90 protein-coding genes and 1 tRNA gene (1 of these 91 only partly in view) are annotated in these 115,343 nt (G+C 67.6%); 54 read left to right on the top strand and 37 right to left on the bottom strand.

Annotated features, from left to right (window positions below):
• The 3 genes in view from AC1DGI_RS07700 to AC1DGI_RS07690 are tightly spaced (at most 14 nt apart) and all read right to left on the bottom strand, a layout consistent with a single transcriptional unit that may run on beyond the window.
• Window positions 1–701, bottom strand: the beginning of a protein-coding gene (locus AC1DGI_RS07700) for a transglutaminase TgpA family protein (RefSeq protein WP_441400861.1). The gene continues 1,795 nt to the left of window position 1, outside the view; 701 of the gene's 2,496 nt are visible here — the first part of the coding sequence; its start codon is at window positions 699–701; the stop codon falls past the left edge of the window.
• Window positions 698–2,083 carry a DUF58 domain-containing protein gene (locus tag AC1DGI_RS07695; RefSeq protein ID WP_476898347.1) on the bottom strand — a complete coding sequence of 462 codons (1,386 nt, stop codon included), beginning with the start codon at window positions 2,081–2,083 and terminating at the stop codon, window positions 698–700. Before AC1DGI_RS07695 ends, AC1DGI_RS07700 begins: the two co-directional genes overlap by 4 nt.
• A 14-nt stretch (window positions 2,084–2,097) precedes the next feature.
• Window positions 2,098–3,216: an AAA family ATPase gene (locus tag AC1DGI_RS07690; protein WP_441400864.1), complete on the bottom strand. Its 1,119-nt coding sequence runs from the start codon at window positions 3,214–3,216 to the stop codon at window positions 2,098–2,100.
• Window positions 3,217–3,379: 163 nt separating this feature from the next.
• Between AC1DGI_RS07690 and AC1DGI_RS07685 the strand changes: the two genes are divergently transcribed.
• From AC1DGI_RS07685 to AC1DGI_RS07665, 5 genes are all read left to right on the top strand, one after another.
• Entirely contained in the window at window positions 3,380–4,297 is a 918-nt protein-coding gene (locus AC1DGI_RS07685) for a TatD family hydrolase (RefSeq protein WP_476898346.1), read from the top strand.
• A 279-nt stretch (window positions 4,298–4,576) separates the two neighbouring features.
• Complete coding sequence (locus AC1DGI_RS07680) at window positions 4,577–5,758, top strand: ubiquitin-like domain-containing protein (protein ID WP_441402481.1); 1,182 nt, start codon at window positions 4,577–4,579, stop codon at window positions 5,756–5,758.
• 192 nt (window positions 5,759–5,950) lie between these two features.
• Window positions 5,951–6,790 (top strand): 16S rRNA (adenine(1518)-N(6)/adenine(1519)-N(6))-dimethyltransferase RsmA, encoded by an 840-nt coding sequence (rsmA, locus tag AC1DGI_RS07675; RefSeq protein WP_441402484.1) that lies wholly within the window; start codon window positions 5,951–5,953, stop codon window positions 6,788–6,790.
• A 124-nt stretch (window positions 6,791–6,914) separates the two neighbouring features.
• Window positions 6,915–7,877, top strand: a complete 963-nt coding sequence (locus tag AC1DGI_RS07670; protein WP_441402482.1) for a 4-(cytidine 5'-diphospho)-2-C-methyl-D-erythritol kinase — start codon at window positions 6,915–6,917, stop codon at window positions 7,875–7,877.
• 82 nt (window positions 7,878–7,959) lie between these two features.
• Complete coding sequence (locus AC1DGI_RS07665) at window positions 7,960–9,789, top strand: ABC-F family ATP-binding cassette domain-containing protein (RefSeq protein WP_476898345.1); 1,830 nt, start codon at window positions 7,960–7,962, stop codon at window positions 9,787–9,789.
• A 661-nt stretch (window positions 9,790–10,450) separates the two neighbouring features.
• Here AC1DGI_RS07665 and AC1DGI_RS07660 read toward each other — a convergent pair.
• Window positions 10,451–11,050, bottom strand: coding sequence for a TetR/AcrR family transcriptional regulator (locus AC1DGI_RS07660; protein WP_441401920.1), 600 nt, complete (start codon window positions 11,048–11,050; stop codon window positions 10,451–10,453).
• A gap of 200 nt (window positions 11,051–11,250) precedes the next feature.
• Between AC1DGI_RS07660 and AC1DGI_RS07655 the strand changes: the two genes are divergently transcribed.
• The 14 genes from AC1DGI_RS07655 (at window position 11,251) to AC1DGI_RS07590 (ending at window position 33,598) form a co-directional block, all read left to right on the top strand.
• A tRNA-Gln gene (locus tag AC1DGI_RS07655) sits at window positions 11,251–11,322 on the top strand.
• Between the two features lie 268 nt (window positions 11,323–11,590).
• Window positions 11,591–13,075: a bifunctional UDP-N-acetylglucosamine diphosphorylase/glucosamine-1-phosphate N-acetyltransferase GlmU gene (gene glmU / locus AC1DGI_RS07650; protein WP_476898344.1), complete on the top strand. Its 1,485-nt coding sequence runs from the start codon at window positions 11,591–11,593 to the stop codon at window positions 13,073–13,075.
• A gap of 5 nt (window positions 13,076–13,080) precedes the next feature.
• Window positions 13,081–14,061, top strand: a complete 981-nt coding sequence (locus AC1DGI_RS07645) for a ribose-phosphate diphosphokinase (protein ID WP_441401918.1) — start codon at window positions 13,081–13,083, stop codon at window positions 14,059–14,061.
• Between the two features lie 283 nt (window positions 14,062–14,344).
• Entirely contained in the window at window positions 14,345–14,947 is a 603-nt protein-coding gene (locus AC1DGI_RS07640) for a 50S ribosomal protein L25/general stress protein Ctc (protein WP_441401919.1), read from the top strand.
• A gap of 107 nt (window positions 14,948–15,054) precedes the next feature.
• On the top strand, window positions 15,055–15,642 hold the full coding sequence (pth, locus tag AC1DGI_RS07635; RefSeq protein WP_441402092.1) for an aminoacyl-tRNA hydrolase: 588 nt from the start codon (window positions 15,055–15,057) through the stop codon (window positions 15,640–15,642).
• Between the two features lie 159 nt (window positions 15,643–15,801).
• Entirely contained in the window at window positions 15,802–18,543 is a 2,742-nt protein-coding gene (locus AC1DGI_RS07630; protein WP_476898343.1) for a helix-turn-helix transcriptional regulator, read from the top strand.
• Window positions 18,530–21,244 carry a helix-turn-helix transcriptional regulator gene (locus AC1DGI_RS07625; protein ID WP_476898342.1) on the top strand — a complete coding sequence of 905 codons (2,715 nt, stop codon included), beginning with the start codon at window positions 18,530–18,532 and terminating at the stop codon, window positions 21,242–21,244. Before AC1DGI_RS07630 ends, AC1DGI_RS07625 begins: the two co-directional genes overlap by 14 nt.
• 225 nt (window positions 21,245–21,469) lie before the next feature.
• Entirely contained in the window at window positions 21,470–24,202 is a 2,733-nt protein-coding gene (locus AC1DGI_RS07620) for a helix-turn-helix transcriptional regulator (RefSeq protein WP_476898341.1), read from the top strand.
• 60 nt (window positions 24,203–24,262) lie between these two features.
• Window positions 24,263–26,929 (top strand): LuxR C-terminal-related transcriptional regulator, encoded by a 2,667-nt coding sequence (locus AC1DGI_RS07615; protein ID WP_441401389.1) that lies wholly within the window; start codon window positions 24,263–24,265, stop codon window positions 26,927–26,929.
• Window positions 26,930–27,611: 682 nt separating this feature from the next.
• Window positions 27,612–28,925, top strand: a complete 1,314-nt coding sequence (locus AC1DGI_RS07610; protein WP_441401387.1) for a SufS family cysteine desulfurase — start codon at window positions 27,612–27,614, stop codon at window positions 28,923–28,925.
• A gap of 12 nt (window positions 28,926–28,937) precedes the next feature.
• Window positions 28,938–29,420 (top strand): Fe-S cluster assembly sulfur transfer protein SufU, encoded by a 483-nt coding sequence (gene sufU / locus AC1DGI_RS07605; RefSeq protein ID WP_476898340.1) that lies wholly within the window; start codon window positions 28,938–28,940, stop codon window positions 29,418–29,420.
• A 653-nt stretch (window positions 29,421–30,073) separates the two neighbouring features.
• Window positions 30,074–31,495, top strand: a complete 1,422-nt coding sequence (locus AC1DGI_RS07600; RefSeq protein WP_476898339.1) for a nucleotide sugar dehydrogenase — start codon at window positions 30,074–30,076, stop codon at window positions 31,493–31,495.
• 39 nt (window positions 31,496–31,534) lie between these two features.
• Window positions 31,535–32,542: a dTDP-glucose 4,6-dehydratase gene (locus AC1DGI_RS07595; RefSeq protein ID WP_441401522.1), complete on the top strand. Its 1,008-nt coding sequence runs from the start codon at window positions 31,535–31,537 to the stop codon at window positions 32,540–32,542.
• 435 nt (window positions 32,543–32,977) lie between these two features.
• Window positions 32,978–33,598, top strand: coding sequence for a hypothetical protein (locus AC1DGI_RS07590; protein WP_441401520.1), 621 nt, complete (start codon window positions 32,978–32,980; stop codon window positions 33,596–33,598).
• A gap of 22 nt (window positions 33,599–33,620) precedes the next feature.
• On the opposite strand, the gene AC1DGI_RS07585 is transcribed toward AC1DGI_RS07590, so the two are convergent.
• A complete protein-coding gene (locus AC1DGI_RS07585; RefSeq protein WP_441401519.1) occupies window positions 33,621–34,631 on the bottom strand; it encodes a chitinase in 1,011 nt (336 codons plus the stop codon).
• 668 nt (window positions 34,632–35,299) lie between these two features.
• Here AC1DGI_RS07585 and AC1DGI_RS07580 point away from each other — a divergent pair.
• The 3 genes from AC1DGI_RS07580 to AC1DGI_RS07570 all read left to right on the top strand — a co-directional run bounded on the left by AC1DGI_RS07580 (window position 35,300) and on the right by AC1DGI_RS07570 (window position 40,131).
• Complete coding sequence (locus AC1DGI_RS07580) at window positions 35,300–36,739, top strand: polysaccharide deacetylase family protein (RefSeq protein WP_476898338.1); 1,440 nt, start codon at window positions 35,300–35,302, stop codon at window positions 36,737–36,739.
• A 75-nt stretch (window positions 36,740–36,814) separates the two neighbouring features.
• Complete coding sequence (locus tag AC1DGI_RS07575) at window positions 36,815–38,701, top strand: polysaccharide deacetylase family protein (protein WP_476898337.1); 1,887 nt, start codon at window positions 36,815–36,817, stop codon at window positions 38,699–38,701.
• Window positions 38,698–40,131, top strand: coding sequence for a glycosyltransferase family 2 protein (locus tag AC1DGI_RS07570; protein WP_476898336.1), 1,434 nt, complete (start codon window positions 38,698–38,700; stop codon window positions 40,129–40,131). The genes AC1DGI_RS07575 and AC1DGI_RS07570 overlap by 4 nt, the downstream gene beginning before the upstream one ends.
• Window positions 40,132–40,136: 5 nt before the next feature.
• Here the strand turns inward: AC1DGI_RS07570 and AC1DGI_RS07565 are convergent, their stop codons facing one another.
• From AC1DGI_RS07565 to AC1DGI_RS07535, 7 genes are all read right to left on the bottom strand, one after another.
• Window positions 40,137–41,213, bottom strand: a complete 1,077-nt coding sequence (locus AC1DGI_RS07565; RefSeq protein ID WP_476898335.1) for a hypothetical protein — start codon at window positions 41,211–41,213, stop codon at window positions 40,137–40,139.
• A gap of 419 nt (window positions 41,214–41,632) precedes the next feature.
• Complete coding sequence (locus AC1DGI_RS07560) at window positions 41,633–41,764, bottom strand: hypothetical protein (RefSeq protein ID WP_441402877.1); 132 nt, start codon at window positions 41,762–41,764, stop codon at window positions 41,633–41,635.
• Window positions 41,765–41,913: 149 nt separating this feature from the next.
• Window positions 41,914–43,227, bottom strand: coding sequence for a UDP-glucose dehydrogenase family protein (locus AC1DGI_RS07555; RefSeq protein ID WP_476898334.1), 1,314 nt, complete (start codon window positions 43,225–43,227; stop codon window positions 41,914–41,916).
• Between the two features lie 27 nt (window positions 43,228–43,254).
• Window positions 43,255–43,698, bottom strand: a complete 444-nt coding sequence (locus tag AC1DGI_RS07550; RefSeq protein ID WP_476898333.1) for a VanZ family protein — start codon at window positions 43,696–43,698, stop codon at window positions 43,255–43,257.
• Window positions 43,699–43,859: 161 nt separating this feature from the next.
• On the bottom strand, window positions 43,860–44,081 hold the full coding sequence (locus AC1DGI_RS07545) for an SCO4848 family membrane protein (protein WP_441403431.1): 222 nt from the start codon (window positions 44,079–44,081) through the stop codon (window positions 43,860–43,862).
• Between the two features lie 3 nt (window positions 44,082–44,084).
• Window positions 44,085–44,582: a DUF2505 domain-containing protein gene (locus AC1DGI_RS07540; RefSeq protein WP_441403430.1), complete on the bottom strand. Its 498-nt coding sequence runs from the start codon at window positions 44,580–44,582 to the stop codon at window positions 44,085–44,087.
• A 48-nt stretch (window positions 44,583–44,630) separates the two neighbouring features.
• Window positions 44,631–46,166 (bottom strand): SDR family oxidoreductase, encoded by a 1,536-nt coding sequence (locus tag AC1DGI_RS07535; RefSeq protein ID WP_476898332.1) that lies wholly within the window; start codon window positions 46,164–46,166, stop codon window positions 44,631–44,633.
• A 230-nt stretch (window positions 46,167–46,396) separates the two neighbouring features.
• Between AC1DGI_RS07535 and mfd the strand changes: the two genes are divergently transcribed.
• Both mfd and AC1DGI_RS07525 read left to right on the top strand, forming a co-directional pair.
• A complete protein-coding gene (gene mfd / locus AC1DGI_RS07530) occupies window positions 46,397–50,065 on the top strand; it encodes a transcription-repair coupling factor (RefSeq protein ID WP_476898331.1) in 3,669 nt (1,222 codons plus the stop codon).
• 3 nt (window positions 50,066–50,068) lie between these two features.
• Window positions 50,069–50,899, top strand: coding sequence for a metal-dependent hydrolase (locus AC1DGI_RS07525; protein WP_476898330.1), 831 nt, complete (start codon window positions 50,069–50,071; stop codon window positions 50,897–50,899).
• A 278-nt stretch (window positions 50,900–51,177) separates the two neighbouring features.
• Here the strand turns inward: AC1DGI_RS07525 and AC1DGI_RS07520 are convergent, their stop codons facing one another.
• The 6 genes from AC1DGI_RS07520 to nirB form a co-directional block, all read right to left on the bottom strand.
• Window positions 51,178–51,402, bottom strand: coding sequence for a hypothetical protein (locus AC1DGI_RS07520; protein ID WP_441402811.1), 225 nt, complete (start codon window positions 51,400–51,402; stop codon window positions 51,178–51,180).
• 65 nt (window positions 51,403–51,467) lie between these two features.
• A complete protein-coding gene (gene deoC / locus AC1DGI_RS07515; RefSeq protein WP_441402810.1) occupies window positions 51,468–52,205 on the bottom strand; it encodes a deoxyribose-phosphate aldolase in 738 nt (245 codons plus the stop codon).
• A gap of 115 nt (window positions 52,206–52,320) precedes the next feature.
• Window positions 52,321–53,196, bottom strand: coding sequence for an FAD-dependent oxidoreductase (locus AC1DGI_RS07510; RefSeq protein WP_476898329.1), 876 nt, complete (start codon window positions 53,194–53,196; stop codon window positions 52,321–52,323).
• Between the two features lie 150 nt (window positions 53,197–53,346).
• Entirely contained in the window at window positions 53,347–54,450 is a 1,104-nt protein-coding gene (locus AC1DGI_RS07505; RefSeq protein WP_441402022.1) for a uroporphyrinogen-III synthase, read from the bottom strand.
• 86 nt (window positions 54,451–54,536) lie between these two features.
• Complete coding sequence (cobA, locus tag AC1DGI_RS07500) at window positions 54,537–55,571, bottom strand: uroporphyrinogen-III C-methyltransferase (protein ID WP_476898328.1); 1,035 nt, start codon at window positions 55,569–55,571, stop codon at window positions 54,537–54,539.
• A 2-nt stretch (window positions 55,572–55,573) separates the two neighbouring features.
• Window positions 55,574–58,288: a nitrite reductase large subunit NirB gene (gene nirB, locus AC1DGI_RS07495; protein ID WP_476898327.1), complete on the bottom strand. Its 2,715-nt coding sequence runs from the start codon at window positions 58,286–58,288 to the stop codon at window positions 55,574–55,576.
• 282 nt (window positions 58,289–58,570) lie between these two features.
• Here nirB and nirD point away from each other — a divergent pair, with 282 nt between their 5' ends.
• Window positions 58,571–58,954, top strand: coding sequence for a nitrite reductase small subunit NirD (gene nirD, locus AC1DGI_RS07490; RefSeq protein ID WP_476898326.1), 384 nt, complete (start codon window positions 58,571–58,573; stop codon window positions 58,952–58,954).
• Here nirD and AC1DGI_RS07485 read toward each other — a convergent pair.
• Complete coding sequence (locus tag AC1DGI_RS07485) at window positions 58,951–60,702, bottom strand: phospho-sugar mutase (protein ID WP_476898325.1); 1,752 nt, start codon at window positions 60,700–60,702, stop codon at window positions 58,951–58,953. The genes nirD and AC1DGI_RS07485 overlap by 4 nt on opposite strands.
• A gap of 242 nt (window positions 60,703–60,944) precedes the next feature.
• Between AC1DGI_RS07485 and AC1DGI_RS07480 the strand changes: the two genes are divergently transcribed.
• The gene (locus AC1DGI_RS07480; protein WP_441401610.1) at window positions 60,945–61,424 is read left to right on the top strand and encodes an RrF2 family transcriptional regulator; all 480 of its coding nucleotides are present in this window, start codon (window positions 60,945–60,947) and stop codon (window positions 61,422–61,424) included.
• Window positions 61,425–61,504: 80 nt separating this feature from the next.
• On the opposite strand, the gene AC1DGI_RS07475 is transcribed toward AC1DGI_RS07480, so the two are convergent.
• Window positions 61,505–62,323, bottom strand: a complete 819-nt coding sequence (locus tag AC1DGI_RS07475) for a purine-nucleoside phosphorylase (RefSeq protein ID WP_441401612.1) — start codon at window positions 62,321–62,323, stop codon at window positions 61,505–61,507.
• Between the two features lie 82 nt (window positions 62,324–62,405).
• On the opposite strand from AC1DGI_RS07475, the gene AC1DGI_RS07470 reads away from it, so the two are divergent.
• On the top strand, window positions 62,406–63,821 hold the full coding sequence (locus tag AC1DGI_RS07470) for an NAD(P)H-quinone dehydrogenase (protein WP_476898324.1): 1,416 nt from the start codon (window positions 62,406–62,408) through the stop codon (window positions 63,819–63,821).
• Window positions 63,822–63,917: 96 nt separating this feature from the next.
• Here the strand turns inward: AC1DGI_RS07470 and AC1DGI_RS07465 are convergent, their stop codons facing one another.
• On the bottom strand, window positions 63,918–65,375 hold the full coding sequence (locus AC1DGI_RS07465) for an aldehyde dehydrogenase family protein (protein ID WP_441401616.1): 1,458 nt from the start codon (window positions 65,373–65,375) through the stop codon (window positions 63,918–63,920).
• Between the two features lie 192 nt (window positions 65,376–65,567).
• Here AC1DGI_RS07465 and AC1DGI_RS07460 point away from each other — a divergent pair, with 192 nt between their 5' ends.
• The 4 genes from AC1DGI_RS07460 (at window position 65,568) to AC1DGI_RS07445 (ending at window position 68,579) form a co-directional block, all read left to right on the top strand.
• On the top strand, window positions 65,568–66,107 hold the full coding sequence (locus tag AC1DGI_RS07460; RefSeq protein ID WP_441401618.1) for a flavodoxin domain-containing protein: 540 nt from the start codon (window positions 65,568–65,570) through the stop codon (window positions 66,105–66,107).
• A gap of 176 nt (window positions 66,108–66,283) precedes the next feature.
• The gene (locus tag AC1DGI_RS07455) at window positions 66,284–67,105 is read left to right on the top strand and encodes an amino acid ABC transporter substrate-binding protein (protein ID WP_476898323.1); all 822 of its coding nucleotides are present in this window, start codon (window positions 66,284–66,286) and stop codon (window positions 67,103–67,105) included.
• A 36-nt stretch (window positions 67,106–67,141) separates the two neighbouring features.
• The gene (locus AC1DGI_RS07450) at window positions 67,142–67,807 is read left to right on the top strand and encodes an amino acid ABC transporter permease (RefSeq protein WP_441402057.1); all 666 of its coding nucleotides are present in this window, start codon (window positions 67,142–67,144) and stop codon (window positions 67,805–67,807) included.
• The gene (locus tag AC1DGI_RS07445; RefSeq protein ID WP_476898322.1) at window positions 67,794–68,579 is read left to right on the top strand and encodes an amino acid ABC transporter ATP-binding protein; all 786 of its coding nucleotides are present in this window, start codon (window positions 67,794–67,796) and stop codon (window positions 68,577–68,579) included. Before AC1DGI_RS07450 ends, AC1DGI_RS07445 begins: the two co-directional genes overlap by 14 nt.
• Window positions 68,580–68,606: 27 nt before the next feature.
• Here AC1DGI_RS07445 and AC1DGI_RS07440 read toward each other — a convergent pair whose 3' ends face one another.
• The 3 genes from AC1DGI_RS07440 to AC1DGI_RS07430 are packed head-to-tail and all read right to left on the bottom strand — an operon-like array spanning window position 68,607 to window position 73,876.
• Window positions 68,607–70,160, bottom strand: a complete 1,554-nt coding sequence (locus AC1DGI_RS07440; protein WP_476898321.1) for an FAD-dependent oxidoreductase — start codon at window positions 70,158–70,160, stop codon at window positions 68,607–68,609.
• Window positions 70,157–72,397, bottom strand: coding sequence for a molybdopterin oxidoreductase family protein (locus AC1DGI_RS07435; RefSeq protein ID WP_476898320.1), 2,241 nt, complete (start codon window positions 72,395–72,397; stop codon window positions 70,157–70,159). Before AC1DGI_RS07435 ends, AC1DGI_RS07440 begins: the two co-directional genes overlap by 4 nt.
• On the bottom strand, window positions 72,398–73,876 hold the full coding sequence (locus AC1DGI_RS07430; RefSeq protein WP_476898319.1) for an MFS transporter: 1,479 nt from the start codon (window positions 73,874–73,876) through the stop codon (window positions 72,398–72,400).
• Window positions 73,877–74,161: 285 nt separating this feature from the next.
• Between AC1DGI_RS07430 and AC1DGI_RS07425 the strand changes: the two genes are divergently transcribed.
• On the top strand, window positions 74,162–75,568 hold the full coding sequence (locus AC1DGI_RS07425) for an MFS transporter (RefSeq protein WP_476898318.1): 1,407 nt from the start codon (window positions 74,162–74,164) through the stop codon (window positions 75,566–75,568).
• A gap of 343 nt (window positions 75,569–75,911) precedes the next feature.
• Here AC1DGI_RS07425 and AC1DGI_RS07420 read toward each other — a convergent pair whose 3' ends face one another.
• The 3 genes from AC1DGI_RS07420 to AC1DGI_RS07410 all read right to left on the bottom strand — a co-directional run bounded on the left by AC1DGI_RS07420 (window position 75,912) and on the right by AC1DGI_RS07410 (window position 79,326).
• Window positions 75,912–76,643 (bottom strand): glutamine amidotransferase, encoded by a 732-nt coding sequence (locus AC1DGI_RS07420; RefSeq protein ID WP_476898317.1) that lies wholly within the window; start codon window positions 76,641–76,643, stop codon window positions 75,912–75,914.
• 33 nt (window positions 76,644–76,676) lie between these two features.
• Window positions 76,677–78,503 (bottom strand): acetyl/propionyl/methylcrotonyl-CoA carboxylase subunit alpha, encoded by a 1,827-nt coding sequence (locus AC1DGI_RS07415; RefSeq protein ID WP_476898421.1) that lies wholly within the window; start codon window positions 78,501–78,503, stop codon window positions 76,677–76,679.
• Window positions 78,504–78,636: 133 nt separating this feature from the next.
• Window positions 78,637–79,326: a Maf family protein gene (locus tag AC1DGI_RS07410; protein WP_476898316.1), complete on the bottom strand. Its 690-nt coding sequence runs from the start codon at window positions 79,324–79,326 to the stop codon at window positions 78,637–78,639.
• A gap of 116 nt (window positions 79,327–79,442) precedes the next feature.
• On the opposite strand from AC1DGI_RS07410, the gene AC1DGI_RS07405 reads away from it, so the two are divergent.
• From AC1DGI_RS07405 to AC1DGI_RS07390, 4 genes are all read left to right on the top strand, one after another.
• Entirely contained in the window at window positions 79,443–79,610 is a 168-nt protein-coding gene (locus AC1DGI_RS07405) for a hypothetical protein (protein ID WP_441403047.1), read from the top strand.
• Window positions 79,607–80,347, top strand: coding sequence for a cytochrome b N-terminal domain-containing protein (locus AC1DGI_RS07400; protein ID WP_476898315.1), 741 nt, complete (start codon window positions 79,607–79,609; stop codon window positions 80,345–80,347). The genes AC1DGI_RS07405 and AC1DGI_RS07400 overlap by 4 nt, the downstream gene beginning before the upstream one ends.
• Complete coding sequence (locus tag AC1DGI_RS07395; protein ID WP_476898314.1) at window positions 80,344–81,303, top strand: hypothetical protein; 960 nt, start codon at window positions 80,344–80,346, stop codon at window positions 81,301–81,303. Before AC1DGI_RS07400 ends, AC1DGI_RS07395 begins: the two co-directional genes overlap by 4 nt.
• 227 nt (window positions 81,304–81,530) lie before the next feature.
• Entirely contained in the window at window positions 81,531–82,946 is a 1,416-nt protein-coding gene (locus tag AC1DGI_RS07390) for an IS110 family RNA-guided transposase (RefSeq protein ID WP_476898313.1), read from the top strand.
• Window positions 82,947–84,156: 1,210 nt separating this feature from the next.
• On the opposite strand, the gene AC1DGI_RS07385 is transcribed toward AC1DGI_RS07390, so the two are convergent.
• Genes AC1DGI_RS07385 through AC1DGI_RS07375 form a run of 3 tightly spaced genes read right to left on the bottom strand, consistent with a single transcriptional unit; the run spans window position 84,157 to window position 87,846 of the window.
• The gene (locus tag AC1DGI_RS07385; protein WP_476898312.1) at window positions 84,157–86,703 is read right to left on the bottom strand and encodes an MMPL family transporter; all 2,547 of its coding nucleotides are present in this window, start codon (window positions 86,701–86,703) and stop codon (window positions 84,157–84,159) included.
• Between the two features lies 1 nt (window position 86,704).
• Window positions 86,705–87,418 (bottom strand): TetR/AcrR family transcriptional regulator, encoded by a 714-nt coding sequence (locus tag AC1DGI_RS07380; protein WP_476898311.1) that lies wholly within the window; start codon window positions 87,416–87,418, stop codon window positions 86,705–86,707.
• A 38-nt stretch (window positions 87,419–87,456) separates the two neighbouring features.
• Window positions 87,457–87,846 (bottom strand): YbjQ family protein, encoded by a 390-nt coding sequence (locus AC1DGI_RS07375; RefSeq protein WP_476898310.1) that lies wholly within the window; start codon window positions 87,844–87,846, stop codon window positions 87,457–87,459.
• 183 nt (window positions 87,847–88,029) lie between these two features.
• Here AC1DGI_RS07375 and AC1DGI_RS07370 point away from each other — a divergent pair, with 183 nt between their 5' ends.
• Window positions 88,030–88,587: a hypothetical protein gene (locus AC1DGI_RS07370; RefSeq protein WP_476898309.1), complete on the top strand. Its 558-nt coding sequence runs from the start codon at window positions 88,030–88,032 to the stop codon at window positions 88,585–88,587.
• Between the two features lie 110 nt (window positions 88,588–88,697).
• On the opposite strand, the gene AC1DGI_RS07365 is transcribed toward AC1DGI_RS07370, so the two are convergent.
• The 4 genes from AC1DGI_RS07365 to AC1DGI_RS07350 all read right to left on the bottom strand — a co-directional run bounded on the left by AC1DGI_RS07365 (window position 88,698) and on the right by AC1DGI_RS07350 (window position 94,041).
• On the bottom strand, window positions 88,698–90,146 hold the full coding sequence (locus tag AC1DGI_RS07365; protein WP_476898308.1) for a dicarboxylate/amino acid:cation symporter: 1,449 nt from the start codon (window positions 90,144–90,146) through the stop codon (window positions 88,698–88,700).
• Between the two features lie 312 nt (window positions 90,147–90,458).
• A complete protein-coding gene (locus AC1DGI_RS07360; RefSeq protein WP_476898307.1) occupies window positions 90,459–92,165 on the bottom strand; it encodes a DUF885 domain-containing protein in 1,707 nt (568 codons plus the stop codon).
• Window positions 92,166–92,218: 53 nt separating this feature from the next.
• On the bottom strand, window positions 92,219–92,461 hold the full coding sequence (locus AC1DGI_RS07355) for an acyl-CoA carboxylase subunit epsilon (RefSeq protein ID WP_441400625.1): 243 nt from the start codon (window positions 92,459–92,461) through the stop codon (window positions 92,219–92,221).
• Window positions 92,458–94,041, bottom strand: coding sequence for an acyl-CoA carboxylase subunit beta (locus AC1DGI_RS07350; RefSeq protein ID WP_476898306.1), 1,584 nt, complete (start codon window positions 94,039–94,041; stop codon window positions 92,458–92,460). Before AC1DGI_RS07350 ends, AC1DGI_RS07355 begins: the two co-directional genes overlap by 4 nt.
• 239 nt (window positions 94,042–94,280) lie before the next feature.
• Here AC1DGI_RS07350 and AC1DGI_RS07345 point away from each other — a divergent pair, with 239 nt between their 5' ends.
• From AC1DGI_RS07345 to gatB, 12 genes are all read left to right on the top strand, one after another.
• Window positions 94,281–95,186: an SDR family oxidoreductase gene (locus tag AC1DGI_RS07345; RefSeq protein WP_476898305.1), complete on the top strand. Its 906-nt coding sequence runs from the start codon at window positions 94,281–94,283 to the stop codon at window positions 95,184–95,186.
• A gap of 189 nt (window positions 95,187–95,375) precedes the next feature.
• On the top strand, window positions 95,376–96,296 hold the full coding sequence (locus tag AC1DGI_RS07340) for a biotin--[acetyl-CoA-carboxylase] ligase (protein ID WP_441399786.1): 921 nt from the start codon (window positions 95,376–95,378) through the stop codon (window positions 96,294–96,296).
• The gene (locus AC1DGI_RS07335) at window positions 96,289–96,885 is read left to right on the top strand and encodes a PH domain-containing protein (RefSeq protein WP_441399787.1); all 597 of its coding nucleotides are present in this window, start codon (window positions 96,289–96,291) and stop codon (window positions 96,883–96,885) included. The genes AC1DGI_RS07340 and AC1DGI_RS07335 overlap by 8 nt, the downstream gene beginning before the upstream one ends.
• Complete coding sequence (locus AC1DGI_RS07330; RefSeq protein ID WP_476898304.1) at window positions 96,875–98,110, top strand: adenylate/guanylate cyclase domain-containing protein; 1,236 nt, start codon at window positions 96,875–96,877, stop codon at window positions 98,108–98,110. The genes AC1DGI_RS07335 and AC1DGI_RS07330 overlap by 11 nt, the downstream gene beginning before the upstream one ends.
• Window positions 98,111–98,429: 319 nt before the next feature.
• Window positions 98,430–99,152 carry a PP2C family protein-serine/threonine phosphatase gene (locus AC1DGI_RS07325; protein ID WP_476898420.1) on the top strand — a complete coding sequence of 241 codons (723 nt, stop codon included), beginning with the start codon at window positions 98,430–98,432 and terminating at the stop codon, window positions 99,150–99,152.
• Between the two features lie 36 nt (window positions 99,153–99,188).
• Entirely contained in the window at window positions 99,189–101,519 is a 2,331-nt protein-coding gene (gene ligA / locus AC1DGI_RS07320; RefSeq protein WP_476898303.1) for an NAD-dependent DNA ligase LigA, read from the top strand.
• Window positions 101,516–102,346 (top strand): inositol monophosphatase family protein, encoded by an 831-nt coding sequence (locus AC1DGI_RS07315; RefSeq protein ID WP_476898302.1) that lies wholly within the window; start codon window positions 101,516–101,518, stop codon window positions 102,344–102,346. Before ligA ends, AC1DGI_RS07315 begins: the two co-directional genes overlap by 4 nt.
• A gap of 106 nt (window positions 102,347–102,452) precedes the next feature.
• On the top strand, window positions 102,453–102,956 hold the full coding sequence (locus AC1DGI_RS07310) for a GNAT family N-acetyltransferase (RefSeq protein ID WP_476898301.1): 504 nt from the start codon (window positions 102,453–102,455) through the stop codon (window positions 102,954–102,956).
• A 171-nt stretch (window positions 102,957–103,127) separates the two neighbouring features.
• Window positions 103,128–103,649: a hypothetical protein gene (locus tag AC1DGI_RS07305; RefSeq protein ID WP_476898300.1), complete on the top strand. Its 522-nt coding sequence runs from the start codon at window positions 103,128–103,130 to the stop codon at window positions 103,647–103,649.
• A 110-nt stretch (window positions 103,650–103,759) separates the two neighbouring features.
• Entirely contained in the window at window positions 103,760–104,056 is a 297-nt protein-coding gene (gene gatC / locus AC1DGI_RS07300; protein ID WP_354234177.1) for an Asp-tRNA(Asn)/Glu-tRNA(Gln) amidotransferase subunit GatC, read from the top strand.
• 3 nt (window positions 104,057–104,059) lie between these two features.
• Window positions 104,060–105,637: an Asp-tRNA(Asn)/Glu-tRNA(Gln) amidotransferase subunit GatA gene (gene gatA, locus AC1DGI_RS07295; protein ID WP_476898299.1), complete on the top strand. Its 1,578-nt coding sequence runs from the start codon at window positions 104,060–104,062 to the stop codon at window positions 105,635–105,637.
• A complete protein-coding gene (gatB, locus tag AC1DGI_RS07290; protein ID WP_476898298.1) occupies window positions 105,637–107,181 on the top strand; it encodes an Asp-tRNA(Asn)/Glu-tRNA(Gln) amidotransferase subunit GatB in 1,545 nt (514 codons plus the stop codon). Before gatA ends, gatB begins: the two co-directional genes overlap by 1 nt.
• On the opposite strand, the gene AC1DGI_RS07285 is transcribed toward gatB, so the two are convergent.
• Window positions 107,113–108,018 carry a LysR family transcriptional regulator gene (locus AC1DGI_RS07285; RefSeq protein WP_441403159.1) on the bottom strand — a complete coding sequence of 302 codons (906 nt, stop codon included), beginning with the start codon at window positions 108,016–108,018 and terminating at the stop codon, window positions 107,113–107,115. The genes gatB and AC1DGI_RS07285 overlap by 69 nt on opposite strands.
• Window positions 108,019–108,164: 146 nt before the next feature.
• Between AC1DGI_RS07285 and tdh the strand changes: the two genes are divergently transcribed.
• From tdh to hutI, 4 genes are all read left to right on the top strand, one after another.
• The gene (gene tdh, locus AC1DGI_RS07280) at window positions 108,165–109,211 is read left to right on the top strand and encodes an L-threonine 3-dehydrogenase (protein ID WP_476898297.1); all 1,047 of its coding nucleotides are present in this window, start codon (window positions 108,165–108,167) and stop codon (window positions 109,209–109,211) included.
• Between the two features lie 58 nt (window positions 109,212–109,269).
• Window positions 109,270–110,484 carry a glycine C-acetyltransferase gene (locus AC1DGI_RS07275; protein ID WP_476898296.1) on the top strand — a complete coding sequence of 405 codons (1,215 nt, stop codon included), beginning with the start codon at window positions 109,270–109,272 and terminating at the stop codon, window positions 110,482–110,484.
• 98 nt (window positions 110,485–110,582) lie between these two features.
• Window positions 110,583–111,698 (top strand): NAD(P)/FAD-dependent oxidoreductase, encoded by a 1,116-nt coding sequence (locus tag AC1DGI_RS07270; protein WP_476898295.1) that lies wholly within the window; start codon window positions 110,583–110,585, stop codon window positions 111,696–111,698.
• Window positions 111,699–111,709: 11 nt separating this feature from the next.
• Window positions 111,710–112,921 carry an imidazolonepropionase gene (hutI, locus tag AC1DGI_RS07265; protein WP_441402604.1) on the top strand — a complete coding sequence of 404 codons (1,212 nt, stop codon included), beginning with the start codon at window positions 111,710–111,712 and terminating at the stop codon, window positions 112,919–112,921.
• On the opposite strand, the gene AC1DGI_RS07260 is transcribed toward hutI, so the two are convergent.
• Window positions 112,918–113,574 (bottom strand): histidine phosphatase family protein, encoded by a 657-nt coding sequence (locus AC1DGI_RS07260; RefSeq protein WP_441402603.1) that lies wholly within the window; start codon window positions 113,572–113,574, stop codon window positions 112,918–112,920. The two genes, hutI and AC1DGI_RS07260, sit on opposite strands and share 4 nt — an antisense overlap.
• A gap of 80 nt (window positions 113,575–113,654) precedes the next feature.
• On the opposite strand from AC1DGI_RS07260, the gene AC1DGI_RS07255 reads away from it, so the two are divergent.
• Window positions 113,655–114,464, top strand: a complete 810-nt coding sequence (locus tag AC1DGI_RS07255; RefSeq protein ID WP_476898294.1) for a CPBP family intramembrane glutamic endopeptidase — start codon at window positions 113,655–113,657, stop codon at window positions 114,462–114,464.
• Window positions 114,465–114,574: 110 nt separating this feature from the next.
• Here the strand turns inward: AC1DGI_RS07255 and AC1DGI_RS07250 are convergent, their stop codons facing one another.
• Window positions 114,575–115,213, bottom strand: coding sequence for a VOC family protein (locus AC1DGI_RS07250; RefSeq protein WP_476898293.1), 639 nt, complete (start codon window positions 115,211–115,213; stop codon window positions 114,575–114,577).
• Window positions 115,214–115,343: the final 130 nt, after the last annotated feature.

The raw sequence follows: 115,343 nt of genomic DNA, 5'->3' as shown, positions 1-115,343 counted from the left end.
GGCGCGGTATCCGTCCGGGTCCCCGAGCCCGGGTGGAACCAGTGGCTGCAGGCCAGGATCATCAAAAAGCCAAGCGCGGCACCGGTGAAGCCCAACCAGCCGACGCTCTGCGGCTTGATCATGGCCGGTACCACCAGGATGGCCAGGATCCCGAGCCCGCTGGTCGCCGGCATGTCGAGCGGAACGCACAGGGCGTCGACCAGGATCACCAGCAGGCCCAGCACCGCGCAGATCAGCAGCACGATGCCGGCGTTCGGCGCCACCGGGGTGGTCTCGGCCAGCACGGTTTCGCTGGCCCGCCGCAGGTACCGCTGGATCTGGTCCAAGGTGTCGCCGGAGGGGATGAAACCGGCGATGCTGTGCTGCCGGAAGAAGGTGAATGTCAGGACCAGCGCCAGCGCCGCGAAGCCCCCGGCACCGACCAGAACGCCGCGCAGCCGCAGCGCCCGGAGTGCCGCCATGGTCATCGCGACGGCGATAACCGTGGTGAGCACCGCCGGGTACCACGCCCAGCCGCGCAGCACGCCGTTGAGTCCCAGCGCCGCCCCCGCCACACCCACCGTGACGGCCAGCCCCATGGCCCACGGTTCGACGCCGGCCAGGTTCGGCCGGCCGGCTCCTCCGCGCGGGTCTCCTGGAGGCCTTCCGGCGTCGGGTCCCGACGCCCCATGGGCTGTGCTGCGCTGCGGGGCCAACGTCATCGCCGGCCTCCAGCACCGCGCCGGACGTCGGCGGCGGCCGAGAGCGCCGGGGTCCCGCCCTGGTCGAAGGCTGACCAAGCGGCCGGCAGTGGCGTTGCGGCGGAGACGGCAACGGCGTGCCAACCGCCGCGGCGCAGGATTTCCAGGACCGGCCCGGCGTCAGCCGTGCGGTCGGTGACCACGAGGGCGAAAGCATTCGCGCCGAAGCCAGCCGCCGGGGCGAGAGACTGCGCCTCGGCCGGGGACAGCCGGCCCAGGATCGCGAGGATGGGTCCGCGCAGCCGGTGCGCGGACAGCTTGTCCATCAGCCGGTCGTCGAAGGGCTGCGGCCCGGCATCGGCCGACGGGCGGCGGAGTCCGGTCAGCTGGATCGCGGCGAGGCTCTCCGCGATGGACTGCAGGCCGCCTGCCCCGACATATTCGTCGGCCTCCGGCTCGGGCGCCGAGGGCGAATTCAGGAAGGCCGGCTCGCCCTCAGTATCCAGGCAGCGCAGGGCATAGTTCCGTTCGCCCAGGTGGGCGCTGATGGACATGGCGGCGGTGACGGCCCATTCAAACGTGTCGCTGCTGACCAGTTCGTACCCGTCGGCCGCGTCGGCGCCGGAGACGTAGCCGGCGCCGGAGGAGTACGCGAGGAACCGCTGGTCCAGGATGATCGTGGCTTCCGGCGTCGTGACGGATTCTTCCTGTCGCACCATGAGGGAACCGTGGCGGGCCGTCGCAGCCCAGTGCACGCGCCGCATCGGGTCGCCGTTCCGGTACTCGCGGGTCATAACGTCGTCGTCGCTGGGGTTGGCGCGGATCCGGGTGGCGGTGACGCCGTCGTGGCCGCGGGCGCCCGCCAGCCCGGTCACGGGAAGTTCGACGGCCGCTGGGGTCACGGTGAGGACGTCACCGCCGTCGATCGCGTGGCGGTGGACGGCGAGGCCGAAGGGATCGCTGAATTCGGCCATGACCGGTCCGATCAGGAACTGGCCGCGTTTTGCGCTCCGGAGCTGGTACTCGTAGCGGCTGGACCCGGCGACGGCGGTCCGCGCCGGGAAGCGGAAGACCGGGGACTGCCCGAAGCGGGAGGGGAGTTGCTCGTCCATGAGGGCATGCCCGGAGCCCGAGCCGGTGCGAGCCACCGCGAGCCGGACGGTCGTCGTGGCTAAAGTCTCGACCGGCGACGGGTTGAACTCGCGGTAGACCCGGAACCGGGGCTTGAGCAGCCTCGTCCCGGCCAGCGACAACAGTGGCAGAACCAGCAACAAGAGGGCCAGGGCCAGCAGGTCGCGGCGGCCGAGCACCTGGGCGGCCAGCAGGGACAGGACACCTGCCCCCAGCAGGCCCCAGCCGCGTGAGCTGAATATGTGCTTCGGGAACCGATCCAGCAACGCCACGGCTGCCTCAGCTCTTAACGGCCGGCGGGGCGGCCGGACTGCTGGGCGGCGGCCCTGCCGCGGCCGTTGTCCCTGGCGCCCCGGAACAGCGCTGGGGACGACTCCTGGCCAACCGGCACCTTCGCCAGGATGGCCCGGATGACGCTCTGCGGGGTCTCGCCGGTGCTGGCCGCCTTACGGTCCAGGATGATCCGGTGCGCCAGGACCGCTTCGGCGACGCTCACGACGTCGTCCGGCAGCACGAAGTCCCGGCCCTCCAGGGCGGCGGTGGCCTTGGCAGCCCGCAGCAACTGCAGCATGGAACGGGGGCTGGCGCCCAGCCGGAGCATGGCGCTCTCCCGCGTGGCGCGGCCCAGGGACACCGTATATTCCTTGATCGATTGGGACACATACACCTGCTGGACGGCGGCGATCATGGACGCGACCTCGTCCGCGGTGACGACCGCCGTGACCCGCGTCAGCGGGGACGTGGCCTGGTGTGTCTCGAGCATCTCCAGTTCGGCCTCGTGGTCGGGATAGCCCATCGAGATGCGGGCCATGAAGCGGTCGCGCTGCGCCTCCGGCAGCGGGTAGGTGCCCTCCATCTCGATCGGGTTCTGGGTCGCCACCACCATGAAAGGTTCGTCCAGTTTGTAGGATTTTCCGTCCACCGTGACCTGGTGTTCCTCCATGCATTCGAGCAGCGCCGATTGTGTCTTGGCGGAAGCGCGGTTGATCTCGTCGCCGATCACGATGTTGGCGAACACCGCGCCGGGCCGGAACTCAAACGTCCGGGACGCCTGGTTGTAGATCGAGACGCCGGTGACGTCGGAGGGCAGCAGATCCGGAGTGAACTGGATTCGGCTGACCGTGCAGTCGATGGTCCGGGCCAGGGTCTTCGCCAGCAGGGTCTTGCCCACCCCCGGGACGTCCTCAAGGAGCAAATGCCCCTGGGCGAGCAGGACCGTCAGGGCCAGCTTGGCGGCGTCGGCCTTGCCGTCGATCACGGTGTTAATGGCGCGCAGGATGCGTTCGCTGGCGGCGTGGAAGGCCTCGGCCTCCATGGGCGCGGGACCGGCCGCGGCGGACGCACGGGCATAGCCCTGCGGCTCTGGCAGCGCTTCGTCTACAGAGGTGCTTCGGTGGTAGTCCATCGGCAGCCTTTCAGCCCTGGTGCGGCCCGGGCGGAGCGGCAACCTATGCCCGGACCCGCATCTGGTTCACGCCTGTCTTTGCTATCAGCGTACTAACACAACTGACGAAGCATATAGAGAGTTCCGGGTAATTCTGCGCCCGGGCCGCCGCTAGGCTAAAAGGATGTGCAATCCGCTGACTCCCGCTCCTTTCCGCGCAATCGGCAGCGGGGAGGCCGGGAGCGCTTCGTCCGGCCGAAAGCCGTATCCGCCGGCGCCGGAGCCACTGCCCGTCCCGGTCATGGACAACCACACCCACCTGGACTTTCCGGATGCTGATTTTTCCAAGGGGGCCCCGGCGGTCAGCATCCAGGACGCCCTGGACGCCGCCGAGGCCGTGGGGGTCCAGGGCGCGATCCAGGTGGGATGCGATCTTGAGTCGTCGCGTTTCACCGTGCGGGCTGTCGAGCAGGATGCCCGGTTGCTGGGCGCGGTCGCACTGCACCCCAACGACGCCCCCGCTTATGCAGCCCGGGGGGAGCTGGAGGACGCGCTGGCGGAGATCGAAGCACTCGCAGCCCACCCGCGGATCCGAGCCATCGGCGAGACCGGCCTGGACTTCTTCCGCACCGAGGGGGAGGGGCTGGCCCACCAGCGGTACTCCTTCCGCCGCCACATAGACATCGCCAAGCGGCTCGGCCTGACGCTGCAGATCCATGACCGCGACGCGCACGACGACGTGGTGCAGGTCCTCCGCGAGGAGGGCGCCCCGGAGCGGGTGGTCTTCCACTGCTTCTCCGGCGGCGAGGAACTCGCCCGGACGTGCAATGAGGAGGGCTGGTTCATGTCCTTCGCCGGGACCGTGACCTTCAAGAACGCGGTCAACTTGCGTGCGGCCCTGGCCATTGCCGAGCCCGGACGGCTCCTCGTCGAGACGGACGCCCCGTTCCTTACCCCGCACCCGCACCGGGGCAGGCCGAACGCCAGCTACATGGTTCCGTACACGGTCCGTGCCATGGCGGAATTGACAGGCCGGGAGCTCTCCGAGCTGTGCGCCCGGTTGGCCGAAAACACGGTGCAGGCCTACGGAACCTGGGACTAAAAACGTCCTCCGCCGCCACTCTGAAAACATACCGGGTATGCACAAAATCTTGGTTGGTTTATAACGCTACGGTTACAGTGGTCAACTATTAGCCGGGGTCGGGGAAGGCCTACGGATAATTTCACTCCCTTCGGGCGCACCGCGGTAAAGAAACCACGTGTGCGCTCTCGCTTGGAAGTGTGGCGGTGCCCGCGTTTTCCGCAAACATCCGGACCTGTTCCGGAACTGCCCCTGGGGTGTTTGCGCCGGGGAAACGTGAGCGCTTTTCCCCGTGCCCGGATGGTCCAACAGATATGGGCAATCGTGGTCAAGTTCTTCACATCGGACGGCAAGGTCAGCGTCGTCAAAGTCGGCGCCCAACTCGTGGTGCTTGTGGCACTCGTACTCGGGCTCGTCGCCTTCGTTGGCAACAACAAGACGGTCACCCTCAACGTCGACGGGAAAGTGAGCTCCGTCCAGACGTTCGGCGGGACCGTCGGCCAGGTGGTCCGGGCCGCCAAGGTGGAACTGCAGTCTGCGGACAAGGTCTCACCCTCGGCCGACTCCCATGTGCAGGACGGTTCCGTCATCAACGTGAACCTTGCCAAAGCTGTCAAGGTCAGCGTGGACGGCGCGGAGCGTACCATCAACACCACGGCGCCCACCGTCGAACGGCTGGTCAGCGAGCTCGGCGTCGCCAGCGCTTCGGAAGTTTCCGCCCCGAAGGACGCGCAGCTCGCGGTTTCCGGCTCCTTCGTCAGCATCTCGACGCCGAAGGCCGTGACCATCGTCGCGGACGGCAACGCCACCCAGACCACCACGACGACGGCCACCGTGGGGCAGCTGCTCGCGGACGCCGGCATCAAGCTTGGCGCCAGCGACCGCATCTCCCAGCCCGACAACGCCCACGTCGTCAACGACATGGTCGTCAAGGTCTCACGGGTCGACACCACCAAGACCGCGGACGCCACTGAGGATGTCCCGTTCGAAACCCTCACCACTGAAGACGCGACCATGCTCAAGGGTGAGAAGACGGTCACCCAGGCCGGCACTGCCGGCAGCATGAGCAAGAGCTTCAAGCTGGTCCTCGTTGACGGCCGTGAGGCCTCCCGGACCCTGGTCTCGCAGAGCGTCACCGTCCAGCCCGTGACCCAGAAGGTCTCCGTCGGCACCAAGGAGAAGCCCAAGGCCGAGGCGGCGGCTGCCGCCAACACCGGCGCCGCTGCCCCGGCGATGATGAACGAAGCGATGTGGGACAAGATCGCCCAGTGCGAGTCCGGCGGCAACTGGGCCATCAACTCCGGGAACGGCTACTACGGCGGCCTGCAGTTCGATGTCTCCTCCTGGCTGGCCAACGGTGGCGGCGCGTACGCGCCCAACGCAGCTGCGGCCAGCAAGGCTCAGCAGATCGCGGTAGCCAACGCGTACTACGCCAAAGCAGGCCTGCGCCCTTGGGGCTGCGGCTGGGCGGCGTCCAGCTAACTGCAGGCACGCCCCGCGGCGCCTGACCTGCGCCTCGTGGCCCGTTCGAAGGCCGGCCCCTGAACCCTCGGGTTCTCGGGGCCGGCCTTCGTCGTTGTTGCTGCGGGATAGGATACCTAGGTGACTGAACCGACCCCCTCCGCCGCCGTCGAGCCTTCCGGAAAGACGCCCTCGGACGCCCCGGCGCAGCTCCTGGGCGCCTCCGACATCCGCCGGCTGGCCGAGGAGATCGGTATGCGCCCCACCAAGACCCTGGGCCAGAATTTCGTCATCGACGGCAACACCATCCGGCGCATCGTCGGCGTCGCGGATATTGGCGCGGAGGAGACGGTCCTCGAGGTCGGCCCGGGGCTGGGGTCACTGACCCTGGGCCTGCTGGACGCCGCCAGGGCCGTGGTCGCCGTCGAAATTGATCCGGTCCTGGCCGCCAAGCTCCCCGACACCGTCGGCCGGTGGCGCCCCGACGCCGTGGAGAACTTCCACCTTGTCCTCGCCGACGCGATGAAGGTCACCGAGCTGCCGGTGCAGCCCACCGCGCTGGTGGCCAATCTTCCCTACAACGTGGCTGTCCCCGTCGTGCTGCACCTGCTCCAGCACTTCCCGAGCCTGCGGCACGGCCTGGTCATGGTGCAGGACGAGGTCGCGGACCGGCTCGCGGCGCCCCCGGGCTCCAAAACCTACGGCGTGCCGTCGGTCAAGGCAGCCTGGTACAGCGGCATGCGCAAGGCCGGCGTCATCGGCATGAACGTGTTCTGGCCGGCGCCCAAGATCCATTCCGGGCTGGTTGCCTTCACCCGCCGGGAACCGCCCGCCACCACCGCCACCCGGGAACAAGTCTTCGCCGTGATCGACGCGGCCTTCGCCCAGCGGCGCAAGACCCTCCGGGCCGCACTGGCGGGCTGGGCCGGCAGCGCCGCCGAAGCGGAACGCTGCCTCCGGGCCGCCGGCGTCGACCCCACCGCCCGGGGCGAGGTGCTTGACATCGCCGCCTTCGCCCGGATCGCCGAAGCACAAGCCCAGCCCGTCTCCTGACCTCAGGGGCCGCCGCAGTGGTCCGCCGGGAACGCCGGTGGCTGCCGCGTGGACTCGCCGGACGGTCTTCCGGACTTGACGCTGCTGCTTGGAGCCGCGGCCTGCCATGCCATAGCGTGGAGCCATGAACGCAGTGAGAGGGCGCTTTTCCGCGAGGACCGTCCGGGTCAAGGCACCCGGCAAAGTCAACGTCTCACTGGATGTCGGGCCGCTGCGCGCCGACGGGTACCACCCGGTGGCCAGCGTCTACCTGGCGGTGTCGCTCTACGAAGAGGTCGCGGCCACCAGCACGGACACCGGCGAAATTACGGTCGGCCTCAGCCCTGCCAGCACCCTCGACCTCGACGACGTCGACATCCCGCTCGACGAACGCAACCTCGCGTACAAGGCCGCGGCCATCATGAGGGACGTCTCGGAGCATTCCACCGGCGTCCACCTGGAAATTACCAAGCGCGTCCCGGTCGCCGGGGGCATGGGCGGCGGCTCGGCCGACGCCGCGGCCACCCTGCTGGCCTGCGACGCGCTGTGGAACAGCGGGCTCTCACGCGACGAACTCGCCCACCTGGCGGCCGAACTCGGCGCTGACGTGCCGTTCTCCCTGCTGGGAGGCACCGCCGTCGGACTCGGTGTGGGCGACGACCTGTCTCCGGCGCTGGTCAAGGCCCAGACTGACTGGGTGCTGGTCACGGCGGACTTCGGCCTGAGCACCCCGGAGGTCTTCCGCACCCTCGACCGGCTGCGCGCCGCAGAGGGGGCGCAGATCGAGGCGCCCACCGAGGTGGACCCGCGGGTCCTCGCTGCACTCCGCGGCGGCGACGCCGACGCGCTCAGCAGGGTCCTCGTCAACGACCTGCAGCGGGCCTCCATTGAGCTGGCGCCCGGACTCCGCGATGTGCTGGGGCTGGGCGAATCCTGCGGCGCGATTGCCGGGATCGTCTCCGGATCGGGGCCGACCGTGGCGCTGCTGGCCCACAGCCCGGCCGCCGCCGAGGGCCTTGCCGCGGACCTGCGGCACCACGGCCTCGACGCCATGGCGGTGCACGGCCCCGTGCACGGCGCCCGCATCATCTCCGATACGCTCCTTTAGGGGCGCGGACCGGATCCACCCCGGACATACCCGGCCCGAAGCGCCTTTGGCTCCACCATTTCACCTAGGAAAGCAGTTCCCCGTGGCACACCTTCTCGGCGGCGAAAACCTCACCGTTTCGTACGCGACGCGCACCGTCCTGGACGGCATCACCCTCGGCCTTGAAGAGGGCGACCGGATCGGCATGGTGGGCCGCAACGGCGACGGCAAATCCACGCTGATGCGCCTGCTGGCCATGCGCTCCACCCCGGACTCGGGCCGGGTGACGAAGCGCAGCGACGTCAACATCGGCTACCTGGACCAGAGCGACGTCCTGGACGGCGACCTCACCGTCGGCGCCGCCATCGTCGGGGACCAGGCCGACTACGAATGGGCCCGCAATCCGAAGATCCGTGAAGTCATGGGCGGACTGGTGTCCGACGTCGACTGGCACGCCAACGTGCATGCGCTCTCCGGCGGCCAAAAGCGACGCGTCGCGCTGGCCAAGCTGCTGATCGAAGACCACGACGTGATCATGCTCGACGAGCCGACCAACCACCTCGACGTCGAGGGCGTCGCGTGGCTGTCCCGGCACCTGAAGACCCGCTGGCGGCCCAACCAGGGCGCCTTTCTGGTGGTCACCCACGACCGCTGGTTCCTCGACGAAGTGTGCAACAAGACCTGGGAAATCCATGACGGCATCATGGACCCGTTCGACGGCGGCTACGCGGCCTACGTCCTGGCCCGCGCCGAGCGTGACCGTGCGGCGTCGGTGACCGAAGGCAAGCGCCAGCAACTCGTGAAGAAGGAATTGGCCTGGCTGCGCCGCGGCGCCCCGGCCCGGACGGCCAAGCCGAAGTTCCGGATCGAGGCTGCCAACGCGCTGATCGCCGACGTCCCGGAGCCGCGCGACTCGACGGCGTTGAGCAAGATGGCGACGGCGCGTCTCGGCAAGGACGTGCTGGACCTGGAAAACGTTTCGCTCGATTTCCGGGGCGGCGAGCCCGGCCAGAAGCTGTTCGACAACATCACGCTCCGGCTCGCCCCGGGCGAGCGGCTCGGTCTCGTCGGGGTCAACGGTGCCGGGAAGACCACGCTGTTGAAGCTGCTCAACGGCGAGATTGAGCCCAGCGCCGGCAAGGTCAAGCGCGGCAAAACCGTGGTCACCGCGGTGCTCACCCAGGAGGTCAAGGAGCTCGACGACGTCTCGGACCTGCGCGTGATCGAAGTGATCGAGCGCGAAAAGCGTTCCTTCAACGTCGGCGGCAAGGAATTCACGGCGGGCCAGCTCGTGGAGCAGCTTGGGTTTACGAACGAGAAGCAGTGGACCCCGGTCAAGGATCTGTCCGGTGGCGAGCGCCGCAGGCTTCAGCTGCTGCGCCTGCTCGTGGGGGAGCCCAACGTGCTGATGCTCGACGAACCGACCAACGACCTTGACACGGACACCCTTGCCGCGGTCGAAGACGTGCTCGACGGCTGGCCGGGCACGCTCGTCGTCGTCAGCCACGACCGCTACCTGCTCGAACGCGTCACCGACCACCAGATGGCCTTGCTGGGCGACGGCAAGATCCGTGCCCTCCCGCGCGGCGTGGACCAGTACCTGGAACTGCGCGAAGCGGCACTGGCCGGTTCAACCATCACCGGCGGCGGAAACCCGGTCACCGGGCCGAGCGGAAGCTCTGCACCCGCCGCCTCCGGCTCCTCGGAAGCCGAAAAGCGCGATGCCCGGAAGGCCAAGAATCGGATCGACCGCCAGTTGGGCAAACTCCAGCAGCAGGAGGACAAGATCCACGCCCAGATGACTGCCGGGGCCGGCGACGCTTCCAAGTTCGATGAGCTTGCCGGCCTTAACGCGAAGCTCCAGCAGCTCGCCGCAGAACGTGAAGCCCTCGAGCTCGAGTGGCTTGAGGCCTTGGAGGTTCTCGGCGAGTAGACCAACTCCCGGCTGCCCCGGGTGATGGACATACCCGCTGCTTGACTCCACGAATGGGCATGTTCTCTGGCGGCGACATTCATACGCGGGCATGCCCTTCGTCCACGTCCAGGATTGGGCATGTTGGCAGGATGTCCATTGGTCACAGCCAGGGGAGGGCATGTCCGAGGAGGCTGTGGGGCGCGGACTTAGCCGACGGGGGCAGGTTGTGCCTGACGCTGTCGGCTCGGGCTAGGGAGCGTGCCGTCCGTGCGGCCCCAGAAATGGGCATGCCCTTCGTGGTCCGCACTCTCCCCCGGGCATGCCCTTCGTTCACGTCCAGGAATGGGCATGTTGGCAGGATGTCCATTGGTCACAGCCAGGGGAGGGCATGTCCGAGGAGGCTGTGGGGCGCGGACTTAGCCGACGGGGGCAGGTTGTGCCTGACGCTGCCGGCTCAGGCTAGGGAGCGTGCCGTCCGTGCCGCCCCAGGAATGGGCATGCCCTTTGTGGTCCGCACTCTCCCGCGGGCATGCCCGATCTTCCCACCCAGGAATGGGCATGTTGGCCTCATGTCCATCGGCCGCCACCAGGAATGGACATGTCCCAGACAGTCCGGCGGCGAGCAGGCGGAGGATGGCCGTTTCGCGGCGCCGACTGACCGCCGGGATTAGGCGACGGACTAGTCCTCGACGCGGAGTTCGGGTTCCTTGCGCAGACCCGTGAGGCCGTTCCAGGCGAGGTTCACCAGGTGCGCGGCGACTTCGCGTTTGTCCGGGGTCCGGCTGTCCTGCCACCATTGGCCGGTCATCGCGACCATGCCCACCAGCATCTGGGCGTACATGGCGCCGTCCGCGGAGCTGAAGCCGCGGCGGGCAAATTCGTCGGCCAGAATGTACTCGACCCGCACCGTCACCTGCGACAGCAGCGAGGAGAATGCTCCCTCGGGCTGTGATGGCGGCGCATCGCGCATCAGGATGCGGAAGCCTTCGGTCCGGTCCTCGATGTAGCCCAGCAGGGCCAGCGCCGCCCGCTCGACCAGGACGCGGGGCTTGGCCTCCGCGGAGAGAGCATCGTTGATGGAACCGAGCAGGATCCGGAATTCGTGCTCCACGACCTGTGTGTAAAGGCCCTCTTTGGACCCGAAGTGCTCGTAGATCACCGGCTTGGAAACGCCCGCGGCGGCCGCGATCTCGTCTATGGTGGTGCCGTCCAGGCCGCGGAGCGCGAAGAGGGCGCGACCGACGCCGATCAGCTGGACACGGCGCTGGGGACCGGTCATGCGGGACCTGGGAATGTGGCCGGGGGACCGTACCGGCCTGCCGGTGCCGGGGTCCGCCCCTCCGGACACGCCTGCGCTCTTGCTCACATGACCATCATGCCTTACGGCTGCGCCCGCCCCGCTCCGGCATCAAGTCGCACGATTAACATCCTTCGTGGCAGAATTGTCTCTTGTGTCTCCGGCTCGACGCCTGGGCACGGTCCGCTCTGGTGTAATGGCAGCACCCCGGCCTTTGGAGCCGTGGAGTATAGGTTCGAGTCCTATGGGCGGAACTGCCTCGGGTAGTCGGCGACCGGACTAACCGGCCCGCCGGCTGTTGATCCGGCCGGACGAGGGCGCCCGGCGGCCGAGGAACCGGCCAGCCGGGCGGCGGCCGGCGCTAGTCCAGTAGGATATAGACAATGCCGAGGCCGGAACGTGGTCCGGCACGGCCGCGCGCAGCCGGCATCGAGGTAGACCACCTGGCTGTCGTCCACGGGTCGGCCGAGATCGACCGAGCAGCGGCACTGAGTCAGGCCACTGAGCAAGGAGAGCCCGTACGTGAGCCCCGAGAACACCGGCCCCGCCGCCGTCATTGTCCTAGCAGCAGGTGCCGGTACCCGGATGAAGTCCCGTACCCCCAAGATCCTCCACGAAATCGGCGGCCGCTCCCTGGTCGGACACGCACTGAACGCCGCCCGCGCCCTCCGGCCGCACGAGTTGGCCCTCGTGGTCCGGCACGAACGCGACCAGGTCGCCGCGCACATCGCCGCACTGGATCCGCAGGCGCTGATTGTCGACCAGGACGACGTGCCCGGCACCGGCCGCGCCGTCGAAGCCGCCCTGGACGCCCTGGATGCCCGCCACCCCGAGGGACCGCTGAACGGAACCGTCGTCGTCACCTACGGCGATGTTCCGCTGCTCACCGGCGAACTGCTTTCCGAACTGGTCGCCGCCCACGAAGCGGACGGCAACGCCGTCACCGTCCTCACCGCCGTGCTCAACGATGCGACCGGGTACGGCCGCATCCTCCGAGCCGGGGACGGCACCGTCACCGGTATCCGGGAACACAAGGACGCCAGCGACGCGGAACGCGACATTCGGGAAATCAACTCCGGGATCTACGCCTTCGACGCCGCCGTGCTGAGGGACTCCCTGGCCCACGTCACCACCGACAATGCACAGGGCGAAAAATACCTCACTGACGTCCTGGCCCTGGCCCGCGCCGCCGGCGGCCGGGTCGCCGCCGTCGTGACCGAGGACCGCTGGCAGGTCGAAGGCGCCAACGACCGCGTCCAGCTGTCGGCCCTCGGCGCTGAGCACAACCGCCGCACCGTCGAGGCCTGGATGCGTGCCGGCGTCACCGTTATCGATCCCGCAACCACCTGGATCGACGCGACCGTGACCCTCGACGAGGACGTCCGGCTGCTGCCCAACACGCAACTGCACGGGGCCACCACCGTGGCGCGCGACGCCGTCGTCGGACCCGACACCACCCTGACCGATGTCCAGGTGGGGGAGGGCGCCACCGTGATCCGCACCCACGGATCCGGGTCGCGCATCGGTGCCCGGTCCAGTGTGGGACCGTTCACGTACCTGCGACCGGGGACCGTTCTGGGCGAAACCGGCAAGATCGGCGCCTTCTACGAGACCAAGAACGTCACGATCGGCCGCGGCTCGAAGCTCTCCCATCTCGGCTATGCCGGCGACGCGGAGATCGGCGAGGACACCAACATCGGCTGCGGCAACATCACGGCCAACTACGACGGCGTGAAGAAGCACCGCACCAAGATCGGCTCCGGCGTCCGCACCGGCTCCAACACGGTTTTCGTGGCTCCGGTCAACGTCGGCGATGGTGCCTACAGCGGGGCCGGTGCAGTGATCCGCAGCGACGTCCCGGCCGGCGCCCTGGTCGTCTCCCTGGCCAAGCAGCGGAACTCCGAAGGCTGGGTCGCGGCGAACCGTCCGGGCTCCATCTCCGCCACGCTGGCCGAGGCCGCAGCCCCCACATCCTCCACTCCACCGGCAACAACAGAAGAGGGCTAGCAAACATGAGCGAAATTACGGCACACGGCGAGAAGAAGCTGGTGCTTGCCGCCGGGCGCGCACACCCGGAACTGGCGCGCGAGATCGCCAAGGAGCTGGGCACCGAACTGCTGCCGCTGGACGCGTACGACTTCGCCAACGGCGAGATCTACGTCCGGGCCGGCGAAAGCGTCCGCGGCACCGACGCCTTCGTCATCCAGGCCCACCCGGCCCCGCTGAACAACTGGCTGATGGAGCAGCTGATCATGATCGATTCGCTCAAGCGGGCCTCCGCCAAGCGCATCACCGTGGTCTCGCCGTTCTACCCCTACGCCCGCCAGGACAAGAAGGGCCGCGGCCGCGAGCCGATCTCGGCGCGCCTGGTCGCGGACCTCTACAAGACCGCCGGTGCCGACCGCATCATGAGCGTGGACCTGCACACCTCGCAGATCCAGGGCTTCTTCGACGGCCCCGTGGACCACCTGATGGCGATCCCGCTCCTCGCCGACTACATCCGTACCCGGGTGGGATCGGACAACATCACCGTCGTCTCCCCGGACACCGGCCGCGTCCGCGTCGCCGAACAATGGGCCGAGCGCCTGGGCGGCGCACCGCTGGCATTCGTGCACAAGAGCCGTGACCTGACGGTGCCCAACCAGGCGGTCTCCAAGACCGTCGTGGGCCAGGTCCAGGGCCGCACCTGCGTCCTGATTGACGACATGATCGATACCGGCGGAACCATTTCCGGGGCCGTCCAGGTGCTCATGAACGCCGGTGCCAAGGATGTCATCATCGCGGCGACCCACGCAGTGTTCTCTGACCCGGCGCCGCAGCGCCTCGCCGAGTCCGGCGCCCGCGAAGTCGTGGTCACCAACACGCTGCCGATCGCCGCGAACAAGCACTTCGCGCAGCTGACGGTGCTGTCCATCGCGCCCCTGATTGCCCGCGCTATCCGTGAAGTGTTCGACGACGGCTCCGTTACGAGCCTGTTTGACGGCAACGCCTAGCCAACGGCCCGCGAGGGCGCCCAGCAGGACGCCCAGCCTGCGGTGCAGGCCCCCGTTTTCGCGAAACGGGGGCCGGCACTGCTAAACTCGTTCCGATACCTTGGCGAGGGAGAGCACCGGTAGTCCGCAGGCAGTCACAAGCTGTCCGGAACGCCGACTGCTGGTCTCCGTTATCGACTGGGTCTGAATCTCCCTTCTGATGGGCGGCCTTGCCGCCCGGCGTTGAAGGTCGCAAACAGACCTCCGCCCTTGCTGAATACCGCTAGTCCACCAGGAGATACCCATGTCTGAGCAGAAGCTCGCAGCAGAAGTCCGCACCGAATTCGGCAAGGGCTTCGCCCGTCGCGCCCGCATGGCCGGCCTGATTCCCGCCGTCATCTACGGCCACGGCGCCGAGCCCATCCACATCACCGTGCCGGCCAAGTCCACCACGCTTGCCGTCCGCCGTGCCAACGCCCTGCTGACCCTCGACATCAACGGCGAGCAGCACCTGGCCCTGGTCAAGGACATCCAGCGCGATCCGATCAAGCAGATCATCGAGCACATCGACCTGCTGACCGTCCGCACCGGCGAGAAGGTCACCGTGGACGTTCCCGTGCACCTGACCGGCGAGCTTGCTCCGGGCAACGTGTACAACCAGGAAATGACCACCGTCTCCCTCGAGGCTGAGGCAACCAACCTGCCGACCGCCGTCGAGGTCAGCATCGAGGGCCGCACCGCCGGTGAGCACATCCACGCTTCCGACCTGGTTCTGCCGAAGGGCTCCGTCCTGCTGGCCGACGCAGAGTCCCTCGTCGTTCACATCTCCGAGGCCACCGAAGTCTCCGAGGAAGAGGCATCCGCCGACACCACCGAAGGCTCTTCGACTGCGGTCGAAGCCGAGTAGTTCCGGTATTTCGGCGGCCGGGTCCCACTGGGGCCCGGCCGCCGTCGTCTGCACAGCCTGCCCATCCAGCCGCTCGAGCCGTACGGCCCCACACGAAGGACTGATCCATGACTGACACGTGGCTGATCGTAGGCCTCGGCAATCCGGGCTCCGAGTACGCCCACAACCGGCATAATGTGGGCCAGATGGTGCTCGATGAACTCGCAGCCCGACTGGGCGGCGGTTTCAAGTCGCACAAATCACGGGCCCAGGTCCTCGAAGGCAGGCTTGGCATCGGCGGCCCCCGGATGGTGTTGGCCAAACCCCTCAGCTACATGAATGTTTCCGGCGGTCCGGTCTCGGCGTTGGCGAAGTTTTATGACGTTGACCCGGCCCGGGTCATTGCCGTCCACGACGAGATCGACATTCCTTTCATGAGCATCAAACTCAAGATCGGCGGCGGCGAAGGCGGCCACAACGGGCTCCGTGACATTTCCAAGGCACTGGCAACAAAGGACTACCTCCGTGTGCGCGTCGGGGTCGGGCGGCCGCCGGGCCGGATGGACACCGCCGACTTCGTGCTGCGCGACTTTGCCGGCCCGGAGAAGAAGGAACTGCCGTTCCTGATTGACTCCGCAGCCGACGCCGTGGAAGCGCTCGTCCGGGACGGGCTCCAGGCCGCCCAGCAAAAGTTCCACCCCGTTAAAGCCCTGTAGCCGCTCGAGGACTCGATGTCCTTTCCCCTCGATTTCCTTTCCAAGCATCCCGCGTTGCCGTTATGATCTGTCTACTCTCTTGTCGGGGGATAGAGTTACGCTACGTCTAGGCGGTCGGTGTGTGCTTGCCGGCCGCTATGGCGGTGCAAAGGAAACTAGATGTCGAGGGATTCGCTGGGCTGGGGGGATGTTCCAATTACATCGGCACCGGCCGGATACGCCGCGGGGACGGTCAACAGGCACGCGTGGGCTGGACTGGCACGCGGGGCCTACGCTGACCGGGTCCGTGAGGCCCTCGCTGCGCCCAGCGGCATGGGCGTTGTCATCACCGGGGACCGGGGGGTGGGAAAGTCGCTCGTCGGACGCAGCGCCCTCGCCAGCCTCGGTCCGGACGTCTATACAGTCCAGCTCCGCAGTTCAGGGTCGGGCACTTCGACCCCTTATGGATGCCTCGCGTTTACGCTCGCCCGGCTCCCGCAGAGCTCGCTTGGCTCGCCCACGGCGATCCTGCACGGGATCACTTCGCTGATCCGCAACGACGCCGCGGGACGGCAGTGCGTCATCCTGTTGGACAACGCCGGTTCCCTTGACGAACAGAGCACCGGGGTCCTGCTCAACTTGCTGCAGACCGGCACCGGCCGGCTCGTAGCCACCGCGCAGCGCACCACCGACCTTCCCCCCGACTTCTATTGGCTCATCACGTCCGGTCAACTGGCCGAAGTGCGGCTCGCAGCCATGACCGAGCTCGAGACCCGCGAAGTGCTCCAGGCCGCGCTCGGGCACCGGGTTTCGACCGCCCTGGCAACCCAGTTGCACGATCTGGTTGGCGGCAGCCCCACTCTGCTTCAAGCAGTGGTTTCGGAACAGATCGAGCGCGGCAACCTGGTCCTGGCCGGCGCGGTGTGGACCCTGCTCGACGAGGTGGTCCTCGACGGCAAGACGGCGCTGGAAGACATTGTCAGGGCACGCTACGCGCGGGAAACGCCGCAGGCCCGCGAAGCCATCGAAGTCTTGTCCTGCGCCCGGAGCATGTCCCTGTCCCGGCTCGCGAAAATGTACGGGCCGGGACTCATCGCGGACATGGAAGAAGCGGGACAGATCCTGGTCGACCGCACGGACCGGCATTTCGTGACCCTCGGAGACCGCTATCTGGGCGACATCGTCCGGAACTGGCTCAGCGTGGAGCGCCGGTTGGAGCTGCGCGACAAGGTCCCGGGCCATCGTGAAGACGAGCTGGCAGAGCTCAGTATGGAGGATTTGCTCGCCTACGCCGCGTGGACGCACGACTGCCACGCCGAGCTGGCCCCGGCCCATGCGCTGGCGGCCGCCCGGGCAGCCGTCAGCCTTTTCGACCCGAAGTTCGCGCTCAAGTGCGCCGGCGGCATCAGCCCCGGCGATAGCGAATGGCCGGCCGGACAGCAGCAGAAGGCCGCCGCGTACCTGCAGCTGGGGCTGCCCCTCCAGGCCATGTCCTCGCTCGACGATATCTCCGAGGCACAGATTGACCGGCTCGCGCCGGAGCCCTTCGCCGAACTGGTTGCGGCCAAGGCCGACTGCATGGCCTGGCTGGAGGACCGCAGCGGAAAAGTCCCCGAGCTCCTTCGACGGTCCAGGCTGCGGCTGGAAGAGTTCCAGCAGGCCGACCTGCCTTCCGACGCGGGGTCGCTGGCTCGCGCCGGTCTCTGCCTTGATCTTTGCGAGTTCAGTTACCTTTCCTTCATCGGCGAGTACGTACCGATGATGGATCGGCTCCGTGCCGCTGCCGCCAGCGCCGATGCCGATGCCATCGACCCGGTCCACCGGCTCCGGACCTCGATTATCCTGATGGAAGCCCTGTGCATGACGGGCAAGGAAGTCGAGGCCAGGCAGCTGATGCGCGAGCTGGCCGGAAAACTGGGCGAGTGGTCCAACGTGCCGCGGATTCGCGAAAATTTCGCCTGGCGCTCCTTCAACGTCCTCCTGCTGTGCGGCAAATGGCGCCAGAGTATCGACATGCTAAAGGACGCGAGCGGCCGGGCCGGGCACGGGTTGCACTCGGGCAGCGCCGCCACCGACCTTGCGGTGGGACTCGCGTACGTCTATGCCGGACGCGGCTATCTGGCTCTTGACCCGCTCCTCGCCGCAATCGCCCAGCTCGAGGTCCGGACCAGCCTGCACGCCTTGCGGCAGGCCTATGCGGCCACGGCTTTTGCCTACGCGCAGATGGGGAACTCGGTGCAGGCCACCGTCTACCTGGACCGCGCCCGGTCCGCGGACGGTCCGGCGCGCTTCGTGGTCAGCAGCTCTGCCGAGTTCTGCATGGACATGGCTTCCCGGTGGCTGGGGGATCCCCAGGCCAAGGAACGGCTGGTCCACGCCGCTGAGCGGCACTTCCGGGAGGGCCGCTACACCCTGGCCGGCATCTGCATGCTGGGTGCGACCGTCAACGGCACCGCCAAGGACTTCCAGTTCATGGAAGAGATCGCCGCGCGGCGGCAAGGCCCCCTCGCGGAATTGTCCCGGGTCGTAGCCGTCGGTAGCCGGAAGAAGGACGCCGTGACCATGCTCGAAGCCGCCGACCTCGCCGCTGAACTGGAGCTCGACGCCGTGCAGGCCAGATGCGCCGCGCTCGCCTTCACCTTTGCCAGGGCCGCAGGCCTGGCGGGGATCGCCGCGGCCGCGCACAACATGCTCGAATCCTTGTCAGCGTCGATGCCTGCGCTGCCCATCGTTCCGCAGAACAAGGGGCCGCTGCTGACGGAGCGGGAGCGGCAAATCGCTGCGCTGGCGGGCAGCGGAGTCTCCAATAAGGACATCGCCTTGGAGATTGGGATTTCGGTCCGGACGGTTGAAGGTCACCTGTACCAGGTGTTCACCAAGTTCGGAGTATCGTCGCGGAGTGATTTGCTTGGACTCATCTAAGGTCCGTGCGGCGGCTCCTGCCGATGAGGAGCGCCGCGCCATGACGGGACGCTCCGATGACTTGGGCGCCGCGGTGGCAGCGCTCCAGGGCGGCACACACGTCGCTGTCCTGTTGCTGGGCGAGCACGGAATCGGCAAGTCGACGCTAATGGAGGCCATCGCCTCGCAGCTGCGCGGACAGGTGACGGCCGTCCGCCTTCACGGCAGCCCGGCGCTGAGCCAAGTGCCCTACGGCGTGTTGGCGCCGTTCATTGTGGACCTGCCCGCACAGGATGCCACGTCCCAGCTGGTCGTGCTCCGGACCTTCTGGGGATACCTTGAAGGGCAACGCCGGCTGACGGAAAAGCCGCTCCTGCTGATAGTCGACGACGCTCACGACCTGGATGAGGCCACGGCGGCAGTCCTGGTGGAACTCGCCGCCGCCGGCTGGGCTAAGCTGCTCGTTGGTGCGGCTGCCCGCCCGGGCCTGCCGGAGCCTCTCCTGCAGCTGTGGTTCGAGGGCATCGCGGAACGGCATGATCTGCGCCCGCTCACCCGGGAACAAGCAACCGAGATCCTGGAGGTCCGGCTGGGCCCCCAGGTCTTGCCCGCGGTCGCCGAGACGCTCTGGGCTGCCTCCGCGGGCAACCCGCTGTTGCTGAGCTGTCTCGTCGATGACGCGGCGAGCGACGGTACGCTGCTTCAGCGCAACGGGGTATGGTTGCTCACCCGCCAGCTTAACAGCCACGGCGAACGCCTGACCGACGTCGTGCGCCGCCAGCTGCTGCGGCGCTCCGCGGAGGAAATAAAGGCACTGAACCTCGTGGCGCTGGCTGAACCGGTGGCCAGAGACCTGGTGGAAGCCTTGGTAAGCGTCCCCGTGGTTGCGCAGCTCATCGAGGAGGAGCTAATCCGCGTCTCGGACGCACCCCAGGCTGAACTGCGGCTCTGGCACTCGGTCTACGGCGACACTCTCCGAACCCTGATTTCGCCCGCGCGAAGCCTCCAGCTCCGGCAGAGCCTGGTGCTGTTGATGGACCGGGAACCAGTTTCGGCGGAGGGGCTCCTTCGGCAAGTGAGCTGGTCGTTGGAATGCGGGGTCGAAGTCGGGGACCGGCAGTTGCTCCGTGCCGCTGTGCTCGCCAGCCGACTCTTCGAAGACGAACTGGCCCGCAAAGCCGCCTCCCAGGTCAAAGACCCTGAACTGCAGATCGCGGCGCGCTCGGTGATAGCACGGACGTACTACAACACCTCCAACTATGCGGCCGCTCGGGACATTCTCGAGGCGGACTTCGCGCAAGGGCGCACGCTGACCAGCATGCTGGCGGGGTCTCTGCTGTGGGCCGCCGTCCTGTCCGCTCAGGGACTATCCCCGGCCGATATCGTGCGGCGCGCCGAAGCTCTGCTGCACGCAGGGCAGCGGCTCGCCAAGGACAACCCGGGCGAGGCCGAAGGCATTCTTGCCGCGGCAAGGGAGCGGGTCCGGACGATCCGCACCATGGTCCTGGCCCTCGCCGGCGACACGGATGCCCTAGGCGCGTCCGACGGCGACGCCGCCAGCCCATTCGGGGACGGGCCGCCGCCGGGAAACGTCGAACGAGCTTTCGGGCTGGCGCTGGAAGCCGAGCAGTTGCTGCTCCAAGGAAGATCGGACAGCGCCTACGCTGCTGCCACTGCTGCATTGGGGGCGGCCGGAGACGGGCCTGACGAACTGTACTTCCTTTCCGACTTCCTCGTGGTCCGCGCCGTCACCGCGGCGATTCACGGAGGCGACTGGAAAGCGGCGGAAGGGCTGCTGGAAGGCTTTGTGGCGGGATCCCGACCAAGCTTGATCTCCTTCGGCGGGGGAGTCCACGCGGCCACCGGCATCGTCCTGCTTTACCAGGGGAAGTCTGCCCAAGCCAAGAAAACCCTAAGGGCTGCGCTCGAAGCCCTTCGCGTCGCAGATCCACAGCAACTGTTTTCCCTGACCGCAGCGATGGCCTTCGCAGCGGCCTCCGAGGCGGCGATGACGGACAAGGCTGCGGAGTTCCTGGCCGACTATGAATCCGCGCGGCCGCCGGTCTCCCGATACCTGCGCGCCCTTGCCGCGATGGCCGTGGTCTACGGCAAGGCCCGGCTGGGCAGCTACGACGGCGCCGCGGAGGAGCTGCAACGGCTCGGGCGGCCCGACGGCGGCCGCCACGACGCGGGTTTGGAGTTTGATGCGCTGGCCTTCCGGCTGGCGCTCGGGGACATGGGCGCGGCACCCCGGCTGCGCGAACTGCAGCCTCAACTCGAAGGGCGCAGGGCGGGGGCCATTTGCGGTCTTGCTGCTGCGATCGGGACGGAGCAGCCGGGGGAGCTGATGGAAGCGGCCAAGACCTGTGAGGAAACCGAACTCTGGGGTTTCGCGGCCCAGGCGTATGACGCTGCCGCCCGGACCTATCGCGAGTCCGGTGACCTGCTGCGGGAGCGTACGGCACTGTCCCAGCGGCAGCGTTGCCGTGACCGCGCCACAAGCGGGCCCGGGCAGGGCCCGTCCGCGCAGGAAGATACCCTTGGCCTCCTAACCCGCCGGGAACGCGACATTGTCGGAATGGCCGTTCGGGGCCTGAGCGACCGGCAAATCGCGTCAGAACTGCAGGTGTCCGTCCGGACAGTTGAGGGCCATCTCTACCGGAGCTACGCGAAGTTGAACGTCAAGGGTCGCGAGGACCTCCGCCGGATTGCCCCGGAGTAGATGTCCCCTGGGCCAGTAGGGTGCACTACCGCCCCGGCACTCGCAGACGGGCCGGCGACTACTTGGTTGGCTGACCTCGGCCCCCGGCTGCATTCGAGTACAGCCACGTAGGCGCTCGACAGGTACGTGCCAAGCAATCGAGTACTACCTACGGATGTCTTCGCAACGGCTAGTCCATACTGTGGATTTATCACTGGTTAAACATTGATTGCGAAGGTCTCTCCCATGTTTCAGCAAGAAGCCGGCGTGCCTGCGGGCAGCGGCAAAACAGACACGATTGCACTCGCGCAACAGCCATCGAAGGGGCGGCAGGAAAAACAATTCACCCGGCAGCAGGTCGTCTCTGACGTCATTGGCACAATGACGTCCGGCTCCGGCTGCGGCGTCGTGCTCGTCGGCGAACACGGCGCCGGCAAGTCGTTCATCGCCCAGCGCGCCCTCGAGCAACTAGGCGAGGACTACCTGGTCGTCCAGGTCCGAGGCAGTTCCATTTCGTCGAAACTTCCGTACGGCGCCCTGAGCGTCCTCCTCAATGACCTTGATTCCTCGCATCTGGAGCACCCGCTGATGGTGCTCCGCGGACTCACGCAACTGCTCCACACGAAGGCCCAGGGACGCCCCATCATCATCTTCGTGGACAACGCCCACGACCTGGACGACCTGTCCTGCATGATGGTCGCCCAGCTCAGTGCCGGGGGTCATGTGACCCTGCTGGCCGCCTGCGTGGATCTGCCCCACGTCGGCGGGGACATCATGGGTCTGTGGAAGGATGATCTGCTCCGCCGAGTAGACCTGGAGCCGTTCGACTTCGCCGAGACGGCCGCCACGCTCAACCAGGAATACGGCGGACAGTTCTCGCACACCGCGGCCCGGGCGCTCTGGAGTGCAAGCGGCGGAAACGCGCTGTTCCTCCATTCCCTGGCACGCGAACAGATCAAACTCGGCACGATCGTGCGGCAGGGGGAGGCCTGGGTCCTCAACGGGCGTCCCATCGCTCTGACCGGCGAAGTTCGCGACGTCATCAAGGCACGGCTGAACAGGCTCAGCCCAGGTCAGCGCGACGTGTTCGAGCTCCTGGCGCTCGCTGGCGCCGTGCCGCTCCAGACGCTCATGGCAATCTTCAACCCACAAGACATGGACAACCTCCAGGAGCGGGGCCTCATCCAGGTCAGCCACAACCACCCCCCGATGGTCAGTGTGGCCAACCCGGTGACCGCTACGATCGTCGCGGGGGTTGTCCCCCCGGGACGCAGTGCGGAACTCCGGCGTCGTCTCACCGCCGTATTGGCCGACACCGAGCAGTCCGAACCCGCCGGGTCTGCCGACGTGGCCTGGGCCCTGGACTGCGGGGAACAAGTCAGCACCGCAACAGCGCTCACCGCCGCCCGACTGGCCAACAACGCGTCCGACCCGACCTCGGCGCTGAGATTTGTCCACGAAATCGACGCCTTCGGGGCGGCCGCCGGCGTGGCCATCGAATCAGTGCAGGCTCACATCGCGGTCAACAACGACGAGTCCGCCAGGCGGGTGCTGAACAAGCTGGAAGCCACTAGCGGCGAAGACCTGCCACTGGGCGAGTGGGTGGCCCTGCAACTACTGCAGGTGGAGCTGGACCAGCGCGGTCCCGGCACCTCAGCAGCGGCGCGAGCCCGGCTGGACCTGGTACGCGACCGTCTCGCGGAGGCGACCACGGAAGACACAGCCGCGCTCGAAGCAGCGCGCGGTGAGCTGCTTCTCGCCGAGTGCAAACTGGCCGCCTTCGAGGGCCGCTACAGTGACGTCCTGGCACTGGCCGATCATGTCCCCGGGCTGGCGTCCGAGACCGGGATCCACACCGCGAGCCTGCTCTGCGAAGCCATGGCCGTCAGCGGCGATGTCCTGGCAGCAGTGGCACTGGGCAAGCAGGTCATCGCAGCAGCGGAGTCCGTTCCTTTGGCCGACCGCACGATCCGAGAGATCCGCGGCCGGTTCCTGCTCCTGATGCTGCTGTCAGCTAAGTTCCGGGAGGCGGCGTCCTTCCTTTCGGCAACATCCGCCACCGATGAGCCGCAGGCGCGCCTTGGCGGGATGTATGAAATCGGCCAGGGCGTCATCGATCTCCACAACGGGCACTTGAACGGCGCTATCCCGTGGCTTGAGGCCGGGATGTGGCAGCTCCGGGTGCAGGACCCGGATGCATTGTCCGGTCTGGCCACGGCGGCCTGTGCCTACGCGACCGCGCTGGCCGGCGACGAGGAAACAGCCACCCAGTTGCTCTCTGACGTGACGCAGCCGCGACGCCAGGGCTCCTGGCTGGTGCGTCGATTGGCGCGTTACTTTGAGCTCTGCTCGCTTGCCGAACTTGGTCAGCGGGCTTCTGCGATCCGAACCTTGGTCGCCGAAGCGGACAGTGACGCCGACGACGGCGCCCTTTCTACCGGACTGCTCTTCCTCTCTGCGGCGGCCAGGCTGGGGGATCGGCAGCTGTGCCAGAAGCTGTCCGGCATCGCCGGACAGGTAACCGGACAGTTCGCCCTGCTGTGCCTGCGCCTGGCCGATGGAGTGAAGGAATTCGGCAGCGAGCAGCTGCTGGCTGTTGCCAAGGACGCTGACGCCGCCGGCAATGCCGTTTTCGCCCGCGACGTTGCCCGGCGGGCGGTCTATTGCGCCAACGAGGCCGGGAACCGAATAGCGTTGCGCATTTCGCAGCGTGCGGAACAGTCCCTCGATGACAGGTTCGGGAGCCCCAAGAACGGACTGCATTCGTTGACCACCTCGACGCTCACGGCCAGGGAATGCGAAGTGGCTGTCCGGGCGGCAGCAGGGGCATCCAACCGCAAGATCGCCGAACAGATGCACGTCTCCGTCCGCACGGTGGAGGGGCACCTGTACCAGGTGTACGCAAAACTCCATGTCGCGAGCCGATCGGAGCTCAAAGATGTCATCTCGAGTCCGGCGGCCAGCGCCCGCATCGGTTGACCTGCCCAGGGCCGGTGCGGGTGCCCCGGTTGCGGTCGACGACGTCGAGAGTGGCCCCGAGTGGAAGGCCTGACTGATACCGTAGCCCTCATCGGCCGGTCCGGCGTCGTCAGGGACGTGGTCCACTGCCTTCGCGACGCCGGTCGGGCCGGGGCCCTGATTGTCGGCGGTTCAGGGTCCGGGAAGACGGCAGTCGTCAAGGCGGTCCTAGCCGATCTGCAGCCGCACGGGATGGTGGTCAGGCTCGCCGCCACCCCGGCTCTCGCGGCCGTCCCGTTCGGTGCGCTGGCACCGTATCTGGCAGGGCTTCCGGCACACGAACTCGACTCCTATGCGGCTGTGCTCGGGGCCGTGACCGCCAAGTTGAGATCCGAACCGGCCCTCACGCTGTTCGTGATTGACGACGCTCAGAGTCTCGACCGCGGGACCATCCAGTTGGTTGCGGAGGCGGTCGCCACCGGCGCGGCTCGGCTGCTCACCACTTGCCGGCCCGGGCCGCTGATCCCCGAAGAGTTCCTGGCATTGTGGGACGACGGCATCATCGCAAAGTTCGACCTGGGACCCCTGAGCCGGGCCGAGGTGCACCAGCTCTGCGAACAAGCGCTGCAGGCTGATGTGTCACCGTGGGTCAGCGAGCTGTTTGCCAAGCTGACTGAGGGCAACCCGTTCATGCTGCTGTCCCTGATCGACCACGCACGGACGACCGGATCAATCGGGCAGCGCCGCGGAACATGGTTTCTGCTGGCGCCGCCGGATCTTGGTGGGATCCCGGCCGCGGACCTGGTGGACCACCAGGTACGCTCCATGTCCCCGGAGGAGAAGACCGCTGCCGACATCGTGGCCCTGGCCGGCCCGCTGTCGCTGGGCCAAGTTCTCCGGTTCAGCAGTCCACGGGCTGTCGACGCCCTTGAGAGTGCAGGGATCATCACGGTCTCACGCGGCCTCGACCGCATCGTCAGGCCAGCCAGCCCGCTCATCGGCGAAATCATCCGGGGCCGCGTCCCTGCTGCCAGAAGCGCCAGCCTCCGAGCCGATCTCATGGCACTTCCGTGGACAGGCACGGCGCTCCCGGAGGCATTTCTGAACCAATTGCGATGGTCACTTGATTCCGGCGCTGCCCTCGCGTCCCCGGACCTGATCCGGGGTGCTGCGGCGGCCAACATCGCCTTTGATACCGCGACGGCGCTCCGTGCCGCGGGAGCCGTTCGCGAGGATGTCTTCCTGTCCGAAGCGCGAATCCAGCTGGCCTACACAAGCTATGTCCTCGGCCTGAACGAGGTTTCGGCAGGCCACCTTGAGTCCGCTCAGCCGCTCCGTTACGGGCGTGTATCCTATCTCGCTGCCCTCCTCTACGCCCGGCTTGGAAAACCGCCGGCGGCCGCCGAACTGCCGCTTGAGGCCGGCGCAGCAGGGGCCGGACCGGGCGGTACGGCACAGCGCCCTTGGGCAGCGCCGAGCGTTGGCCTCGCCACCGGTCTCCTGCTGCACGGCTGGGACGGAGGGGTCGCGGAGCTCGAGGTGCGGCTCCAAGAGCTTGTCGCCGCCACCGAGGGAAACCCAGAGATCCGGATTCCGGCGGCTTCCCGCCTTGCCGGGCTGGTTTCTGCCCGAGGCCGTGTCCTGGCGGGGCTGGGCATCGATCGGGAGGCCTGGCGCGGGGTCCAGAGCGCCGACCTCGGACTTCCCCTGGTCTACGAAGACGTGCTGGCACGACACTGTCTGAACCTGATCCGGGCAGGGGAGTGGGAAGAGCTCGCTTCGGTGCTCGATGACTACACCGCCGGCCTGCCTTCTCGGCTGCTGTACAGCGGGGGACTGCTGCATGTGATGCGTGGCTACTCCCGGCTACGGCAGGGGCGGATCCCGGAAAGTCTGGCCGAGTTGCTGCTCGGGGTAGAGGAACTCCTCGTGGTCGATCCTTGGGAACTGCTTGCCTTTGCCCACTCCGTCACAGCCTATGCCGCGGCCGCCCTCGGACGCACCGACGAGGCGAAGGAACAGGCAACCGCCTTCCGAGGCGCTGTCTACCGGGAGCCGGAGACCCTCAGGCTCCTTGCTGAGGGCTATTGCACGGCCGCTGAAATTGCCTGTGGCAATGGCAACGGAAGCGACAACAGGAGTGGCAGAGACGAGGACATGAGCGAGCTCAACCGGCTCGCGACAGAGGCGCAACGGCAGGGACTCACAGCTGTAGAAACCGACATTCGCCGGCTCGCCCTGCGCGGCGGGGACGCAGCGGCCGCGAGGGCCCTGGCTGCCAGCAGCGATGCCGTTGAGGGTCCGGAGGCTCGACTGTTGCGGGCCTACGCTCTCGCCGTCGCCGCCTCTGACTCCGCCGAACTGATGGCGCTCAGCGACCAAGCGATGAGCGCCGGATATCTCCTGCTTTCGCTCGAGGCCGGGCAGCAGGCCGCGCATTTGTTGGAAGGCGATTCGGACAAGTGGAAGCTCACCGCCGTCCAACGAAAAGTTCACCACCGGATGGTCGCGGCCGGCATGTCCGGCAACATGAACATCGTCCGCGGTGAACACTACGCCGACCTCACATCCCGGGAGTCCGAAATTCTGAAGCTGGTCGCGGGCGGCGCTTCGAACGCGGAGATTGCCGCCCGGCTGACCGTTTCCCAACGGACTGTGGAGGGGCATCTCTACCGGATTTTCGGGAAACTCGGTGTGAGCCGCCGTGCCGAGCTCGTGGACGTCCAACGCGATCTGCCGCCCGCCTGATGTCCATGCCGGCTGGCTGCCCCCTGTGGGGCCGGCGCCAATCACCGGGTTCTGGGCGTTCACGCGTGCCCATTGGGTAACTACTGCGTGACAAGACGGCCGTGCGGGAGTATGCCTAAGTAGTGGGATAACGAAGACCGCAGGAGAAGTCGGGTAATCCCTACTCGTGTGCAGCTTGGGAGGCCGCGATTGACTTAAGCCAGTTCCGAAAACGTCTCACCCTTCATATCCGAACTCCTTCATTGGAATCGTACGGTGCCCTTGCCGGCAGCCGTACCCCGAAGACGGAGCCGGCGGCGTCAGAGCCTTCTGAGACCGAGGCTCTCCCCCCAGCCGCCGCCGGCTCCCTTAAACGGTCTGCACCACTGAAAGACGTGGAACCGGAAGAGGTGCGGTGCACGAAAACCGCATCGATCATCGCGAACTATTAACGCCCCGCCTTCGGACGCTCGGTCCGCAGACGGGGCGTTTTCTTACTCCATGCCACCAACGGAGGCGTCCCTGCAGCCGATATAGGACCTCCGGCTGGGGGCGGCCGCGCTCGCTTTTGCCAGCTCCGCTGGCGCTGCTCAGCAGCCTCGCGGGAACGTGGAATAATTAGGTCTAATCTGCGTGACGTAATAGCGCCTGCCTATCCTCTGGGTAAGCCGCTTGCGCCGCAGCGAAAGCCGATCCAGGAGTCTTGTCTATGGTTGCCACGCCAGCCCATCTCCTCCGCTCTGCCACGGCGCTGGGCAACGAGGAGGTCATGCGGATCCGCAATGATTTCCCGATCCTGAACCGGTCCGTCAACGGGCACCCGCTCATCTATCTGGATTCAGGCGCCACGTCGCAAAACCCGCTCAGCGTCCTGGAAGCGGAACAAGAGTTCTACGAGCAGCGGAACTCTGCCGTGCACCGAGGCGCGCACTACCTGGCGGTCGAGGCCACCGAAGCGTTTGAAGACGCGCGAGAGACGGTGGCCGCCTTCATTGGTGCGGATCAGGACGAGCTGGTCTGGACCTCCAACGCCACCGAGGGCCTGAACCTGATTAGCTACTCCTTCCTGAACGCTTCCCTGCCCGGCGCCCCGGCCGAATCCGCCCGCTTCGCGCTCGCCGCCGGCGACGAAATCGTGGTCACGGAGATGGAGCACCACGCCAACTTGATTCCTTGGCAGCAGTTGGCCGAACGGACCGGCGCAACGCTGAAGTTCATTCCGGTGGACGACGCCGGAGCCCTGGATCTCGACGCCGCTGCCCGGCTGATCGGCGGCCGCACCCGCGTGCTGGCCTTCACCCACGCCTCCAACGTCCTAGGCAGCATTAACCCGGTGTCTGCGCTGGTATCGCTCGCCCGGGCGGCCGGTGCCCTTGTGGTGCTGGACGCCTGCCAGTCCGCCCCGCACCTGGCCTTGGACGTCAAGGACCTGGACGTGGACTTCGCCGTCTTCTCGGGGCACAAAATGCTCGGCCCCACAGGGATCGGCGGCCTGTACGGTCGCTCGGAGCTGCTGAACGCCATGCCGCCCTTCCTGACCGGCGGATCGATGATCACCACCGTCACCATGGAACGCGCTGCCTTCCTGCCCAGCCCGCAGCGCTTCGAGGCCGGCACCCAGAAAATCTCGCAGGCAGTGGCGCTGGCCGCGGCCGCCAACTATCTGAGCGAAACGGGCCTGTCGCGGATCCACGCGTGGGAAAGCGAATTGGGCCGGCGGCTCGTGGAAGGGCTGGAGGCCATCCCGGGCGTCCGCGTGCTTGGCCCCGCGGCCGGCCGGGAACGGATCGGCTTGGCCGCGTTCGACGTCGCAGGGGTGCACGCCCACGACGTCGGGCAGTTCCTCGACAGCCGTGGCATCGCCGTCCGCGTGGGCCACCACTGCGCTCAGCCGTTGCACCGCCGGCTCGGGCTCACAGCAAGCACCCGTGCCAGCACCTACCTGTACAACACCACCGACGACGTCGACGCGTTCCTCGACGCCGTGGCTGGTGTCCGCGGCTACTTCCAAGCTTGAGGACGGCACTGCATGAGTCTTGACCAGCTGTACCAACAGATCATCCTGGAACATTCCAAGGCGCGGCACGGCAGCGGCCTGTCCGCTGCCGCGGTGCCGGCGGGGGCCAGCAGCGGCCAGTCGCACCAGCTTAACCCCGTCTGCGGCGACGAGATCACCCTGCGGGTCTCGGTGGCCGGCGGAAAGGTCAGCGAACTGCGCTGGGACGGCGATGGCTGTTCCATCTCGATGGCGTCCGCCTCCGTGCTGACGGACCTGGCCGAAGGCCTGGAACCGGAGGAACTGCAGCGTGTGATCGACAGCTTCCGGGAGGTGCTGCGCTCCCGCGGGAAGGTCCCGGCCGATCCGGAAATCCTCGGCGATGCAGCCGCCTTCGAAGGCGTGTCCAGATACGCCGCCCGGGTAAAGTGCGCCATGCTCTCCTGGGTCGCAGCCGAGGACGCCCTCGGCCAGGCCTCGGCCGGTAGCCCTGGCGATATGCCCGCAGCGCGCTGACCCAGAGGGTGCCAACTCCGTAGTGTGCTGAACCGGCCGGACGTCACGCCGGCTTTCCGCTGGAACCCGCGTGGCGTTGTGACACATCCCGTTGACGTCTGCCGGCGGCTAACGCTGCACCTGTGTTCCTGAGCTTTAACGGACCGTCATCTCGCGGCGATTCCCTGCCCGTCTGCGGTCTCAACACGCCCACCTCCCATGGCCGCGGACCCTGAAACACAAGCTCGGCTACGCTGTCTGCCCCTTTCGTCCACCCCGTTGCCGAGTAGCCAAGCGAGTGGTGGGGCGGTGTCGAAACGGGTATTCGACTGCCGCTTCTGTGGCGCCCCGCGATAAAGACGGGTAGGCCCCACTCGTGCCTGAAGTAGCGCCTGGTTCCTACTCTGAATCATGTTGGGGCATAGAAAAAACGGGGACGAACTGGAATCCCGGACAATGCAAAATGCACCTGACTCTCGGCATCGGGGGCCGCAAATCCATGTCCCCCGTTCCTCCGACGTCAGACGCCTTCCATTCGATCGGGAAAAGCCATCCAGATCTGAACCGGTGACGAGTTGGGAAGTAGCCGTGGAACCCAGACCACTCCGTCGTCGGCCTTTTCTCCGGCACAGAAAGTCAATGGGACAGCACGAAAACCGGAAGGTCGAAGAATCATGACGCCGAACACCAAAACGAAGAATCGCCGAACCAAGGCGCCGGAAGTCGCTCCGCTGACCGACGCGGACTCTCAATGGCCGGAGGAGCTCCCGCGGGCCGCGGCCCCCGTGCAGGCCATCACCACAGTGCCATTCAACGAACCGGCGGATGGTGCGCAGCCCTTCAGCTTCGACGTGGCCATCGTCGGCCTCGGCTATGTTGGACTCCCCACAGCGCTGGCTATCAATGCTTCCGGCCGGCGTGTTCTCGGGCTCGACGTCTCCGAGGCGCGGTTGGCCGTCATCCGCTCCCAAGAGGCGGACCTGCTCGACTCTGACAAAGTCCGGTTGGACTCCGCACTTAGTGACCCAGCCTTCATGATCAGCACGGATCTGTCGTTGCTGGCGCGTGCCGCCGCGGTCGTTGTCTGCGTTCCCACTCCCGTGGATCCATACCTCGTTCCTGACCTCGGAATTCTCCGGGCAGCATGCGCCTCCGTGGTCGAATTTGCCGTCCCCGGCCAACTCTTGATGCTGACCTCGACGACCTACGTCGGGTCCACCCGGGACCTCCTTGCCGCGCCGTTGGCAGCCAAGGGCTTGATCCCGGGACGGGACATATTCGTGGCGTTCTCGCCCGAACGCATCAACCCGGGGGTAGACGCCTTTTCGCACGAAGATGTCCCCAGGGTTGTCGGCGGGGTGACCCAGGCCTGCGGCGACGCCGCTGCGGCGCTGCTGAGCGTGAGCACCAAGCTGGTCCACAAAGTCCCGTCGGCGGACGTGGCGGAAATGACCAAACTCGTGGAAAACACCTTTCGGGCCGTGAACATCGCGCTGGCCAACGAGTTCGCTGATATCTGCCAGGGACTTGGCATGGAGGTCATGGACGTCATCGATGCCGCCTCAACAAAGCCCTACGGATTCATGCCCTTCACTCCCGGACCCGGCGTCGGGGGCCACTGCATCCCGTGCGACCCGCACTACCTCCTCTGGCAACTGCGGAAGGCACGCGTCACCGCGCCTGTTATTGAACAAGCGATGGCAGGCATCGCGGGCAGGCCGCACCAGGTGGTAGAAAAGGCGCGCAAGATCCTCTCCGAACGCAACCACGGCCTCACTGGCGCGAGGATCCTCATACTTGGCGTGGCCTACAAGCCGGATGTCGAAGACCTGCGGGAATCGCCCGCGCTGGAAATCATCGCCGAGCTGATCGCAGACGGCGCCGAGGTGGCCTACCACGACCAGTGGTGCCCGACCGCGCCCGACGGGCATGGGGGCCGGCTTCAATCGCTCGCGGAACCGACACTTTGGGAAGCCGATCTGGTGATCATGCACACGAAGCATTCGGCCATGGATACTGGTTGGCTCGCCAGTGTCCCGGCCGTGCTGGACACGACCTACCGGCTTCCCAACGATGCCAACGTGACGCGGTTGTGATCCGATTGCCGCGAAGGTCAGATTAGGAAAGTAGGAGCAATGAAGACCACAATCACTGGGGGAGCCGGCTTCATCGGAAGTCACCTTGTCGAACACCTGTTGGCCGCGGGGGACGAGGTAACCGTGCTCGATAATCTCTCCACCGGTCGCCTGGAGAATCTGCGCAGCGTCATCGGACACCGTAAATTTCATTTCGTCGAGGGAGACATCCTCGATAAGTCAGCGGTGGACAAGGTGGTCTCCGGGTCCGACCGCGTCTTCCACCTCGCAGCGGCCGTTGGGGTGAACCTGATCGTCGAACATCCCTTGGAGAGCCTCCGGACGAACATTCATGGGACCGAGGTTGTCCTGGACTCTGTTCTCGAAGCCGGCGCGTCGCTCCTGCTGGCCTCAACCAGCGAGATCTATGGAAAGAACGCCTCGGACAGCCTGAGTGAGGAAGCCGACCGTATTCTCGGCTCCGCGCTGAAATCGCGGTGGACCTACGCCGCGGCGAAGGGCATCGACGAGGCTTTCGCACACGCCTACTGGCGGGAGTTTGGACTGCGGGTCGCAATCGTCAGGCTCTTCAACACGGTGGGGCCGCGGCAGACGGGCCGCTATGGCATGGTGGTGCCGCGCCTCGTGAAGCAGGCCCTCACCGGTCAGCCCCTAACGGTCTATGGCGACGGGAAGCAGACCCGCTGCTTCTCCTACGTGGGGGACATTGTGCCCGCGATCACCAGGATCTCGGCCGAATCCTCGGCCTACGGCAACGCCTACAACCTCGGGGGAAGTTACGAGATCTCGATCCTCACACTTGCCGAACGGATCGTGGAGCTTCTAGGCAGCAAGAGTGACATCAGTCTCGTCCCCTACGAGCAGGCATACGCCGAAGGGTACGAGGACATGCGCCGACGGGTCCCGGACAACAGCAAGGCCCGGCAGTTGGTCGGATTCGACCCGAAAACGACGCTCGACGAGATCATCAAGAACGTCGCCGCAGAACAACGCCCGCCCAAGACGGGGGACCCCGTCCAGTGGAAAGTGACCATGGCCATCAACTAGCTGTTTCTGTGCAGGCGCCGCAAACAGGCGTCGCGCCCTAGTTGGGGGTCTCGATGGCGTCGCTATGCCGTCACAAACGCCAGCCTCCGGTTCGGCCGTGCAATGTTTGCCCTAATCTGCCCCCAACCAGGACTGTCCCAAGCTATTCTGATCCGGCACAGCAAAGTTAAGCGGGTTAAGGGCGGACGGCCGTGCATCGGAGCTGCTTTCCGGACGTGCGGCCGTCTTACGTTTCAAAAGCTATCCATTGGTGATCGAAAGTCTGGGCGGGACACAATGAAGCAAAGAGTGCAGCGACACATGGTTTCAATCCCCAAACAAGTTGTCGTGATGGGCCTTGTCGGCCTCTTGGTGGCGTCCTGCTCGGGCCCCCAGCCGGCTCCGAGTCCCACGAGCCCAACGGCGCAGCAGGGATACCCGTGGCACACGGGAATCGTGGCGACCACCTTTTGGGTGGGTGAAATTTTCGACCCCAACGCCGAAGATGGCAGCCAGGTGACGTCCACGTACGACAGCCTGTGGATGCAAAGCTACGGGGGGTGCGACGGCGTGCTGAAGAACGGTTGTGAGACGGAAGCCAGGACCAGCGCCAACGACTACTTCCCCAGCGCCATGACACCCCGGGAAAATCCATTCTATTTGGACCTGCCCTATGACGACATCAACAATGCGTCCGCTTTCCGGGAACGAGCGGCCGTCATCCCGTGGGCGAAAGACCTATCTTTGGCAAGCGAGACCAGCAACCCGCGGGTCAGTTACATGAAAAACCGCTGGGTCAAGATCCGCATGAACGGCAAGGAATGCTTCGGCCAGATCGAGGATGCCGGACCGGGCCAGTACGAGGACAAGGAGTACGTCTTCGGGCAGAACGACGCCCGACCAAAGAACAAGAACTTCAACGGGGCAGGGATGGACGTTTCCCCAGCGCTCAACGGTTGCCTGGGCTTCAAGGAACTCAACGGGGAGGATGACAAGGTGGACTGGCAATTCGTGGACCGCAAGGATGTGCCAGCCGGCCCGTGGCTGAAAGTGGAGACCCAGACCCCGGTCCAGTAGGCAGCCGGCGAGGGGCGCTCTATCACATCCGCCCCTTCAAGCCGCCCCCCAGGATCTTGGCGAATTGCCCGGCTTCCTGACTGACTCCGCTGCAGACATGGCTGGCTGTCTCCGGGCCCGCCCCATCAGGGCATTGGAGGTCCCGGTTCAGCGACCACATCGATAGGCGCTGGACCCCCTTCCCAAGCGCAAAGTCCCGAAGTTTCTGAGTGGAAGCAAGGTCGAACACCTCACCGGCGAGATCGTTCTGGCCGATCATCGGCGTGAGGCCCAGCTTTCCCCATAGTTCATCACCGCTGAGGTTAATTCCCGCCCGCTGATACACGATACTCAGCTGGTCATGGACGGCTGTGGCTGCGGCCGTCGAGGCCTCGAGCATGCTCTGTGACGCTGGACGGCTTTCGCCGTAGTTCATTGTCATGACGTTTACGCCGGTGAGGTCAACCCCGGCGGCGAGCATCTGGTCGACGGCGCTAATGCCTGCATCGGTGAGGCCCCGGGGCGACGCTGGGAGCGTCAGCCAGACATCGAGCTTTTTGCCGGTTGATCCGCGCTCCAGCTGCAACTCCCGCGTGACTCTTGCCCTGCGCTCGCCGGCGGCCGCGTCCAGCAGGTTGTCGCCCTCGATGTCGAAGTCCAGGGCGACCGGGTCATAGCGCCCCACGACCTGCCGGTAAGCCGACTTGAGGGCCGACTCGTCCCGGCAGGAATTCGCGAGTTCGAGGTTCAACGCACCCCCGAACGAAATCGATACTTGGCCTCCACGTGATTTCAGTGACTTTATCCGGTCGTCGAGCTTCAGTATCTGAGCAGCAGTATCCAGGCTGTAGAGAGTTCCCCAGCTGGGAGCACAGGAGTCTTCCGGCGAGGCGACGATGAACGCCATAATGACGTCTTTGGGGTCGGCCGTTTCGAAGGCGTAGGCCGGAGTAACGGTCACGTCGGCGTAACCCGCGAACCAGGCGGGCTTCGTGACGTCCCGGTCTGCGCCGTACCTAGACACCAAAACAACCGCCGCTGCCAGCACCAGCACCAATGAGGCGCCGATGAAACGGCGCCGGTGGGGCGGCTTCCAGTTCCACCACAGCCGACGTCGGACCCGACGCCCCCCATGCGGAGGTGTCAGCGGGCCCGCGGCCCGGTCTGGGTCGCTGTGCGCTGTCATTCGACCCTTCTGTCCTGTGCCACCCTGCCATGACATCACCATTTCATCACGCCCAACTCCCAACGGGGCCCCGCTGCGCCTAAATTCTCGAGGGGCGCATCCACCTAGGTCGTGTGCACGTGGCTGGGGTGCCGGGCGAGTACTCAAACTCCCATTACCTATACGAGGTACAGAGTATTCGGAGCATGCCAAGACCAAAGACGGGTAGGGGCCACTCGTGCCCTGAAGATATGCGCTCTTTACGCTGTGGATGTCGGTTGCAGGGGATTGGGGGATGAAACTGGTCTCAATATGGTACGGGTACTCAGGACCGGGCCCGCGCCAGGCGTCGAGTTCCGGCGGGCACGCTGTTGGACGGCAACCCCCGGCGGCGCAGGCGGCAGAGGCGCTCAAGTGAGTGGCGGCCAGGGTGTCCAAGAGCCCAGTTCCCGCGGCAGGTCACCGCTCCCAGGACCGGTATACGCTCGCTCGCCGTTGAACGGACGATACCCGAATAGCAGCGCGGACCGGTCAGCACGATGAGAGGGGCATCTGACATGACGAACAATTCGGGAAGCAAGAACGCGCCAAAGGGGGCTGGCCTGCCGCGCGCCGGCGCTCCCGGACGGAAGTTCGACGTCAAGGCCGTCTGGGTCGTCTCGTCGCTACTCGCGCTTGTTGGCCTGACCGTTCCCGCACTCCTCGCGCCCAAAGGCCAAACTTCATCGCCGGCCCCCAGCGAGGCCTCAGCGGGTCCTGCGGTCGACACCCGGCCGGCATTGACGACCGTGAGCTTCACCTTCGACAGTGGCCGGTCGAGCCAAATGGTGGCCGCGGCGACGCTCAAGAAGGCGGGCATGCGCGGCACCTTTTTCGTCAACTCCGGTTTCCTGCAGGAACCTGGGTATTTGGGTGTCGACGATCTCCACACGTTGGTGGCCGACGGAAACGAAGTCGGGGGCCACACCGTGACGCTCGCAGATCTGAGCGTCGTCACTGGCGATGAGGCTGCCAGGCAAGTCTGTTCCGACCGCAGTAATCTGGCAGACTTGGGCTTTAAGGTCTCCTCCTTTGCCTACCCCTTCGGCGCCGTCACACCGGCCGCGGAAAGCCAAGTGGCCAGTTGTGGATATAACAGCGCGCGGAGCAGCGGTGATATTCGGAGCCCGTTCGGCTGCGCAAACTGCGACGTTGCGGAAACGGTTCGGCCCACCGACCCGTTCCGGACCCGTTCAGTAGTTGAAATCGGCAACACCTGGAACCTCGCAAACCTGCAACAACTGGTGACAGCCGCGGAGGAGCGTGGCGGCTGGCTGCAGTTGGTCTTTTACGACATTGACGAAAGCGGAGCGCCGCGCTCCATCACCCCGCAGCTCTTTAAGGAGTTCACGGACTGGCTGGCGCCGCGGAACGAGGCCCGGTCAACGGCTGTCCGGACGGTGCATGAGGTCATCGGAGGCGCCGTGAAGCCGGCCGTCCCGGGCCCTTCAGCCCCTCCCGCGCCGCCGGGCGTCAACGCGCTGAAGAATCCCGGACTGGAGGCGCCCGGGAAATACGGACTGCCGCAATGTTGGCAAACTGCCTCCTACGGCGAAAACGACTACGTTCTGAGCAGCCTTAGCCCGGGCCACAGCGGCACCATAGCCCGTCGCCTGGACGTCAGCGGCTACAAGTCCGGCGATGCCAAGCTGCTGCCCACCCTCGACCTCGGCGAATGCTCACCCAGCGTCGTGGCTGGACACGCCTACGCAATCAGTGCGTGGTACACCTCCACAGGACCCACGCAGTTCGAACTTTACTATCGCAATAAGGCCGGCATCTGGACTTACTGGACGGCCAGCCCTTGGTTTACCCCCACCCCGGGTTACCAAGAGGCCCGGTGGACAACCCCCGCCGTGCCCGCGGACGCCGTCGGGCTCAGCTTTGGCCTGAACCTGTTCAGCAATGGCGAGCTTGCTACCGACGATTACGAAATGTTGGATGCCGGCACGCCCTGAATCACGCCCGCCCTGAATCACGCCCGCCCGTGTGCACGCCAGCGCGTTCCCGGCCGCAATGTATGGAAGCGAGTAATGCTCATGAACGAGACCGGACGAAGGATGTCATCCGAACGAACTGGTGGACGCTGGCGGCCGACCGGCTTCTGGTCAAAAGGCGTCACGGCGGTGGGGGTCTTCATCTTGACCGTGGCCGGGCTGGCGGCCGGTGTCCCGGCCGCCGTGGCCGCGGCACCCACCGTGGTGACGTTGACGTTCGACGACGGGAACGCTGACCAGCTGAACGCGGCGCAGATCCTCAACAACAACGGTTTGAAGGGGACTTTCTTCATCCCCTCCGGTGCTGTCGGCACGCCCAACTACATGACCCTCGCGAACCTCCAGGGCCTGGCCGCCGCCGGCCACGAAATCGCCGGGCACACTGTCACGCACCCGGATTTGACGACGCTGACGTCCGATGAGGCAACACGTCAGATCTGCAATGACCGTGTCAACCTCACGAATTGGGGATTTCGGATCACTAATTTCGCCTATCCCTTCGCCGCGGAAAATGCGACTACCGAGGCCATCGTAAAGAAGTGCGGATACAACAGCGCCCGCGGGTTAGGCGATATCCGAACACGGTTCAGTTGTCCCGGTTGCCCCCTCGCGGAGACAATCCCGCCCGGAAATCTTTACAACACGGCCGCGCCTGATGAAGAGGATTCCTCGTGGACCTTGGCTGACCTTCAAAAGTCGGTAACCCAGGCCGAACCTGGTGGAGGATGGGTGCAGTTGACCTTTCACCATGTGGCGGCCAGCAGCACGGATCCCCTGAACATCACCCCCACTTTGCTGGCCCAGTTCGCCACGTGGCTGAAGGCACGACCAGCCACGACGTCGGTGAAAACGGTGGACCAAGTTATCGGTGGCACCGTGAAGCCTCTCGTCTCCGGGCCCGCGGTGCCGCCACAGGCGACGAGCGGGAACCTAGTGAAGAATCCCAGCCTCGAAACGCTCGTCAGCGGGGCACCGCAGTGCTGGCAGTCAGGTGGTTATGGAACGAACACCGCAGCCTTCAGCGTGGTCAGTCCCGGCCACACGGGAAGCGTTGCTGAACGTCTAGTGGTGACCGGCTACGCGAACGGTGACGCCAAGTTCCTTCCCGCACTGGATCTGGGCGGGTGCTCACCCTCGGCGACGGCAGGGCACACCTATAACCTCGGCGCCTGGTACAAGTCGACGGCAAGCACGCAGTTCGCCCTTTACTATCGGTCCGGTGTGGGCTCGTGGGTCTATTGGACCTCAAGTCCATGGTTCGCCCCCGCGACCACGTTTCAAAAGGCAAGCTGGACGACGCCGGCGTTGCCCAGCGGTGCGAGCGGGATCAGCTTCGGCCTGAATTTGTTCAGCAATGGAACGCTGATTACCGACGATTACGAAATGATTGACACAGCCAACGCTCCGGCGCCCACGCCGCCGCCGGCCGGTACGAACCTCGTGCAGAATGCGAGCCTAGAGACCGCCGGCGGGAGCACTCCCCAGTGCTGGCAGGCTGCGGGCTATGGCACCAACACCGCCGCGTTGAGCACTGTGACGGCAGCTCACACCGGCGCAGCCGCGGTGCGCCTGACGGTTACCGGCTACAGCAGCGGAGATGCGAAGCTGCTTCAGACCTTGGACAGCGGTTCCTGCGCCCCGCCGGCTATTGCCGGACATACCTACTCGCTCAGGGCCTGGTACAACTCCACGGCGGTTACCCAATTCACCGCTTACTACCGCAACTCAGCGGGGACGTGGGTCTATTGGACCTCCAGTCCTTGGTTGGCTGCTTCCGGAAGCTATGTGCATGCTAGTTTCACAACGCCCGTCCTGCCGGCTGGTGCGACGGCGATCAGCTTCGGTCTAAACCTGTTCGGAAACGGCACGCTCACGACTGACGATTACGCGATGTACGACACGGTAGGAGCGCCGGTGCTGTGATTATCTTCTACATGATTCTGGTCCTGGGTATCACAACGATTTTCTGGACGCTGGTCGGCTTGACGAGGGCTGTCGGGGAAGAATACGACCACTACCGGGCCGGCCGGGCGGAACTCGGCTTTACCGGGCGGCGGCGTTGGCTGGCGCGCGATGGGTTCGCCTCCGGTACCAGACGCTTCCCGTCCCTACCGACACGGGACGGCGCGAGCAGAATCCGCCGGATTCATGGGCGGCGCAGGGCCAAAGCCACGCCGGTGCTACCGGCGGATGTTGCGGTCCTGATTGCGGCCCACAACGAAGCACTCGTGATCAGTGAGACGATCCGGACCGCTGCCGCTTTGGTTCCCCTGGAGAACATCCACGTCATCTCGGACATGTCCTCCGACGACACTGCCGAAATCGCCCGCAAAGCAGGGGTGAAGGTGCTTGAGCTGACCCCAAACCGGGGTAAGGCGGGGGCTCTGGCCGCCGGCATCGCCCACTTCGAGTTGTGTAAGAACTTCGAAGTGGTGATGCTGCTGGACGCGGACACCCGTCCCGCCCCGGACTACCTCGATACGGGACTTCCGATGTTCTCCGACCCGACGGTGGCTGCCGTCGCGGGCCGAGCCAGATCCATCATGAACCCGACCTCGCCGAGCCCATTGGGCAGTTTCCTCGTGGCGTATCGGGAGCGGCTGTATATTGTGGTGCAACTCCTGCTGAAGTACGGGCAGGCCGCGAAGGGGGCGAACGTCGTATCGATCGTGCCAGGCTTTGCCAGCATGTATCGGACGTCGGCGCTCGAGAAGATTGACGTGCTGGCTCCCGGGCTGGTCATCGAGGACTTCAACATGACCTTCGAGCTCCATGCCAAGAAGCTGGGCAGGGTAGCATTCCATCCCGCCGCGGCGGTAGCGTACACGCAGGACCCGGATACGCTCCGTGACTACATCAGGCAAGTCCGGCGTTGGAGTCTCGGGTTTTGGCAGACCGTCCGTCGGCATCGGGTCCAGGCCGGCAAGTTTTGGCTCGCGCTCGCGGTCTACATCGTCGAGCTGATCCTGAGCTGCCTCTTCTTTGTCCTACTTGTGCCCGTCTTGTTGCTCTCGGTTCTGGCGGCGGTAGAGCTTCAGACGGGCAATACCTCCCCGGAATTGATCGCAGTGGCGGGCTTGCTTCGCCCCCAGGATGTCCTCCTCGGCGTATTCCTCCCTGATCTGTTGCTGACGATCATCGCGGCCGTGTCCCTTCGGCGGCCCTTCATCCTGTTGTTGGCTCCGTTTTTTCCGCTCATGCGGATTCTCGACGCAGGAATTTGTTTAATGGTCCTGCCAAGGGCGTTCTCGACGCACTCTTCAGGGGTCTGGATCAGTCCCGTTCGCCGGGCGCAGAATCGGCCCTCAAGCGGGGAACCGCTCGAAAGCTCGGCTGCGCCCGGCGCACGCTAGAGCGGCTAGCTGACGCCGGAAGTCGTCTGCACCTTGAGCCACGGTCCGGCCGGAACGTTGGCGCGGTCGACGAAGGACCAGGAGACGTGGTCGCCGCTGCCGTTCAGCTCGGCGAACCCGAGGCAGCCGTTCAGTGCGGGGGAGACGTCCATGCCGGCACCCTGGGTAGCATCGGTCGAGAAGTCAGCGTTGGCCGGACGGAGGTTCTGGGAACCGAAGACGTACCCGGCATCGTGGTAAGCGGTGCCGCTGGATGGGCCGGCGTCCTGGATCTGGCCGTAGCAAACGTTTCCGTTCGGTCCGGAGAGCTTGACCCAGCGGTTCTTCATGTAGCTGTAGTTGGGGTCCTTACAGTGGTCGACGCCGGTGGCGGCGTTGTCCGAAGCCGCCCAGGGGATGACGCTGCAGCGTTGCTGAAAGGCAACGGTGTCGTTGACGTCGTCGTAAGGCAGATCCAAGTAGAAGGGGTTCTCCTTGGGCTGGGGCTGGTTCTTGGGGAAATACCCGTTGGAGGCGTCGCGGGCTTCGGTCGAGCAAGTGAAATTCGTTCCGGTACCGGAACTCACGCCGTCGCAGCCGCCGTAGATGCTTCCCGGGCAACCGGAAGCGGATGCAGGGGTGGTGCCGAGATTGACCCCGGTGTGCTGGAAGGCCCACTGGCTGCTGTAGGTGGAGCAGACCTGGGATCCGTCGGCCAGGCTGGCGTTGAAGATCTCGCCCACCCAGAAGGTCGTGCTGATGACGTTCGTGTGCGTGGGGTAGACGCTCGTGGCGGTGCCGCCAGCCGGGGCGACCGGGGCCGGCTTCGCAGCCTTGGCGGGAGCCGGAGCCGCTGCTTTGGCCGGAGTCGCAGCCGCAGTCGGCGGGGCGACGGTGCTTGTAGCCGCTGCCGTTTTGGTCGGATCTGACTGGGGCGGCGTTGCCGAAGCGGCAGAGGACGACGGCGCCGGCGACTGTGCCGCGGCCGAAGTGCTGGGGGACTGGCCCGCCGCCTCCGGGGTCGACGAGGCTGCGCAACCGGTGGTGAGTCCGCCGATTAGGAGGACAAGCGCTGCTATGCGGATTTTACTCAGTTGTTTCATTGGTGGGTGCATATTCTGTTGAGGACATGGGAAAAGACAGCACTGAGCCAGTGACGGCGTGCTGACGTTCGGCCATGATGAGACCGGTGCGAGTTGCCCACGGTCTGTTGCTGGTATTTGGGGCGGTTGAAGCCCGGTCAGCGACGCCGGCCAGCTCCCCCCGGAGCGGCCAGTTGAGCATCATGGCACGCTGAGACCTATTCGTGCAGGCTCAACCATACATGAGGCCCCGCTCTCGTTTGCCACGCCGGAACAGTTCCTCCGCTTTGCCGTGATTATTGTCACTTTGCTGGGGTGCACCACGCCGCCGCGGCCGGTGCGCGCCAGTGTCGGCGCGCCGTCGGGCTGAAAACAAAGTAAACCCCGGTCGAAAGATTTTCGACCGGGGTTGTAAATGAGGATGTCAAGAATTGTCGAGGCTAACGCGGATAGGCAAGGACCACCCAGGACATCAGGACCAGCAGGATCAGCGCTGAATACATGGACCAATTCCGCCCAACGGCCTTGCGGTGGCTGCCGTGCCACACCCGCTCCATTCCGTTCATATTCATAAGTCGATTCAACGACGGCGGGACTCCGAATAACAGCGTGCCCTTCACTCCAAAAACTGGCCGCTGCCACTTATTTGGTCCTGCCACCTACTCGGGCTGCCAGCACAAACCCGCGATTGCAGGCTGGGCGGATGCGGCCACCCCGTAGTTCAGGGGCGTCCGAGCCCCTTATAGGTCCAGCCGGCCGCGCGCCATTTGACCGGGTCCAGCACGTTCCGCCCGTCGAGGATACGGGGCGCCGACACCAGGGCCAAGGTATCGTGCGGGTCCAACTCGCGGTATTGTCGCCACTCCGTCAGCAGCAACACAGCGTCGGCCTTGCGCAGGGTGGCTTCCAAATCCGGCTCCAGCGGGAGTTCCGGGAAACGCTTGGCAGCATTGGCCAGGGCCTGCGGGTCGGTCACCGTCACCACTGCGCCCTGGAGCTGCAGCTGGGCCGCAGCGCTCAGGGCCGGCGAGTCCCGGACGTCGTCGCTCTCGGGTTTGAAGGCCGCCCCTAACACGGCAATCCGCTGCCCCATCAGGGAGCCGCCGCACAGCTCCCGGGTGAGCTCCACGACGCGGGTCCGGCGCCGCATGTTGATCGCGTCCACCTCGCGCAGAAAGGTCAAGGCCTGATCCGCTCCCAGCTCGCCGGCACGGGCCATGAACGCGCGAATGTCTTTGGGCAGGCACCCTCCGCCGAAACCGATACCGGCATTGAGGAATTTCCGGCCGATCCGGTCGTCGAGGCCAATTGCGTCCGCCAGCTTGGTCACGTCGCCGCCGGTCGCCTCGCAGACCTCGGCCATTGCGTTGATGAACGAGATCTTGGTGGCGAGAAACGAATTCGCGGCGGTCTTGACGAGTTCTGCCGTGGCGTAGTCCGTGATCAGCCGCGGTGTCCCGCTGGCGAGCGGCGTCGCGTAAACCTGGTCCAGAACCGCGACGGCGGGGTGGTCTTCACTGCCGTCCGGGAGACCGTAGACGAACCTGTCCGGGTTCAAGGTGTCAGTGACGGCGTGGCCTTCGCGCAGGAACTCCGGATTCCAGACCAGCGTGGCACCGGGCTCCTTCTCCGCGAGCAGCTCGGCAAGCCGGGCGGCGGTCCCTACCGGCACCGTGGATTTTCCGGCGATGACGTCACCGGGAGCGACGTGGGCGCCCAGCCCGTCCACGGCCGCGTTCACGAAGCGCAAGTCCGCTGCGTTTTCCCCCCGTTTTTGCGGGGTGCCGACGCAGATGAAGTGAACCTCGGAGCCGCGGGCGGCGGACATTTCGGTGGTGAACCGCAGCCGGCCGGATGCCTCGACTTCGGAGAGGAGCTCGTCGAGCACGGGTTCATAGAACGGGGCCCGTCCCTGGGACAACCGGTCTATCTTGCTTTGGTCGAGGTCGATGCCGACCACGTCATGACCCAGCTTGGCCATGCACGCCGCGTGAACAGCGCCCAAGTAGCCGCAACCGATAACCGAGATCCGCATGCCGAGATCCTCCCCCTGATGGTGTGATCACAGAGTACGTGCTGGTGCCCGGTTTCGGACAGACCCGAGACATAACATCAGGAGCAGGGCCAAAAAAGCGCCAAGCGTGGCCCCCACGGTGTTCGCCAGCACGTCGGCGAGCGTAGCGTAACGGGCGGGCAGGAAAAGGAACTGGGTGAGTTCAATGGCGCTCGACGCCAGCAGCCCGGCGACCCCGCCAACCCACCAGCAGCCCCTTCCGACAACCCAGGCCACAAGGGCGCCCAGCGGGATGAAGAGCAGCACGTTCGCCGCGGACTCTATGAAGCCGTAGTTCACCCAGTCGGGGACGCCCCGGCGGTGCAGCCCCTGCAGCGCACTCCCCAGTAGCCCTGCGATTGGGCGGTCCACGGGCTGCGGCCACAAGGCCACCGTCGCCAGCCCCGCGGCGTAGGCCAGGAGTCCCAGCATGGCGACGCGATGGTTCCGCAAAGCGCTTCCCCCTCATCCGGGCCGGGTATTTGCCCGATTCTAGCCCCAAAGGCTCCCGCGGCAGATGCCCGAAGGGGCGCCTAACCGACGGCAAAACAGCGGACGCGGCCGCCGGAGTGATCCGGCAGCCGCGTCCCGGGGCGTAACGGGGTGTGCCGGGCTCAGCCGAACAGGCCTGTGATCCCGATGACGGCCGTCGCGGCGCCGAGCAGCATCGAAATGCTCACGAGCACGACGTGGACCGTGAGGAAGCGGGTGGCTTTGCCTCCGGCGTCGCGCGCCCGTGGGTCCTTCATGACCCGGCGCAGGAACTGCGGCCAGACGACCAGGGACCAGACGCCGGCCACGATCAGGATGACGGCCACGGCGGCGGGTAGCTGCATCGGCTAGTGGCTCTCGAGCCAGGCCTGGGCCTGGGTGGACTGGATGTTGAGGGCCTTGCCGACCATCGGCTCAGCCGCATCGGCGATCTTCCCGCCCAGCAGCGGCACGGACGACGTCACGGTCCCCTCCAACTCGATCCGGGTGCTGCCGCCCTCGGCGACGAGGCGCTGCACAGCTTTGACGTCGAGCGGGGCACCGGCGACCTTCAGGGAGATATTGCTCTGCCGCGAACCGTCGGGTTCCGGGGCGCTCCAGCTTTCCAGCTGCGTCACCTTCAGGCTCTCGCCGACGAACTTGCGGGCCAGCTCGGGCATCCGCGTCGTGGGGATGGTGCGCACGGTCGTGGTGTTGAACGCGCCGGCGGTGTCGCCGTCGACCGCAAAGGATTCAAGGGTTCCGCCGACGAGTTCGCTGGTGTGGCGCAGGAAGTCCTCGTTGACGAAAACTGCCGTAACGCTCGCAACGTTGTGCGGAAGGGTGGTGGATGCACTCAGGGCCATTGGGGGTCCTCCATGGGGTGGAACTGGACGTTTTGGGCTCCCAACATCCTACGCGGTGGGCCCCTGCGGTTTCGATTCGGCAGCCGCCTCCGTCTCCGGCTCTGTCTCTGCGAGGCGCTGGGCCGCTGCGGCGATATTCCGTGACATGGCGGGGAATATCAGGCTGTGGAAGGGCAGCACGGCGAGCCAGTAGAGCCGTCCGCTGAGACCCTTCGGAAAGAAAATGGCCCGCTGCCGGTAACGGCTGCCGGTGCCCTCGGGTTCCACCGCCAGTTCCAGCCAGGCCCGGCCCGGAGCCCGCATCTCGGCCCGCAGCCTAAGCAACCGGCCGCGGTCGATCCTCTCGACCCGCCACCAGTCCACCACTTCGCCTTCGGCCAGCAGATGCGGGTGCCGACGGCCGCGCGCCAGGCCTGCACCGCCGGTGAGCTTGTCCAGCCAGCCGCGCACGTTCCAGGCCAGCGGGAGCGAGTACCAGCCGTTGCGGCCGCCGATACCTTCGATGACGGTCCAGACGTGTTGCGGGTCCACCGAACTGGGATAGCTGCGCTCATCGACGAAGACGCGGTGGCCGGCCCACTCCGGGTCGCTGGGCAGCGGATCCGCGTCGGCTCCCGCGTTGGCCCAAGTGGTTTCCACCTGGCCGTCGCGTTCCTTGCCCAGGGCCAGGGCGACCGCGCGCCGGTAGGGCGTCAGGCCGCCCACGGGCTGCGGGATGAAGGAGTCGATGTCATGCTCGCGGGACACCGCGTCGTGCTGCAGCGACTCGACAAGCGGCAGCGACATGGACAGTGGGATCGGGGTGGTCAAGGCGACCCACATGCCCGCGAGCTTGGGCGCGGGGATGGGGAGCGCCAGCACCACACGGTGCGGCAGGCCGGCTTCGTTGGCGTACTCCTTCATCATTCCGGCGTAGCTGAGCACCTGACGGGAACCGATGTCGAAGGTGCGGTTGATGTGCCCTTCCAGGGACGCCGCCCCGACGAGGTAATGCAGCACGTCCCGCACCGCGATGGCCTCGATCTTGTTCCGCACCCAGCTGGGAGCGGGCATCAGCGGCAGCGTCTCGGACAGGTGCCGGATCATCTCGAACGACGCCGAGCCGGAGCCGATCACGACGCCGGCCTGCAACACGATCGCGTCCACCGCCCCATCGAGGAAGACTTTGCCGACGGCCTCGCGGGACCGCATGTGGGTGGAGAGCTCGGCGCCGGAGGGGTGCAGCCCGCCGAGGTACACGATCCGGCCGACGCCGGCCCCGGCGGCGGCACGGGCCGCCGTTTCCGCCATCGCCTTTTCCTTGTTCTCGAACCCGGCGCCGCCCGCCATCGAGTGGACCAGGTAGTAGAGCACGTCGACGCCCTCCAGTGCCTCCTGCAGCGCCGCGGCGTCGTCGAGGGTGCTCTGGACCACCTCGACCCGTTCCAGCCACGGGACGCCGGCGATTTTCGCCGGAGTCCGGACCAGAACCTTCACCTGGTGCCCGGCCTCCAGCAGGCGGGGGACCAGCCTGCCGCCAATGTAGCCGGTGGCGCCGGTCACGAGCACGGTCTTCGCGTCCGTAGCGTGGGGGGTGCCGTTCATGGTGGCTCCTTCTCATCGGGATATAAGCCAGCGGATATAAGCCATTCGGAGCGCAAGCGTCGCCGGACTGCTGCGCGCCACGACTCCGGCGACGGGAGCCGGTCCGGCCAGCTTAGCCCCGGGTGCCGGCCCGCTGCCGGGGCGCGGTAGGCTAAAAGGACCCGGGATTCTTGCGAATTTCGGCTATTTGTGTTGCCTGCATGCCCGTGATCACTTCAGGAGTTCCCGCCATGAGCCTCAACGGCCCCTCTCTCACCGGTCTGCGGCGTGTCCTCGCCGGGGACAAGACCTTCGCGCGGGTGCAGGCTGAAGCGTCGCGGCCGTTCACGGCCCGCAGCGAGGACTACCAGATCAGCGCTCCGGCGGGCCTGCGGGCCGCGCTGCTGGCGGAGATGGCCGACGGCCTCGCCTCGGAGGCGCTGTCCGACGGGGACGCGCCCGACGGCGGTGCCTCCGCCGGTGTCCGCACGCCGGTGGTGCTGGCCGTCACCGCCACCGGCCGCGAGGCCGAGGATCTCACCGCCGCGCTGGGCGCCTTCCTGCCGGCAGCCATGGTCGCCGAGTTCCCCAGCTGGGAAACCCTGCCGCACGAGCGGCTCTCACCGCGCTCGGACACCGTCGGCCGCCGGCTCTCCGTGCTGCGCCGCCTCGCCCACCCCGAAACCGCCGGCGGCGCCTTGCGCGTGGTGGTCGCCCCGGTCCGCGCCGTGGTCCAGCCGATCGTGGCCGGGCTCGGCGAGCTGGTCCCGGTGACCCTCAAGGTCGGCCAGGACGCCCCCTTCGGCGAGGTCGTCAAGAACCTCGCCGACGCCGCCTACGCCCGCGTGGACATGGTCACCAGGCGCGGCGAATTCGCGGTCCGCGGCGGCATGCTGGACGTCTTCCCGCCCACCGAAGACCACCCGATCCGGGTCGAGTTCTTCGGCGACGAGGTCGAGCAGATGCGCTGGTTCGCCGTCGCCGACCAGCGCTCACTCACCGCGCCCGGCGTGCACCACCCCACCGAACTGCACGCGCCACCCTGCCGCGAACTCCTGATTACGCCGTCGGTGATGTCCCGGGCGGCGACGCTGAAGTCCCAGTTGCCGGCCGCGGCGGACATGCTGGAGAAGATCGCCGGCGGGATCGCGGTCGAAGGCATGGAGTCCCTCGCCCCGGTACTGGTCGATTCCATGGTCCCGTTCCTGGACCAGTTCCCCGAGGGCTCCATCTCGGTGGTCATTGAACCCGAAAAGGTCCGCACCCGCGCCCACGACCTGGCCGCGACCAACGAGGAGTTCCTCGAAGCAGCATGGTCCACGGCATCCGACGGCGGAGCCGCGCCGCTAGATCTAAGCTCCGCGGCGTCCGAGGCCCTGCACTCGGCCAGCTTCCGCTCGCTGGGCGAAACCCGTTCCACCGCGCTGGCGCATGACGTGTCCTGGTGGTCCATCACCTCCCTTGCCAGCGATGAGGAGCTGATGCCCGACGTCGACGTGCTGAACCTCCGCGCCCGTGAACCGCGCGGCTACCAGGGCGACGTGGCCGAGATGATGGAGTTCATCGGCTCGCACGTGCGGGACCAGTGGCGGATCGTCGTCGCCACCGAAGGCCCCGGGCCGGCGCAGCGGCTGGCGGAGCTCTTCCACGACAACGACATTCCGTGCGCCCGGGTGGAATCCCTGGACGCCGAGCCGCAGCCGGGCCTGATCGAGGTGACCACCGCCGCCGTCGGCCGCGGTTTCGTCATGGACACGCTCAAGGTGGGCCTGCTGACCGAGGCCGACCTGCTGGGCCGCACCTCCGCGGGCTCGACCAAGGACATGCGCCGGATGCCGTCCAAGCGGCGGAACGCCGTCGACCCGCTCCAGCTCGTGGCCGGCGACTCAGTGGTGCACGAACAGCACGGCATCGGCCGGTTCGTTGAGCTGATCCAGCGCAAGGTGGCTGGCGGGGGCGACGGGGTGCGCGAATACCTGGTCCTGGAGTACGCCCCGTCCAAGCGCGGCGCCCCGGGCGACCGGCTCTTTGTGCCCACGGACCAGCTGGACCAGGTCACGCGATACGTCGGCGGCGATACCCCTGCGCTGAGCAAGATGGGCGGCGCGGACTGGGCCAGCACCAAGTCCAAAGCCCGCAAGGCGGTCAAGGAGATCGCCGGCGAGCTGATCCGGCTGTATTCGGCCAGGATGGCCTCCCGCGGCTACGCCTTCGGACCCGACACGCCGTGGCAGCGGGAGCTGGAGGAAGCCTTCCCCTACGTGGAGACCCCGGACCAGCTGACCACCATCAACGAGGTCAAGGCCGACATGGAGCGCGAGATCCCGATGGACCGGCTGATCTCCGGGGACGTCGGCTACGGAAAGACCGAAATCGCGGTCCGCGCCGCGTTCAAGGCGGTCCAGGACGGCAAGCAGGTCGCCGTCCTGGTGCCCACSACMCTGCTCGCCCAGCAGCACTATGAGACCTTCACCGAACGGTTCTCCGGCTTCCCGCTCGTCGTCAAGCCGCTGTCCCGCTTCCAGACCGGCAAGGAAGCCAAGGAAACAGCCGACGGCGTGAAGAGCGGGTCCGTTGACGTGGTCATCGGCACGCACCGGCTGCTGTCCAAGGACTTCGGCTTCAAGGACCTCGGCCTGGTAATCGTGGACGAGGAGCAGCGCTTCGGCGTCGAACACAAAGAAGCGCTCAAGAAGATGCGCACCAACGTGGACGTCCTGGCCATGAGCGCCACTCCGATCCCGCGCACCCTGGAAATGTCCCTGACCGGCATCCGCGAGACCTCCACCCTGGCGACCCCGCCCGAGGAACGGCACCCGGTCCTCACCTATGTGGGTCCGTACACGGACAAGCAGACCTCCGCCGCGATCCGCCGCGAGCTGATGCGCGAGGGCCAGGTGTTTTTCGTCCACAACAGGGTGTCCACGATCGACCGCACCGCCGCGAAGATCCGCGAACTGGTCCCGGAAGCCCGAGTGGAGGTGGCGCACGGGCAGATGTCCGAGAGCCGGCTGGAACAGATCATCGTGGACTTCTGGGAAAAGCGCTTCGACGTCCTCGTGTGCACCACCATCATCGAGACCGGCCTGGACATCTCCAACGCCAACACCCTGATCGTGGACGGCGCGGACAAGTACGGTCTGTCCCAGCTGCACCAGCTGCGCGGACGGGTGGGCCGCGGCCGGGAACGCGCCTACGCCTATTTCCTCTACCCCTCGGAAAAGCCGCTCGGTGAGGTGGCGCTGGAACGGCTCAAGGCCGTGGCGACGCACAACGAGCTCGGCGCCGGCATGCAGCTGGCCATGAAGGACCTGGAGATCCGCGGGGCCGGCAACCTGCTCGGCGGCGAGCAGTCCGGCCACATCCAGGGCGTCGGCTTTGACCTGTACATCCGGCTGGTCGGCGAGGCCGTAGCCGACTACCGGGGCGAGGCCGAGGAGAAGGCCGCCGAGATGAAGATCGAGCTGCCGGTCAATGCGCACCTGCCGCACGACTACGTGCCGGGCGAACGGCTCCGGCTGGAGGCCTACCGCAAACTCGCCAGCGCCATCACCCACGAGGCGATCGACGAGGTCCTCGCGGAACTCGTGGACCGCTACGGCGAGCTGCCGCTGCCGGCAACAAACCTGATCGACGTCGCCCGGTTCCGGGTCGGAGCGCGCGCGGCCGGCCTCACCGACGTCGCCCTGCAGGGCAACTTCATCAAGTTCTCGCCCGCCCAGCTGCCCGAATCCAAGCTCATGCGGCTGGCCCGGATGTACCCCGGCTCGCAGGCGAAGCCGGCCCTGGACGCCGTGCTGATCCCCAAGCCCAAGACCGCCCGGATCGGCGGCCGCGACCTGCAGGACGCCGAAATCCTGGCCTGGGCCAAAGGCGTGATCGAAGCGATTTTCTCCGACGTCCCGCTCTCAGTCGGCTAGGCCATGATGGGAGGACACCACGCCGCGTCCGGGGCCGCGGCGTGGGTGGCTATTGCCTCGACCGGGCCTTACGCGCTCGGCTGGTACCCGCTGGACGCCACCGGCATCGTCATCGGCGGCATGGCGACGGCAGGCACCGCCCTGGTCTGCGACTGGGACCACCGCTCCAGCACGGTGGCGCATGCACTCCCGCCACTTTCGAACCTGATCGCCGTCGGGATCGAAAACGCGTCGGGCGGCCACCGCCAAGGCACGCACTCGGTGCTCGGCGCGGGGTTCTTCGTGCTGCTTGCGGCGCTGGCCGGGCAGGTCCAGGTGCGGACGGATTGGGGCCTGCTGTCCGTGGGCGCGGGGTTGCTGTGCATGTTCATGATCAACATCGCCGCGAAAGCGCTGAAGTTGTTTCCCAACTACGGCTGGATCAGCAACTGGGTCTTCGCCCTGGCCACGGCCGGTCTCGTCACCTGGTTCGCGCCTCACCAGTGGTCCTGGTTGCCCGTGTCCATGCTCACCGGCGTCCTCGTACACATCGTGGGTGACATGATCACCACCGGGGGAGTGCCCTTGCTCTGGCCGCTCGTGGTCAGGCCGCCGAAGTTCCTGCGCAGGATGCCGCTGGTCAAGGACGTCTGGAAGGCCAACGGGGCGTTCTCCATCCCGCTGCTGGGCCGGGCGGGTTCGCGGCGGGAATGGTTCGTGCTGATCCCGGTCAGTGCCTATGCCATGGTCGGCATGTTCTCCGCCGGGCTGGCCCTGGCCGAGGGGCACTTCGCGTCAGCTCTCGCGCTGGGGACCGCGTTGCTCGACCGCCTGCTCTCCGTCGTCGGAGCTTAAAGTCGACGGCGGCCCGGGGTCGGGTTGATCAACCGTCTGGCCGGCGGCCACGCGTGAACAGCCTCCCGACGTCGGCGCGCAGCCGCGTCGGCCGTCCGGGGCGGCTATGGCGCCTCCTTGGGCCTTACGGTCTCCGCCGGGCGGCGTGTCCGTGTCAAAGTGCCCCCGGTACGCATCCCCGGGCCGACGGCGGCCGCCGCGCTTTCCTGGAACCGGCCGCTTAAACCGCTGAAGCCCCGGAGAACCGGGGCTTCAGTCGTCACACCGAGGTGCTGCGGTCAGCTCTCGCCGGCTGAATCCGAGCGGCCCGTGATGGTTTGCGGGATCCAGAACGCGAGCGCGAACAGGCCCAGGCAGACGGCCATCGGCCAAGGGTTGCCCAGGGTGAGGAAGGACAGCGAGTACAGGGCGCCGAAAAACAGGAGCATCATCGGGACAAACATCGCGATGCTGGATCCAAGGCTGTTCTCGGCCTTCGGGGTCTTGGTGGTGTTGCTGGACATTCGTTCCTCCTCGGCCCCGTGGGGCTCTAAAAGCTGTGGCGGCTGCGGCTGTGAACGCTGGGCGTTCAGTACGCGGACGAACCCTGTTCGCCCTTGACGATCGCGATGCCGGAGCTGGCGCCAATACGTGTTGCACCTGCAGCAATCATAGCCTGAGCATCGGCGAGGGAACGCACGCCGCCCGAGGCCTTGACGCCGAGTCCCGGGCCGACGGTGCGGCGCATCAGGGCGACATCCTCCGCCGTGGCCCCGCCGCCGTTGAAGCCGGTGGAGGTCTTCACGAAGTCCGCCCCGGCCTCCACCGCGGCCTCGCAGGCGAGGACCTTCTGTGCATCGTCGAGCAGCGCGGTCTCGATGATGACCTTCAGGATGGCGCCGCCGGCGTGGACGGTCTCGGCGACCGCGCGGATGTCATCCACCAGGGCCCCCTTGTCATTGGCGCGCGCCGCGGCAATGTTGATCACCATGTCGATCTCGTCGGCGCCGTCCAGCACCGCGCCGCGGGCTTCGAAGGCCTTGACATCACTCGGCGTGGCGCCGAGCGGAAAGCCGACCACCGAGCAGGTCAGCACGCCGGACCCCCTCAGCGCGGTTTTGACGGTCTTCACCCAGATAGGGTTCACGCAGACGGACTTGAAGTGGTACTCGGCCGCCTCCGCACAGACTTTCCGGACCTCGGCTTCCCCGGCCTCCGGCTTGAGCAGGGTGTGATCGATGTACGAGGCAATGGTGCCCTCGAGGCCCTGGTGGTCGGTGCTGGCGGGGCCGGCAGCCGTGCCGGCCGTGGTGGCGTCGTTGCTCATGGTGGTCCCTTTCCTGACGGGCCCGCTTTGTGGCCGGCCCGGCCCGCTGGCGCGGCATACGTCGTGGCTTCTCAGTGCACCATCTTGCCATAACGCGGGCCGGCCTGAGCGGCCCCTACGCCGCCTGCGCCAGGGATCCGGAAAGGCAGGCCCGCAGCAGTTGCGCCGCGCAGACCCCGGCGGCGGGACCGGCCGCCACGAGCAGGCCCAGCCGGACGCCGTCGTGCGCCGCGGCGTCGCCGATGGCCCAGATCCCCGGCACCGAGGTGCTGAAGTCCGGCCCCACTGCGATGCCTCCCTGCGGCGCGGTAGCCAGGCCGGCGGTTCGGGCCAGACCGTCCCGGGCCAGCCGCTCTTCGGCCAGGACCACGAGGTCGCCGCTCATGCTTGAGCCGTCCTCGAAGACGATGCCGGCGGCCGGCAGGGCGGACCCAGCGAGGGTGGGGACGACGGCGGACGGCCGCAGGGTGGTGCGGACAGGCCGCACGCCGCGGGCCCGGAGCACCGCTTCGGCCTGCCCTGCAGCGGTGCCGTTGCCCACGAGGATGCCCAGCGGCCTGCGGCCGAGGACCCTCGTGACGTCCTTGACCGCCTCCCCGAGCGGGGAGGCGTCGTCGATCGTCGAGTAGCTCAGGCACCGGCCGGCGCCCTCGATGGGTTCCAGCGCAGGCACCGAACCGGTGGCGATCACCAGCTGGTCGTAGCTGAATTCGAGGCCGTCCGCCGTCGTGACCCGGTGCTCCGTGGCGTCGATGAAGCTGGCCGGCTGCCCGAGTCGGACCGAGACCTGGGGCAGGGCGGCGAGCTCCAGCAGCGCCTCCGGGGCGTCATCGCGGTTGCTGAGCACGGTGATGCCGCCGGCGAACGGGGTGCGGGTGAGCCGGTGGACCAGCGCCTGCGCCGCCGGTCCGGCTCCGGCGATCACGATCCGCGGCCGGGTCTCGGAGGTAGCGGACACGGTGGAGATGGCGGGTGTTTCCGTAACGGACATGTGCTGGCCCTTTCGCTGGAGGCCGGTGGATGTGGCCAGTGTTACTGATGTTCCCCAGCGTAGGGGGCTGATTTTTCGCGCAGGTTACCGGGTTGTTGCGGTATTTCCCCGGCTTGTTCGCCAGTTGTTACCGGCTGGTAATGGCGTGGCTCACATCCGCAGCCGGTAGCCGCGCTTGACCACCGTCTCCACCAGGCTGCCGTCCGGCAGCGCGGAGCGGAGCCGGCTGACGGTCATGTCCAGGGCGTGGACCGATCCCCGCAGTTCCAGCAGCTCGGAGAGCGCGTCGCGGGACAGCACGGCCCCGCCGGCGCCCAGCAGCGCCCGCAGCAACAGCAGCGGCGCCGGTGCCAGTTCCAGCGCCTCGCCATCGATCCGCAGCGACCGGCCACGCAGTTCCACCGCGCCCAACGCGGTATCCAAGCGCCGCACATGGTTCAGGGCCAGGTGTTCGCAAACCAGACGAATCAGGGCGCCCATCCGGAACCGCTCCGGAATCAGCGGCTGCACCCCGGCGTCGAGCAGCGGCTGGGCGGTGATGGGGCCGACGACGGCGGTGGCCACGTCGGACTTCAGGCTCGCCACCAGCTGCTTGTAAAGGCCCATCTCGTGCGCGGTGCTCCACATTGCATCGACGGCGGGGGCGCTGGTGAAGGTCAGGACGTCCAGGTTGCCGCTGCAGGCCGCCTCGATCAGCTTCGGCAGCAGGTCGGCGCCGTCGGGCTTGACCCAGCGGTACGGCGTGACCGTCATGACCGTGGCGCCGGACAGCCGCAGCCGCTCCAGCTGGCGGACATCGGTGTAGCCATGCAGCTGCACGGCCACGGTCTTGCCGCGCACCCCCTCGGCCAGCAGCAGGTCCACCAGCGTGGCGGTGGTCTCGTCGCTGCTGATTCCGACGTCGGCCAGTCCGGCCGCGCGGACGGCGCCGCGCGCCTTGGGCCCCCGGACGAACATCCGGGTGGCGCCGAGGGCTTCCAGCAACTGCTCGCCGATCCCGAAGGTGTCCGCCGCTTCGCACCAGCGGCGCATCCCGTAAGCGGTGGTGGCGATGCAGAGTTCCGGCCGGGCCGCGATGACGGCACGGGTGTCCTCGATCAGCCGCTGGTCCTCCTGGACCGGGGCGATCTTCAGCGCCGGGGCGTGCAGCACCTCGGCGCCGCGCCGCTCCAGGGCCTCGATCAGGTCCTGGGAGCGGCGGTGCGAGGTGACCCCGATGCGGAAGCCCTCCAGCGGCAACTCGACTTTCTCCACGGTAACCTCCGCGGCCGGCGGCCGGTCGGGATGCGGGGGCTGCTCCGCGGCGGGGCCGGCGACGGCACCGAGCGCGCTCACGGCGCTCACGCCCCCATCAGCGCCGCGGCCAGGCGGTCCAATTCGGCTTCCGCCTCCGCGCAGCCTCGGTTGGCCTCGGCCACCCTGACGACCTCTCCGATCACCAACACGGCCGGGTTGCTGCAGTCCGCGGCCGCCGTCGTGATGGTGCCCAGCTCGGCGATGGTGGTCCGCTGGCCGGGGCGGTAGCCGCGTTCGACGACGGCCATCGGCATGTCCGCGCGCATTCCCGCCCGCCGGAGGCCGGCGGCGAGCTGGTGCAGGGTGCCGATGCCCATCAGCACCACAATGGTCCCGCCCAGTCCGGCGAGGTGCGTGTATTCCTTCCCGGTCAGCGGGGCGTGGCCGGAGACCACCGTGAACAGGTGGCTGACCCCGCGGTGGGTGACCGGGATCCCGGCTGCGGCCGGGACGGCGATGGCGCTTGTCACGCCGGAGATCACCCGGACGGGGACGCCGGCCTTCACGCAGGCGGCCACTTCCTCGCCGCCGCGGCCGAACACGTACGGGTCCCCGCCCTTGAGCCGGACCACGTTCCTGCCGGCCAGAGCCGCTTCCACCAGAAGTTCCTCGATGCCGGACTGGCTGACCGGGTGGTGGCCGGGCTTCTTACCCACGTCCACCAGTTCCGCCGTGCTTAGCGAGGGAAGTTCCTGGTACGGGGCGAGGCGGTCGTAGAAGACGACGTCCGCGTCCCGCAGGGCCTTGATGGCGGCGACGGTCAGCAGCTCGGTGGTTCCGGGCCCGCCGCCGACCAGCGTGACCTTGCCGGCGGGTCCGGCGGCGGGCTCCGCCGCGACCGGGATGCCGGTTTCGCGGCAGCGGTCCAGGAGCGCCTCCCAGCCGGGCTGGCCGTCGTCAACCGCGGCCACCAGGAAGGGACGCTCCGGCAGCGGGCCGTCGCGGCGGGAACCGCCGGGGATGCTGAGCCGGGAGACGACGGCGCCGGCGGCCCGGTAGCGGCGGACGGCCTGCCGGGCGGCGGCGTCCGAGCCGGTGATGAGGACTTCGCGTCCGGTGAGTTCAATGTTGAGCTGCATGGCTATGCCTCGTTTTCGTCAAGCAGTTCAGGTGTGGTGGAACGGACCGGGATGTGGGACCCGATCAAGACCGGCGGCTGACCGGCCGAGGCTTTCTCTTCCGCCGTGGCGGGGCGCATCTGGCCCCGCTCGTCGGAGACGAAGGTGAAGGAATCGTCCGCCTGGTCCGGGGCGTTGACGAAGGACCGGAAGCGGCGGAGGCGCTCCGGATCCTTCAGGGTGTCGGCCCATTCGTCGACATAGGTGTCAACGTGCTTGGCCATGGCGGCCTCGAGGTCTTCGGCGATGCCCAGGACGTCGTGCACCACTACGTCCTCGACGTGCTTGATCCCGCCGTCGAGTTCTTCCTGCCAGCGGGCGGTGCGCTGCAGCCGGTCGGCGGTGCGGATGTAGTACATGAAGTAGCGGTCGATGTACTTGACCAGGGTTTCGTCGTCCAGGTCCTTGGCCAGTAGCTGGGCGTGGGCCGGGGTGGCGCCGCCGTTGCCGCCGACGTACAGGTTCCAGCCGTCCGCGGTGGCGATGACGCCGACGTCCTTGCCCCGGGCCTCGGCGCATTCGCGGGCGCAGCCGGAGACGCCCATTTTCAGCTTGTGCGGGCTGCGCAGGCCGCGGTAGCGCAGCTCAAGCCGGATCGCCATGGCCACCGAGTCCTGGACGCCGAAGCGGCACCAGGTGGAGCCGACGCAGGACTTCACGGTGCGCAGGGACTTGCCGTAGGCCTGGCCGGATTCGAACCCGGCGTCCACGAGCAGCTTCCAGATTTGGGGCAGCTGCTCGAGCCGGGCGCCGAACATGTCGATCCGCTGGCCGCCGGTGATTTTGGTGTACAGGCCGTACTGTTCCGCGACTGCCGCGATCACACCGAGTTTCTTCGGGGTGATTTCGCCGCCGGCAATGCGCGGCACCACCGAGTAGGTGCCGTCCTTCTGCATGTTGGCCAGGGCGCGGTCGTTGGTGTCCTGCAGGGTGCCGCGGCCGGCGTCCAGGACGTAGGCGCTGTTCTGGCTGGCCAGGATGTTCGCGATGGTCGGCTTGCAGATGTCGCAGCCGTCGCCCGTGCCGTACCTGGCCATGACTTCCTCGAAGGAGGTCAGCTCCAGGACGCGGATGGTCTCGAAGAGGTCCTGGCGGGACAGCTCGATGTGCTCGCACAGGGCCTTGGAGACCTCGACGCCGGACTTGGTGAGTTCGCTTTCGAGCAGCTTCTTGAGCACCGGCACGCAGGAACCGCAGCTGGTGCCGGCACGGGTGCAGCCCTTCAGTTCGCCGAGCTCCTGGACGGGTGTGTTGCCGTCGCCGGCCCCGCAGCCGTTGACGGTGTCGCGGATGGTCCCGGCGGAGACGTTGTTGCAGGAGCAGAGGATGGCGTCGTCCGGGAGTCTGGCCTCCAGGGCTTCGCCCCCGGCCCCGCCGCTGGCCGCGGTGAGGTACGCGCCGGGTTCGGCGGCGAGTTCACGGCCGAGCATCGGGCGCAGTGACGTGTACGGGGTGGCATCCCCGACGAAGATGCCGCCGAGGAGGGTCTTGGCATCGTCCGTGGTGACGATCTTCTGGTAGACCCCGCGGGCCGGATCGGCGTAGACGATCTCCAGCGCGTGCTCGGTCCGGGCGAAGGCGTCACCGAAGCTGGCGACATCGACGCCGGAGAGCTTGAGCTTGGTGGCGGTGTCGAAGCCGGGGAAGGTCGCGTCGCCGCCGTGCAGCCGGTCGGCGACGATCTCCGCCATGGTGTTGGCCGGAGCCACGAGACCCAGGCACATGCCGCCGAAGTTGGCGACCTCGCCGATCGCCCAGATGCCGGGAACCTGTGTTTCGCAGCCACCGGAGATCACGACGCCGCCGCGCGGGCCGAGTTCGAATTGGGGCGGGCCGTCGTGCCCGTCGGGGCCGTTGGCGGCGCGGAACAGCTCGTCGCGGGGCCGCACACCGACAGCAACGATGACGATGTCCGCGTCGATGGTCCGGCCGTCCGCCATGAGTACGCCGGTGACCTGGCCGTCGTCGTCGGCGAGGACCTCGGAGGGGAACACGCCGCCGTGGACGGTGAAACCCTTGGCCTCGATGAGCCGGCCCAGGGCCTGTCCGGCGCCTTCGTCCAGCTGGGTGTTCATCAGCCAGGGGGAGCCGTTGATGACGATCGGGGTGGCGCCAAGTTGTTCGGTGCCGGCCGCGGATTCCAGACCCAGGAGGCCGCCGCCGATGGTGACGGCGTTGACCTTGCGGCCGACCTTGGCCGTCAGGTCCGCGATCGCCTGGTTGATGGCCCGGACGTCCTCCAGCGTGCGGTACACGTGGGTGAGCTCCGAGCCCGGGATGGGCAGACGGGCCGCGTCCGAGCCGGTGGCGACGACCAGTTCGTCGTACGGGTAGCTGGTGCCGGCGGCGGTGGCCACGGTTTTCGCCGCGGTGTCGATGCTGGTGACGCGCTCGCCGGTCCGGAGGGTGACGGCGTCGTGGTCCCACATCGACGCGCTGCCCAGGGTGAGGTCCGCGGCGGTGTCGGTCAGGGCCTTACTGAGCGCTACGCGGTCGTAGGGCAGGTGGGCTTCCTCGGTGAGGACGGTGAGTTGCCAGCCGTCGAGGCCGCGGGCGTGCATGGCGTCGGCGAAGCGGTGCGCGGCGGGTCCGCCGCCGACGACGACGACACGGCGGCGGGTCTGCCCGGACGCGGTCCGGGGAGGCACGTTTTCTGGGCTGGCGGTCTGTCCGGTCACGGGTGGCCTTTCGTTGGGCCGCAGGCGGTGCCCTGCAACGATGAGGTCCAGGTGTTTCGGCTATCGGCGCCGAGCAACTGGTCCGTTCAGCCTAGGGACCGGCAGTTTCCCCTCAGTTTCCTTTGTGTTTCGCCAACTTAACTTCTGCATCACGGCTGCGTTTCCGGCCACGTGAGATCCCTTTTACCCGCCGGACACATTGGCCGCACGCCGTAGAAACACGGCCGACCTAGCGTGGGGACATGGCCGCAGCCGTGGCCGGTAATTTTGATAGGGGCCGACATGACCGCCGTACTGGAAAGCACAGCCCGCAACCACGGGAAGCGAATCGGCGGTGGAGCCGGAGCTGCCTGGCACCGGGTGTGCGCCGTGGAGGACCTGGAGCCCGGCTGGGGCGAGGCTGCGCTGATAGCGGGACGCCAGGTGGCATTGTTCCGCACGGCCGCCGGTGAGGTATTCGCCGTCGAGCATGCCGATCCGGCGACCGGGGCGCATGTCATGGCCCGCGGCATCACCGGTTCGCGCGGCGCCCGCCGGACGCTGGCCTCGCCGCTGCACAAGGAGGTTTACGACCTCGGAACGGGGGAGTGCCTCGGTAACCCGGAGCTGCGCCTGGGCACCTTCGCCGCCCGGGTTTCGGCCGGCTTTATCGAGGTGGAACTCTAGAGCCCCAGCGCTTCGCGCACGTCGGCCAGGACGGCGTCGAGCGCGGCGCGGGCCTCGAGCCGGGCGGCCGGCAACTCGGCGGCCGATCCGACGCTGCGGATCACCTCGAGGTAGCACTTGAGTTTCGGTTCGGTGCCGCTCGGACGAATGATGACGCGGGTGTGGTCCCGGGTCAGGTAGAGCAGCCCCTCAGTGGGCGGGAGTTGTTCACTGCCGACCGCCAGGTCCGTCGCGGTTTCGACGGCGGAGCCACCGAAGGATTCGGGCGGGCTGACCCGCAGCCGGTTCATCATGGCGTCCAGCAGCCCCAGGTCCGCAACGCGGATGCTGAGCTGGTCATTAGCGTGCAGCCCGTGGACCAGGTACAGCTCGTCGAGGGTGTCGAAAATAGTCTTGCCCTCGGCCTTGGCAGCGGCCGCGAGTTCGGCGATCAGCACCGCCGCGGAAATCCCGTCCTTATCCCGCACCAGGGCGGGTGCGACGCAGTAGCCCAGCGCCTCTTCGTACCCGTAAAGCAGGCCGGGGACGCGGGCGATCCATTTGAAACCCGTGAGGGTTTCCTCGTGGGCGTAACCCGCGGCGGCGGCGATGCGCGCCAGCAGCCGGGACGAAACGATTGAATTGGCGAAGACGCCGGCTGCGGCGCCGCCGCCGGCGTCCCCGGAGACGGCCAGACGCGCCACGACGTGCGCACCCAGCAGGGCGCCCACCTCGTCGCCGCGCAGCATCCGCCAGGCGCCGGTGTCCGGGTCCTTGGCCGCAACAGCGGCGCGGTCGGCGTCGGGGTCGTTGGCGATCACAAGGTCGGCGTCCACCCGGGCAGCGGCTTCCAGCGCGAGGTCGAGGGCGCCGGGCTCTTCGGGGTTCGGGAAGTTCACGGTGGGAAAGTCGGGGTCCGGCTCCGCCTGCTCGGCGACCAGGCTGACGTCGGTGAAGCCGGCCGCCGCCAGCACCGCCACGGCCGTACTGCCGCCGACGCCGTGCATGGGGGTGAGGACGATTTTGAGGTCGCGGGCCGGGAAACGCTCCGGCTCGGCGAGGGCGGCGACGGCGGCTTGGTAGTCGGCGGCGACCGACGGATCCAGCACCGTCCAGCCGGCCGGCGCCAGCGCGATCGAATCCAGTGCGCCGACGGCCTCAATCTCCGCGGCGATCAGGGCGTCGTACGGCGCCACGATCTGGGCGCCGCGCCCGCTGTCTTCGACGGCGTGGCGGCCCAGGTAGACCTTGTACCCGTTGTCCTGCGGGGGGTTGTGGCTGGCCGTGACCATGACCCCGCCGTCGCAGTCCAGGGCGCGGACCGCGTAGGCGAGCAGCGGTGTGGGCAGCGCTGCCGGCATCAGGAACGTCTCGATGCCGGCGGCGGTGAAGATCGCGGCAGTCTCTTCGGCGAAAATGTCTGAGTTGTAGCGGGCGTCGTAACCGACGACGGCGCGCGGCCGGGTTCCCGGCGCGGCCTGGGCGACAGTGCTGCCGAGGAAGGCGGCGAGACCGGCGGCGGCGCGGCGCACGACCACCCGGTTCATCCGGTTCGGCCCGGCGCCGAGGGCTGCCCGCAGTCCCGCGGTGCCGAACTGGAGGGTGCCGCTGAAACTGTCGGCCAGCTCCTGCCGGGCTCCCGCGACTCCGTCGTCGGAGAGGCGGATCAGCTCGGTCAGGGCGGTGGTGGTGGCCGGATCGGGATCCTGGGCCGCCCAGTTGCGGGCGTCGCTCAACAGTTGGGTCAATGCGGCATCGGAAGACGTCATGGATACCAAACTAGCGTCAAACCCGGGCCCGCCGCGCCCGGACGGGCGCGGGCCCGGCTTACGGTTCCGTCACACTCTGGGCTGTCCCGCTCCGCGAGGTGGCCCGCACCGCAGGGTTTCCGGCCGACACAGCGGCGAGCGGTCGGCCCGGTACAGGGCTTCCGAAGGATCCGCTCAAGAGCGCGGCGGTTGTCCCGGCGGAGCATTGACAGCCATTTTTCCGGACACGTAGCGTCTGGAATATGAAAATGGGCCGAGGGGTGGAATGGGCCGTGCACTCGTGCGTCAACATGTCCTGGACGCCGCCGGGCGAGGCAGTGAACAGCGCCAGGCTCGCGGCCTTCTACCGGCTTCCCGCCGCATACCTGAATAAACAGCTCCAGGCCCTAGTCCGGGCCGGCATCCTGACCTCGGTCTCGGGCCCGCGCGGCGGCTTCCACCTGGCGCGCACCCCGGAAAACATCACGGTGCTGGACGTGGTGCTGGCCCTGGAAGGAGCGGAGCCGGCCTTCCGCTGTGAAGGCATCCTGGGTGATGTCCCGGAAGCGGACCGGCAGCAAGACTTCGTCCGGACCTGCCTGATCTCCCAGACCATGCGGCAGGCCGAGCTGGCGTGGCGGCAGGCGCTGGCGCGGCAGACCATCGCCGGGATCGCCGACTCCATGGAACGCCGCTTCCCCGGGGACCGGGAGAAGGCCGTCCGGCACCTGGCCGCCGGCTAGGACGAGGCGGGGCGGCCCGCCGGACGGCCGGCGAGGTCCCGGCCCGCCGGCCGGGCTCAGGACAGCCGGCGAGGTCCGGCTCAGAGCTTGGCGACGATTTCGGCGAGCAGCTTGGAGATGCGCGGAGCCGCGGCCTGTCCGGCTTCAAGGACTTCACCATGGCTCAGCGGCACCGGGCTGATGCCGGCGGCGAGGTTGGTCACGAGTGAGATGCCGAAGACCTCCATGCCCGCGTGGCGGCCGGCAATGGCCTCGAGCGCGGTGGACATGCCCACCAGGGACGCGCCGATCCGCTTGGCGTACTGCACCTCCGCCGGGGTCTCGTAGTGCGGGCCGGTGAACTGGGCGTAGATGCCTTCGTCCAGGCTGGGGTCCACTTCGCGGGCCAGGCCGCGGATCCGCGAGGAGTACAGGTCGGTGAGGTCCACGAAGGTGGCGCCTTCAAGCGGGGAAGTGGCGGTGAGGTTGATGTGGTCGCTGATCAGCACGGGGGTGCCCGGCGCCCAGTCCTCGTTCAGGCCGCCGCACCCGTTGGTCAGCACCAGGGTCTTGCAGCCTGCGGCGGCCGCGGTGCGGACGCCGTGCACGACCGCCCGGACGCCTTTGCCCTCGTAGTAGTGCGTGCGGGCGCCGAGGACCAGGGCGCGTTTGCCCTCCCGGGTCAGCACCGAGCGGATGGTGCCCACATGGCCCACCACGGTGGGGGAGGAGAACCCGGGGACCTCGTCGGCCGACAGCGTGGCGGTGGTCTCGCCGATCAGTTCGGCGGCGTCGCCCCAGCCCGAGCCGAGCACCAGCGCGACGTCGTGGCTATCGACGCCTGTCTCTGCGGCGATGTAATCGGCGGCGGCGCGGGCGGCGTCGAAGGGGTCTGTGTTCAGGAATTCTGTATTACTCACTGGAATAAGCTACCGTGCCCGCGCGGCGCTGCCCAGCCTCCTCATTGGTGGCGCCGGTTCGAATGGTGGACAATGGATGATTGTGACTACGCACCCCGATTTCAGCGCTCCCCGAATTGCAATTCTGGGCGGAGGGCCCGGCGGCTACGAAGCCGCCATGGTCGCCGCTTCCCTGGGGGCGCAGGTCACCATCGTCGAACGCGCCGGTCTCGGCGGGTCCGCGGTGCTGACCGACGTCGTGCCGTCCAAGACCCTGATCGCGACGGCGGACCTGATGACCCGCATGGCCGAGGCCGGCGAGCTGGGCGTCAAATTCGACGTCGACGGCGGCGACTGCGCCCCGACGATGCGCGCGGACCTCAAGCACATCAACGACCGGCTGCTGGGCCTGGCCCGGCAGCAGTCCGCCGACATCAGGCGGGGCCTGGAGAAGCAGGGCGTCCGCATTCTGATCGGCTCCGGGAAGATGCGCGACAGCCACACCCTCGAGGTCCTGACCGTCGACGGCACCGAGACGATCAAGGCCGACGCGGTCCTGCTGGCGGTCGGCGCGCACCCGCGAGAGCTGCCCACGGCCCGCCCGGACGGCGTGCGGATCCTGAACTGGGCTCAGATCTACAACCTGGACGAGCTCCCCGAGGAGCTGATCGTGGTGGGCTCCGGCGTCACCGGCGCCGAGTTCGCGTCCGCGTACAACGGCCTGGGCTCCAAGGTCACCCTTATTTCCAGCCGCGACCGGGTGCTGCCCGGCTCCGACACGGACGCCGCCGAGGTGCTGGAAGGCGTCTTCGAACGCCGCGGCGTGAAGGTGCTGTCGCGGGCCCGCGCCCAGACCGTGGAGCGCACGGACGACGGCGTCGTGGTCACCCTTGGCGACGGCTCCAAGGTCACCGGCAGCCACTGCCTGGTGGCCGTCGGCTCGATCCCGAACACCGCCGGGATCGGCCTCGAGGAGGCCGGCGTCGCGCTGACCGAGAGCGGCCACATCAAGGTCGACGGCGTCTCGCGCACCACCGCGCCGAACATCTACGCCGCGGGCGACTGCACCGGCGTGCTGGCCCTCGCCTCGGTGGCCGCGATGCAGGGCCGCATCGCGATCGCGCACTTCCTGGGCGACGGCGTCACCCCGCTCAAGCTGCACCAGGTGGCGTCGAACATCTTCACCTCGCCCGAGATCGCCAACGTCGGCGTCTCCGAGGCCGAAATCGACTCCGGCAAGTACCAGGGCGACGTCATCAAGCTGTCGCTCAGCAGCAACGCGCGGGCCAAGATGCGCAACCACAAGGACGGCTTCGTCAAGATCTTCGCCCGCAAGGGCTCCGGCACCGTGATCGGCGGCGTCGTGGTGGGACCGAACGCCTCGGAGCTGATCTTCGCGATTTCCCTTGCGGTGACGCAGAAACTGCACGTCGACGACGTCGCCAGCACCTTCACCGTCTACCCGTCGCTGAGCGGCTCCATCTCGGAAGCGGCCAGGCGCCTGCACGTCCACATGTAGGCAACTCGCCACGGCGAAAAGGAGTAACCCGGCGGAAAGTCTGCGCCGGTTGCTCCTTTCCTGTTGTCCGGCCGGACCGCCGGCTAGAACTGCCGGCTAGAACGGGTAAGGCGCGATGTCCGGGCGCATGGTGAGCCACTGGAGCTCCGTGAAGGACTCCATGTTGGCGTGATGCCCGCCGACCCTCGAGCCGTTGCCCGAGTTCTTCACCCCACCGAAGGGTGAGTTCGCCTCGTCCGAGACCGTCTGTTCGTTGATGTGGACCTTCCCGGAGTCCAGCCGGTCCGCGACGGTCATGGCCAGGCCGACGTCGCCCAGGATGCCGATGGAGAGGCCGTATTCGTTGTCGTTGGCCAGCGCAACGGCCTCGTCGAGGGTGGAAAACTTCATCACCGGCGCCACCGGTCCGAAGATTTCGTCCTTCCAGGCCCGGCTGTCATGCTGCAGGTCCACCAGCACTGTGGGCTGGTAGAAGCGGCCATCGTGGGTGCCCCCGGCGGCCAGCCGCGCACCGCCCTGCACCGCGTCCTGGACGATCCCGTCCACCCGCTGCAGCTGGCGCTCGTCGATCACCGGACCCAGCGCCACGGTGCCGCTCTTGGGATCTCCCACCGGAAGCTGGCGGGCCTTCTCGGCGAGGGCGGCGACATAGTCCTCGTAGAGGTCCTCGTGCACGATGTGCCGTCCGGCCGCCATGCAGATCTGGCCCTGGTGCATGAACGATCCGAACGCCGCCGCGGAGGCCGCCTTGGCCAGGTCGGCGCCCGGCAGCACGATCAGCGCGCTGTTGCCGCCCAGCTCCAGGTGGGCGCGTTTGAGCAGCCGGCCGGCTGACTCGCCGACCTTTCGGCCGGCGGCCGTCGAACCGGTAAACGCGATCACGCGGACTTCGGGGGCCTCGACGACGGCGGCGCCGACGTCCGCGCCGCCCGGCAGCAGTGCGAGCAGCCCCGGCGGGAGCCCGGCCTCCTCGAAAATCCGCATCACCGTCACACCGCCGCAGACCGCGGTCCGCGGGTCCGGCTTGAGCAGCACCGCGTTGCCGAGAGCCAGGGCGGGCGCGACGGCGCGGATCGAGAGGATCAGCGGGAAGTTGAACGGCGCGATCACGGACACCACGCCCACCGGCCGGCGGCGGGCGAAGGACCAGCGGTTTTCGTTGGAGGTCAGCACGTCGCCCGCCGGCAGCGCGGGCAGCGCCGAGGCGTCGTAGCACTCGTTGGCGGCGATGTGTGTTTCCAGCCCGGCCTTGGGCGGGATGCCGCCGGATTCGCGGACGAGCCAGTCCTGAATTTCCGCCCCGTGTTCCTCCCAGAGCTGCCCCGCGCGGCGCAGTACCGCGGCCCGGTCCTCCGGGTTGCGGGCGGCCCACTCCTTTTGCGCCTTCGCGGCGGCCGCGGCGGCCTCGCGGACATCCGCCACCGAGGCGACGCCGTAGCTGCCCAGCTGCTCGCCGGTAGCCGGTTCGACGCTGGCGCCGGTGCCGCCGCCGCCGGCGCGCCAGCCGTTGACGTAGATCTTGCCGTCCCAAAGGGCGGAATCGAGCAGGGACATGTCGTGTCCTTTCATCGTGGAGCTGCCCGGGGCGTCTAGGGGCCCGCGGAAGGCGTAGGGTCCGGTCCCGTCCATCACATGCTGTGCCGCCGTCGCCGTCAAGACCCCCGTCTGGTGACAGTGAGCCCTCGCCGCCGGCCGCCGGGGACTTGGACCCTACCCGTCCGTGCCCGCACGGGCACAGAGTGGACCATGGCCAACATCTCTATCCTGTTCGGGACCGTCGAGGGCCAGACCGCCAGGATCGCCGAATATCTTGCCTACGTCATTCGCGAGCACGGCCACGAGGCGCGGACGGTCGATCTCCAAACCTCCGGCGACGCCCTCCCGGACGAGTGCGACGGCGTCATCGTCGGCGCCTCGGTCCACATGGGCAAGCACGAGGGTTTCGTCACCGATTTCGTCCGCACGAACAGGGCGGCGCTCGAACGGCTGCCCTCAGCACTGTTCTCGGTCAGCCTCGCCGCGCACGGGGACGAGGCCAACGCGGAGGACTATGTGGAGAACTTCGAACAGGAGACCGGCTGGCGCCCTGCCCACGTCGGTTTGTTCGGCGGGGCGCTGCCCTATACGCAGTACGGCTTCCTCAAACGGCACATGATGAAGAAGATCGTCAGCAGCAAGGGGTCCCCGGACACGGACATGTCCCGCGACTACGTCTACACCGAATGGGACGGCGTCCGGCGCTTCGCCGAGGATTTCCTGGCGGAGCAGTTCCCGGCCCCGCTCTAGGTTAGTACGCCGGACCATCCCCACCGGACCGGGCTGAGTCAAATCCGTCTCACCAATGGGTCACACGCCGTCATTTGGGGTGCCCAAGGACGGGACGATCTTGCTATCGTCGCAAGTAGAATGCCGCCAAGCGGCGAAGCTGTCGAGCCCGTCCGGCTCCTCTATGAAGGACCATCATGAAGCGCACACGACTTTCCGTCATCGGCCTTATCGCAGCGGCAGGACTGGCCCTGACCGGGTGTGGGTCGGCGTCCACGAGCCCGTCCAGCTCCGCACCGGCCGGCGGCCCCGACACCTCGTTGAGCGACGTCAAGAGCGCCGGCGTGCTCAAGATCGGCACGGAGGGCACCTACAAGCCTTTCTCATTCCACGCCAACGGCAGCGGGGAACTGACGGGCTACGACGTGGAAATCATCACCGCCGTCGCCGGCAAGCTTGGCGTCAAGCCGAACTTCCAGGAGACACAGTTCGACGCCATCTTCGCCGGCCTCGAAGCCAAACGGTTCGACGTCGTCGCCAACCAGGTTTCGATCACCGACGAGCGCAAGGCGAAGTACGATTTCTCCACCCCGTACACGGTGAGCACGGGCGTCATCGTCACCAAGTCGGACAACTCCAGCATCACCTCCTTTGACGGACTCAAGGGCAAGACCACGGCGCAATCGCTGACGAGCAACTGGTACAAGCTGGCCCAGCAGAGCGGGGCCAACGTGCAGGCGGTCGAGGGCTGGGCGCAGGCGATCACGCTGCTCAAGCAGGGCCGCGTCGACGCCACCATCAACGACAAACTGACCTACCTGGACCAGCAGAAGACGGCGAAGGACGACAGCATCAAGATCGCCGCGGAGACCACCGACAAGTCGCTGAGCGCCTTCGCGTTCCGCAAGGGCTCCACCACCCTCGCCGACGCTGTCAACAAGGCCTTGACCGAACTGCAGGCCGACGGAACCCTGACGAAAATTTCGCAGAAATACTTTGACGCCGACGTCACCAAGTAGCGGGATGGTTACCGTCGACGAACGCCGCGCCCGGTCATGACGATCAACTGGGAGCTTGTCTGGAGCTCGCTCGGGCCGATCCTGATGGGCGCCGTCACCGGCACCATTCCAGTGGCGCTGGCCTCGTTCGGTCTCGGGCTGCTGCTGGCCCTGGTGGTCGCCCTGATGCGGCTGAGCCGGAATCCGGTCCTCTCCGGAATCGCGCGGATCTACATTTCGGTGATCCGCGGTACGCCCCTGCTGGTTCAGTTGTTTGTCATCTTTTACGGGCTGCCCTCCATCGGCATCACCATCAGTCCCTGGCCGAGTGCAATCATCGCCTTCTCGCTGAACGTGGGCGGCTACGCCGCCGAGGTCATCCGGGCCGCCATCCTGTCGGTTCCCAAGGGCCAGTGGGAGGCCGGACACACCATCGGCATGTCCCGCCGCCAGTCCCTGGTGCGGATCATCCTGCCGCAGGCCGCCCGAGTCTCGGTCCCGCCGCTGTCCAACACCTTCATCAGCCTGGTCAAGGACACGTCCCTGGCCTCGCTGATCCTCGTGACCGAGCTGTTCCGCCAGGCACAGCAGGTGGCGGCCTTCAGCCAGGAGTTCATGCTGCTGTATCTGGAAGCGGCCGTCATCTACTGGATCATCTGCCTGGCCCTCGCCGGCGGACAGTCCGTCCTCGAGAAGAGATTGGACCGCTATGTCGCCCACTGAATCCGATCTCCCGGGCACCGCCCGGCTGCTGACCGTCCGCGGACTGCGCAAGGCCTTCGGCCAGCACGAAGTGTTGAAATCCATTGACATCGACGTCCGCCGCGGCGAAGTGGTCACCTTGATCGGGCCCTCGGGCTCGGGCAAAACGACGGTCCTGCGGTGCCTCAACGGACTCGAAGTTCCCGACGCCGGCATCGTCGAGTTCGGCAGCGAGCTTGCGGTCGACTTTTCCGCCCAGGCGTCGAAGAAACAGCTGTCCGCCTTGCGGGACCGCAGCGCCATGGTGTTTCAGCACTACAATCTCTTCCCGCACAAAACGGCCCTCGAAAACATCATCGAGGGCCCGGTCCAGGTGCAGAAGCGGCCCAAAGCAGAGGCCGTCCAGGAAGCCCGGGAACTGCTCGCCCGCGTCGGACTCGCGGACAAGGAGTACAGCTATCCGTTCGAGCTCTCCGGCGGGCAGCAGCAGCGCGTCGGGATTGTCCGCGCGCTGGCCCTGCGTCCGCAGCTGCTGCTTTTTGACGAGCCGACGTCGGCGTTGGACCCGGAACTGGTTGGCGAGGTCCTGACGGTAATCAAGGAGCTGGCGGACGAAGGCTGGACCATGGTGGTGGTCACCCATGAACTGGCGTTTGCCCGCGAGGTCGCCAACGAAGTCATCTTTATGGACGGCGGGGTCGTCGTGGAACGTGGCCACCCGGACACCGTGCTCCGCGACCCGCGCGAGGAACGCACCCGACAGTTCGTGGACCGGCTGCTGAATCCCTTCTAGGCCGGCCCCGGGCTTAGAGGCTGCCCGCTACGCCACCGCCACCCGGTAGTGCTTCTCGATGATTGCCTTGATGTCGTCGTGGCAGCCGCCGCAGCCGGTCCCGGCGCGGGTGGCGGCCGAGACCTGGGCCACCGTCCCGCACCCGTCGGATGCCGCCGCGGCAATGGCCGTCCCGCTCACCCCGGCGCAGCGGCACACGGTGCGCTCCGGATCGGCCGCAGCCACCCCCGCCTGGTCCGGTCCGTCGAGGCGGAGCAGCAGCGACCGGTCGGCCGGGAGCTCGTCACCTCGCTCAAAGAGCTGCACCAGCTCGGCCGCGGCGCGCGGCATCCCCACGGCTACGAGGCCTTCCAGCACCCCGGCCCGGGTGGTCATCTTGACGTAGCGGCCGTGTCCGGGATCGGCCCACTGGGCAACCTGCAGCGGCGCCCGGCCGTTCACCGCCCCTGCGGTCAGGGCTTCCTCGTCCCACGGATCGGCGGAAACATCGCGGGCCACGGCGACGTTCATACCGCGGGCCTTGAGCACGATCACCCCAGGTTGTTCCGCTGGCAGTGCCGGCAAGGCTTCGGCCTCCGCCCCGGCGCCGGACCCCAACAGGGTCAGGTAGTCGGCGAGCCATTCGGCCTGCCGCCAGCCTGGTCCGACCAGCCCGGACGGCCCGCGCGCGGTCCGGCACTCCATGCACTCCGGGTCCGGGCAGCGGACCTCGACGCAGTCGCCGATCGCAAAAATATGGGGCTCGTGGTGGGCGCGGAGCTTGTGGTCCACCAAGATCCCGGCGCCGATCGAGAGTCCGCAGCCCTCCGCCAGTTCCGTCCGCGGCCGCACGCCGCAGGAAAGCACCAGCAGCTCGCCGTCGATCGCGGAACCGTCGTCCAGCAGCAGCGCCGAGAAACCGCCGTCGGCCGCCGTCTCCACGGCGACAGAGCGTGCGTTGCCGGTTACCCGTACCCCGCAGTTCCGCAGCGAGGCCGCGAGCACGGCGCCGCCGCCGCGGTCGATGTTCCGCCCCAGCGGATGCGGGCCGTTGTGCACCACGGTCACGGTGGCGCCCTCCTCAGCCGCGGCCAGCGCCGTCTCGAGGCCAAGCACGCCGCCGCCGAGGACCACCAGGCGCTTGCCGCCGGCCACCGCGGCCCGGAGCTTTGACGCGTCGCGGAGATCCCGCAGCGCGGTCACCCCCGCGGGCAGCACCGGGGCGGCGGGGTCCGGGTTTAGCCCGGTCAGGTTGGGGATCACCGGCCGGGAGCCGGTGGCGAAGACCAGCCGCTCGTACCCCGGGGAGCTGCCGTCGCTCAGCAGGACCCGCTGCCGGGCGCGGTCCACCCGGCGGACCCGGATGCCGAGGCGGACGTCCACGCCGTCGGCCACCAACGCCGCCGCGTCCGCGAGGGCCAGGGCTGCCTGCGTGGTCCGGCCGACGCCGAGATCGGCCACCAGGACGCGGTTGTAGGCTGCCTCGGACTCTTCACCGATCACCGTCAGATGCACGATGCCGCCGCGCACGGCCGGCAGCAGCGCGTCGATCAGCCTCGCGGCGACCGGCCCGAAGCCCACCACCACAATTCGCTCCGTCATGAGGTCTCCTCCGCTTGAAGTACGAGGCCTGGGACACCGCTGCGATCGCCGGGTTCGCGCTCGAGCACGACCTCGCCGGGAACCGCCGGCCGAATCCAGACCCTGCTGCTCTTGAACTCGGGCATCCCGGAAATGGGGTCCGTGGCCGCCTCGGTGAGCCGGTTGGCGCTCTGGAGCTCCGGGAAATGGAACGGCAGGAACACCGTCTCCGGGCGGATGTCCGGGCTCAGTTCGGCGCGGCACCTCACCACGCCGCGCTCATTGGAAATCGAAACGAAGTCGCCGTCGGCGATGCCCTGGGCGGCTGCCGCGGCGGGGTGCAGTTCCAGCCGCGCCTCCGGCCGGGCTTCGTCGAGCGCGGCCACCCGGCGGGTCTGCGCGCCGGACTGGTAGTGCTCCATGAGCCGACCGGTGATGAGGGTCATCGGCCGTCCGGACTGCTCAGCGCCGGCGCCCTCCGCCGCCGAAGGACCACGGCGGGGCGCCACCGGGGTGAACACCGCCCGGCCATCGGCGTGGGCAAAGGAGTCGAGGAACAGCCGCGGGGTCCCGGTGCTCCCGGTCGGGTACGGCCAATAGGCTTCCTCGCCGCGGTCCAGCATGGCGTAGTCGATCCCGGAGTAGTCGGCCAAGCCGCCGGCGGACGCGAGGCGGAGTTCTTCGAACACGGTTTCCGGATCCTCGCTAAACGCCGAGGGTGCCTCCAGCAATTCGGCCAGCCGGGTGATGATCCATAGTTCACTGCGCACCCCGGGCGGGGGAGCGATCGCCCGCCGGCGGCGGAGCACCCGACCCTCGAGGTTGGTCAGGGTGCCTTCCTCCTCAGCCCACTGGGTCACCGGCAGGATCAGGTCCGCCTCGGCGGCGGTCTCGGAAATGAAGAAGTCGCAAACTACCAGGAAGTCCAGGCTCCGCAGACCGGCGGCCACGGCGTTCGCGTCCGGGGCTGACACTGCCACGTTGGCTCCGTGCACGAACAGGCAGCGGACGCCGTCGGGCTGTCCCAGCGACCTGAGCAGTTCGACGGCGGGGACACCCGGCCCGGGGATGGAGGACTCCGGGACGCCCCAGACCGCCGCGATGTGGGCGCGGGCGACGGGGTCGGCAATCTTGCGATAGCCGGGGAGCTGGTCGGCCTTCTGGCCGTGTTCGCGGCCGCCCTGGCCGTTGCCCTGACCGGTAAGGGTGCCGTAGCCGCTGCGCGCCGAGCCCGGCAGCCCAAGCAGCAGGGCGAGATTGATCGCCGCGGTGGCGGTGTCGGTGCCGTCGACATGCTGTTCGATGCCGCGGCCGGTGAGGATGTAGCTGCCACCCTGCAGGGCGCCGGCGGCCAGCCGCCGTGCGGTGTCACGGATCAGCCCGGCGGGAACCCCGGTGAGGGATTGCACCCGCTCGGGCCAGTAGGGGGCGACGCTCCGGGCCAGGACCGGGTAGTTCGTGGTCCGCGCCGCGATGTAGCCGCTGTCCGCCAGGCCCTCGTGGACCACCACGTGCGCGAGGCCCAGCAGCAGGGCCAGGTCCGTGCCTGGCAGCGGCTGAAGGTGCAGGCCCCCGCCGTCGGCGGTGAAAGCCGCGGTGGCGGAGCGGCGGGGGTCGACGACGATCAGACCGCCGGCGTCGCGCGCCCCCCGCAGGTGCTGGATGAACGGCGGCATGGTCTCGGCGACGTTGGAGCCGAGCAGCAGGATGGTGCTGGCGGCATCGAGGTCCGCCAGCGGGAACGGCAGCCCGCGGTCCAGACCGAAGGCGCGCATCCCGGCCGCGGCGGCCGAGGACATGCAGAACCGGCCGTTGTAGTCGATCCGCGAGGTGCCCAGGGCGAGCCGGGCGAATTTGCCCAGCTGGTAGGCCTTTTCGTTGGTGAGTCCGCCCCCGCCGAAGACGCCGACGGCGTCGGGCCCGTGCTCGGAACGGGCCTTCCTTACCGCCGTGGCGGTGAGTTCCAGCGCTGTCTCCCAGCTGACCGGGCGGTGGACGCCGTCGGCGCCCCTAAGCAGGGGCTCGGTAACGCGCTCCGGGTGGTGCAGCAGCGCCGCCGAGGTCCAGCCCTTGCGGCACAGTCCGCCGCCGTTGGTGGGGAAGTCCCGACCGGCCACCTCCAGCGGGGCAGCCAGCGCTGCCGGAATTGCAGTCGCTGCCGGAAATGCAGCGGCCGGGGGAACGGCAGCCGGCGCGGTCAGTGTCATGGCGCACTGCAGGGCGCAGTAGGGGCAGTGGGTGGCGGCGCCGGCGGTCATCTAGACGTGGCCCTTTCCGTGACGGGTGGCGGGGCGCAGGTAACAGGCCCAGCACACCAGCAGCATCACGACGTAGGCCGCGACGAAGCCGTAAAAGGCCGGGGTGTAGGAGCCGCTGGCTGTGTTGGAGGCGTTGAGGACCTGTGGGATCACGAAGCCGCCGTAGGCGCCGACCGCGGAAATCAGGCCCAGCGCGGAGGAGGCCAGCCGCTGGGTGTCAACCGTGCTGGCCCCGGAGAGCGCCGCCCGGCTGTGCAAGGCGAAGATCACCGGGATCATCCGGTAGGTGGCCCCGTTGCCGAAGCCGCTGGCAGTGAACAAGGCCAGGAAGAGAACCAGGAAGAGCCAGAAGCTCCCCAGCGGCAGGGTCCAGACCATGGCCAGGGTGATGACTGCCATCGCGCCGAACGCGGTCACGGTCATCCGTGCCCCGCCCAGCCGGTCAGCCATCCTCCCGCCGAAGGGCCGGGCCAGGGAGCCGACCAGCGGGCCCAGGAACGCCAGCGACAACGCCACGGTTCCGACGCCGATCGAGGAGAACGCCGGGAAGTAGTCCTTGATGAGCTTGGGGAACACGCCGGCGAAGCCGATGAAGGAGCCGAAGGTGCCGATGTAGAGCAAGGCCATCACCCACAGGTGCGGTTCCCTGACGGCGGCGAGCGAGCCGGCGACATCGCCCCTGGCGCTGGTCAGGTTGTCCATGTACTTCCAGGCACCGAACGCGGCGAGCAGGATCAGCGGGATCCACATCAGCCCGGCGACGGGCAGATTCACGGAGCCTGCGGCCAGCAGAGTGACGGCGACCGGTACGGCGAGCTGCGCAACGGCGGCGCCCAGGTTTCCGCCTGCGGCGTTCAGCCCCAGCGCCCAGCCCTTTTCGCGGGCCGGGTAGAAGAACGTGATGTTGGCCATCGAGCTGGCGAAGTTTCCGCCGCCGAAGCCGGCCAGGGCGGCAACGAGCAGCATCACACCGAACGGAGTGCCCGGGTTGCCGACGCAGAGCGCCAGCCCGGTTGAGGGAACCAGCAGCAGCATGGCCGAGACGATGGTCCAGTTCCGGCCGCCGAAGCGCGGGACCATGAAGGTGTAGGGGATCCGCAACGTCGCGCCAACCAGGCTGGGCATCGAGATCAACCAGAAGATTTCGTTGGTGGAGAAGCGGAAGCCGGCGGCGGGGAGCTGGACCACCACAATCGACCAGAGCTGCCAGACCACAAAACCCAGGAACTCGGCGAAGATGGACCAGTTCAAGTTCCGGCGGGCGATCCCGCGGCCCAGAGACTCCCACTGGGCCTTGTTTTCGGCGTCCCAGTTGGCAATCCACCGGCCCGGCCGGTACTCCAGCGCCGGGCCGCCGACGGCGGTGCGTTCGGCGGTGCGTTCGGCGGATGCTGCGGCGGGCGCGGCGGCCGCTCCAGCAGCGGCGTCGTGGTTCGGGGAAACGCCGGTTGCGGCGTCTGCAATGCCTTCAGCAGTCACGGGGACCTCCATCGTGGTGTCCCTCAAAACTAGGGACGCCGCGTTTCGGGGACGCTCGTGGTTTGTTAACGCGCTGTGACGTTTGCCTAACGTGGCTTGCGCCACAGCGTGAGGCGGAGTCGGGGACCGCTGGCGGGGTGTCCAAGGGGTGGGACCGTGCTCACGTCCAAATACTGGACTATTTGTCCATTGGGTGGACTTCGGCGACTATTATGTCAGATATATCCATTCCTTTGCCGGACGTCCCTCCGCAGGTCGATCCGGTCTTCACGAAAGCGTCACCACATGTCATCCACTGCCACGTCGACGAAGAATGGGGCCAAGCAGGTGAACTCGCGCGGCCGCGTGATCGTCGCCAGCCTGATCGGCACCACCGTTGAGTTCTACGACTTTTATGTCTACGCCACAGCCGCCGTGCTGGTTTTCCCGAAGCTCTTCTTCCCAGGCCAGAACGAGACCACCCAGCTGCTCAGCTCTTTCGCCGTCTTCGGCGTCGCCTTCGTCGCGCGCCCGCTCGGCTCGATCGTCTTCGGCCACTTCGGTGACAAGTTCGGCCGCAAGGGCACCCTCGTCGCCTCCCTGCTGACGATGGGTGTTGCCACCTTCCTGATCGGCTGCCTGCCCACCGCCTTGGTTCCGGGCTGGGAGTTCTGGGCGCCGGCGCTGCTGGTCGTCATGCGCTTTGCCCAGGGCCTGGCCCTCGGCGGTGAATGGAGCGGCGCGGCCCTGCTGGCCACCGAGAACGCCCCGGCCAACAAGCGCGCCATCTACGGCACGTTCCCTCAGCTCGGTGCGCCGATCGGCTTCATCATCGCCAACGTGCTGTTCCTGGTCTTCAGCTACGCCCTCACTCCTGCGGCATTCATGGAGTGGGGCTGGCGGGTGCCGTTCCTGGTCAGCGCGGTCATGGTGATCATCGGCCTCTACGTCCGCCTCAAGCTGATTGAAACCCCGGCCTTCACCAAGGTCCTGCAGTCCAACGAGGTCGCCAAGCTGCCTGTCGGCCGCGTCTTCAAGACCAGCTGGCGTCCGCTGATCCTGGGCACGTTCATCATGCTGGCCACCTACGTGCTCTTCTACCTGATGACCACGTTTACGCTGACCTACGGCACCAAGCCGACCCTGGCAGGGGCGCAGGCTGCTGCCGAGAAGGCCGGCAAGCCGATGACGGACGCGGCAGCCGCCGCCTTCGTCCCAGGGCTCGGCTTCACACGCAACGACTTCCTGTGGATGCTGATTGCCGGCGTCGTATTCTTCGGCATCTTTACCCTCGTGTCCGGCCCGCTGGCCGAAAAGTACGGCCGCCGCAAGATGCTGATGAGCGTGACCGCAGGCATTTTCGTCTTCGGCCTGCTGTTCGTCCCGCTGTTCAGCGGCGGCTTCGTCGGAACCATGGGCCTGCTGATCCTCGGCTTCAGCCTGATGGGCCTGACGTTCGGACCGATGGGCGCGATCCTGCCGGAACTGTTCCCGACCAACGTCCGGTACACGGGCTCGGCCATCAGCTACAACGTCTCCAGCATCCTGGGTGCGGCCGTGGCTCCGTTCATCGCCGTCTGGCTCTGGGAGATGGCCAAGGGCAGCCCGGTGCTGGTGGGTGTCTACCTCAGCGTGATGTCCTTGCTGACCCTGATCGCCCTGTTCGTGAGCAAGGAAACCAAGAACGTCGACTTCGAAAACAACGTGGCCTGACGCTCCAAGCCGTTTCTTGACCAGGAATGCCCGGCGTGTTCGCGGAACACGCCGGGCATTCCGGCGTCACGACGCTCCCGCAGATGTGGCGCCCTCTGGCCCGACGCTCCCTCAGCTCTCGCGCGGTTTGGCACGACGCTCCCGCAGCTCTCGCGCGGTTTGGCACGACGCTCCCTCGTCTGTCCGTTTCTGAAGATACGGGAGCGTCGTGGGTAGGGCGGCAGGATCTACGGGAGCGTCGTGGGTAGGGCGGCAGGATCTGCCGGAGCGTCGTCGGAATGGCGGCAGGATCTGCGGGAGCGTCGCCGGAATGGCGGCAGGATCTGCGGGAGGGTCGCCGGTGTTACCGGGCGTAGCGTTCCGCGAAATTGCGCAAGATGGCCATCGGCTCGGTGGCGTGGTGTTGCCGGGCCTGGACCATCAGTTCCTCGGCCGAGTCGGGCGGGAAGTAGCCCGCGTGCCGGTAGATGTCGATCCGCGTGACGAGGCCGTCGGCGTCGAGTTCGGGGTGGAACTGGGTGGCGTAGAGGTTGGAGCGGATCCGGAACATCTGCACCGGGCAGGTCGCGGAGCTTGCCAGCAGCACCGCGCCGCGGGGCAATACCGTGCAGGCCTCTTTATGGCCCACGAACGCCGTAAAGCTCTCCGGCAACCCCTGCAGCAGCGGATCCAGCAATCCCTCCGGTGTGAGGCTGATGGTCACACCGCCCAGCCCCTCGCCGTAGGTCCGGTCGATCACGGCGCCCTGGTGCAGGCCCAAGGTCCCGACGCCGTAGCAGGCGCCCAGGAACGGGAAGTCTTCGGCCACGATTCGGTCCAGCAGGGCGAACAGTTCGCGCTCCACCCGGTGCTGGGCCTCGCTCTTGTGCTCCGCCGGGTCGCTGGAGGTGAAGGGGCTGCCGCCCACGATCACGCCGGAATAGCGCTCCAAGTCGAGCCGGGGCAGCGGGGCGGCTTCCATCCGGATCCGGTGCAACTGGGCCTCGGCGAGGCCGGTGTAACGCAGGTAGGCGAGGTATTCGTCGTCGGCGGCGGCGTCCTCGGCGCGGGAGGCGAGCAGCAGGAATGGCTTCACGTAACCAAGTCTGCCCCCGCCATCCCGTTGCCGCTATTCGGCCGTCTCGCCGTCCTCGATCGTGGCGATGAGGGCGCCCGCGGCGACGGTCTCGCCGGCCGCGGCGGCGAGAGCGATCACGATTCCGGCGCGGTGCGCCGTGAGCGGCTGCTCCATTTTCATGGCTTCGAGCACGACGACGAGGTCACCCTCGGCCACGCGGTCGCCCTCGGCGACGGCGACCTTCACGATGGTGCCCTGCATGGGGGAGGTCAGCGCGTTGCCGCCGGCCGGAGCCGCCGTGCCGCCGCCGCGGGACCGCTTCTTGGCCTTGGCCGGCTTGCCGCCGCCGGAAACGGTGCCCAGCGATGCCGGCAGCACGACTTCGAGGCGCTTGCCGCCGACCTCGACGACGACGCGCTGGCGTTCGCCGGCGTCGGCCGCCTCAGGGCCGGTCCCGTTCGGAGTCCAGGCGGGGATGTCGTTGACGAAGGCGGTTTCGATCCAGCGGGTGTGGACCTTGAACGGGCCCTCGGCCGGGGCGAAGTCGGGGTTGGTGACGACGGCGAGGTCGAACGGAATAACGGTGGGGATGCCCTCCACCACCATCTCTTCGAGGGCGCGGCGGGAGCGTTGCAGCGCCTGGCTGCGGGTGGCGCCCGTGACGATCAGCTTGGAGAGCATCGAGTCGAAGTTGCCGCTGATGATGTCGCCTTGTTCCACGCCGGAGTCAATCCGCACGCCGGGGCCGGTCGGGTTCTTCAGGCTGGTGATGGTGCCGGGGGCGGGCATGAAGTTCCGGCCCGGGTCTTCGCCGGTGATGCGGAACTCGATTGAGTGGCCGCGGACCTCGGGGTCGCCGTAGCCGAGCTCCTCGCCGCGGGCCAGCCGGAACTGTTCCCGGACCAGGTCAATGCCGGTGACTTCCTCGGAGACGCAGTGCTCGACCTGCAGACGGGTGTTGACCTCCAGGAAGGAGATGGTGCCGTCCTGGCCCACCAGGAACTCGCAGGTGCCGGCGCCCAGGTAGCCGGCCTCCTTCAGGATGGCCTTGGAGGATTCGTAGAGGCGCCGGTTCTGCTCCTCGGTGAGGAAAGGCGCAGGCGCTTCTTCGACGAGCTTCTGGTTGCGGCGCTGCAGCGAGCAATCCCGGGTGGAGACGACGACGACGTTGCCGTGCGCGTCGGCGAGGCACTGGGTCTCGACATGGCGCGGGGCGTCCAGAAAGCGTTCGATGAAGCACTCGCCTCGGCCGAACGCGGCGGTGGCCTCGCGCACGGCGGATTCGAAGAGTTCGGGGATTTCCTCGCGGGTGCGGGCCACCTTGATGCCGCGCCCGCCGCCGCCGAAGGCCGCCTTGATGGCGATCGGCAGGCCGAACTTGTCCACGAATTCGAGGATCTCCTCGGCTGATTCCACCGGGTCGGCGGTGCCGGGGACCTGCGGCGCGCCGACCTTTTCGGCGATGTGGCGGGCCTGGACCTTGTCGCCGAGGGCGGAGATGGCCTCGGGGGAGGGCCCGATCCAGGTGATGCCGGCGGCGATTACCCTGGCCGCAAATTCGGCGTTCTCGGCGAGGAAGCCGTAGCCGGGGTGGATTGCGTCGGCGCCGGAGCGCTGCGCCACTTCGATCAGCTTGTCCATCACCAAGTAGGACTCGGCGGCGGTGTTGCCACCCAGGGCGTACGCCTCGTCGGCAAGCTTGACGTGGAGCGCGTCCCGGTCCGGATCCGCGTAGACGGCCACGGAGGCGAGGCCTTCATCGCGGGCGGCACGGATGATGCGCACCGCAATCTCGCCGCGGTTGGCGATCAGCACCTTGTTCAGGCGGTTGGCGCCCGTGGTGGCGGCGGGCTCTGGCTGGGCGGACTGCTCCGAAATTGCTGACAAGGCGTCTCCTTCTTTCCTTAGGGGAGCCTAGCGCGGTTTTGTGGGGTCCGCCGATATTACTTGCGGATTCCGCGCGTAAACAGGCGATCCTTTGTGGGATTCCTACAAGGCGGTGCGCATCGGCTCACTCGGCGCGGACGTCGGCCGGGTCGGCCGCCCCGCCGGTCCAGAGCTCGGTGACGCCCACCTTGGCCTGACCCAGGAGGCCGCGCAGGGTGGAGATGGAGAGCCCGACGACGGTGTGCGGGTCGCCGTCGACCTTACGGATGAAGGCCCCGCCGTAGCCGTCGATCGTGAAGGAGCCGGCGCACTGGAGCGGCTCGCCGGTGGCGATGTACGTGTCGATCTCGTCTTCGCTCATCTCCATGAAGTGCACCTCCGCGGAGGTGACGGAGCCAAGCGTCGCGCCGGTGCCGGTGCCGGTGCCGGCGCCGTCGTCGGGCGCCTCGGAACCGGTGTCGCGGCAGTCCACCAGCCAGTGGCCGGTGTGCAGCACGCCCATGCTGCCGCTCATCCGCAGCATCCGCTCCTTGGCAACCTCGGCGGTGTAGGGCTTGCCGTGGGCCTCGCCGTCGAACTCGAAGACCGAATCGCAGCCGATCACTAGGGCGCCGTCGGCCTCCGGCAGCGAGGCAACCGCCTCGGCCTTGGCGCGGGCCAGCAGCAGAGCTGTGTCATGCGGGTCGGTCACGCCGTAGCGGGCCTGCACTGCACCCTCATCCACATCGGAGACGAGGACCTCGTGGGCGATGCCGGCGTTGCGGAGCAGTTTGGTGCGGGCTGGGGACTGGGAAGCGAGAATGAGGCGGGTCACGGCTCCAGCCTAGTTCACGGCCTGGAAGCAAGGCCGGGGCGGGGCGAAAGACTCTGGTTTCGGCGATCTGGCGGTGGTGAGCTTGGGCCAGCATCCGACAGAGAATCGAGGATTCCATGGCCGGTTGGCTCTTCGCAGGCGCCACCACGGTGGGCGCCGGAACCTATTTTGGCTGGGACGGTTTTACCATTCAACTGGGCAACCTGGTTGTGATCCTGGTGATGATCGTTCTCTTTGTGCTGGCACTCGTTCTTCCGTTTCCGGGCGGGAAGCGGCGGAAATGACTGCGCAAAGCCAGCCAGCGCACGGCTTGCCGGCAGAGGACAACGACGCGCACACCTGGACCGGCAAAGCCCGCCGGTGGATGCTCGGGAAGCTGCCCCCGGACAAGCTCCTGCCCGAGGACCAGCCAAGCTATGTCATGTCCTGGGCCTATGTCTTCGGCATGGGGGCCGTCGCTTCGCTGCTCTGGATCATCATTTCCGGCGTTGTGCTGGGACTGAACGGGCCCCAGTGGTACCACGTGTCCGCCCTTGGCAGCTTCGTCAACAGCACGCATCTGTGGAGCGTCGAACTGTTTTTCATGTTCATGGTGGTGCACCTCTGGCTCAAATTCTGGATGGCGGCCTGGCGCGGCGGCCGGGTCCTGACCTGGATCACCGGCATGCTCTCCTTCATTGTTTCCATCGTGGCGGCATTCACCGGGTACCTCCTGCAGACCAACTTCGATTCCCAGTGGATAGCCTTCGAGGCCAAGGATGCGCTGAACGCCGTGGGAGTGGGCGCGTGGTTCAACGTGGCCAACCTCGGACAGATCTTCATTTGGCACATCACCTTGCTGCCCTTGGCCGTGGGTGCCGTGGTGGTCCTGCATGTCTTGCTGGTCCGGGTCCACGGTGTGGTGCCGCCGCTGGAGGCCGACGACGGCGACGCCCAGTTGCGAGGCAGCGGCCAGGTCCCGGGCCATCCCCTGGCGCCCGGCGCCTTGCGGGATAACGCCAAGTCCGGGGACGCGGCGTGAAGGCCGGCAAGAGCGGCGGTTCCACCTCGTGGCGCAAGGGGGACGGCGTTGCCGGTAGGCCGTGGACAGGTGCGGTCCGTGAATACGACCTCCTCAAGGAACTCACCATCGGGGTTGTGGTGGTGGGACTCTTGGTGCTCGGTGTGTCCGCACTCTTCGGTGCCCCGGATGAGCCCAGCGTCAGCCTCAAGACGTGGGCCGCCGCCGCCCCGGCAGACTTCGTGGCAACTGCCGCAAAGGAGCTGGGAGGAACCAGCGATACGGCAGGGTACGGGCCGCCCTACAATTCCACGGCGGACGCGTCGCAGAAAATCGGCCCGATCGACCTCCAAAGTTTCTCCGGCGTGCGTCTCCCGGTCGATACCGCCAGGGATTTCGTCATCGGTCCGCTGCAGTCCTTGCCGTCCCCCCCGGCCGCCTTGGCCGACTGGGCGGCCGCCACCGACGAGCAACGGGCCAGCTGGACCGCCGCCTATTCAGACGCCCTGGCCGCTGCCCCCGACGACGACCCGGCCAAGGTGGCCGACGGCGCCTATGGCCCGGTCCCCGCGCTCACCGGGGCGTTGCTGGACATGGCGCGGCAAGGCACCCTGGATGGCGTGCTTCAGGGCGGCGGAAACTTCTACAACATGGACTACACCCGCAGCCTCCTGTTCCTCGGAGACGGCAGCTACTTCCCGGATCTTGCGGCCAGCCAGCACCTCTCCGGAGACCAATGGGGCGTGATGAACGAGACCGGTGACACCCCCGGACAGTCATGGCTGTGGCTCTTCTCGCTCCTCTACCAAGTGGAACCGTTCAAGTCCTCGCCGAGTGTCGACGCACTGGCAGTCCTCACAATGGTCGTGCTGACTGCGCTGCTGACGCTGCTGCCCTTCATTCCGGGCCTGAGGTCGATCCCGCGCAGGCTGCCCGTTCATCGTCTGATCTGGCGGGACTACTACCGAAACCGGTAATACTGGAACAGTCCTTGAGCCGGCATGACCCAGCCAAAAGTTGACGTGCCTGGCGGCACTGTCTTCCCGACGATCTGTCTGCCGGCTCAAGGTCCGTTAAAAGGGGTGTCGAGCCAGGCGGACATGACCTCATAGGAGCCTGATACGACCAGTCCCATTACCGTTTTGTCTGCCCACCTGGCCCGCGCCCGATCAGTATCGAACTCGACTGAGGGGCAATTTCCATCGTGGCAAGCGAACCAACAAAAATCATCGCGGGTATCGACACCCACGCCGACACACACCACGTAGCCGTCACCAACGAACACGGCAAACCCCTCGCGGACAGGGAATTCCTAGCCGTGGGATCCGGATACCGGAAAATCATCGACTTCATCACCTCCTACGGCACAGTCATCGCCGTCGGGGTCGAAGGAACAGGATCCTACGGCGCCGAGCTCGCCAGGACTCTCCGGGGTGAAGGGATCACCGTGCTGGAGGTCAACCGCCCGAACCGGGCCGCCCGCCGACTCGAGGGAAAGTCCGACCCGCTGGATGCCTACCAGGCCGCCAAGTCCGTCCTCGAGGGACGGACGAAGGCGATCCCAAAGGCCAAAGACGGCCCCGCTGAATGCCTGCGGATCCTACGTTCCGGGCGCACATCAGCCATCAAGGCCCGCACCGCGGCCATCAACCAAATCAAGGCCCTCCTCGTATGGGCGCCGGACAAAATCCGGGCGAAATACCGGGCACTGGCCACCTCCGCGCTCATTACTGCCCTGCAGCGAACCAGGCCCTCAGGACACATGGCTGACCCCGAGTACGTGACCCTGCTGACGCTCAAGGCATTGGCAGCCCGCTGCCAGGCGCTGGGAGCAGAAATCGAGGCTGCCGACGCGGCACTCAAGGAAATCCTGGACAGCTACGCCCCGATGCTCTGCGATCTCCCAGGAGTCGGTACCGAAGTAGCCAGCCAGCTGTTGATCACCTTCGGGGACAACCCGGACCGCCTGGGAAACGAAGCCCGATTCGCCTCGCTCGTCGGAGTCGCACCCGTACCAGCCTCATCAGGCAAGACAACCCGCCACCGGCTCAGCCGAGGCGGCGACCGCAACGCCAACAATGCCCTGCATCAGGTAGTCCTGGTCCGCATGGCCTCATGCCAACGAACCAAGGATTACGTGGCCAAACGCACGACCGAGGGCAAGAGCAAACGCGAAATCATGCGCTGCCTCAAACGCTACGCAGCCCGCGAAATCTACCGCCAGATCACCAACCCCCGGCCAGCACCTAACAACTCAGACCTCCGACGCATGCGGACCGAACTCGGGCTCACCATCACGACCGTAGCCGGCGAACTCGGCCAATGGGTGTCAATCATTTCGCGCCTGGAACGCGGACACATCCGAAATGACGGCCTGGCCGCGACCTACCGCCAATGGCTCAGCCAGCAAACGGCAGCCCATCTACAGTCAGGGAAGCTGGCAGTGAAGTCGAAGGAAGCCTGGTGTCTTAGGGACACTTCTGGACAGCAAGCCTTGCGCCGGCCTCACGGTGCCGGCGCTGCGGCATGCCAAAACCTCAAGGCCAGAAAGGTCGTATCGACCAGTGAGCTGTCCCGGCGGTCCGACGCCTATGACATCGGTGCTTGGGATGAGATTTAACAGGAACTCGGCACAAACGAGATGCAATTGGAGGCCGGACTGCAGGTTCAGTCCGGCCTCCAGAAGAGGTGCCCGATGGTTACAAGCGGTTATTCGTTGGCGAGGCTGACGACGAGGCCCGGCGCACAAGCGAGCGAATCACAAGGACCTCGTAGACGAGGAATAACCCGACCAATAGGAAGTCGTACCACTCGGCTTGGAGACGAATCAGCAAGGCGCCCAGACCGACTACTCCCAGGAGTTGGGTAGTCATAATGACGGACCAGGGAGTCGGCTCGATTTTCTTATCCACAGGAGATAACAATGCTACCTCCTGCATACAGAACGCCACTGCCATAAGCAGCCCATCCAATGGCGCCCACGGGCATGGTAAGAGACACAATCACTCCGATCGCAGCATATGCACAGCCGACCGAAACTGGGTAGCCCCGGGGAATCAAGTCGGGGCTATAGTGGGCGACATGCCGTCCGGAAATGTATGAATCCAGCCAGCCGTGGCAGGCGAGAATCTCTTTTCCGTACCACCCCATCGTCACGCCGTTGTACCCGGTGCAGTAGTTGTCGTACTCGCCTGTTGCCATCAGAGTCAGATCTGAACCCTCAGTTGGTCCAGGCACTCTACCCTCTGGAAGTCGCCTCGCGCTTGGAGGCGACGTCTCAACTCCTGCTGAACAGCTGCCGACTGAGGCCCGTTCAACAACGCTTCCAACCTACTGTTTTCCCCTCGAAATGCTTCGTCAACCGCTCGCACGATTGCATCACTTTTCGGATCAGCGTTTGTGCTCCTGGACTCTTGCGAAGTTGCGTTACTAGCGGCGAGTTGTGGGACTGCGTTGGCGCCGCTTCCTCCCAGTAGTAGCGCAGCGCATGTGGCCAGAACAATGCTCGCTCTTCTGATTCGGCTCTGATACATCTTTCTCCCCCATGAGTAATGAATCGAACCTCGACCATATGCCTAATCGATGGATTTCCCTTCGCATTAGAAATTTTGTAATTACTCCGTTACTAGAATTGACAAGCCCATGCCGTCCTGCGGATGCGCCATGGCGACCGTGGCCGATCCTGCACGGCGCCAAACCGGCAGCCGAAGGTCCAGCCCGGAATTTTGTCGGCGTATAGCTAGCGCGTCGCGGAGCATGGTCCAGAGGACTTTGAACAGAACGAATAGGTTTGACAGCTATAGGAGCATCGTTGATGCAACGCGGCGGGGCTACCGGGCCGCGGCCTCCGCGGGCTCCGGCTCGGTCGCGTCGCCACTCGCGGCGGCGTCGGACTTGCGCAGCTTGGCGCCCTCGACGTCGACGTCCGGGAGGATGCGGTCCAGCCAGCGCGGCAGCCACCAGGCCTTGCTGCCGAGCAGGTACATCACGGCCGGGACGATCGTCATCCGCACCACGAAGGCGTCGATCAGCACGCCGAAGGCCATCGCAAAGCCCAGCGGCCGGACCATATTCAGGTGCGAGAAGATGAAACCGGAGAACACGCTGACCATGATGATCGCGGCGGCGGTGACCACCGCCGCCGCATGGCTGAAGCCGGCGCGGACCGCGCGCTTGGCTGTTTCGCCGTGCATGTAGGACTCGCGCATCCCGGAGGCGATAAACACCTGGTAGTCCATCGCCAGGCCGAACAGCACACCGATCAGGATGATCGGCAGGAAGCTGAGCACCGCCCCGGGGTTCTCGACCCCGAACACGGCACCCAGCCAGCCCCACTGGTACACCGCGACGACGGCGCCGAACGCGGCGGCGAGCGAGAGCAGGAACCCGCCGGTCGCCAGCAGCGGCACCCAGATGGAACGGAACACGAGCAGCAGCAGGAGCAGCGAAAGTCCGACCACGATCGTGAGGTACGGCGGCAGGGCGTCCCCGAGTTTGGTGGACACGTCGACGTTGCCGGCGGTCTGTCCGGTTAGGCCGATGCTGACCCCGGTGGAGTCCTTGATCTGGGCCTTTTCGGCGCGGAGTTCGGAGACCACGTGGACGGTGCTGGCGCTGGCCGGACCCTCCTTCGGGAGGATCTGGAAGACCGCGGTGCGGCGGTCCTCGCTCAGGGCCAGCGGCACGGCGGCGGCCACGTTGTCCGTGCCGCGCAGGATGTCCGCGACGTCGAACTGCTTGGCCTGCGCATCGGCGGCGCTCAGGTCCGCCGGCAGGTCGCCAACCACAATGATCGGCCCGGTCATGCCCTCGCCGAAGCTCCGTTTCGTGACGTCGTACGCCTTGAAAGCCTGCGAAGCCACCGGCTCGGAGCTGGCGTCCGGCAGGGCGAGCCGCAGCTGGCTGGCGGGCAGCGCCACCACGCCCAGCAGCAGCACGCCCGCCAGCAGCGACAGCCACGGGTGCCTCGTGACGACGCCGCCCCAGCCGTGGCTGCTGCGGTATTCGTCCTTGGCCAGGTCCTCGGTCTCGTGCCCGGGCGCGGCGTTGTGCTGCTCCGCCTTGGCCCAGGCCCGTTTGGACACCAGCTTGCGCCCGATCAGCGACAGGACCGCCGGCGTGAGGGTCAGTGCGACGACGACGGCGACGGCCACCGTGGCGGCGGCCGAGAGCCCCATGACGGCCAGGAAGGGCAACCCCGGCACCACGAGGGCCGCGAGGGCGATGATGACCGTGAGGCCGGCGAACAGCACCGCGTTGCCGGAGGTGCCGGTGGCCAGCGAAACGGACTCCTCGGGGTCCATCCCGGCGAGCAGTTGGCCGCGGTGCCGGTTGACGATGAACAGGGAGTAGTCGATCCCGACCGCGAGGCCGAGCATGAGGGCCAGCATCGGGGAGATGGAGCTCATGTCCACGGCGCCGCTGAGCGCGAAGGTGCCACCGACGCCGACGCCGACGCCGACTATGGCCATCAGCAGGGGAAGCCCGGCGGCGATCAGCGTGCCGAGCATGACCACCAGGACCAGGGCGGCGACCGCGATGCCGATGACCTCGGCGGTGCCGAAGATCTCCGAGATGTCCTCGCTGATCTCCTTGCTGGGCAGCGCCGTCACGTTGGCGGCGGAGACCTCTTTGACGATGTCCTGGACTTCCTGCCGCACTTCCGGCTTGAGCCCGTTGATCGAGGTCTTGAACTGCACCTGGGCAATGGCGGCCTTGCCGTCCTCGGAGACGAAGCGCAGGCCCCTGGAAGCGTCCAGCTGGCGTTGGCCCAGCGCCAGCTTGGCCTTGCCGGCCGCGAGGTCCTTGGTGCCGGCGTCGAGCTTCGCCTGGCCTTCGGCGAGGGCTGCCTTCTGCTGTCCCAGCCGTGCCTCGATGGCCGCGGTCGGCAGCCCGGCCGCAGTCATCTGCGCTTCTGCGGCATCCAGCTGGGCCCTGCCGGCGGCGAGATCCGCGGCGGACTTGTCCAGCTGGGCCTTGCCCGCGGCGGCCTGTTGTTCGCCGGTGGCAAGATCGGCGCCGGCCTTGTCCAGCTGCGCCTGGGTGGCAAAGGGATCAACGGTTCCCTGCACGTCCGGGATGGTCTTGAGCTTGGCCAGCGCGGCGGAGACAGCGGCCTGGCCGGCCGGGCTGAACCGCGCGTCGTTGGCTTCGAAGACAATGCTCGCGGAGCCGCCGGAGGAGGCGGGGAGGTCCTTCTTGAGCTTGTCCGCCATCTGCTGGGTCTCGGTTCCAGGGATCTGGAAGTTGTTGGACAGCGTGCCGTGGAAGGCCGCTGCGGCCCCGCCCACCGCCACCATGACGGCAAGCCACAGCGAGATGACGAGCCAGCGGCGGCGGTAGGAGAATTTGCCGAGGCGATACAGCAGTAGTGCCATGTCAGAACCGATCTGCGGAAGGGGCGGCGGAGGGAGTGGCTGCCGGAGCGGCTGCCGGGGAGGCGAATCCGGAGCCGAGAAGGCTCATGGAGTCGATCAGTAGCTGGCGCAGGGTGGAGAGCGATTCGGGGGAGAGCGAGCCTTGGCAGCGGGCGAACCAGACGTCCATGGCTGCTTTGCCGCAGGAGATGATGGAGCCGGCGAGGGCGCGGAGGTACAGTTCGTCGATCTCGATTCCGGCCTCCTGACCGAAGCGCACCCGGGCGGCGTCGATGATCTCCGCTGTGCAGTGGTCCCAGGCTTCCAGTTCGGACCGGTTCAGCTGCGGGTTGGACTGGCCCAGGCTGTAGAGCTCGGCCAGCGGTGCCACGGTCATGGGGTCAGCGAGCTCAACCAGGGCGGCGCGCGCGGATTCCAGGATCGGCTCGCCGGCGGGGCGGAGCCGGAACTGCTGGAGTGCCTTGTCCAGGAACCCGTGGGTTGCCGAGGCAAGGGCCGCCTCGGTGCTGCTGAAGTAGTTGAAGAAAGTTCGGCGGGAAATGCCGGCCGCCTCGGCGATGTCCTCCACGGTGAAGTTGCCTGGCCCCTTGCCGCGGAGCAGCCCGACTGCCGCTTCCGTGATGGCCTGGCGGGTGGCTGCCTTGTTCAGCTCCCGCCGCGAGGGCGCCCCGGCGTCGGCGTGGGCTGCCGTGTTGGACGGGGGAGGAGTGGGCATGCGATTACACTACGTGCATGTTTGCACTCAGGGCAACTTTATTTGCCGGCCTCGGTGTGGGCCGGCGCGAGCCGGATCGATTGGCCCGTGGCGCCTGCTTCGCCGTCGCCCAGCGGGACCGCCAGCACGGCCGTCCCGTAGGCGCAGATTTCCGTCCAGTTGTTGGCCATATGCGCCGTGTCGAAGCGCATCGCAACAATTGCGTTGGCACCCCGCTGCGCGGCCTCTGCGACCATCCTGGCCATGACCTCCTGGCGGCTGTCGTAGAGGACTTGGGTCAGTTCGTGGAGCTCACCGCCGGCCAGCGACCGTAGGCCCGCCACCACCTGCGCGCCGATGTCCCTCGAGCGGACGGTGAGCCCCATGACCTCGCCGAACACGGCGTCAATCCGGTGGCCCGGGATGTCGTTCGAAGTGACGATAAGCATGCCCTGAGCCTAGCCACTTTGCCGGCCGAGGCAACGGGAAAGTCCTGCGGAAAATCATTCACAGGAAGCTGAAAGGTTGTGAACAGCTCTGCCTGAGCCCCAGGGGTCAGACTGGGGGCAGGTCTCGCGGAGAGACCGCAGCGAACGGAGCCGTCACCTGGCGGCAGACTGAGGAGACAGTACATGTCACGCACCAAGAGAATCACGCTCGGCATCTCTGCCGCCGCGCTGGCCGTGGGCGCCGGCCTTGGATTGGCCGGGATGGCCTCAGCCACCACGACGCCGACGCCCGCCCCCAGCGCGAGTGCCGGCACCGCCGTGCCCGGTGACGGCAGCGGACGTGGTGGCCACGGCCACGGCGGCGAACGCGCCGGTCTTGGCGGAGCGAACGCCGCCGAACTCGCCACCAAACTCGGCGTCGACAAAGCCAAGGTCACCGCCGCCCTGAAAACCTTCCGAGACGCGCACAAGCCCACCACTCCGCCGGCCGCCGGCACCAAGCCGGACCGCACCGCACTGCAGGCGGAGCTGGCCAAGTCGCTCGCCTCATCGCTGGGCATTGACGAGGCCAAGGTCACGGCCGCCCTCGAGGAGCTCCGCACCGCCGAGCAGGCGGACCACGCCGCGGCGCTGAAGACCAGGCTGGACAAGGCTGTCAGCAACGGCACCCTGACCCAGTCCGAGGCCGACGCAGTCACCAAGGCCGTGCAGAAGGGCGTCATCGGCGGAGGCGGCCGCTAGGACTGCTTGACACCAACGCACCACAGCCGCTGAGGCAACGAAGAAGTCCCCGGGAACTGGGTTCCCGGGGACTTCTTCGTGCCGTTCGGTTTGAGCAGCCAGCCGGAGGGTTAAGCCTTGGCGCCGGCCAGTTCGCGTGCCTCGGACGCGTCGGAGGCGGAGTCGCCGGCGTGGACGTCAGCAGCGGCAGCGGTGGCGACGGCGTCGTCACTGAACGGGTCACCGTGGCGGGGCGCGTTGTAGAGCGACTCGTCCAGGATGCCCTGGCGCTTGGCGACGATCGCGGGGATCAGGGCCTGGCCGGCCACGTTGACCGCGGTGCGGCCCATGTCCAGGATCGGGTCCACGGCCAGCAGGAGCCCGACGCCGGCCAGAGGCAGTCCCAGCGTGGAGAGCGTCAGGGTGAGCATGACGACGGCGCCGGTGGTGCCGGCGGTCGCGGCGGAGCCCAGCACGGCGACGAGGGCGATCAGCAGGTACTGGCTGAAGTCCAGGTGGATGCCGAAGAACTGGGCCACAAAGATGGCCGAGATAGCAGGGTAGATCGCGGCGCAGCCGTCCATCTTGGTGGTGGCGCCGAGCGGCACGGCGAAGGAGGCGTAGGCGCGGGGGACGCCCAGGTTGCGTTCGGCGACCCGCTGGGTAAGCGGCAGGGTGCCGATCGAGGAGCGGGAAACGAAGGCCAGCTGCACGGCCGGCCAGACGCCGGAGAAGTACTGCTTGATGGACAAGCCGTGGCTGCGGACCAGGATCGGGTAGACCACGAACAGCACGAGGGCCAGACCGACATAGATCGCGAACGTGAACTTGCCGAGCGAGCCGATGGTGTCCCAGCCGTAGACGGCAACAGCGTTGCCGATCAGGGCCACGGTACCCAGCGGGGCGATCCGGATGATCCACCAGAGGACCTTCTGGATCACGGCCAGGGCGGAGGCATTGAGGTTCAGGAACGGTTCGGCGGTCTTGCCCACCTTAAGCGCGGCAATGCCGACGGCGATCGCGATCACCAGGATCTGCAGGACATTGAAGCTCACGGACGTGCTGGCGACGCCGTCGGTGACGGTGGTGCTGGCGCCGAGGCCCAGGAAATTCTTCGGGAACAGCCCGATCAGGAAGGCCCACCAGTCGCCGGACTTGCCGGCGTACTTGGCCTCCTGGGTGATGCCGGTGCCGGCGCCGGGCTGCAGCAGCACGCCCAGCCCGATGCCGATCAGGACGGCAATCAGCGACGTGATGGCAAACCACAGCAGCGTGTTCCAGGCCAGCCGGGCCGCGTTGGACACGGCGCGCAGATTGGAGATGGAGCTGACGACAGCAGTGAAGATGAGCGGCACGACGGCGGTCTGCAGCAGCGAGATGTAGCTCGAGCCGATGGTCTGCAGGGTGGCGCCGAGGGCGTTGGGGTTGGTTTTGGTGCTGCCCGTGTACTTCGCGAGCAGGCCGAGGCCCAGGCCCACGATCAGGGCGGCAATGATCTGGAAGCCGAACGAGCTGGCCCATTGGGGCAGCCGGAAACCGGGCTTACCTGCGGTTGCGGAGGTGCTTGTCTGAGTGGTCACCCGGACACGCTAGGGCCCGGCCGCATATCATGACGAACCAACGTTGAGAAATGTTACGCGCCCCGTTGTCTGTCGCGCGCACAAGTTCCCTGGAAAGAAGCCGCAAGGCCACCCGTTTGTGAAGTTATTCCAACCCGAAGTGTGGTGATTGTCTCGCCCAAGGCCCCGGGGAGCAGGCATCCGGCAGCGTGCGTCTAAGCGAGGGCCCACGCCGTCAGGGTTCCCTGGCCGAGCTTGCGAGGCTAGGGAGACGGTGGGGAGAACGAGCGAGCACGCAGAGGATGTCTGTCCCCCGGGACAGCGCGGCCCGGCCTACCCCAGGAGCGCGCGCTTCAGGGTGTCCAGGCCCACCGAACCCATGTTCAGCGCCTTGGTGTGGAACGCCTTGAGGTCGAAGCCGGGCCGGGCTTCGAGCTCGGCCCGGATCTGCTCCCAGAGCCGCTGGCCCACCTTGTACGACGGCGCCTGTCCCGGCCAGCCGAGGTAGCGGGTGAACTCGAACTTAAGCTGGCCCTCACTGATCGCAAGGTTCTTCTTGAGGAACTCGTACCCCGTGTCCGGGGTCCAGGTGCCCGACCCCCAACGATCAGGCACCTGCAACTCGAGGTGCACGCCAATGTCGAACACCACGCGGGCGGCGCGCATCCGCTGCATGTCGAGCATGCCCATGTGGTCGCCCGGGTCCTTCAGGTAGCCCAGCTCCTGCATCAGCTTCTCGGCGTAGAGTGCCCAGCCCTCGCCGTGTCCGGAGGTCCAGCAGACGTTGCGGCGCCATTTGTTGAGCAGTTCGCGGCGGTAGGTGGCGGTGGCGACCTGCAGGTGGTGGCCGGGAACGCCCTCGTGGTAGACCGTGGTGGTCTCGGCCCAGGTGGTGAAAGTGTCCTCGCCCGGCGGCACTGACCACCACATCCGGCCGGGACGGCTGAAGTCATCCGAAGGACCCGTGTAGTAGATGCCGCCTTCCTGGGTGGGGGCGATTTTGCACTCGAGGGTCTTCATGACGTCCGGGATGTCGAAGTGCACGCCAGCGAGGTCGGCCACAGCCTTGTCCGAGAGCTCCTGCATCCAGGCGCGCAGGGCGTCGGTGCCCTTGAGCTGCCGGGACGGATCGTTGTTCAGGATCTCCTTGGCCTCGTCGACCGTCGCGCCGGGGCGGATTTCCCCGGCCACGCGCTCCTGCTCGGCGATCAGGCGGTCCAGCTCCTGTACGCCCCAGGCGTAGGTCTCCTCCAGATCCACGGCGGCGCCGAGGAAGGACCGGGACGCCAGGGCGTAGCGCTCCCGGCCCACGGCGTCCTTCTCCGGGGCGGCCGGGAGAAGTTCGGATTCCAGGAAGCCGGCCAGCCGGGCGTAGGCGGAACGGGCGGCGGCAGCGCCGGCGTCGAGCTTGGACTGCAGGTCCTCGGGCAGCGGACCGTCCGCGGTCTTGGCGTCGGCGGCGAGCTTGGCGAAGAAGCCGTCGTCGGCCGCATGCCTGGTGGCCTGTTCAATCACGATCTTCACCTGGCGGATGGCGGCAACTTTGCCGTCCTCCTTGGCGGCGCGCAGGGACACGATGTAGCCGTCGAGGGCCGCCGGAACGTTGTGCGCGCGTCCGGCGATGTGGTCCCAGTGTTCGGCCGTCTCCGTCGGCATGAGATCGAAAATGGCGCGGATGTCCTGCGAGGCGGAGGCGATGTTGTTCAGGTCGGCCAGGTCCCAGCCGGACTCGTGGATTTCCAGCTGCAGGCCCAAGCGTTCGCGCATCGCGTCAAGGGTGACAGCGTCGACGTCGTCGGCGGGCTCCAGCCCGTCGAGGGCGGCGAGGGTTTCGCGTGCGGCGGCGGCGAAGGCCTCCTGCCCGGCGGGCGAGAAATCCTGGTATTCGGTTTCGTGGCCGGGCAGGCCGAGTTCCGTTGCGAAGCTCGGGTTAAGCCGGATCAGGGTGTCGGTGTAGGCATCGGCCACGGCGTCGATCGCGGTTTTCGCGCGCGCGGGGACGGGGCAGGGAGTGGTGTTCTCAGTGGTTTCGGTAGTCACCCGAATGAGACTAGCCGGGCCGGGGCGGTTATGAAAGGGTTACTGAACTTTTCCTAGCCGCGGCTGCGCTTCCACGAACCTGGCCCGGGTTTCGGCGCCAGCTGCAGCTGCTGCCGCCGGATCCAGTGCCGAGCGCTGGGCTTCGCCGGCGCGGCGGTTCCGCCGTCGCCAAGGGACAGGACGACGGCGGTGAGCGCCGCCAGCTCCTCCGCCGTCGGCTCGCCCTTGACCACGGCGAGCAGCGGCTGCCCTGCCGGCAAGGCACCAGCTTCGATCCCGGATTCCGACGTCGTCACAGCGGGATGTTTCCGTGCTTCTTGGCGGGCAGGCTGGCGCGCTTGTCCCGCAGGGCCCGCAGGCCCTTGATGATCTGGAGACGGGTCTCGGAGGGGGCAATGACCGCGTCCACGTAGCCCAGCTGCGCGGCCTGGTATGGGTTGAGCAGCTCCTCCTCGTACTGCCGGATGACGTCGGCGCGCTTGGCCTCGACGTCGCCGCCGGCCTCCGCGACCGCGGCGAGTTCGCGGCGGTACAGGATGTTGACCGCGCCCTGGGCGCCCATCACGCCGATCTGCGCGGTGGGCCATGCCAGGTTGAGGTCGGCGCCGAGCTTCTTGGAGCCCATCACGATGTACGCCCCGCCGTAGGCCTTGCGGGTGATCACCGTCAGCTTCGGCACCGTGGCCTCGGCGTAGGCGTAGAGCAACTTCGCGCCGCGGCGGATGATGCCCTGGAACTCCTGGTCCTTGCCCGGCAGGAAGCCTGGCACATCCACCAGCGTGATGATGGGGATGTTGAAGGCGTCGCAGTGCCGGACGAAGCGGGCGGCCTTTTCCGAGGCGGCGATGTCCAGGGTGCCGGCGAACTGCATCGGCTGGTTGGCCACAATGCCCACGGTGTGGCCCTCGACGCGGCCGTAGCCGATGATCACGTTCGGCGCGTAGAGCGACTGCATCTCCAGGAAGTGCGCGTCGTCGACGATCTGCTCGATCACCTTGCGCATGTCGTAGGGCTGGTTGGCGGAGTCCGGGATCAGCACGTCGAGGGCGAGATCGTCGTCGTCGAGCTCCAGCTCCTGGGAGTGCTCCAGTACGGGGGCCTCGGCGAGGTTGTTGGAGGGCAGGAAGTCCAGCAGTTCGCGGACAAACTCGACGGCGTCGGCCTCGTCGGCGGCCAGGTAGGTCGAGGTGCCCGTGTTGGCGTTATGCTGGCGCGCGCCGCCCAGGGTTTCCATGTCCACGTCCTCGCCGGTGACGGTCTTAATCACGTCCGGGCCGGTGATGAACATGTGCGAGGTCTTGTCCACCATGACCACGTAGTCAGTCAGGGCGGGGGAGTAGGCCGCGCCGCCGGCGGAGGGGCCCATGATGAGCGAGATCTGCGGGACGACGCCGGAAGCGTGGACGTTGTTGCGGAAGATGTCCGCGAACATCGCCAGCGAGGCGACGCCTTCCTGGATGCGGGCGCCGCCGCCGTCGAGGATGCCCACCACGGGGCAGCCGTTGCGCAGCGCGAACTCCTGGACCTTGACGATCTTCTCGCCGTTGACCTGGCTGAGTGAACCGCCGTAGACGGAGAAGTCCTGGCTGTAAACGGCCACGGGGCGCCCGTCCACGGTGCCGTAACCGGAGACCAGGCCGTCGCCCAGCGGTTTCTTCTTTTCCATGCCGAACGCGGTGGACCGGTGCACGGCGAGGGCGTCGAACTCCACGAAGGAGCCGGCGTCGAGCAGCAGGTCGATGCGCTCGCGGGCGGTGCCCTTACCGCGGGCGTGCTGCTTGGCGATCGCTTCCGGGCCGGAAGGCTGCTCGGCACGGGCCTGGCGGTCGCGGAAATCGGCAATCTTTCCCGCGGTCGTGGTCAGATCGTGGCTCATCAAGTGTCTCCGGCTCTGTTGTTCTTGCGGTTGTTCGTCACGGCCGTCGCTGGCCCGTGCGGGCCGCTTAGGTGGAATCCACACAAAAACAAGGCCGTGCTGGCAAGTCTAGTGACGGTAATCGTCCGCGCCGCTGTAGAAAACCTACAATTTTCGTTCCGACCCCCGCCGGGCCCGCCACGGGTCCGACGCCGCGGCAGGGGATGTTACCGGCCAGTAACATCGGCTAGGATGTGCTTATGACTTCAAGCAACGACGCTTCGGGCACCTCCCCGCAGTCCCACTGGCAGGGCCCCTACCAGGCCTCGGCTTCGCTCCAGGGCCGCACCATCCTGATGTCCGGCGGCAGCCGCGGGATCGGCCTCGCGATCGCCACCCGCGCCGCCCGGGACGGCGCCAATATCGTGCTGCTGGCAAAGACCGGGCAGCCGCACGCCAAACTTGAAGGCACCGTCTACTCCGCTGCCGAGCAGATCGAGGCGGCCGGGGGACAGGCGCTTCCACTGGTGGGCGACGTGCGCAACGACGCCGACGTCGCCGGCGCCGTGGCCGCCGCCGTCGAACGCTTCGGCGGGATCGACATCGTCATCAACAACGCCTCGGCGATTGACCTGTCCAAGACCGACGGACTGGACATGAAGCGCTACGACCTCATGCAGGACATCAACGTCCGCGGCACCTTCCTGCTCAGCAAGCTCGCCCTGCCCGCACTGCGCGAGTCCGACGCCGGGCAGATCCTCACGCTCTCGCCGCCGCTGAACCTGGACCCCAAATGGGCCGGCATGCACCTGGCGTACACGATGGCCAAATACGGCATGAGCCTGACCACTCTGGGGCTAGCCGAGGAACTCAAGGTCGACGGCATCAGCGTGAACTCGCTCTGGCCCTGCACCCTGATCGACACCGCGGCAATCCGCAACATGCCCGGCGGCGAGCAGATCGTCCGCGGCGCGCGCGGCCCGCAGATCATGGCCGACGCCGCCCACGCGGTGCTGACGGCCAGCAACGCGATCCCGGAGTCCGGCAGTTGGAGCGGGAACTTCTACACCGACGAGCAGGTGTTGGCGGCGGCCGGGGTTACGGACTTCGCGCCATACAGCCTGGGCGCGCCCGAAGGCCAACTGGTTCCTGACATTTTCCTCTGAGTCCGGGCGGCTTTCCAGGGTTCAGGGGAGGCCCGTGCCGCCGAAACTCCCCACTTTTGCGGGCCCGACGCCGGAAGGCCGCGGCGTTTCGGCCCGACCCGCCGGTGAGGGTGTCCACAGTTGGGGAAGTTCCGCCGGGCCCGCGTCCGGCCCGGCGCCCGGTGACCGGTTCCTCGGTAGGATTCAAGCATGGAAGCCGCGCAGCAGACACCGGACCGTCCGCCCCTGGACCAAGGCGCCCTTAGCGACGCCGCGTTCCTGACCGCCAGCGGCATACCGCAACTGACCGTGGTGGAGTCCACCGGCTCCACCAACGCGGACCTGCTGCGTGGCGCGACCGTGGACCCGCGGGCCTGGCCGGACCTCTCCGTACTCACGGCCGAGTACCAGAGCGCAGCCCGCGGCAGGCTGGACCGGCTTTGGGAAGCTCCGGCCCGCAGTTCGGTCTCCGTTTCGATCGTGCTCCGGCCGGTCAACGCCGAGGGCCGGCCGCTGCCCACGCAGTGCTATTCCTGGCTCTCGCTGCTGGGCGCCCTGGCGCTGCGGGAAGCGCTGCTGGACACGGCGGGGATTCCGGCCGAGCTCAAATGGCCGAACGACGTGCTGGTCCGCGGAAAGAAAATTGCCGGAATCCTGGCGCAGCTGGGCCCGATGGGCGACGGCGCGGTGCCCCCCGTTGTGCTCGGCACCGGCCTCAACGTCACCCTCACCCGGTCCGAACTGCCCGTCCCCACCGCCACGTCGGTGCTGCTGGAACAGGCCGCCACGGTGGACCGGACCACCCTGCTCAAGAGCTATCTCTCGCGTTTCGCGACCCTTTACCGCAGCTTCTGCAACGCCGACGGCGACCCTACCGCGGGACTCGCAGGCGGCCCCTCCCTGCACCACCGGGTGGAACACGCCCTGACCACCCTCGGGAAACAGGTCCGGGCCCACCTCCCCGGCGACAACGAGATCATCGGGCATGCCACCCGGTTGGACGAGTACGGCTCCCTGTTGGTGGTGGACTCCGGCGGCCACGAACACGTGGTGACCGCCGGCGACGTCGTGCACCTGCGCCCCTGGACCCCGCCGGGCGAGGCCGGCAGCGGCGAAAGCGGCTATGCGTAAAGAGCTTCTCCCGGGCGAGCAAGTGATTGTCGTGACCCGCCCCCAGCCCCGGAAGCTGATTGCTCCGGCCCTGCTGTTCATCCTGGTTGCCGCCCTGGCCGCCTACGCCAGCGCCTGGATTGTAAAAGGCGGCCCGGCCAAACTCGTCCCGCTCATCACGCCGGACTGGACGCCGTGGCTGATCGGCGGCTGCCTGGCGCTGGCGGCCTGGGTCGTGGTTGCCTACTGCCTGCCCAAAGCGGTGACCTGGCAGGCCAGCCGCTACATTCTGACCAGCCGCCGCTTGGTGGCCCGTTACGGCATGTTGCGACGGCGTGACCAGCAAGTTCCGCTGGCCGCCGTCCATAATGTGTTCATCGAACAGACGCTGCTGCAACGGACCCTGCGCTCCGGGACTATATCCTTGGATACCGGGTACCCGTCCAGCACGGTGATTCCGGATGTCCCCGAGGTGATGACGTTCCGGAACTTCATCCTCGACGCGATCGACGAACTTCCGGAGGGCGACCTGCTTGAGGTCGACGACACGGTGCACGGCTCCGGCGAATGGCCATGGGACATGAGGGAAGGTGGAAGTGATGAACGCTGACAACGCGCACCCTGACACCGGACTCCTGGCGGCGGCTCCTTCCGAGCTCCCCGAAGCGGCCTTCGACGAGTCCGCCCTCGAAGCGGCAGTGCCGGACGACGCAGTACCGAATGGCGCAGTGCCGGACGACACAGTGCCGGACAATGCAGAGCCGGGTAACTCAGCGCCTGCCACCGGAACCATGTCCACCGACCGCCTCGCCGCCAGGGCGCTGGAGCAGCGGCTGCTAGGCGGCGAGCGAAAGCTCCGCCGTCGCGAGGTGGCTGCGGGTGCCGGGGTCTCGCTGCTGTCCGCACGGAAACTCTGGCGCGCGCTCGGCTTCCCCAACCTGGGCGACGAGGACGTCGCCTTCACGGAGCGCGACCAGGCCGCGCTGAACACGATCGTGGACCAGGTCCGCACCGGCAAGCTCACGGAGGAAGCGGCCATCTCGGTCACCCGCGCCATCGGCCAGATGACCGACCGCATGGTGGTCTGGCAGATCGAGGCCCTGGTGGAGGACATGGTCCACCAGCAGGGTGTCACCGACGCAGTGGCCCGCAAGCGGCTGGTCGACCTCTTGCCCTCCCTGGTGGACGCGCTCGAGGAAATACTGGTCTACTCCTGGCGGCGCCAGCTGAACGCCGGGGTGCAGCGCCTCGCCGTCCGCGCCGAGGCCGGACTGGCCTCCAGCGAAGAAGGCCGCGAAGGGGACGAGGACGACGCCCCCTTGCCGCTCGCCCGCGGTGTCGGCTTCGCAGACCTGGTCTCCTACACCAGCCTGTCCCGCCGGATGAACGAAAAGACGCTCGCCCAGCTGGTGCAGCGCTTCGAAAACAAGTGCGCCGAGATCATTTCCGTCGGCGGCGGACGCCTCGTCAAGACGGTCGGCGATGAAGTCCTCTACATCGCCGAAACCCCCGCGGCCTGCGCCGAGATATCGCTGGCCCTTTCGCAGGCGTTCAACGAAGACGAGATCCTGCCCCAGGCTCGGGTCGCCATGGTGTGGGGCCGGATCCTTTCCCGGCTTGGTGACATTTACGGGCCCACCGTGAACCTGGCCGCCCGGCTTACATCGCTGGCCGATCCGGGGACCGTGCTGGTGGACTCCATGACGGCCGCCGCCCTGGAAAAGGATGAACGCTTCGTGCTGGTGCCCCGGCCCGCGGAGAATGTGCGCGGTTTCGGCGAAATCCTCCCCTTGGAGTTGCAGCGGGGCCGTGGAAAGGGCCTGGTCCTGGACTAGGGAGCAGCAGCGAAAGCGCAGCCCCACCATGGACTATTCGGCGTGGAACGCCGCCTGTCGGCGCAGGAACCGGTACTATCCGGGTAGCGCATGCGGACACCAGCGGACGGCATCCGCACCGCACTGGCAGCCGGAGGGTAGCAGCGTACCGCCCCGGATCCACGGTGCACCTCGGTGACCGCCCCTTCTATCTAGGACAGGCATGACATCCCAGCCGGCTTCCGTTCCTCCCCCCGGATCTTCCCCGGCCTCGCCCGGAACCTCCTCCAATCAAGCCCCCGGCGGTGCCCCCGGCGGTGCCGGGAGCGGTGCAGGTAGCCTGCGGCTGAATTTCGGCTGCGGCACGGACCGCGGCCTGCGCCGTGAAACGAACGAGGACTCCTTCATCGCCGCCGACCCGGTGTTCGCCATCGCCGACGGCATGGGCGGTCACGAGGCCGGCGAGATCGCGAGCGGCATCTGCGTACGCACCCTGGCCGAACTGCCCCAGGTGGCCACCGGGGGGAGGGACGCCACCGCCGCCGTCGTCCAGCAGTATCTGCTGCAGGCCGACGCCGGCATCCGCGAGGCCACCGGCTCCCGCGCCGGCACCACCCTCTCCGGCGTCATCGTGGTCGAAGAGCAAGGTGTTCCGAACTGGCTCGTGCTGAACATCGGCGACTCGCGCACCTACCGGCTCAACCAGGGCAAGCTCAGCCAGGTCAGCGTGGACCACTCCGAAGTGCAGGAACTCGTGGATGCCGGCGAGATCACCCCCGCCGAGGCAGCAGTCCACCCGCGCCGCCACGTCGTGACCCGCGCACTCGGCACCGGTGACGAGACGGACGCCGACTACCGGTTGCTGCCCATCGAGGACGGCGACCGGATCCTGGTCTGCTCGGACGGGCTGAACGGCGAACTCGACGACCAGCACATCTCCCGGATCCTCGCCGCCGAACCCGACCCGCAGGCGGCGGTGGACGAGCTGATCCAGGCTGCCCTGCGCAGCGGCGGCCGCGACAACGTAACGTGCATCGTGGTGGACGCCCGCCGGGAATCCTGACCGGACAATGTCGGGGATCTGAGGCAGGATAGGTCTGTGAGCACAGCGAAGACCGCAGCAGGTACCGACGTCCACAGCCCTGCCGGGGAACTGGTACCGTCCGAGGCCGTGCGCGAAGAGTACGAAGTCCTGGTCGAAGAGGTCCGCAAGCACCGCTTCGCGTACTACCAGGAGGACACCCCGATCATCTCCGACGCCGAGTTCGACGAGCTCTTCCGGCGGCTGGAAACCATCGAGGCCATGCACCCGGAACTGGTGGCCATCGATTCCCCCACCCAGGAAGTTGGCGGCGAGGTGTCCGCGGCCTTTGCCGCCGTCGAGCACCTGAGCCGGATGTACAGCCTTGAGGATGTGTTCTCGCTCGAGGAGCTCGATGCCTGGATCGCCAAAGCCGAGGCCGGCGTCGCCAAGCTCGGCAACGGCGGCAACCCGCCGTCGTGGCTCACCGAGCTCAAGATCGACGGCCTGGCCGTGAACCTCCTTTACCGCGACGGCGTGCTGGTCCGGGCGGCCACCCGGGGCGACGGCACCACCGGGGAGGACATCACCCACAATGTCCTGACCATCAAGGAAATTCCGCAGCAGCTCAAGGGCGAAAACTTTCCGGCCGAGATGGAAATCCGCGGCGAAGTGTTCATCCCGTCCCAAGCCTTCGCTGACTTCAACGAGGCGCTGATCGCCGCCGGCAAAGCACCGCTGGCCAACCCGCGCAACGCCGCTGCCGGGTCGCTGCGGCAAAAGGACCCGGCGGAGACCGCCAAGCGTCCGCTCAAGATGTACGTCCACGGCATCGGAGCCCGCGAAGGCCTGGCCACGCTCAGCCAGTCGGACACGTACCGCCAGCTCGCCGACTGGGGTCTGCCCACCAGCCCGTACTTCGAGGTGCTGCCCGGCCTGCCGGAGGTACTCGAGTTCATCCGGCGGTACGGGGACAAACGGCACAGCCTCAGCCATGAAATCGACGGCATTGTGGTCAAGGTGGATGACCTGGCCACCCAGCGGGCCCTCGGCTACACCACCCGCGTGCCGCGCTGGGCAGTGGCCTACAAGTACCCGCCCGAAGAGGTCAATACCAAGCTGCTGGACATCGCCGTCAACGTGGGCCGCACCGGCCGGGTAACCCCGTACGGCGTGATGGTGCCGGTCAAGGTGGCCGGCTCCACGGTCGAGATGGCCACCCTGCACAACCAGGAAGTGGTCAAGGCCAAGGGCGTCAAGATCGGCGACATCGTGGTCCTGCGCAAGGCCGGGGACGTCATCCCCGAGATCGTCGGCCCGGTGCTGGCCCTCCGCGACCAGCAGGACCCGCCGGTCCGCGACTTCGTGATGCCCACCGAATGCCCGGCCTGCGGCACGCCGCTCGCCCCGGCCAAAGAAGGCGACGTGGACATCCGCTGCCCCAACGCCCGGTCCTGCCCCGCGCAGTTGCGCGAACGCGTCTTCCATCTGGCCGGCCGCGGCGCCTTCGACATCGAAGCCCTCGGCTGGGAGGCAGCCATCGCCCTGACCCAGCCGGCCGAGCCGGACGTCGCGCCGCTGACCAGCGAGGCAACGCTGTTCCGGCTCACGCCCGAGGACCTCGCCGGGGTCCGGATCCGCCGCGAGAAGCGGACCAAGGGCGTGGCGACCGGCGAGTTTGAACTCGTGCCGTACTTCTACACGAAGGGCACGGCCAAGACCCCGTCCAAGCCGACCGCCACCACTGACAAACTCTTCAGCGAACTGGAAAAAGCCAAGACCCAGCCGCTGTGGCGCGTCCTCGTGGCGCTGTCCATCCGACACGTCGGCCCGCGTGCCTCGCGCGCCCTGGCCACCGCCTTCGGCACCATGGACGCAATCCGGCAGGCCTCCGAAGAGGAACTCGCCAACGTCGACGGCGTGGGGCCGGTGATTGCGGTGGCACTGAAGGAGTGGTTTGCCGAGGACTGGCACCGCGAAATCGTGGACACTTGGGCGGCCGACGGCGTCCGGATGAAGGACGAGCGCGACGAGTCCACCCCGCGGACCCTCGAGGGCCTGACCGTGGTGGTTACCGGCAGCCTGGAAGGTTTCAGCCGGGACGAGGCCAAGGAGGCAATCCTGGTCCGCGGCGGCAAGGCGGCCGGCTCCGTTTCGAAGAACACCAGCTACGTGGTGGCCGGCGAAAATGCGGGCACCAAACTGGACAAGGCCGAACAACTGGGCCTGCGGGTCCTGGACGAGGACGGCTTCCGCGCTCTGCTCGCCAGCGGGCCGGCCGGCGTCGACGGGGCCGCGGTCCCGGGCGGTCCTGCCGCCACGGACGGCGGGACCGAGGTTCCAGCCGAGGGAGCAGCTGAGGCCATGGCCGAGGACGAGGGCGAAGACCACCAGGAGGCCGCCGAGTGACGACCGACTCGGCCGATTTCCCCGAACCGGCAGCGTTCCTTGACCTGGCCCGGCAGGCAGCAGCAGCCGGCGCCGCGGTGCTGGCCGGCCGGAGTGCCGCCGCGCTGGACGTGAGCAACAAAGGCGACTCAGGGGACTGGGTCACCGCCTTCGATCTCGCGGCCGAAGCCGCCGTCCGCGAGGTCATCACCGGGGCGCGGCCCGCGGACACGATCACGGGGGAGGAAGGCGGCACCGTGCTGCCGGACACTGTGAGCGGCTTCCGCTGGTCGGTCGACCCGCTCGACGGCACTACCAACTTCATCCGCAATATCGTCTACTACGGAACCTCGGTGGCGGTGGCCGGCCCCGACGGGGCCTGGCTGGCCGGCGTCGTCCACGCCCCTGCGCTGGGACGGATCTACTACGCCTCCCGCGGCGCAGGCGCATGGCTGGAAGAGAACGGCGAGCGCACGCCGCTCAACGGCCCGGTGCCGGACCGGACCGGCCAACTCCTCGCGACCGGCTTCAGCTACGACCCCGGGGTCCGGGCCGAGCAGGCCGCCGGACTGCGCAGTCTGATGGACGGCTTCGCGGACGTCCGCCGGCTGGGATCCGCCGCGCTGGACCTCTGCCTCGTGGCCGACGGCACCCACGACGCGTACGGCGAACGCGGCCTGAACGAACACGACTTCGCCGCCGGCGCCCTGATCGCGGAGGAGGCCGGCTGCTGGGTCCGTCGTCCCCGGCTCACCAGCGTGCTCGACGGCGGCCCCACGGATGAGGAGCGGCTCGCGGCGTGGACCTGCGCCGGCCCCCTGGAACTCTCCGGCAGATTCCCGCTCTGACCGCAGACGCCCACGGAAGGTGCCCCGCCGCCGGGGGGCCTGATAGCTCCATCACGGAAACCGCCCGTTGGCGGGCAGCCGTGAGCTGCGCCCGTACCATGGATAGGTGCATTCGCAGATCCTCATACGCCCCGCCGTCCCGGCCGACTACGACGCCGTCGCCCGCATCACCCGCGACGCCTACCTGGCCGCAGGCTACTTCGGGGACGCGGACCACCCCTACATGCAGCAGATCCAGAAGGTCGCCCAGCGGCACGAGCAGGCGACCATCTGGGTGGCGGAACGTGATGGCAGGGTCGTCGGCTCGGTAACGCTCGCGGTCGCCGGCGAACCCTATGCGGACATCGCCCAGGCTGACGAGCTCGAATTCCGGATGCTCGTGGTGGACCCCGGCGTGCAGCGCAGCGGCGCCGGCAAGGCGATGGTCCAGGCCATCATCGAACACGCAAGGTCCCTTCCCGGCATCACCGGGGTGGCACTCACCACCGGCCAGACCTGGGAAAGCGCTCACGGCCTGTACCGGAAGACCGGCTTCCGGCGGGTCCCCGAACGCGACTGGTTCGTTCCGGACACGGACATCTTGCTGCTCGTCTACCGCCTGGACCTCTAGCGCCGCCCGGCGGCCCGCGTCTAAAGGCCCGACGGCGGCCGGCGGAGGACCAGGAGAGCGCCTCGATCCCGGTGCCGGCCGGATGGACGCCACGCCGCTCCGGTAGGGTTTCCAACGAGAGCACCATCCCTGACACACGCTGGAAACAGCACGAGTCCAGCTGGAGGTTCCATGGCACCGCACATTCCCCACACCATCGACGAGAAGCTGCTCGGCCTGTATCTGTCGGACCACCTAAGCGGCGCCACCGCCGGCCTCGGCAGGATCCAACGGATGGCCAAGGACTTCACTGACACACCGGTCCACGCCGAACTCGCGGGCCTCGCTGCCGAGATCCGCGGGGAGCGTGAACTGCTGCACAGCCTCATCCACGAGCTGGGCATCCGCCAACGCCCGCACCGGCAGGCCGCCGCCTGGCTGGCAGAGCATGCCGGCCGGCTGAAACTCAACGGCCGGCTGCTGAACCGCTCGCCCATGACCCTGGTCCTGGAGGTGGAACTGATGCGGGCCGCCGTCCTGGCCAAGATCGGCGGCTGGCAGACGCTGGAGGAGCACGCCCTCGAACTAGGGCTGGAGCCGTCCGCGTATGCCCGCCTCACCGCCCAGGGGCGACAGCAGATCGAAACCCTGGACCGCGTCCATGAACACGCCCGCAGTAACGCCTTCCGCAAGCACGTCGACATCACCGGCTGACGGCGCTTGGCCGGCGCCTGCCCGGCCGCGGGCCGGGCGCCGGGAAGTAGCAGCAGGCGAACCCACGTAGACTGGGACGGAAAATAATCCGAACCTTGCAGGGGAGATCCATGGCTGCGATCAACCGCGACGACGTCGCGCATCTCGCGCGTCTCGCGCACATCGAGATGAGTGCTGAAGAGCTGGACAGGATGGCCGGCGAGCTCGCCGTCATCGTGGAATCGGTTAAGTCCGTTAGTGAAGCCGCCGGCGATGACGTCCCGGCCACGTCGCACCCGATCCCGCTGACCAACGTGTTCCGCGAGGACGTCGTGGGCCACACGTTCACGGCCGAACAGGCACTCTCCGGGGCCCCGGACGCATTCGAAGGCCGTTTCAAGGTCCCGGCAATCCTGGATGAGGACTAAGACATGACTGAAACCCACACCGAGCTGTTCCGCCTCTCCGCAGCCACGCTCGCCGAGAAGCTCGCCGCACGCGAGGTCACCGCCGTCGAGGTCACCCAGGCACACCTGGACCGGATCGCGGCCGTCGACGGCCAGGTCCACGCCTTCCTGCACGTGAACGCCGAGGAAGCCCTCGCCGTCGCCGCCGAGGTGGACGCGATCCGCGCCGCCGGCGGCGCCGCGGCCGAGGAACTGCACGTGCTTGCCGGCGTCCCGATCGCCGTCAAGGACCTGATCGTCACGATCGGCCAGCCCACCACGGCCGGCTCCAAGATCCTCGAAGGCTGGCACAGCCCCTACGACGCCACAGTGGTGGAGCGCCTCCGCGCCGCCAAGATGCCGATCCTGGGCAAGACCAACCTGGACGAGTTCGCGATGGGTTCCTCCACCGAGCACTCCGCGTTCGGCCCCACCCGCAACCCCTGGGACCTGGACCGCATCCCGGGCGGCTCGGGCGGCGGCTCGGCTGCCGCCGTCGCGGCCTTCGAAGCTCCGCTGGCCCTCGGTACGGACACCGGCGGCTCCATCCGGCAGCCCGGCGCCGTGACCGGCACCGTCGGCGTCAAGCCCACCTACGGCGGCGTGTCCCGCTACGGCGCCATCGCGATGGCCTCCTCACTGGACCAGATCGGCCCGGTCTCCCGCACGGTGCTGGACTCGGCGCTGCTGCACCAGGTGATCGGCGGCCACGACCCGCGCGACTCCACCTCGCTGCCGGACCCGCTTGAGGACCTTGTGGCCGCGGCCCGGACCGGCAACGTCGAGGGCATGAAGATCGGCATCATCAAGGAACTCCACGGCGAGGGCTACCAGGCCGGAGTCGAAAACCGCTTCAACGAGGCCCTCGAACTGCTCAAGGGCGCCGGCGCCGAGATCGTCGAGGTCTCCTGCCCGAACTTCAAGTACGCCCTCGGCGCGTACTACCTGATCATGCCGTCCGAGGCCTCTTCCAACCTGGCCAAGTTCGACGGCGTCCGGTTCGGCCTGCGCGCGCTGCCCAAGGACGCGCCGCTCACGATCGAACGCGTCATGGCCGCCACCCGCGCCGCCGGCTTCGGCGACGAGGTCAAGCGCCGCATCATCCTCGGCACCTACGCGCTGAGCGCCGGCTACTACGACGCCTACTACGGCTCGGCCCAGAAGGTGCGCACCCTGATCCAGCGCGACTTCGACGCCGCGTTCGCCCAGGCCGACGTGCTGATCTCCCCGACGGCGCCCACCACCGCGTTCAAGCTCGGCGAGAAGCTCAACGACCCGCTGGCGATGTACCTCAACGACGTCGCCACCATCCCGGCCAACATGGCCGGCGTCCCCGGACTGTCGCTGCCCGGCGGCCTCGCCGACGAGGACGGACTGCCGGTCGGCGTCCAGCTGCTGGCCCCGGCCCGCCGGGACGCCCGGCTGTACCGGGTCGGCGCCGTGCTCGAGTCGCTGCTCGAGGCGCAGTGGGGCGGACCGCTGCTGGACCGCGCTCCCTCCCTGACGGACCCATCACTGACGGATGCCGCCAACACCCTTGCGAGCCACGGAGGTTCACACTAATGACTGACGCAACCCTCAGCTTCGAAGAGGCGATGGAGAAGTACGACCCCGTCCTGGGCTTCGAGGTCCACGTGGAGCTCAACACCAAGACGAAGATGTTCTCCTCCGCCCCGAACGTCTTCGGCGACGAGCCGAACACCAACGTCAACGAGGTGGACCTCGGCATGCCCGGTGTGCTGCCGGTGGTGAACAAGACCGCGATCGAGTCCTCGATCAAGATCGGTCTGGCGCTGAACTGCAAGATCGCCGAGACCTGCCGCTTCGCCCGGAAGAACTACTTCTACCCGGACACCCCGAAGAACTTCCAGACCTCCCAGTACGACGAGCCCATCGCGTACGACGGCTACCTGGACATCGAGCTCTCCGACGGCACCGTGTTCCGCGTCGAGATCGAACGCGCGCACATGGAGGAGGACGCCGGCAAGCTCACCCACATGGGTGGCGCCGCCGGCCGCATCCAGGGCGCGGATTACTCCCTGGTGGACTACAACCGCTCCGGTGTCCCGCTGGTCGAGATCGTCACCAAGCCGATCGAGGGCGCCGGCAGCCGCGCCCCCGAGCTGGCCAAGGCCTACGTCGCCGCGGTCCGCGAGATCGTCAAGAACCTGGGTGTCTCGGACGCCAAGATGGAGCGCGGCAACGTCCGCTGCGACGCCAACGTCTCGCTGCGCCCGCACGGCCGCGACCGCTTCGGCATCCGCTCGGAAACCAAGAACGTCAACTCGCTGCGCGCCGTCGAACACGCGGTCCGCTACGAGATCCAGCGGCACGCCGCCGTGCTGGACTCCGGCCAGCCCGTCATCCAGGAAACCCGGCACTGGCACGAGGACACCCGCTCCACCACCTCGGGCCGGCCGAAGTCCGACGCCGACGACTACCGCTACTTCCCGGAACCGGACCTGGTCCCGATCGTTGCCTCGCGCGAATGGGTCGAGGAGCTCCGGGCCACGCTGCCCGAGCCGCCGGCCGCGCGCCGCAAGCGCCTGCAGGCCGACTGGGGCTACTCGGACCTGGAGTTCCGCGACGTCGTCAACGCCGGCGTCCTGGACGAGATCGAGGAGACCATTGCCGCGGGCGCCACCGCCACCGTGGCCCGCAAATGGTGGATGGGCGAGATCGTCGGACGCGCCAAGAACGCCGACGTCGACCCGGGCCAGCTCGGCGTCGAGCCGGCCACCATCGTGGAGCTGAACCGGATGGTCGAGGACGGCAAAATCAACAACAAGATGGCCGCCGAGGTCCTGGACGGCGTGCTCGCCGGCGAGGGCACCCCGGCGGAAATCGTCGAGAAGCGCGGCCTCGCCGTGGTTTCCGACGACGGCCCGCTGCTCGAAGCCATTGATGCGGCCCTCGCCGCGCAGCCCGGCGTCGCGGACAAGATCCGCGGCGGCAAGCTGCAGGCCATCGGCGCGATCGTCGGCGGCGTCATGACCTCAAAACGACAACAACTGCGAGCCAGTTGGGTTAACAGGGGATTAGGTGACCAGCCCCGTCATGATTCTCTGCAGCGCATCGCAGACCATCATGACCGATCTGCGTTTTAGGTTCTCCGGCCGGGCCAAGATGTCGATCCGGCGCTTGGTGCTGATCCCTTCCAGCGGCTTCAGCACGATCTCCGGGTTCAACACAGGCCGAGCGGTATGCCGCGGCAACAGCCCGATCACACCCCCGGCCGCCACCAGCGCCGCCACCGTCGAGTAATCATTGATCCGGTGCACAATGTTCAGTTCTCGGCTGGACACGGCGGCGACGGCGGCGAGCACGTCCGCGGGGGAGTAGCCGGCGTGGCTGGTCACCCAGGGTTCGCCGACGACGTCGTCCGCCGTCACCGCCCGCTGCCCGGCGAGCCGGTGGCCGGCCGGCAGGGCCACGTCCAGCGGCTCGTGCGCGAGCGGAATCACCGCCACGCGTTCCCCGGGCCACCGCGGGCTGTGGTCCATCCGGTGCGCCAGCACCAGGTCATACCGGGCGGTCAAGGCCGGGAAATCCTGCTGGGCGACATCCTCGTCGGAGAGCTGGATCCGCGGCTGGCCGGGTTCGGCCAGCAGCCGGGCGAGCGGCCCGAACAAGGCCTGGCCGGCGCTGTGGAACCCGCTCAGGGTCACCGGCGCCACCGGCGACCCGTGGTATGCGCCGATCGCCATCCGCGCATCTGCCATTGCACTCACGACGGCGGCCCCCGCATCCGCGAGCACCTGCCCGGCCTCGGTCAGGACCAGGTTCCGGCCCTCCTTCCGGGTCAGCGGCACCTCTACGGACTTCTGCAGCGCGGCCAGTTGCTGGGACACCGCCGAGGGTGTCACCAGCAGCGTTTCCGCGACGGCCTTGACGCTGCCCAGGGCCCCGAGTTCGCGGAGCATTTCGAGCTGGTGGATTTCCATGCCCCCATCCTATGCAGAAGTAAAAGCTAAATCGTCGATTGAGAAAATTTTGGTTGTGCTAATGCTTTTGGGCCGGTCTAATGGGGTGAGTTGTCCCACACGCGCCGCATCGAAGACCGCGGCAACCAGCACAGTTAGGCACGCCCATGAAGGCTCTCTACAAGTCCGGCGCCCATGCGGGATTCGAACTGGTCGACCGCCCCGAGCCGCAGGCCGGCGCCGGGGACGTCAAGATCCGGGTTATCAGCACCGGAATCTGCGGCACGGACCTGCACATCCAGTCGTGGGACGCCTGGGCGCAAGGGATCATCAACGCGCCCCTGATCGCCGGCCACGAGTTCTACGGCGAGGTCGTGGAGGTGGGCGAGGACGTCCGGGACGTCCGGGTCGGTGACCGGGTCTCCGGCGAAGGCCACATCGTCTGCGGGATCTGCCGCAACTGCCGCGCCGGCCGCAAGCAGATGTGCATCAACACCGTCAGCGTCGGAGTGCAACGCGACGGCGCCTTCGCCGAGTACGTCGTCATCCCGGAAACCAACGTCTGGGTGCACCACGATCCGTCCGTGACCCCGGAACTCGGAGCGATCTTCGACCCGTTCGGCAACGCCGTGCACACCGCGCTGAGCTTCCCCCTGGTCGGCGAGGACGTGCTGATCACCGGCGCCGGACCCATCGGCCTGATGGCGATCGCCGTCGCCCGCCACGCCGGGGCCCGGAAAATCGCCATCACGGACGTCTCGGCCCCGCGCCTTGAGCTCGCCCGGCAGCTCGGCGTCGACCTCGCGATCGACGTCTCCAAGACGCGGGTCAAGGATGCCCAGCGCGAACTGGGCATGCGCGAAGGCTTCGACATCGGCATGGAAATGTCCGGCCACCCCACCGCGCTGCCTGAGATGATCGAGAACATGAACCACGGCGGCCGGATCGCGATGCTGGGGCTGCCCAGCCGGTCGATCGACATCGACTGGGGCAAGGTGGTCACGCACATGCTGACCCTGAAGGGCATCTACGGCCGGGAAATGTTCGAGACCTGGTACGCGATGAGCGCCATGCTGTCCTCCAACCCGGTGCTGCACGCCAACATCTCGGCCGTCGTCACGGACACGCTGCCCGCCTCGGACTGGGAGAAGGGCTTCGAAATTGCCCGGGCCGGCGTGGGCGGCAAGGTCGTGCTCGACTGGACCGGCTTCTAGGCCGCGCCTGTTATCCGGTACCGTACAAAAATTCACCCCAGCTGAGGAGCGCACCGAAATGTATTCAGCCATCAAAGACCAGTTGCAGCAGGAACTCGACGAGATCCGCGGCGCCGGCCTGTTCAAGACCGAGCGGCACATCGACTCGCCGCAGGCCGGCCACATCCGGGCCGGCCAGATCGGCCACGGTGCGGCGGATGTGCTGAATTTTTGCGCCAACAACTACCTCGGCCTCGCGGACCACCCGCAGATCATCGCAGCGGCCAAGACCGCCATGGACGACCGCGGCTTCGGGATGGCCAGCGTCCGCTTCATCTGCGGCACCCAGGACCTGCACCTGGCCCTCGAGGAGCGGGTCTCGAAGTTCCTCGGCACCGAGGACACCATCCTGTTCTCCAGCTGCTTCGACGCCAACGGCGGGGTCTTCGAGTCCCTGTTCGGCCCGGAGGACGCCGTCATCTCCGACGCGCTGAACCACGCCTCGATCATCGACGGGATCCGGCTCTGCAAGGCCCAGCGCTTCCGCTACGCCAACCAGGACATGGCCGACCTCGAATCCCGGCTGATCGAGGCCACCACGCAGGAAAACCCGGCCCGGCGCAAGATCATCGTCACCGACGGCGTCTTCTCCATGGACGGCTTCCTGGCCCCGATCGAAGCGATCTGCGACCTCGCCGAGAAGTACGACGCTATGGTGATGGTGGACGACTCGCACGCCGTCGGCTTCATGGGCGCCACCGGCGCCGGCACCCCGGAACACGCCGGCGTCTCGGACCGGGTGGACATCTTCACCGGCACCTTCGGCAAGGCGCTCGGCGGCGCCTCCGGCGGCTACGTCTCGGGCCGGCGCGAGGTCATCGCCATGCTCCGCCAGAAGGCGCGCCCGTATCTGTTCTCCAACTCGCTCGCTCCGGCGATCGTCGCGGCCACGCTGACGGCGCTGGACCTTGTGGAAACCTCGGCGGACCTGCGCAGCAAACTCTTCGCCAACGCCGAACTCTTCCGCCGCCGGATGGGCGAGGAAGGCTTCGAACTGCTGCCCGGCGAGCACGCCATTGTCCCGGTCATGTTCGGCGACGCCGTGATGGCGGCCAAGGTCGCCGACGCCATGCTCGCCCACGGCGTCTTCGTCACCGCCTTCAGCTACCCCGTGGTACCCAAGGGCGCCGCCCGGATCCGCGTCCAGCTCTCCGCCGCGCACAGCACGGACGACGTCGAGCGCTGCGTCCAGGCGTTCGTCCGCAGCCGCGACGAGCTGGCCGCCGTCGTTTAGGCTGGCTGCCCCGGTTTAGGCGCGTGGTCGCGGCGTGGCCCGCGACCACCCTGCGGAAACTACTGACGTGACCTGCCGCCGGGTGCAAGGATGGGACCATGTCAGCTAAATACGATGTCGTGATCGTCGGCGGCGGCATTGCCGGCCTGTCCCTTGCCTCCGCTCTCGCCGGCAAATGCAGTGTGGCCCTGGTCGAAGCCGAGCAGACGCTGGGCTACCACACCTCCGCCCGCTCGGCCCGGCAACTGATCCCCAGCTACGGGCCGCCCGTGGTCCAGGAGCTGACCATGCGCACCCTGGAACTCCTCGGCACCCACGAGGGCACCCGGCCCGAGCCCGTGCTCTCGCCGCGCCGGTTCATGCTGATCGGTGACGAGGAAACCGTCCAGCAGCAGGCTAGCGGGTTTATGCAGCGGATCAGTCACGCCGAGGCCCTGGACCTCTGCCCCGCGCTCCAGCCGGGCGCCTTCACTGCCGCCGGCCTGGACTCCGGGTCCTTTGCCTGCAATGCGTCCCTGCTGCTGGATGACCACCGGGAGCGGGCCGCCGCGGGCGGCGTGGACATCATCACCGGCGCCAGGGTCCACTCGGCGCAGCGCCTCGGCACCGGCTGGGAGCTCGGCGCCGGGCAGGAGGGGTTCGAGGCCGCCGTCGTGGTCAACGCCGCCGGCGCGTGGGCCGACGAGCTCGCGGTGCTCAGCGGCGTCGAGAAGCTCGGACTCCAGCCCTACCGCCGCACCGCGGCGATCGTCGACGTCGAAAACCCCCTGCCGGTCGGCTGTCCGATGGTGGCGTCGACCGGCAACTTCTACTTCCGTCCCGACGGGCGGCGGCAGGTTCTGATTTCGCCATCCGAATCCGTGCCGAGCGGCCCCGAGGACGCCAGGCCGTATCCGGGCGACATCGAGGCGCTCATCGCCCGGCTTAATACCATCACCACGATGGGGATCGGCAGCGTCAGCCGGGCCTGGACCGGGCTCCGCACCGAAGCGGCCGACGGCATCCCGGTGGTGGGGTTCGACGCCGAGGCCACGGGCTTCTTCTGGCTTGCCGGCCAGGGCGGCTACGGTTTCCAGACCTCCTCCGGCATCGCCGAGCTCGCCGCGGAGCAGATCCTCGCCGGGCCGGAATCCCGGGAGCCGTTCCCTGCCGGCAGTCCGGCATCCCGGACAGCCGCGGCGCTGGCGGCGACCCGGATGTCGATCCGGGGCTGAAGAATGGACCCATGAGCACCCTGATCACCAATATCGCGGAACTGATGACCCAGGACGCGGACCACCGGGTCCTCAAGGATGCGGCCATCGTGATCGAGGGCGAACGCATCGCCTGGATCGGCGCCGCCGCCGCGGCCCCCGCGGCCGACGACGCCGTCGACGCCGGCGGCCGCTCGCTGCTGCCCGGCTGGGTGGATTCGCATACCCACCTGATCTTCGCCGGGGACCGGACCGCGGAGTTCGAAGCCCGGATGGCGGGCGAGGACTACAGCGCCGGCGGGATCGCTGTCACCACAGGCGCCACCCGGGACACCGGCGACTTCGACCTCACCCGGCTCGCACTTGGGCGCGTGGCGGAGGCTGTCGCCCAGGGCACCACCTACCTTGAGACCAAGACCGGCTACGGCCTGGACGTGGACAACGAGGCCCGCAGCGCCCGGATCGCCTCCACCGTCGCTGACGAGGCGACCTACCTCGGCGCGCATCTGGTTCCCGCCGGCATGGACGCCGAGGAGTACACCGACCTGGTCTGTGGGCCCATGCTCGCCGCGGTCCGCCCCTACGTGCGCTGGGCCGACGTCTTCTGCGAACGGGGCGCCTTCACCGAGGACCAATCCCGCCGCGTGCTCCAGGCCTGCCGGGACGCGGGGCTGGGACTGCGCGTGCACGGCAACCAGCTGGGGGAGGGCCCCGGAGTGCGGCTGGCGGTGGAATTCGGGGCCGCCAGCGTGGACCACGTCAACCACCTCTCCCGGGCGGACGTCCAGGCCCTGGCGGACAGCTGGTCCGGCTGGGAGGCAGCGGCCGGCGCAGGGGAGCGCGGCACCGTCGCGACCTGCCTGCCGGCCTGCGACCTGTCCACCCGGCAGCCGCTGGCGCCGGGCCGGGAACTGCTCGACGCCGGCGTCCAGCTGGCCCTCGCCTCCAACTGCAACCCCGGGACGTCCTACACCAGCTCGATGGCGTTCTGCGTCACGACGGCGGTGCTGCAGATGCGGCTCAGCGTGGACGAAGCCGTCCGCGCCGCGACGTACGGGGGCGCGCTGGCGCTGGGCCGGGAGTCCGGGAACGACGTCGACGGCGAGCGGGCGGTCGGCTCGATTGCCGTCGGCCACCGGGCGGACCTGCACCTACTCAACGCCCCGTCCGCCACCCACCTGGCGTACCGGCCGGGGATGCCCCTGACCCACGCCGTCTGGCGCGCCGGCGTCCGCGCCCGCTAGAACACCATCGGCGGGGCGTCCAGAACGGTCTCGTCCACCCGGCGGTCCTCCCACTGGCTGAACGGCTTGTCCAGTTCGTACTTGCCCAGCGGGGTGCGCAGTAGAGTACGGATCTCCGCATTGTCCGGGTTGTTCAGCGACTCGAAGTACTCCACCGACCAGTGGAACCAGCGCATGCAGTACAGCCGCATGGTCAGCCCGTGCGTCACAAACAACGCATTCGGCGGGTAGTCCGGCCTGGCCCAGTGCCGGTACAGGGTCTCCATGAAGGAGGAGATCCGGTCATAGACGTCGGAGCCGGATTCGCCCTCGCGGAAGCGGTAGAAGAAGTGCCCGTAGGCGTTGCGGAGCTCCTTCTGGTCCTCGATGTCGCCGGCGATCTGGAAGTTCGCCCAGTCCTGTTCGCGCAGCCGCGGCTCCTCGATCACGCGCTCGGTGAGGGAGCCCAGCCGGAGTGCCTCCAGGGTCTGGTAGGCCCGGAGGTAGGGGGAGACATAGACGCACACCTGTTGGCCGTCGAGCTCGCGCCGGAGCTGCTCGCCGGCCGCCGTGGCCTGTTCTACACCGAGCGGGGTTAGCGGGATCCGGTAGTCGGGCACCCGGTTGTAAATCGACGTGTCGGCATTGGCGGCGGACTGGCCATGCCGGATCATGAATATTTTCCCGGGCGCACTCACGCCCCCAGCATAGGCACTTGCAGTCAACTCCCTGAAACGGCAGGCAAGATAGAAGCATGTTGGTTCCCTCCCGCCGTCGGCTGCGGCTAGAAGTCTGGATCGTCCTGGGGCTGTCCCTGGGCCAGTCGGCGGTGTACTCGGTGGTGCAGTTGCTGGACAAGATGACCAGGGCGCCGCTGGCGCAGGGCACGTCGACGCTGAACCGCTCGCAGAGCAGCCGCGAATACTTCGACCTCACCTACCAGCTGCTGGACATCATCTTCGCCCTGGTCCCGGTGGTGCTGGTGATCTACTTCCTGACCGAACACCGGGCCGCCGGCCCCGCCGGCCCCGCCGACCCGGCCGGCGGCACTTTCACAGCCAGGACGGGCACCTCGGCGTTCCGGAAACTGGGCTTCAACTTCGCCCGTCCCGGCAAGGACCTGGTCCAGGGACTGGGCCTCGCCGCGCTGATCGGGATCCCGTCTTTGGGCCTCTACGCGGCCGGCCGGGCGCTGGGAATAACTACGGCGATCATCCCCAGCGCGTTGGACTCCTATTGGTGGACGGTGCCGGTGCTCATCCTCTCCGCGATCCGGCACGGGATCGTGGAGGAGGTGATCGTGGTGGGATACCTGCTGGACCGGCTCGGCAAGTTCGGCTGGGGCATGCCGCTGGCCATCTTCGCCAGCTCCATGCTGCGCGGCAGCTACCACCTGTACCAGGGCTTCGGGCCGTTCATCGGCAACGCCATCATGGGCGTCATTTTTGCCCTGATCTACACGCGCACCCGCCGGGTGATGCCGCTGGTGATCGCGCATGCGGTGTTGGACACCGTCGCCTTCGTCGGCTTCAGCCTTTTCGGCAAGGCGATCGGCCTGGGCTGAGTCGATGGACTGCCGGGCCAACCCGCCGGGTTAAAGGGTTTCGGCCGCCGGCGGCGGGTGGCATCATTGGCACCCGCTGCTGGCGGCCGAAGTTTGGTGGACCGAAGGCGTCAGATGGTGACGGCCCCGGAGGCGGTTTCGAAAGTGACGGACATGATTCCCGGCGTCCCGCGGGGGGCCAGCCAGTTGACAGCGACGTCCTCCAGCGGCTTCTCCACGGGGACGCCCAGCCACTCGGTGACGCGCTCGGCCGAGCCCGCGATGGTGAGTTCAGACATCTTGACGCTGCTCTCATACGCGTGGGAAGGGTGCAACGCGGGGTCGCCCTCCCATTTGAGCATGTAGGGGACCTGCGGATCCGCGATCAGGCCCAGGATGCCGATCTGCTTCCAGACCAGTTCGCGGCCGTCCGGGAACTTGCGGTTGCCATTGACGGCGGCGCGGCCCAGCCGCTCCTCGAAGGGGGCCAGGTCGTCAACCTCGACGCACCAGCCCATCCAGCCGCCGCCGGCGGCCGAGCGGGCGCGTACGGCCTGGCCGAACGGGGCCTTGTCCGAAGCGGGGTGGTCAAGGACCTCCACGACCTCCAGGTACTTGTGTCCGGCGAGCGGAATAATCATGTTGCGGGTCCCGAAACGGGGGTGTACCCCGCCCTTGACGGCTTCGACACCGAGGGCGGTCGCAATACGTTTGGTGGTGGCAGCCAAGCCATCTTGTTCACAGGCGTAAGAGACGTGATCCATGCGCATGCCATCATCTTGGCACTTTGTGATGGGGCTCTCAGCTTAGGGCATCCTAACCGTGATGGGATGTCATTTTCGCGGGCCGAGGGCGACGGGCGTCAGCCCGGTGCGGCACCACTTTCCGGCGCCCGCGGGC

The organism is Arthrobacter sp. 05N428_2, assembly GCF_056397065.1.
Note: the sequence above shows the minus strand (reverse complement) of the source record. Positions and strands in the feature narration are given on the sequence as shown.

Excerpts from the sequence above, each read along its gene's own strand:
- gatC (WP_354234177.1), top strand. The coding sequence starts at position 103,760 with ATGGCTGCGATCAACCGCGACGACGTCGCGCATCTCGCGCGTCTCGCG.
- AC1DGI_RS07690 (WP_441400864.1), bottom strand. The coding sequence starts at position 3,216 with ATGGACTACCACCGAAGCACCTCTGTAGACGAAGCGCTGCCAGAGCCG.
- AC1DGI_RS07385 (WP_476898312.1), bottom strand. The coding sequence starts at position 86,703 with ATGGCACTACTGCTGTATCGCCTCGGCAAATTCTCCTACCGCCGCCGC.
- AC1DGI_RS07405 (WP_441403047.1), top strand. The coding sequence starts at position 79,443 with ATGGCCGGTTGGCTCTTCGCAGGCGCCACCACGGTGGGCGCCGGAACC.
- AC1DGI_RS07270 (WP_476898295.1), top strand. The coding sequence starts at position 110,583 with ATGTCAGCTAAATACGATGTCGTGATCGTCGGCGGCGGCATTGCCGGC.
- sufU (WP_476898340.1), top strand. The coding sequence starts at position 28,938 with ATGAGTCTTGACCAGCTGTACCAACAGATCATCCTGGAACATTCCAAG.
- AC1DGI_RS07670 (WP_441402482.1), top strand. The coding sequence starts at position 6,915 with ATGAACGCAGTGAGAGGGCGCTTTTCCGCGAGGACCGTCCGGGTCAAG.
- AC1DGI_RS07680 (WP_441402481.1), top strand. The coding sequence starts at position 4,577 with ATGGTCCAACAGATATGGGCAATCGTGGTCAAGTTCTTCACATCGGAC.
- AC1DGI_RS07645 (WP_441401918.1), top strand. The coding sequence starts at position 13,081 with ATGAGCGAAATTACGGCACACGGCGAGAAGAAGCTGGTGCTTGCCGCC.
- AC1DGI_RS07285 (WP_441403159.1), bottom strand. The coding sequence starts at position 108,018 with ATGGAAATCCACCAGCTCGAAATGCTCCGCGAACTCGGGGCCCTGGGC.
- AC1DGI_RS07595 (WP_441401522.1), top strand. The coding sequence starts at position 31,535 with ATGAAGACCACAATCACTGGGGGAGCCGGCTTCATCGGAAGTCACCTT.
- AC1DGI_RS07545 (WP_441403431.1), bottom strand. The coding sequence starts at position 44,081 with ATGCAGCTACCCGCCGCCGTGGCCGTCATCCTGATCGTGGCCGGCGTC.
- cobA (WP_476898328.1), bottom strand. The coding sequence starts at position 55,571 with ATGCAGCTCAACATTGAACTCACCGGACGCGAAGTCCTCATCACCGGC.
- AC1DGI_RS07525 (WP_476898330.1), top strand. The coding sequence starts at position 50,069 with ATGATGGGAGGACACCACGCCGCGTCCGGGGCCGCGGCGTGGGTGGCT.
- AC1DGI_RS07660 (WP_441401920.1), bottom strand. The coding sequence starts at position 11,050 with ATGACCGGTCCCCAGCGCCGTGTCCAGCTGATCGGCGTCGGTCGCGCC.
- AC1DGI_RS07345 (WP_476898305.1), top strand. The coding sequence starts at position 94,281 with ATGACTTCAAGCAACGACGCTTCGGGCACCTCCCCGCAGTCCCACTGG.
- AC1DGI_RS07350 (WP_476898306.1), bottom strand. The coding sequence starts at position 94,041 with ATGAGCCACGATCTGACCACGACCGCGGGAAAGATTGCCGATTTCCGC.
- AC1DGI_RS07440 (WP_476898321.1), bottom strand. The coding sequence starts at position 70,160 with ATGACGGAGCGAATTGTGGTGGTGGGCTTCGGGCCGGTCGCCGCGAGG.
- gatA (WP_476898299.1), top strand. The coding sequence starts at position 104,060 with ATGACTGAAACCCACACCGAGCTGTTCCGCCTCTCCGCAGCCACGCTC.
- AC1DGI_RS07630 (WP_476898343.1), top strand. The coding sequence starts at position 15,802 with ATGTCGAGGGATTCGCTGGGCTGGGGGGATGTTCCAATTACATCGGCA.
- AC1DGI_RS07340 (WP_441399786.1), top strand. The coding sequence starts at position 95,376 with ATGGAAGCCGCGCAGCAGACACCGGACCGTCCGCCCCTGGACCAAGGC.
- AC1DGI_RS07335 (WP_441399787.1), top strand. The coding sequence starts at position 96,289 with ATGCGTAAAGAGCTTCTCCCGGGCGAGCAAGTGATTGTCGTGACCCGC.
- AC1DGI_RS07400 (WP_476898315.1), top strand. The coding sequence starts at position 79,607 with ATGACTGCGCAAAGCCAGCCAGCGCACGGCTTGCCGGCAGAGGACAAC.
- AC1DGI_RS07250 (WP_476898293.1), bottom strand. The coding sequence starts at position 115,213 with ATGCGCATGGATCACGTCTCTTACGCCTGTGAACAAGATGGCTTGGCT.
- AC1DGI_RS07580 (WP_476898338.1), top strand. The coding sequence starts at position 35,300 with ATGACGAACAATTCGGGAAGCAAGAACGCGCCAAAGGGGGCTGGCCTG.
- nirD (WP_476898326.1), top strand. The coding sequence starts at position 58,571 with ATGACCGCCGTACTGGAAAGCACAGCCCGCAACCACGGGAAGCGAATC.
- AC1DGI_RS07330 (WP_476898304.1), top strand. The coding sequence starts at position 96,875 with ATGAACGCTGACAACGCGCACCCTGACACCGGACTCCTGGCGGCGGCT.
- AC1DGI_RS07620 (WP_476898341.1), top strand. The coding sequence starts at position 21,470 with ATGTTTCAGCAAGAAGCCGGCGTGCCTGCGGGCAGCGGCAAAACAGAC.
- AC1DGI_RS07455 (WP_476898323.1), top strand. The coding sequence starts at position 66,284 with ATGAAGCGCACACGACTTTCCGTCATCGGCCTTATCGCAGCGGCAGGA.
- AC1DGI_RS07465 (WP_441401616.1), bottom strand. The coding sequence starts at position 65,375 with ATGTCCCTGCTCGATTCCGCCCTTTGGGACGGCAAGATCTACGTCAAC.
- AC1DGI_RS07370 (WP_476898309.1), top strand. The coding sequence starts at position 88,030 with ATGTCACGCACCAAGAGAATCACGCTCGGCATCTCTGCCGCCGCGCTG.
- AC1DGI_RS07685 (WP_476898346.1), top strand. The coding sequence starts at position 3,380 with ATGTGCAATCCGCTGACTCCCGCTCCTTTCCGCGCAATCGGCAGCGGG.
- pth (WP_441402092.1), top strand. The coding sequence starts at position 15,055 with ATGACTGACACGTGGCTGATCGTAGGCCTCGGCAATCCGGGCTCCGAG.
- AC1DGI_RS07435 (WP_476898320.1), bottom strand. The coding sequence starts at position 72,397 with ATGACCGCCGGCGCCGCCACCCACTGCCCCTACTGCGCCCTGCAGTGC.
- AC1DGI_RS07535 (WP_476898332.1), bottom strand. The coding sequence starts at position 46,166 with ATGAACGGCACCCCCCACGCTACGGACGCGAAGACCGTGCTCGTGACC.
- hutI (WP_441402604.1), top strand. The coding sequence starts at position 111,710 with ATGAGCACCCTGATCACCAATATCGCGGAACTGATGACCCAGGACGCG.
- AC1DGI_RS07375 (WP_476898310.1), bottom strand. The coding sequence starts at position 87,846 with ATGCTTATCGTCACTTCGAACGACATCCCGGGCCACCGGATTGACGCC.
- AC1DGI_RS07540 (WP_441403430.1), bottom strand. The coding sequence starts at position 44,582 with ATGGCCCTGAGTGCATCCACCACCCTTCCGCACAACGTTGCGAGCGTT.
- AC1DGI_RS07450 (WP_441402057.1), top strand. The coding sequence starts at position 67,142 with ATGACGATCAACTGGGAGCTTGTCTGGAGCTCGCTCGGGCCGATCCTG.
- deoC (WP_441402810.1), bottom strand. The coding sequence starts at position 52,205 with ATGAGCAACGACGCCACCACGGCCGGCACGGCTGCCGGCCCCGCCAGC.
- AC1DGI_RS07575 (WP_476898337.1), top strand. The coding sequence starts at position 36,815 with ATGCTCATGAACGAGACCGGACGAAGGATGTCATCCGAACGAACTGGT.
- AC1DGI_RS07555 (WP_476898334.1), bottom strand. The coding sequence starts at position 43,227 with ATGCGGATCTCGGTTATCGGTTGCGGCTACTTGGGCGCTGTTCACGCG.
- AC1DGI_RS07480 (WP_441401610.1), top strand. The coding sequence starts at position 60,945 with ATGAAAATGGGCCGAGGGGTGGAATGGGCCGTGCACTCGTGCGTCAAC.
- AC1DGI_RS07510 (WP_476898329.1), bottom strand. The coding sequence starts at position 53,196 with ATGTCCGTTACGGAAACACCCGCCATCTCCACCGTGTCCGCTACCTCC.
- AC1DGI_RS07255 (WP_476898294.1), top strand. The coding sequence starts at position 113,655 with ATGTTGGTTCCCTCCCGCCGTCGGCTGCGGCTAGAAGTCTGGATCGTC.
- AC1DGI_RS07445 (WP_476898322.1), top strand. The coding sequence starts at position 67,794 with ATGTCGCCCACTGAATCCGATCTCCCGGGCACCGCCCGGCTGCTGACC.
- tdh (WP_476898297.1), top strand. The coding sequence starts at position 108,165 with ATGAAGGCTCTCTACAAGTCCGGCGCCCATGCGGGATTCGAACTGGTC.
- gatB (WP_476898298.1), top strand. The coding sequence starts at position 105,637 with ATGACTGACGCAACCCTCAGCTTCGAAGAGGCGATGGAGAAGTACGAC.
- AC1DGI_RS07425 (WP_476898318.1), top strand. The coding sequence starts at position 74,162 with ATGTCATCCACTGCCACGTCGACGAAGAATGGGGCCAAGCAGGTGAAC.
- AC1DGI_RS07560 (WP_441402877.1), bottom strand. The coding sequence starts at position 41,764 with ATGAATATGAACGGAATGGAGCGGGTGTGGCACGGCAGCCACCGCAAG.
- AC1DGI_RS07260 (WP_441402603.1), bottom strand. The coding sequence starts at position 113,574 with ATGATCCGGCATGGCCAGTCCGCCGCCAATGCCGACACGTCGATTTAC.
- AC1DGI_RS07275 (WP_476898296.1), top strand. The coding sequence starts at position 109,270 with ATGTATTCAGCCATCAAAGACCAGTTGCAGCAGGAACTCGACGAGATC.
- AC1DGI_RS07485 (WP_476898325.1), bottom strand. The coding sequence starts at position 60,702 with ATGACGTCTTCCGATGCCGCATTGACCCAACTGTTGAGCGACGCCCGC.
- AC1DGI_RS07305 (WP_476898300.1), top strand. The coding sequence starts at position 103,128 with ATGGCACCGCACATTCCCCACACCATCGACGAGAAGCTGCTCGGCCTG.
- AC1DGI_RS07520 (WP_441402811.1), bottom strand. The coding sequence starts at position 51,402 with ATGTCCAGCAACACCACCAAGACCCCGAAGGCCGAGAACAGCCTTGGA.
- AC1DGI_RS07565 (WP_476898335.1), bottom strand. The coding sequence starts at position 41,213 with ATGAAACAACTGAGTAAAATCCGCATAGCAGCGCTTGTCCTCCTAATC.
- AC1DGI_RS07380 (WP_476898311.1), bottom strand. The coding sequence starts at position 87,418 with ATGCCCACTCCTCCCCCGTCCAACACGGCAGCCCACGCCGACGCCGGG.
- AC1DGI_RS07460 (WP_441401618.1), top strand. The coding sequence starts at position 65,568 with ATGGCCAACATCTCTATCCTGTTCGGGACCGTCGAGGGCCAGACCGCC.
- AC1DGI_RS07600 (WP_476898339.1), top strand. The coding sequence starts at position 30,074 with ATGACGCCGAACACCAAAACGAAGAATCGCCGAACCAAGGCGCCGGAA.
- AC1DGI_RS07640 (WP_441401919.1), top strand. The coding sequence starts at position 14,345 with ATGTCTGAGCAGAAGCTCGCAGCAGAAGTCCGCACCGAATTCGGCAAG.